We start from the raw sequence: 113,952 nt of genomic DNA, 5'->3' as shown, positions 1-113,952 counted from the left end.
CCTCGGCTCGACCCGCCACGCGATTCGATCGAGCCGTGTCTCCAGATCGTTGGCCACCTGCGACGCAATCGCCGGGCTCTCGCAGTACACGCCGATCTCGGTATTGAGGTTCAGCGAGCGCGGATCGAGATTCATCGACCCGATGAAAATGCTCTTGTGGTCGAACACGTAGGTCTTCGCATGCAGCGACGCGCGCGACGACCCGATGATGACTTGCTTCGAAATGCTCTTGTCGCCCGACGGCCGCCGTTCGTAAAGCCGGACGCCGGCAGCGACGAGATCGCTTCGGTAGTGCCGGTAACCGGCATGTACGGCCGCCACGTCGGTCGACGCGAGCGAGTTCGTCAGCACCGTGACGCGCACACCGCGCGCCGTGAGCGCGCGCAGCCGCTCGACGAACTCCTTGCCCGGCACGAAATACGGCGACACGATCAGCAGGTCATGTTCGGGCTGCAACGCGAGCGCCCGCAACTGCGGCAGCAGGTGCCCGGCGCTGTCCTTCGGCGCATGCGCGATCTTCGACGGATCGTCGTACAGCACCGTCGCACGGCCCCACGAGAGTTCCGTGCCCTGCCCATGCACGATCCGGTCGAGCCGCTGCCGCGCCTCGAGCACGTACGGATTGTCCTCCATCGCCCGCAGGTAGTCGCGCAACCGTTCGCGCTCGCGATCCAGCCCGCCCGGCGTCGCGTCGTGCCCGACCAGCGCGCTGATCGGATACGCGTACGGGGAATTCCAGAACGTGTCGAATTCGGTCGAGATGTCCTTTACGACCGGGCCGTGGACGACGACGTCGAGATCGCCGAACTCCAGCATCGACGATGCGCCGAAATACTCGTCGCCGATATTTCGGCCGCCGACGATCGCGGCCTGGTTGTCCGCGATCATCGCCTTGTTGTGCATGCGCCGGTTGACGCGCGAGAACTCGAACACCGTGCCGATCTTCTTGAATCGGCGCGTGGCGACCGGATTGAACAGCCGGATCTCGATGTTCGGGTGCGAACTGATCTCGAGCAGCTTGCGGTCGTCCGCGTTCGTGCCGAGATCGTCGAGCAGCGCACGCACGCGCACGCCGCGATCGGCCGCGCGAATGATCGCGTCGGCCAGTTCGTGTCCGGTCAGGTCGTCATGCCAGATGTAGTACTGAAGGTCGAGCGACCGGTCCGCGCGATCGGCAAGCAACACGCGCGCATCCAGCGCATCGACCGGATCGGTCAGCAGATGAAACGCGTCCTGCCCCGGATGGGCGGCGGCCTGCTGCCGGAACGCGATGCCGAGCCGCGTGTCGTCCGTATCGGTGTATGCGTGCGTCGGTGTGCGCTCGGCCTGCGGCGGCAGGCTCGCGCATGCAACGAGCGCCAGCAACGAAAGAATCGCACCCCACGTACGCAGCATGATCATGATTGCCGTCCCACTCCCGGCCGATGTCTGTTTGTTCTCGCCGCCGGACGGATCGCGCGGCTGTCTGGCTTGCCTTCGGCCGCAATCGGTATTGCGTGTGAAACGGCCGCGCCACAGCATACTTCGATTGATGGTGGTGCGGCGCCTTCTCGGTACTTTCCTGATCCCGTCACGTGTTACGCGTGCACGCAAAGAAAAACCCGCGACGCATGAAGCCATCGCGGGTTTCGGCATGCCGCGCAAGCGCGCGCATGAAATCTGGTGGGCCCGGCGGGGTTCGAACCCGCGACCAATCGATTATGAGTCGACTGCTCTAACCGCTGAGCTACAAGCCCTGATGAGAAGCGAAGCGTGTTACGCGCCGCCCCGGCGAAGACGCCGGGCCGGCATTGTAACAACAAAGGAGACGAACGCCACCGGCATCACGCGGATGCCGACGGCGTTCGCAGCAGAGACGCTGGAAATCAGTTCCCTTCGAGGAACGACTTCAGCTTGTCGGAACGGCTCGGGTGACGCAGCTTGCGCAGCGCCTTGGCCTCGATCTGACGGATCCGCTCGCGCGTGACGTCGAACTGCTTGCCGACTTCCTCGAGCGTGTGATCGGTGCTCATCTCGATGCCGAAGCGCATCCGCAGCACCTTCGCCTCGCGCGGCGTCAGCGAATCGAGCACGTCCTTCACGACGTCGCGCATGCTCGCATGCAGCGCGGCATCCGCCGGCGCGACCGTGTTGGTGTCCTCGATGAAGTCGCCGAGATGGGAGTCGTCGTCGTCACCGATCGGCGTTTCCATCGAGATCGGCTCCTTCGCGATCTTCATGATCTTGCGGATCTTGTCTTCCGGCATTTCCATCTTTTCGGCGAGCGTTGCCGGATCCGGCTCGAGACCGGTTTCCTGCAGAATCTGCCGCGAGATGCGGTTCATCTTGTTGATCGTCTCGATCATGTGAACCGGAATACGGATCGTGCGCGCCTGGTCCGCGATCGAGCGCGTGATGGCCTGGCGGATCCACCACGTCGCATAGGTCGAGAACTTGTAGCCGCGACGGTATTCGAACTTGTCCACCGCCTTCATCAGACCGATGTTGCCTTCCTGGATCAGGTCGAGGAACTGCAGGCCGCGGTTCGTGTACTTCTTCGCGATCGAGATCACGAGACGCAGGTTCGCCTCGGTCATTTCGCGCTTCGCCTGGCGTGCCTTCAGTTCGCCGGCCGCCATCTGGCGGTTGGTTTCCTTCAGGTCCTTCAGCGGCAGCACGACGCGCGCCTGCAGGTCGAGCAGGCGCTGCTGCTGTTCGCGGATCGCCGGAACGTTACGCGACAGCACCGCGCTGTACGAATGGCCTTCGGCCATGATCTTCTCGGCCCAGTCGAGATCGGTCTCGTTGCCCGGGAAGCGCGCGATGAATTCCGAACGCGGCATCCCGCACTTGTCGACGACGATGTGCAGGATCTGGCGCTCGACCTGACGCACTTCGTCCACCTGCGCACGCAGCGTGTCGCACAGGCGCTCGACGGTACGCGCGGTGAAGCGGATCGTCATCAGTTCGCTCTGGATCGTTTCCTGCGCCTTCAGGTAGGCCTTCGACTTGTAGCCTTCCTTTTCGAACGCGCGGCGCATCTTGTCGAACCACTCGCTGATCTGCGAGAACTTCTCGAGCGACGCGCGCTTGAGGGCTTCGAGCTGGGCGGCGTTGGCCGATGCCTGCGCGGCACCGTCGTCTTCCTCCTCTTCCTCTTCTTCCTCTTCCTCTTCGGCTTCCTCGTCCTCGTTCTCGATGGCTTCCGCTTCCTTCGCGGAGAAGCCGTCGGTATCGGCGGAGTCCGACGCATTCGGATCGAGCAGGCCGTCGACGAGCTCGTCGACGCGGATCTCTTCGTTCGCGACGCGTTCGGCCATCGCGAGGATGTCGGCGATCGTCGTCGGGCACGCGGAGATGGCCATCACCATGTGGCGCAGGCCGTCCTCGATCCGCTTCGCGATCTCGATTTCGCCTTCGCGCGTGAGCAGCTCGACGGTGCCCATTTCACGCATGTACATCCGGACCGGATCGGTCGTACGGCCGAATTCCGAATCGACGGTGGACAGCGCGACTTCCGCTTCCTCTTCGACTTCATCGTCCGACGACGCGGCGGGCGCGTTGTCGTTCAGGAGCAGCGTTTCCGCGTCCGGCGCCTGCTCGTAGACCGCCACGCCCATGTCGTTGAACGTGCCGATGATGCCTTCCAGGGCTTCGGTCTCGGTGAAGTTGTCCGGCAGGTGGTCGTTGATTTCGGCGTACGTCAGGAAGCCGCGCTCCTTGCCGAGCTTGATCAGCGCGCGCAGTTTCACGCGGCGCTCTTCGAGCTCCTCGGCCGTACCCGGCGTGCTCGTCGCGAACGCTTCCTTCAGCAGCGCCTTTTCCTTGGCGCGACGATCGCGCACCTTGGATTTGCCCGGTGCAGCCGCCGCTGCGGGCTGCTCGTCGCTCTGATTTGCGTCGTCTTCGACGGATACTTCGTTCAGCTTTTTGGTCATGGAGTTCGCCGTACCGGCTATATCGACTCGCGGCTGCTGGACGACAGCCGGTTGAACCGTGGGTGCATGAGTAGTACGTACTGCCGTTTCGTCCGCGGCGGCAGTCGTGTCCCTTGCGCTTTTCGCACTTGCCCGCTTCGCCGCCGGCTTGGCCGGCCCGGAGTCGGGTCTGGCGGCAGCCCGTGTTCTGGCTGCCGGTGCCGGCGCAGCCTGAGCAGTGCCGGCCGCGGTTTTCTTTCCTGCCGGGGCTGTCGTGGCTGAAGACGTCGTCCTGGTGGAAGAAGCAGACTTGGCCGCTGTGACCTTCTTGGTCGGCTCCGTCGAGCCCTTGCCTGTTGCTTTCTTTCCGCCTGTCGTCTTTGCCATCGCGATTCTCGCCTCTGCTTGGAAAACAAACCGCTGGAAACCTTATATTATAGCACGCTGGGGAACCCTCTCTAAGCTCCCCGGCCGCCTACAGCCCGAGCCGACGCTTCATGTCGGTTCGCTGCTGGTTCAATTCCGTCAATTCGGCCAATTCCTCGGGTGTGAAGGCGGATTGCCGCGCCAGCCTGTCGAGCCGGTCGCAGCAGGCGTCGTAACGCATCTTGAGCACCGCCGCCTGAAGTTCCTCCCCCGCGATCCGCTCCTGCTCGCGCTGCCGCTCGGGCACCGTCTCGTCTTCCGGATTCTGTAACAGCAAGTCGCGGACGTTTTCATCATAGTCCAGAATTTCGCGGAAGATTTCCTCGTAAGTCGCGCCGTTCGAGGACGTCCGCAGCACATCCGACAGCAGCCGGAATTCCGCGCCGTCGCCCAGCGCGCGCGCATGCTCGACGACTTCCGCGAACAGTTCGCCGATGCGCGGCAACGCGCGCAGGGTCGCAATCTGCTCGTCGTCGAGCTGCGACGCGATGCGCGGATGCATCACCAGCGTGCGCAGCGCGCGCTTTTCGCTGTCCGTCACGCGCCGCCGCTCGCTGCGCGCGGGCGCCTGGCGCGGCGGCGGCGCGATCCGCGTATCGACGTCGGACAGCGCCGCGACCTCTTCGAACGGGATATCGAGGCGGTCGGCGAACATGTGCATGATCTGCGCGCGCAACGCATTCGCGGGCAGCGCCTGCAGCAGCGGCTTCGCATCGAACAGCGCCTTCGCGCGGCCTTCCGGCTGATCGAGCGCCTTGCCGGAAATTGCTTCGTTCAGCAGAAATTGCGACAGCGGCATCGCGCGCTCGATCTGCTCGGAGAACGCCGCCTCGCCGAATTCGCGCACGTAGCTGTCCGGATCGTGCTCGGCCGGCAGAAAAAGGAACCGGATCGTGCGGTTGTCCCCGGCGTGCGGCAGGCAGGCCTCGAGCGCGCGCCGGGCTGCCCGCCGCCCGGCCGAATCGCCGTCGAAACTGAAAATGACCGTATCGGTCTGGCGCAGCAGCTTCTGCACGTGAATCGGCGTGCATGCGGTGCCGAGCGTCGCGACCGCGTTCGGGAACCCGAGCTGCGCGAGCGCGACGACATCCATGTAGCCTTCGACGACCAGCACGTACTTGCGCTCGCGAATCGCAAGCCGCGCCTCGAATAGCCCGTACAGCTCGCTGCCCTTGTTGAACAGCGGGGTTTCGGGCGAATTCAGGTACTTCGGCTCGCCGCTGCCGAGCACGCGTCCGCCGAAACCGATCACCTGCCCCTTCACGTTACGGATCGGGAACATGATCCGCTCGCGGAACCGGTCGTAGCGGCGCGCGACGCCCTGCGCATCGGTCTTCTCGCTGACGATCACGAGCCCCGCCTCGACGAGCGACTCGTCGCGATAGTCGGGAAACGCGGCCTCGAGGTTCTGCCAGCCGTCCGGCGCATAGCCGAGCCCGAAGCGCGCGGCGATTTCGCCGGTCAGGCCCCGGTTCTTCAGGTACTGGATCGCGACGGTCGCGCCGCGCAACTGCTTGCGGTAGTAGTCGCACGCGGCGGTCATCGCGTCGGACAACGCGGTCGCGACCGATTTCGACACCGGCGCCGGATAGTCGCCGCCACCGCCTCCGCCCCCACCGCCGCCGCGCATCGACGGCTCGTGCGGCACGGTCAGCCCGACCGACTGCGCGAGCTCCTGCACCGCTTCCGGGAACGTGAGCCCCGCGTGTTCCATCAGGAAGCCGATCGCCGTGCCGTGCGCGCCGCAACCGAAGCAGTGATAGAACTGCTTGGTCGGGCTGACGGTAAACGACGGGCTCTTCTCGTTATGGAACGGGCACAGCCCCATGAAATTGGCGCCGCCCTTCTTGAGCTGCACGTACCGGCCCACCACGTCGACGATATCGACGCGGTTCAGCAAATCCTGCAGGAACGAATGCGGAATCACCGTGGGATCGAGCGAAAAAAAGACAATACGACACCCCCGGCGCCCGCACGGCGCGCGCCGGAGAAACCGGTGTTACTTCGAAAGCGCGGCCTTGACCAGCGCGGAAATGGCCGTCATGTCGGCACGGCCGGCAAGCTTGCCCTTCAGCACGCCCATCACCTTGCCCATGTCCTGCGGGCCGGCGGCGCCCGTCTGCGCGACCGCGGCCTGGACTTCGGCAGCCACCTCGGCTTCCGACAGCTGCTCGGGCATGTAGCCGCTCAGCACGACCAGTTCGGCCTGCTCCTTCGCGACGAGGTCGTCACGGCCGGCCGCCTGGAACTGGCTGATCGAATCCTTGCGCTGCTTGATCATCTTGTCGATCACGGCCGTGATGCCCGCGTCGTCGAGGGTGACCTGATCGTCGACTTCGCGCTGCTTGATCGCGGCCATCAGCAAGCGAATCGTTGCCAGGCGCTCGCTTTCCTTCGCGCGCATCGCGGCCTTCATGTCTTCGCTGATCTGCTCTTTCAAACTCATCTTTCACCCGGGAAGGAAACGTGAATCCGACGCCCGCCAAAGGGCGTCAACACAAAAACCCGCTTGGGACAATGTCTCAAGCGGGTTGCTCGAATCCGGCATCGGCGGCTCGCCTGATCGGTCGCGCGATCATGCATGATCTTCCGCGACCGCACGGAGTCGCCGGTGCGCCGCTCAGCGAACCGCGCGGCGCCCAATCGTTCAGTACAGTTTCTTCGGCAACGTCTGGCTGCGAATCCGCTTGTAATGACGCTTCACCGCAGCAGCCTTCTTGCGCTTGCGCTCTGCGGTCGGCTTCTCGTAAAACTCGCGCGCGCGAAGCTCGGTCAACAGACCATTCTTCTCGATCGTGCGCTTGAAGCGACGCATTGCAACTTCGAACGGCTCGTTCTCTTTAACGCGAATGATCGTCATGATCCGACACGAATAAAGGTTTGCAGGGAAAGACTACCGAGTATAGCAGAGCGATTGCCTAAAGGCACGGGGCCGGGCCCCGCCAGAACGGCGCCGGCGCGGCGTCTCAGGCGCCGCGCGCGTACTCCGCCGCGGCCTGCCCGGCCGCGGTACCGGACGCCCATGCCCACTGGAAGTTGTAGCCGCCGAGCCAGCCCGTCACGTCCACCGCCTCGCCGACGAAGAAGAGCCCCGGCACGCGCGCGCTCATCATCGTCGACGACGACAGCTCGCGCGTATCGACGCCGCCCTTCGTCACTTCGGCCTTCTTGTAGCCCTCGGTGCCGTTCGGCGTCAGCGTCCAGCCGGACAGCGCGTCGCCGATCTGACGGAGCGTCTTGTCGGGCAGGTCGGCGAGCCGCGCGTCGGCGGCCACGCGGTGCGTGTCGAGCCATGCATGGGCGAGGCGCGACGGCACCCAGTCCGCGAGCAGCGAGCCGATCTGGCGCTTCGACGTGCGCTTCGCATCGAGCAGGTCGGCCACCGTGTCGCGCTGCGGCAGCAGGTCGACGCGGATCGGGTCGCCGGGCTGCCAGTAGCTCGAAATCTGCAGGATGCCGGGCCCGGACAGGCCGCGATGGGTCAGCAGCAGGTCTTCGACGAATTCGCCGCCGCGCTTCCTGTCGCCGGTCGATACGCGCACTTCGAGCGATACGCCGGACAACGCCGCGAACGGCGCCCAGTCCTGCGGCGCGAACGTCAACGGCACGAGCGCGGGCCGCGTATCGACGAGCTTGTGGCCGAACTGCTTCGCGAGCCGGTAGCCGAAGTCGGTCGCGCCGATCTTCGGGATCGACAGACCGCCGGTCGCGATGATCAGCGCGCGCGCACCGATCGTCCCCGCCTGCTGCGTGTCGAGCGTGAAGCCGTTGGCCGGCGCGTGACGCACCGCGTCGACGACGACGGGCCGGCGCCACGCGATGCCGCCCGCGTCGCACTCGTGCTTCAGCATGTCGATGATCGCGTCGCTGCCATGGTCGCAAAAGAGCTGGCCCTTGTGCTTTTCGTGCCAGGTCACGTGATGGCGCTTGAGCAGCCCGAGGAAGTCGCGCGGCGTATAGCGCGCCAGCGCCGAGCGCGCGAAATGCGGATTCGACGACAGGTAGTTGTCGGGGCCCGCGTACAGGTTCGTGAAGTTGCAGCGGCCGCCGCCCGAGATGCGGATCTTCTCGGCGAGCCGCGGCGCGTGATCGATCAGCACGACGCGGCGACCGAGTTGCCCGGCCACCGCGGCGCTCATCATCCCGGCCGCACCCGCGCCGATCACGGCGATGTCATAAGTTTCCATGGCGCGGATTGTACCCGCCCGGCCTCCGGCCCGGGCCGCAGCCAGCGGCGGCAGGCCCCCGCCTGCTATACTTTCCGGTTACGTTGACCTTCCCGCGGCGCGTCCGATACGGCGCGCCCTGCCCGCACCCATGCTCGTTCTCGGCATCGAAAGCTCCTGTGACGAAACCGGCCTCGCGCTCTACGACACGCAGCGCGGCCTGCTCGCGCACGCGCTCCATTCGCAGATCGCGATGCACCGCGAGTACGGCGGCGTCGTGCCCGAACTCGCGTCGCGCGACCATATCCGCCGCGCGCTGCCGCTGCTCGAGGAAGTGATGGCGCAAAGCGGCACGCGCCGCGAAGACATCGACGCGATCGCGTTCACGCAAGGCCCGGGACTCGCCGGCGCGCTGCTGGTCGGCGCGAGCATCGCGAATGCGCTCGCGCTCGCGTGGAACAAGCCGACCGTCGGCATCCATCACCTCGAAGGCCACCTGCTGTCGCCGCTGCTCGTCGAGCAGCCGCCGCCGTTCCCGTTCGTCGCGCTGCTGGTGTCCGGCGGCCATACGCAACTGATGCGCGTGACCGACGTCGGCGTGTACGAGACGCTCGGCGAAACGCTCGACGACGCGGCCGGCGAAGCGTTCGACAAGACGGCCAAGCTGATCGGCCTCGGCTATCCGGGCGGCCCGGAAGTGTCGAAGCTCGCCGAAACCGGTACGCCGGGGGCGGTCGTGCTGCCGCGCCCGATGCTGCATTCGGGCGATCTCGACTTCAGTTTCAGCGGCCTGAAGACGGCCGTGCTCACGCAGATGAAGAAGTTCGAAGCGGCGAAGCTCGACGGCGAAGCGCTCGAACGCGCGAAGGCCGACCTCGCGCGCGGCTTCGTCGACGCGGCGGTCGACGTGCTCGTCGCGAAGTCGCTCGCCGCGCTGAAGAAGACGAAGCTCAAGCGCCTCGTGGTCGCGGGCGGTGTCGGCGCGAACCGACAGTTGCGCGCCGCGCTGTCGGCCGCCGCGGCCAAGCGCGGCTTCGACGTCCACTATCCCGACCTCGCGCTCTGCACCGACAACGGCGCGATGATCGCGCTCGCCGGCGCATTGCGGCTCGGCCGCTGGCCCGAGCAGGCGAATGCCGATTACGCATTCACGGTGAAGCCGCGCTGGGATCTCGCGTCGCTCGCGCGCTGAGCCGCGCGACGCAACGCCACACCGCACCGCACCGCACCGCACCGCACCGCACCGCACCGCACCGCACGCACGCACGACAACAAAAAGGCCGCTCGTTCGAGCGGCCTTTCTCATCGGCGCGACAAAAAGACGCAGCGTTATGCCGCCTGACGCTTGTCGCGCTCGATCAGCGCATACGCGCTGTGGTTGTGGATCGACTCGAAGTTCTCGGCTTCGAGCACGTAGGCCATCACGCGCTCGTCCGCATCGAGACGCTGCGCGACGTCGCGCACGAGATCCTCGACGAACTTCGGGTTCTCGTACGCACGCTCGGTGACGAACTTCTCGTCCGGACGCTTCAGCAGGCCCCACAGCTCGCACGACGCCTCTTCCTCCGCGATGCGGATCAGCGCCTCGACCGGCAGGTCGGCCGCGAGTTCGGCATCGATCGTCACGTGCGAACGCTGGTTGTGCGCGCCGTACTGCGAGATCTTCTTCGAGCACGGGCAGAGGCTCGTCACCGGCACGAGCACCTTCAGGAACAGGCGCGTGTCGCCGTTGCGGCTTTCGCCCGCGAGCGTCACTTCATAGTCGAGCAGGCTCTGCACACCCGACACCGGCGCCGTCTTGTTCACGAAGTACGGGAACGTGACTTCGATGCGGCCGGCCTCGGCTTCCAGCTTCTCCAGCATCGACGCGAGCATCGCGCGGAAACGCTCGACCGTCAGCGGCGCGCGGTTCTCTTCGAGCAGCGCGACGAAGCGCGACATGTGCGTGCCCTTCTGGTCGGCCGGCAGGCGCACGTCGAGGTTCCAGACGCCGACGGTCGGCTGCACGCCGCCGCCTTCGGTACGCACCGTCAACGGATGCCGGACCGCCTTCACGCCCACGCGCTGAATCGGAATCTGGCGGGTATCCACCGTGCTCTGCACGTCGGGCATCACGAAGGCGGGATTCATCTGGTTCATCTTGTTCAATCCTTGTAAGCCGCGCGTTCGACGACGCGCACGCCGCGTCATGCGGCAGCCGGAAAAGCAACATGGGCCCGCAGGCCCATGTTTTCCGCATCAATGAAGACCGGTCGCGCCAGTCGCACCGGCACCGCCGTCGGGCGGCGCCGGCTTATGCGACGCGCTTCGCCTGACCGGCGACATCGGCCGCCGGATTCAGAAAGCGTTCGCGAATCGATTTCGCGATACCCGCGCCGTCGAGGCCGCATTGCGACAGCAGCTTCGCGGGGTCGCCGTGATCGATGAACTGGTCAGGGAGGCCCAATTGTAGTACGGGTCGGATAACCCCACTCTCCATCAGGGCTTCCACGCAGGCCGAGCCCGCGCCGCCCATCACGCACCCTTCCTCGACCGTCACGAGGTAGTCGTGCGTCTCGGCGAGCTCGCGCACGAGCGCTGCATCGATCGGCTTCACGAAGCGCATGTTCGCGACGGTGGCATCGAGCTCTTCGCCGGCGGCCAGCGACGGGGCGACCATCGTGCCGAACGCGAGGATCGCGACGCGCTTGCCTTCCGGCTGCGACGTGCGGCGACGCACTTCGCCCTTGCCGAGCGGGATCTCGGTGAATTCCTTCACCGTCGCCACGCCCGTACCCGCGCCGCGCGGATAGCGCACCGCAGTCGGGTTCGGCTGCTGCAGCGCCGTGTGCAGCATCTGGCGGCATTCGTTTTCGTCGGATGCGGCCATGATCGTCATGTTCGGGATGCAGCGCATGAACGCGAGATCGTATGCACCCGCGTGCGTCGCGCCGTCCGCGCCGACGAGGCCCGCGCGGTCGATCGCGAATACGACCGGCAGGTTCTGCAGCGCGACATCGTGGATCAGCTGATCGTACGCACGCTGCAGGAACGTCGAGTAGATCGCGACGACCGGCTTCAGCCCTTCGGTCGCGAGGCCGCCCGCGAACGTCACCGCGTGCTGCTCGGCGATGCCGACGTCGTAGTAGCGATCCTTGAAGCGCTTCTCGAACTCGACCATGCCCGAGCCTTCGCGCATCGCGGGCGTGATGCCGACGACGCGCGTATCGCGCTCGGCTTCGTCGCACAGCCATTCGCCGAACACCTGCGTGTAGGTCTTTTTCGCGGGCGTGGTCGACGGCTTGATGCCTTCTGCCGGGTTGAACTTGCCGGGGCCGTGGTAGAGCACGGGATCGGCTTCGGCGAGCTTGTAGCCCTGGCCTTTCTTCGTCACCACGTGCAGGAACTGCGGGCCGCGCAGTTCGCGGATGTTCTGCAGCGTCGGGATCAGCGAATCGAGATCGTGACCGTCGATCGGGCCGATGTAGTTGAAGCCGAATTCCTCGAACAGCGTGGCCGGCACGACCATGCCCTTCGCGTGCTCCTCGAGCTTGCGCGCGAGTTCGAGCACCGGCGGCGCAACGCTCAGCACGCGCTCGACGCCCGCGCGCGCAGCCGCATAGAAGCGGCCCGACATCAGGCGGGCGAGATGGCGATTCAGCGCGCCGACCGGCGGCGAGATCGACATGTCGTTGTCGTTCAGGATCACGAGCAGCTTCGCATCTTCCGACACGCCCGCGTTGTTCATCGCCTCGAACGCCATGCCGGCCGTCATCGCGCCGTCGCCGATCACGGCGATCGAGAAGCGGTCGTCGCCGTTCAGCTGGCTGCCGATCGCCATGCCGAGCGCGGCCGAGATCGACGTGCTCGAGTGCGCGGTGCCGAACGTGTCGTATTCGGATTCGCTGCGGCGCGGGAAGCCCGAGATACCGTCGTACTGGCGCAGCGAATGCATCTGGTCGCGGCGGCCCGTCAGGATCTTGTGCGGGTAGGTCTGGTGGCCCACGTCCCAGACGATGCGATCGTTCGGCGTGTTGAACACGTAGTGCAACGCGATCGTCAGCTCGACCGTCCCGAGGTTGGACGACAGATGGCCGCCCGTCTTCGACACGCTGTCGAGCACGAACGAGCGCAGCTCGTCCGCGAGCGGTTGAAGTTGGCGACGATCGAGGCGGCGCAAATCCGCCGGGTCGTCGATGGTTTTCAGCAAGTCGTACATCGTCGTTCCATTGTAGGAAATCAAACGCGCCCGCATTCTATTGCACGCACCGTGGCAGGTGCGCGGCGGCGGGCTTTCGCGTCAGCTGACCCGGTTCACTACCAGGTCGGCAAGTTCGGCGAGACGCTGTGCGCGTGCGCCGAACGGTTTCAGCGCGTCGTGCGCTTCGGCGCGCAATTGCGCTGCGAGCTCGCGCGACGCCTCGAGACCGAGGATCGATACATAGGTCGGCTTGTCGTTCGCCGCGTCCTTGCCGGCCGTCTTGCCGAGCGTCGCCGAATCGGTCGTGACGTCGAGAATGTCGTCGACGACCTGGAAGGCCAGACCCACGGCCCCCGCGTATACGTCGAGCGCCGCCATCGTTTCCGCGGACGGCGTCTCGCCGGCCAGCGCGCCCATCCGCACGGCCGCGCGCAGCAATGCGCCCGTCTTCATCCGGTGCATCGTCTCGAGCTGCTCGCGCGTCAGCTTGAGGCCGACGCTCGCCAGGTCGATCGCCTGCCCGCCGGCCATGCCGATCGAGCCGCTCGCCAGCGCCAGCTCGCGCACGAGCGCGGCCTGCTGCACCGGCGACAGCGCGGCGGCGTCGGTCAGCGCGACGAACGCCTGCGACTGCAGCGCGTCGCCGACGAGCAATGCCGTCGGCTCGTCGTACTGCACGTGCACGGTCGGCTTGCCGCGACGCAGCGCGTCGTCGTCCATGCACGGCATGTCGTCGTGCACGAGCGAGTAGACGTGGATCATCTCCAGTGCCGCCGCCGCCGCATTGCGCGCCGCTTCCGTCGCGCCGGTCAGTTCGCCTGCTGCATGGCACAGCAGCGGGCGAACGCGTTTGCCGCCGCCGAGGACCGCATAGCGCATCGCCTCGTGAAGCGTCGCCGGCACCGCGGTGTCAGCGGGCAAATAGTGGCCGAGAGCGTCCTCGACACGGTCTAGCACGGACCGCATCCATTGTTCGAATGTCATAGATCGTCGTCTTCGCCGTCCGTGGCGGCCGTTCCGGACGAAAGCGGCTTCAGCGTCGCGCCGTCGAGCACGCGAACCTGCTGCTCCACTTTCTCAAGCTGCTGTTGGCAAAACGCAACGAGGGTCGCACCGCGGCGATACGCCGCCAGTGAATCCTCGAGGCTCAACGCGCCGCCTTCCATCCGGGCAACCAGCGTCTCGAGTTCCGCGAGCGCCGTTTCGTAATTGTCCGGCAACGGTTCGGTACCATTGCCGGGCGGCGTGGCGCCTGGGGATGCGGTTTTCGCCATGGACGAGGGTGTCAAATTTCAAAACAAGTCGGACATTCTACGGCAAAAGAGAATTTTCCGACCTGCCGTCGTGGGCACCCGGGTACAGATTCCGGCCCCACGTTCGGCGTACATTGTGCGCCTCCCGATTGTCGCCCGACAAAAAATTGACACAAATCAGGCACTTAATCCTAGCCTTGCGGGGCGAACCGGGTATAATTCTGCGTTTCCCTAAATCGATTTTTCGATGGTTGGGTTGTTCACTGCTTTCACGCTAACACCGGGAGTGGGAATGTCCAATCTGAGCGACGCGCTTCAGTTGAAGTCGGCTCACAGCCAGCTTCCAGTCACTGCATATTTCGATGAGGCGCTACTCGAGCGCGAGATCGAAACCCTCTTCAAGAAAGGACCTCGTTACATCGGGCACGAGTTGATGGTGCCCGAGGCGGGGGATTATTTCGCGCTGCCGTCCGAGAAGGAAGGCCGCGTGCTGGTCCGCAACCAGACGAACCAGATCGAACTGCTGTCGAACGTCTGCCGGCACCGGCAGGCGATCATGCTCAACGGGCGCGGCCATACGCAGAACATCGTGTGCCCGCTGCATCGCTGGACGTACGATCTGGAAGGCCAGTTGCTCGGGGCGCCGCACTTCCCCGACAAGCCGTGCCTGAACCTCGGCAAGAGCCCGCTGCAGAACTGGCAGGGGCTGCTGTTCGAGGCCGAAGGCCGCAATGTCGCGCGCGACCTCGCGAACCTCGGCACGAAACATCATTTCGACTTCTCCGAGTACCTCTTCGATCACGTCGAAGTGCACGAGTGCGATTACAACTGGAAGACGTTCATCGAGGTCTACCTCGAGGATTACCACGTCGTCCCGTTCCATCCGGGCCTCGGCAGCTTCGTGTCGTGCGACGACCTCACGTGGGAGTTCGGCGACTGGTACAGCGTGCAGACGGTCGGCGTGCACAACGCGCTCGCGAAGCCGGGCAGCGCGACCTACCAGAAATGGCACGAGCAGGTGCTGAAGTTCCGCAACGGCGTGCCGCCGGAGTTCGGCGCGATCTGGATGGTCTACTACCCGGGCCTGATGATCGAGTGGTATCCGCACGTGCTCGTCGTGTCGTGGCTGATCCCGCGCGGCCCGCAGAAGACGACCAACATCGTCGAGTTCTATTACCCCGAGGAAATCGCGCTGTTCGAGCGCGAATTCGTCGAAGCCGAACGTGCCGCCTACATGGAAACGGCTGTCGAGGACGACGAAATCGCGATGCGGATGGACGCCGGCCGCCGTGCGCTGATGGCACGCGGCGAGTCGCAGGTCGGCCCGTACCAGAGCCCGATGGAAGACGGCATGCAGCACTTCCACGAGTTCCTGCGCCGCCACCTCGGCGACCTCTGACGGCCGGTGCGGCGCCCTGACGCCGCACGCCATCCGGCAGACGAAAAGACGGGCTTCGGCCCGTCTTTTTTTGTTTAGACTTGGAATGTCAGGCCATTCGCACTCCAGGGAGCCGTCATGCCACACACCCACTACACCACGCTCATCTCCGCCGCCAATCTCGCCGAGCGCCTGGCGGCGGCGCCCGGCAGCGTCGCGCTGTTCGACTGCCGCTTCGATCTCGCCGATCCCGCTGCCGGCGAAGCCGCCTATGCGGCCGGCCATCTCCCCGGCGCCCAGTACCTCCATCTCGACCGCGACCTGTCGGGCCGCAAGACGGGCACCAACGGCCGCCACCCGCTGCCGACGCGCGACGCACTCGCCACACTGCTCGCGAGCCGCGGCCTCAAGCAAGGCCAGCAGGTCGTCGCGTACGACGCGCAAGGCGGCGCCTATGCGGCGCGCCTGTGGTGGCTGCTGCGCTGGCTCGGCCACGATTCGGTCGCCGTGCTCGACGGCGGGCTGCAGGCCTGGGAAGCCGCCGGCCAGCCGCTGACGACCGACGTGCCGCAACCGGCCGCCGGCGATTTCCGCACGGCTGCGCCGCTCGAATCGACGGTCGATGCGGCTGCCGTGCTCGCGAACGTGACGTCGCCCACGCGCGTCGTGATCGATGCGCGCGCACCGGACCGCTATCGCGGCGAAAACGAAACGATCGATCGTGTGGGCGGCCATATCCCCGGTGCGCGCAATCGCTTCTTCAAGGACAACCTGGCCGCCGACGGCCGCTTCAAGAGCGGCCATGAGCTGCGCGAGGCGTTTTCCGCCGTGCTGGCGGGCACCGAGCCAAATCGCGTGATCCTGCAATGCGGCTCGGGCGTCACCGCCTGCCACAACGCGCTTGCGCTCGAGGTTGCGGGCCTGCACGGCGCGTCGCTGTATCCGGGCTCGTGGAGCGAATGGAGCGCCGATCCGTCGCGCCCGATCGCAACCGGCCCGACACCGTAAGCCAAGCACCGGCGCGGCGCAGTCGTGACGAAGCGGCGGCATCTGCCGCCGCTTGCCGTTTACATCACGCCGTACTTGTGAAGCCACGCGATCGCGCGCTTCCAGCTCTCCTCCGCATCGGCCTTCACGTAGCTCGGCCGGTAATCGGCAAAGAACGCGTGACCGGCATCCGGATACACGACGATCTCCGATTCGCGTGCGAGCTTCGAATCGCTCGCCTGGATCGCCTTGCGCATGTCCGCGAGCGACGCCTGCGTGATGTTCGCGTCTTTCTCGCCATAGAGGCCGAGCACGGGCACCTTCAGCAGCGACGCATGATCGACCGGGTTGAACGGCGTCATCTCGTCGGTCTTGCCTTCGACGAACCCGTACCACGCAACGGCCGCCCGCACGTGCGGGTTGTGCTCCGCATACAGCCAGCTCTGGCGGCCGCCCCAGCAGAACCCGACCACGCCGAGACGCGACAGGTCGCCGCCGTTCTTGCCGGCCCACGCGACGGTCGCGTCGAGATCCTCGGTCACCTGGCGGTCGGGCACCTTGCTGACGATGTGCTCGACGAGATCCTTGATCGTCGGATACTTCGCCGCATTGCCCTGCCGCGCGAACAGGTCGGGCGCGATCGCGAGATAACCGAGCTTCGCGAAGCGGCGGCACACATCGGCGATGTGCGCGTGCACGCCGAAGATCTCGTGAATCACGATGACGACCGGCAGGTTCGTCTTGTCTTTCGGCTGCGCGCGATACGCGGGCACGCTCGCATCGCCCGAGCGGATCTCGACGGTGTCGACGTCCAGCCCTTCGCTGTCGGTCGTGACCGTCTGCGCCGACACGGGCAGCACGGCCGCCGCGAAGACCCCGCCCAGCGCGGCCTGCATGAACTTGCGGCGCGAGAACGGAACGTGGGGAACCAGGCTGTCGACTTCGGGTTTCAACATGAATGCACTCCTCGATTGGGCGCCGCCGTCACGGCCACGAAGACGGCATGACGGGGCATCGCGCCGTCGCTCGGCGCGGAGGTCGCGGCGGTTGGCACCCCGCCGCTAACGGAAACCCGGACAAGATGCCCAATATTCCGTTGTCGCGTCAACTGTCGGCGTTGTAAGACTCGATTACGACAGGGTGATTCGGCAGCACGGAAACCCGCGGGCGGCCCGTCGAACGCGCGCTCAGTGCAGCTTGACGCGCGGCAGCGTCGTGCGCCGCAGCCAGTGCGCGACCGTGTCGAGCATCATGCGCGGATAGCCGTGCAGCGCGGCAATGTGCATCCGGTACAGCGACATGTACATGAAGCGCGCGAACAGCCCTTCGATCAGCATGTTGCCGCCGATCAGCCCGCCCATCAGGTTGCCGACCGCGCTGAAATGGCCGAGCGACACGAGCGAGCCCAGGTCGCGATACGTGAATTCGGGCAGCGGGCGCCCGTCGAGCCGGCAGCCGATTGCCTTGAGCAGAAAGCTCGCCTGCTGGTGCGCCGCCTGCGCGCGCGGCGGCACGTTGCGCTCGTTGCCCGGCCATGCGCAGGCCGCGCAATCGCCGAGCGCGAACACGTTGTCGTCGGTGAAGGTCTGCAGCGTGCGGCGCACTTCGAGCTGGCCGAGCCTGTTGACCTGGAGGCCGTCGAGATTGGCGAGCACGGACGGCGCCTTGATGCCGGCCGCCCAGACCGTCAGGTCGGCACGCACCGTCTTGCCGCTCGCCGTATGGACGGCGCCGGGCGCCACTTCGGTCACGCGCTCGGAGAGCATCAGCCGCACGCCGATCTTTTCGAGCAGTTCGGCCGTCGCCGACGACACGCGCTCCGGCAACGCCGGGAGAATCCGCGGCCCCGATTCGATCAGCACGATGCCGACGTCGTGCCGCGGGTCGAGCTTGTGCAGCCCGTAGGCCGACAACACCTGCGCGGTGTTGCGCAGTTCGGCCGACAACTCGACGCCCGTCGCGCCGCCGCCGACGATCGCGACCTGGATGCGCGGCTCGGCCGCCTCGCCCGGTGCGGTCGGCACCGGTGCCTGGTGCTCGGCGCGCATGCACGCGCCGATCAACCGCTTGCGGAAACGCTCGGCCTCGCCGACGGTATCGAGCGCGATCGCGTTTTCCGCCGCGCCCTGCACGCCGAAGAAGTGAGTCGTGCTGCCGATCGCGATCACGAGCGTGTCGTATTCCAGCTCGCGGGCCGGCAGCAGTTCCTCGCCGTCGCTGTCGTTGACCGGCGAGAGCGTGATGCGCTTCGCCGCGCGGTCGAGCCCGGTCAGCCCGCCCTGCTGAAACTCGAAGCCGTGCCAGCGCGCCTGCGCCGCATATTCGAGCTCCTGAGTGAACGGGTCCATGCTGCCGGCCGCCACCTCGTGCAGCAGCGGTTTCCAGATGTGGGTCGGATTGCGGTCGACGAGCGTGACGAGCGCGCGCGCCGAACGATTGCCGCGCGCACCGTAACGGTCGCCGAGCCGCGTCGCCAGTTCCAGGCCGCCCGCGCCTCCGCCTACGATGATGATCCGATGCATCTGTTCCCCCTTTGCGATTCGAAACTGCTGCCGCCGGGCGATGCGAACGCGATGCATTCGCGCCACCCGGTGGATTAACCGGTTCGGACATCATCGATGTGCAGTTCGAAGCACTTCGATGCAACCGATCCCGGAACGCGGGGCGCGCATGCCCCGAGTCAATGACCTGCATTGTCCGGGAGCTTGCGCGTTGACCACAAGCAAACCATCTCGATATTCAGCATCCCTGCAACAATATGCCGCAGGAATCGGGAACCGCGCGACGGTGCGTCAGTGTGCCTCTTCCCAGTTCGCACCGGCGCCCACTTCGGCCACCAGCGGCACCTTCAGCTTCGCCACGCCGCACATCATTTCCGGCAGTTTCTCGCGCACCAGCGACAGTTCGTCGTCCGGCACCTCGAGCACCAGTTCATCGTGCACCTGCATGATCATCCGCGACGCCAGCTTGTCGCGCGTGAGCCAGTCGTCCACCGCGATCATCGACAGCTTGATCAGGTCGGCCGCCGTGCCCTGCATCGGCGCATTGATGGCCGCGCGCTCGGCCGCCTGGCGACGCGGGCCGTTGCCGCCGTTGATCTCGGGCAGCCACAGGCGGCGACCGAACACGGTTTCGACGTAGCCCTTCTCCTTGGCCGCCGCGCGCGTGTCTTCCATGTACTGCGCGACGCCCGGATAGCGCGTGAAATAGCGGTCGATATAGAGCTTCGCGGCATCGCGCGTGATGCCGAGGTTCGATGCAAGCCCGAACGCGCTCATCCCGTAGATGAGCCCGAAGTTGATCACCTTAGCGATCCGGCGCTGGTCGGAATTGACCTCCAGCGGCGTCACGCCGAACACCTCGGCGGCCGTCGCGCGGTGGATGTCCTCGCCCTGCGAGAACGCGCGCAGCAGCGACGCGTCGCCCGAGATGTGCGCCATGATCCGCAGTTCGATCTGCGAATAATCGGCCGACACGATCCGGTGGCCCGGCGACGCGATGAACGCCTCGCGGATGCGCCGGCCCTCGGCCGTGCGCACCGGAATGTTCTGAAGATTCGGATCGTTCGACGCCAGGCGGCCCGTGACCGCGACGGCCTGCGCGTAATTCGTGTGCACGCGGCCCGTCGACGGATTCACCATGCGCGGCAGCTTGTCGGTATAGGTCGACTTCAGCTTCGACAGCCCGCGATGCTCGAGCAGCAGCTTCGGCAGCGGGTAGTCTTCGGCCAGCTTCTGCAGCACTTCCTCGTCGGTCGACGGCGCGCCGCTCGGCGTCTTTTTCACGACCGGCAACTGCAGCTTCTCGAAGAAGATCTGCCCGATCTGTTTCGGCGAGCCGAGATTGAATTCGCCGCCGGCCAGCTCGTACGCCTGCCCTTCGAGCTCGATCAGGCGCGTCGCGATTTCGGTGCTCTGCGCGTGCAGGCGCGCATCGTCGATCAGCACGCCCGTGCGCTCCATCTTGCGCAGCACGAGCGACACCGGCATCTCGATCTCGCGATACACGCGCTCGAGGCCCGCTTCGCGCGCCACCTGCGGATACAGCGCGTGATGCAGCTGCAGCGTCACGTCCGCATCTTCGGCCGCGTATTCGGCGGCCTGCGCGAGCGCCACTTCGTCGAAACCGATCTGCTTCGCGCCCTTGCCGGCCACGTCTTCATACTTGATCGTCTTGACGCCCAGATGACGCAGCGCGAGGCTGTCCATGTCGTGCGTGCGATGCGATTCGAGCACGTACGATTCGAGCAGCGTGTCGTGCTCGATGCCGTTCAGTGCGATGCCGTAGTTCGCGAGCACCTGCGCGTCGTACTTCAGGTGCTGGCCGACTTTCTTGCGATCGGCCGATTCGAGCCACGGCTTCAGCCGCGCGAGCACCTCGTCGAGCGGGAGCTGTTCGGGCATGTCGGGGCCGCGGTGCGCGACCGGCAGGTACGCCGCCTTGCCCGGCTCGACCGAGAACGACAGGCCGACGAGCCGCGCGAGCATCGGGTCGAGCGCGGTGGTTTCCGTGTCGAACGCGGTCAGCGCGGCCGCGTCGATCTTCGAGAACCACGCGTCGAATTGCGCCCAGGTCTGGATCGTGTCGTATTCGCGCACGATGTCGGCCGCCACCACCGGCGCCGGCTCGCCTTCCGGTGCATCCGCGCCGCCGCCTTCCGCCGGCGCGCTGTCGACTTCGCGCAGCCAGGTCTTGAAGCCGTAGCGCGCGAAGATGTCGCGCAGCAGGTCGCGCGCTTCGCCGTCGGTCTTCAACGACGCTTCGATCGATTCGAGATGCGGGGCGAGGTCGCACGCCGTCTCGACGGTCACGAGCTTGCGGCCGAGCGGCAGGAAGTCGAGCGCGCGGCGCAGGTTGTCGCCGACCACGCCCTTGATGTCGCCCGCATGCTCGATCACGCCGTCGAGGCTGTCGTACTGCGCAAGCCATTTCACGGCTGTCTTCGGTCCGCACTTCTCGACGCCCGGCACGTTGTCGACGGTGTCGCCGATCAGGGCGAGGTAGTCGATGATGCGCTCGGGCGGCACGCCGAACTTCGCGATCACGCCGTCGCGATCGAGCGTCTCGTTGGTCATCGTGTTGACGAGCGTGACGCGGTCGGTCACGAGCTGCGCGAGATCCTTGTCGCCGGTCGACACGATCACGTTCATTCCATGCCGCTCCGCTTCGCGCGCGAGCGTGCCGATCACGTCGTCGGCCTCGACGCCTTCGACCATCAGCAGCGGCCAGCCGAGCGCGCGCACCGCGCCGTGGATCGGCTCGACCTGCAGTGCGAGGTCGGGCGGCATCGACGGACGGTTTGCCTTATAGTCGGCATAAAGGTCGTCACGGAACGTCTTGCCCTTTGCATCGAACACGCAAGCGCTATACTCTGCACTGACTTCCTTGCGCATACGGCGCAGCATGTTGATGATTCCGTAGAGCGCTCCGGTCGGCTCCCCGCCAGGGCCACGCAAATCAGGCATCGCATGGTAAGCCCGATACAGATAGCTCGAACCGTCAACCAATAGCAGGGTCTTACCTTCCAGATTTCGTTCTTCAGGCATTATGAACAAGAGAAAAGTGATTCCGAGTCTGCGTTCGCTCGCAGATCAAGAACGCGCGACGGCCAAGAAGGCGCGCGCATCGTGGCAGATGTTCACGATTATGGCAGAGTTTATCGAGGCGACCGAGTACCTGTCGGAGATCCGCCCGGCCGTCAGCATCTACGGTTCTGCCCGCCTCAAACCCGACACGCCGCACTACAAGCTCGCCGTGCAGATCGCGCGCAAGCTGTCCGACGCCGGTTTCGCTGTGATCTCCGGCGGCGGCCCCGGCATCATGGAAGCGGCGAACAAGGGCGCGCACGCCGGCAAGGCGCCGTCGGTCGGCCTGAACATCGAGCTGCCGCACGAGCAGGCCGGCAACCACTACCAGGACATCTCGCTGCGCTTTCGCCACTTCTTCACGCGCAAGGTCACGTTCGTGAAGAACTCGGATGCGGTGATCGTGATGCCGGGCGGCTTCGGCACGCTCGACGAGCTGTCGGAAGTGCTCACGCTGATTCAGACGAAGAAGTCGCGCCTCGTGCCGATCATCCTCGTCGGCAGCGAATTCTGGAAGGGGCTGCTGCAGTGGTTCCGCGACCAGTTGATTCCGATGGGCCTCATCAATCCGGAAGACATGGATCTGATGCAGGTGATCGACGATCCCGACCAGGTGCTCGACGCGGTGCTCGCGTTCTACGAGGACAGCGGTGAAGAGGAAGGCTCGGACGATGACGGTCATCCGCCGCGCCCTGAAGAAGACCGGATGTTCTATCTGTAATCGCTTCGCGACGACAGCCGGCCCGACGGCCGGCGCACCGCGTTTCGCGCGGCAGGCAGGGCGGCCCCGCCCCCCCTGCCGCGCGTCACTTTGTAACGCGCCATTAATCGCGCTTCGCGGCCGTACGCGTTCGAATGTCAAATCCGCGTGGCCGATCGCGGGCAACGCGCGCATTACCTTCCGCACACGCGGGCCGTCATTGTCAAATGACGCGGCCTGATACCTTCGCCGCACGCCTGCGGGCCGCCAATCCGGCGTAACAAACCCGCCTCGCGTTTTCCGTCGTGCGCCAGCACACTGTATGTGTCGGTGCGGCGTTTCCCCCCGGTGGAACGATCCCCCTCGCTTCCATCGCGTCGCGCCGGCCCTTTACAACGACACCACGGAAAAGAACATGCAACGCTCGCTGATCGCCCTCGCCTTCGCCGGCCTCGGACTTTCGCTGTCCGGCCTCGCCCATGCCGTCAACGTCGACGTCAACATCGGCACGCCCGCACCGGTCGTGGTCGCTCCGGCGCCCGCGGTCATCGTCGGCTGGCATGGCGACCGCTACTGGGACGGCCATCGTTACTGGGAACGCCGCGAGTGGGAAGACCACCAGCGTCATCACGGCCATGACGATCGCCGCGGCTACCACTGCCCGCCGGGACACGCAAAGAAAGGCGAGTGCTGACCGACACCGCACGGCCGCTCGATACGCAAGGCCGCCCGCGAACCTGACGTTCGCGGGCGGCCTTCGTCATTGAAAGCGCCGCCGGCGCGGGCAGGCTTGCCGGCTTATTGAAACGCCACTTCCGCAAAGCTGCGCAGCTTGCGGCTATGCAGCTTGTCGAGCCCGTTCGTGCGCAGGATCTCCATCGCCCGCACGCCGATCTGCAGATGCTGGTCGACCTGCCCGCGATAGAACGTGTCGGCCATGCCCGGCAGCTTCAGTTCGCCGTGCAGCGGTTTGTCGGACACGCACAGCAGCGTGCCGTACGGCACGCGGAAGCGGAAGCCGTTCGCGGCGATCGTCGCGCTTTCCATGTCGAGCGCGATCGCGCGGCTCTGCGACAGCCGCTGCACGGGTTCGCGATGATCGCGCAGCTCCCAGTTGCGGTTGTCGACGCTCGCGACCGTGCCCGTGCGCATCACGCGCTTCAGTTCGACGCCGTCGAGCTGCGTGACGTCGGCCACCCCGCGTTCGAGCGCGAGCTGTACTTCGGCGAGCGCCGGAATCGGCACCCACAGCGGCAGGTCGGCATCGAGCACGTGATCTTCGCGCACGTAACCGTGTGCGAGCACGTAATCGCCGAGACGCTGCGTGTTGCGCAGCCCCGCGCAGTGGCCGAGCATCACCCACGCGTGCGGACGCAGCACCGCGATGTGATCGGTGATCGTCTTCGCGTTCGACGGGCCGACGCCGATGTTGACCATCGTGATCCCGCTGCCGTCCGCGCGCTTCAGGTGATACGCGGGCATCTGCGGCAGGCGCGGCGGCGCCGCGCCCTCGACCGGCTCGCTGCCGAGGTTCGCGTTGTACGTGACGACATCGCCCGGCTCGACGAACGAGCTGTACTGGCTGCGGTACGCGCGCACCTCGGGATCGTCGCTCTCCGTCATCACTGTGCGGCCGAGCTTCACGAACTCGTCGATGTAGAACTGATAGTTCGTGTACAGCACGTAGTTCTGGAAATGCGTGGGCGACGTCGCCGTGTAGTGGCGCAGCCGGTGCAGCGAGAAGTCGACGCGCGCGGCCGTGAACAGCGCGAGCGGATGCGGCTCGCCCGGCGCCGGCTCGAACGTGCCGTTGACGATGCGGTCGTCGAGATACGACAGGTCGGGCGTATCGAAGATGTCGCGCATCGCGAGCAGGCGGTCGCGGTCGAGCTCGCCCTCGAGATGGATGCCTTCGGGAAACGCGAAATGGATCGGAATCGGCTGCGACGACACGCCGATCTCGATCTTCACATGGTGGTTCTTCGCCAGCAGGCGCAGTTGCTCGCGGTAGTAGTTCGCGAACAGGTCGGGGCGCGTGACCGTCGTCTCGAACACACCGGGGCCCGCGACGAAACCGTACGAACGGCGCGAATCGACGTGCGTGTTGACGTCGGTGCGGATCCGTACGAACGGGTAGCACGCGCGCACGTGCTCGGTGATCGGTTCGTGGCGGCGATAGCGCGCGAACGCATCGCGCAGGAAGCCCGTGTTCGTGTCGTAAATGGCGGACAGCCGCGCGACGGCGGCGACCGGATCGTCGAATGCCTCGACCGCCGGGCTTTCGGGCGTCAGCAGTCGGTGTCGGCGGCTCAAATCGTTCTTCATTTTCATCACCTCGTCTGATCGGACGACATTACCACGGAACCCGGTCACCCTTATTGAGCCCCCATGCACGCGAGGGCCGGATGGCGCGCAGTATTTGCTAAAATCGGTGGGTTCACTGGAGACTCATCATGAAGCCGCTCATTCTCGTCGCCGCTGCCGCCGCGTTTGCCGCCGCCAGCGTCGCTTACGCCGCCGGCGGCACGCCTGACGCCGACGCGCAGGCTCGGGCCGAGGCCAACGAGGCCGCCGGCCTCCCCGATCTCCGCAAGATCAACCGGCCGGCCGCCGAAGTCACGTCGAAAGTCGACTTCGCCGACATCCGCCGCACCCCGAGCTTCCACGAAAAGAGCAAGAACGGCACCGAAGTGACCGAGTACCGCGATCGCGGCAAACCGGTCGAGATCGACGTGAAGTCGAACTTCGGCACGCGCTACCAGATGAGCTCGACGCCCGACACGTCGCCGAAGCCGCACGACGCGGGCATCCCGATCACGCGCCTGCCGTCGCTGAACCTGCGCTACTGATTCCGCGGCGCGGCGCATCGAACGCCGCGCACCGCCCCCCTTCACCTGCTGTCGCGACGCACGCCACCCGCGTGCCGACACCCTGACCTGACGCATCCCGCATGGCCGTTTTCACTGCTGTTTCCGACTCCGATCTCGCGCAATGGATGCGCCACTACGAACTGGGCGACGTGCTCGCGTTTCGCGGCATTCCGTCCGGTATCGAGAACAGCAATTTCTTCCTGACGACGACGCGCGGCGAATACGTCCTCACGATCTTCGAAAAGCTCACGGCGCAACAGCTGCCGTTCTACCTCGACCTGATGCGCCACCTGGCCAGCCACGGCGTGCCGGTGCCGGACCCGGTCCCGCGTGACGACGGCGCGCTGTTCGGCGAGCTGCACGGCAAGCCGGCCGCGATCGTCACGAAGCTCGACGGCTCCGCCGAACTCGCGCCGGGGGTCGAACACTGCATCGAGGTCGGGCAGATGCTCGCGCGCCTGCACCTCGCCGGCCGCGACTATCCGCGCCACCAGCCGAACCTGCGCAGCCTGCCGTGGTGGCAGGACAACGTGCCGGCGATCGTGCCGTTCGTCACGGACGAGCAGCGCGCGCTGCTGGAAGGCGAACTCGCGCACCAGGCCCGTTTCTTCGCGTCGGACGACTACGCGGCGCTGCCGGCCGGCCCGTGCCATTGCGACCTGTTCCGCGACAACGTGCTGTTCGCGCACGCGGCGCCTAACACCGGCCACGACGTGCGGCTCGGCGGGTTCTTCGACTTCTATTTCGCGGGCTGCGACAAGTGGCTGTTCGACGTCGCGGTCACGGTCAACGACTGGTGCGTCGACCTTGCGACCGGCGTGCTCGACACCGCGCGCGCCGATGCGCTGCTGCGCGCGTACCAGACGGTCCGGCCGTTCACGGCCGAGGAGCGCCGTCACTGGAGCGACATGCTGCGCGCGGGCGCGTACCGCTTCTGGGTGTCGCGCCTGTACGATTTCTACCTGCCGCGCGCGGCCGAGATGCTCAAGCCGCACGACCCCGGTCATTTCGAACGCATCCTGCGCGAGCGTATCGCGCATACGCCCGCGCTTCCCGAGATCCAAACCGCATGCAACTGATCGAAGTGCCCGCGAAAACGGGCTATGTCTGGTTCCGTCAAGGCATCTGGCTGTTCCGCCGGAACCCGCTCGCGTTCATCACGCTGTTCTTCACGTACCTGCTGGCGATCACGCTGATTTCGATGGTGCCCGTGATCGGCTCCGCGCTGCCGCTGGTCTTCATTCCCGGCGTCGCGGTCGGCTTCATGGCCGCGTGCCGCGACACGGTGGCCGGCAAGACCGTGATGCCGACGATCCTCGTCGACGGCTTCCGCTCGTACGGCACCGTCGCGACCCAGCGGCTGCTCGTGCTCGGCGTGATCTACGTCGCGTCGATGATCCTGGTGTTCGCGGCTTCGTCGTTCGTCGACGGCGGCGCGCTGTTCCACGTGATGATGGGCGCGGCCGACGAAGCGAACACGACGCCGGAAACGCTCGCCGCGCAAGGCACGCTCGGCGCGCTGTTCTTCGCGACGCTGCTCTACCTGCCGGTTGCGATGCTGTTCTGGTTCGCGCCGGTGCTGGTCGCGTGGCATGACGTGCCACCTGCCAAGGCGCTGTTCTTCAGCGTCGTCAGTTGCTGGCGCAATCGCGGCGCGTTCGTCGTGTACGGCGCGCTGTGGTTCTGCGTCGCGCTCGGCACGTCGCTCGCGCTGTCGCTGCTGCTGCAGGCGCTCGGCGCCGGCGCCTATGCGCTGACGATCATGATGCCGGTGACGATCATCATCGTCACGATGCTGTACTGCTCGTTCTACGCGACCTATCGCGGCTGCTTCGGCGTGCAGGAACCGACCGCGACGCCCACCCCGTCGGGCCGCTGAAACCCTCCCCGGACGGCGCGCGGCGCCGGCCCGCCGTTCTCCGCGCCGGGCTGGCTTCCGGCGCCCTCCTTCCCCGCCGCGGCGCCCCTGTTCATCCCGATCTTTTGCGCGCAAAATGATTTGCGTACAAATTGTTCGCGCGTTCATCGCGCTTCCCGGATCATGGACCGCCTGCACCCGCTGCCCCAGACGCTCGACGAGCAACTCTGCTTCGCGCTCTACGCGACTTCGCACGCGATGACGAAGGCGTACAAGCCGCTGCTCGACAAGCTGTCGCTGACCTATCCCCAATATCTCGCGATGCTCGTGCTGTGGGAGCGCGACGACATTGCCGTGAAGGACATCGCCGCGCGGCTCGACCTCGACCCGGCCACGGTCACGCCGCTGCTGAAGCGGCTGGAAGCGCTCGGCTACGTCGAACGCGTGCGCAGCGCGGCCGACGAACGCGTGGTGAACGTACGCGTGACGCCGGAGGGCCGGGCGTTGAAGGACCGCGCGCGCTCGGTGCCGGCCGATCTCTTTTGCGCGATGCAGCAATCCCCCGAATTCCTGGTCAGGCTGCGCGTCGATCTCCAGCAGCTGCGCGACGCGCTGTCGGCCGCCAACGAACGCTGACGGGCGAACCTCGGCGACCCGGGCCGGGACTAACGGCTTTTTCTTCGAAAATTAATTTGCACACTAATGATTTGTGTTCTATATTTTCCTCGTGGCCGGCGACACCCCGTTCGACCGGACCGCTTTTCCTCCCTTTCCAGACAGGAGCTGCACGATGAACATTCTGTACAAGACCAGTGCCACGAGCACGGGTGGCCGCGACGGCCGCGCGGTATCCGCCGACAACAAGCTGGAAGTGAAGCTGGCCGCGCCGCGCGAACTCGGCGGCACGGGCGCGGAAGGTACGAATCCGGAGCAGCTGTTTGCCGCAGGTTACTCGGCCTGCTTCCTGAGCGCGATGAAATTCGTCGCTGGCCAGAACAAGCAGACGCTGCCGGCCGACACGCAGGTCACGGCGGAAGTGGGCATCGGCCCGAACGACGCAGGCGGCTTCGGGCTCGACATCGAGCTGCGCGTATCGCTCCCGGGGCTCGACAAGGCCGACGCGAAGGCGCTGGTCGACAAGGCGCACCACGTGTGCCCGTATTCGAATGCGACACGCAACAACGTGCCGGTGCGCCTGACGGTGGTCTGACGCGACGCGAGGCCGTGAATGCAAAAAGGGCGCGTGCGACCAGATGTCGCACGCGCCCTTTTTTGCTGCGTGACTCGCCGGAATGGCGGACCCGAGGGCCCGCGCTGCGCTGCTTAGCGCGCGCCGAGCGAATACGGACGGTTCATCGCCGCTTCGCGATCGATCTTGCGCATGCGGAATTCGAGGTCATAGATGTCGGTCGCTTCGGACAGGTACGCCTCGGCGCGCTCTTTCGCAGCCGTTTCAGCGTTCTTGGTCAACATCAGGAAAAGGTGGCTCAGCAGGTACATGGTCGATCTCGCAATCCAAGGGTTCTTTGACTAGGGTTTTCCCGAATTATAGGGAAAACCCTAGTTCTTGGCCAGCGTCGATCAGACGATGCGTCGTTCGGTCGCCACAGCGCGCCGATGGGTTTCGAAAAAGGCCCAGATCATCGCGCTCGCGTCGGGGCCGACCGCCGCGTGAAACGGTACGGCTTCATCGCCGCCGGCCCACGCGTGATCGAGCCCTTTCACATGACAAAGCCGGACGACCGGCTCGCCGTCGCGGCAGACATCAGTGATCTGCGCGCCGGCCTCGCGGGTCTCGACCCGTTCGCCGCCCCGCAATGCGCCGCGGCTGTCGGCGAGCCCGTTCAGGCGCATGAACTGCACGGTCAGCTGGTCGGCGTTCTTCGGTGCGACCACGTGGTCGCCATCGCCCTGGACGATCAGCGCCGGCATGCCGGGATACGCGGCGACATCGACCAGCGCATCGACGGCCGCGGCCGGATTTTGCCGCACGCCGCGCCGCATCACGTCCATCGCGGTGATGCCGGAATTCGCCTCGCCGAGCGCGGGGCCCGAGTGCAGCGCGACCGCCGCGAAACGGTCGGGATGGTGCAGCGCAAGAAGCGACGCGAGACCCGCGCCAGCCGACAGCCCCGCGACATAGACGCGCGACGCGTCGAAACCGTGTTCGTCGACGAGGGCGTCGACGAGCGACGCCACCGTGTTCGCCTCGCCGCGACCCGCGCGGTCGGTGTCCTCATACCAGTGCCAGCAGCCATGCGCGTGCGCGCGCGTCGACTGCTCCGGATACAGCACCGCGAAGCCGTGCTTGTCGGCCAGCAGGTTCATCCGCGTGCCCTGCACGAATTCGTCGACCGACTGCTGGCAGCCGTGCAGCATCACGACGAGCGGCATCGCGCCGCGCCGGCGGCCGGGCGGCACGTAGAGGCCGTAGGCAAGATTCTGGACGAGGCGCCCGAGCGCGGGCGCCATCGGATGTTCGCCGCGCGTCCACTCGCCGGCCGCCCACGCGGCCGCGCGCGGTCGCACGCGCGATTCGCGCGGCGGGGACAGATCGGATACGGCGGGAGAGGCCGCGGCCTCGAGTGCGTCGCGTGTGATGCGCTGCGCATCGCGCGCCGCACGCTTGGCGGCCGGAGACAGCATGCGTTTCATGCCGCCCAGCCACACCTTGGTCAGACTTTTGGTCATCGATCGGGCTCGCAGTCAGGAAAAATAGGGGCACCACAGCGGATGCAGCGTTCGACTTTGTGCAATGCACCATAACATTGTTTCTGGGATTTTTCCTGCCCGCGGATAGTTCCCTCCCGCGGGAAAAACGGGGCGCGTGCGCACGCGGCGCTATACTGGGGTTTCGCCGCTTGTATCCGTTGTAGTCGTTCTTTCCGGCTCGCGCGTTGATTTAAGCATCGTCCCCGCCCTCGTTCGTCCCCTTCCCGATGTTCGACCTGTCGTCTCACCTGTGGATCACGATCACCGCGTTCGGCGGTGCCGGCCTGACCTTGCCGCTCGCGATCACGATCGCCGTCTGGCTCGCGCTCGGCTATTCGTTGCAACGCGCGGCCGCATGGCTCGGCGTGCTCGCGGCCGCGATCGGCGTGGTCGCGCTCACGAAAATCGCGTTCCTCGGCTGGGGGATCGGCATCCGCAAGTGGGATTTCACGGGATTCAGCGGCCACGCGATGCTGTCGACGTCGGTCTACCCGGTCGCGATTTTCCTCGCGCTGATCCGCACGCGTACGCCGGTGCGGATCGCCGGCATCGCGCTCGGGCTCGCGGCCGGTGTCGCGGTCGGCGTATCGCGCGTCGCGCTCGACGCGCACTCGCCGTCCGAATCGATCACCGGGTGCATCGTCGGCGCGCTCGCCGCGCTCGCATTCATCGCCGGTTCCTGGCGCGCGGTGCCGCACCGCTGGTCGGTGCCGGCGGTCGTCGCGAGCCTCGCGCTCGTGACCGTGGCGCTGCACGGCATCACGGTGCCGTCGCATCGCTGGGTCACCAAGGTGGCGCTGCAACTGTCGGGCCATGAGCGCCCGTTCGTGCGCGCGCGCTGGAAGGCGAACCCGAACTACCGCCCCGCGTCGCAACCGTCCGCGCTGCAGCGCACCCGATCGGCGCCGCTGACGCTCCATACGTGAGCGGCCGCGCGGTCGTCATCGCTGCCCGTTTTCAAGTCTGATCATTCCATGCGCACCGTCGCATGAGCGGTATGTCGAGCGTTATAACCCGCCCTATATTACGATTACGGTTTCCACCCATTCGAACGAACTCACCATGCGCTCAACCGCCCGCCCGCTTCGCCGCACCCTGCTCCGCCTGCTGCCGATCGCCACGCTCGCCGCGGCCGGCATCGCGTTCAGCGCGCCCGCTTCCGCGGCCGACGAACTGGTCGTGTCGGCCGCCGCCAGCCTGACGAACGCGTTCAAGGCCGTCGGCGAAGCATACGAAAAGCAGCACCCGGACACCAAGGTGCTGTTCAACTTCGGCGCGTCGGACGTGCTGATGCAGCAGATCGCCAAGGGCGCGCCGGCCGACGTGTTCGCGTCGGCCGACCAGAAGGCGATGGATCGCGCGGTCGCCGAAAAGGTGATCGTGCCCGGCACGCGTCGCGATTTCGCGGCGAACTCGCTCGTGCTGATCGTGCCGGCCGACAGCCGTGCCGCCGCGCCGACGTCGCTGAACGACCTGACGGCGGCCGGCGTGAAGCGCATCGCGTACGGCGACCCGGCATCGGTGCCGGTCGGCCGCTACACGGAAGGCGCGCTGCGCGCGGCCGGCGTGTGGGACGCGGTCAGCGCGAAAGGCGTGCTGGCCGCGAACGTGCGCCAGAGCCTCGACTATGTCGCGCGCGGCGAAGTCGACGCGGGCTTCGTGTTCGGCACCGACGCCGCGATCATGCCGGGCCGCGTGAAGGTCGCGCTGACCGTGCCGACCCAGACGGCCATCACCTACCCGATCGCCGTGGTCAAGGACAGCCGCCACGCCGCGCAGGCGCAGTCGTTCATCGACTTCGTCGCGTCGCCGCAGGGCCAGGCCGTGCTGTCGACGTTCGGCTTCAAGCCCGCGGGCAAGTGAGCGTAGCGCGATGCAAGACGCCTGGGTACCGCTGCTGCTGTCGCTGAAGGTTGCCGGATGGGCGACCGCGCTCGACATCGTGCTCGGCGTCGCGACCGCGTTCATGCTCGCGCGCTGGCGCTCGCCGCTGCGCGACGTCGTCGATTCCGTGCTGACGCTGCCGCTCGTGCTGCCGCCGACGGTGCTCGGCTATTACCTGCTGGTGCTGCTCGGCCGGCGCGGCGTGTTCGGCGCGTGGCTCGACCGGCTCGGCATCGAGCTCGTCTTCACGTGGCAGGGCGCGGTCATCGCGTCGATGGTCGTCGCGTTTCCGTTGATCCTGAAATCGGCTCGGGCCGCGTTCGAAGGCGTCGACCCGCATCTCGAGCGCGCGGCGCGCACCCTCGGGCTCGGCGAAGTCGCCGTGTTCTTCCGCGTGACGCTGCCGCTTGCCACACGCGGAATTCTCGCGGGCGCGCTGCTCGCGTTCGCGCGTGCGCTCGGCGAATTCGGCGCGACGCTGATGATCGCGGGCAACCTGCCCGGCCGCACGCAGACGCTGTCGGTCGCGATCTACGCGGCCGTGCAGGCCGGCGACGACCATACCGCCAACTTCCTCGTGCTGGTGACGTCGATCACCTGCGTGCTCGTGTTGCTCGCGACCGGCTGGCTCGTGCCGTCGCGCGCGCGGCGGAGCCAGCTGACATGACGCGCTCGCCTCGCCCATCGTGCTGCGTGGCCGGGTGGCTTCGGCGGAGGCCCGCATGAGCCTCGTCGTCGACATCCGCAAGACCTACGCGAACGCCGAGCGCCGCTTCACGCTCGACGTGTCGTTCACCGCGACGACGCAGCGCGTCGTGCTGTTCGGGCCGTCCGGCGCGGGCAAGAGCATGACGCTGCAGGCGATCGCCGGGCTGCTGTCGCCCGACGCCGGCACGATCTCGCTGAACGGCGAACCGCTGTTCGACGCCGCGCGCCGCATCGACGTGCCGACCCGCGAACGTCGCGTCGCGTATCTGTTCCAGGACTACGCGCTGTTTCCGCATCTGAACGTGCGCCAGAACATCGCGTTCGGCCTCACGGCCGGGCTGCGCAATCCGCGCGCGAAGACGGTGCCGCCGGAAGTCGCGTACTGGTTGCAGGCATTCGATCTCGAAGCGCTCGCGGGGCAGTATCCGTCGCAGCTGTCCGGCGGCCAGAAGCAGCGCGTCGCGCTCGCGCGCGCACTGGTCGCGCAGCCGCGGATCCTGCTGCTCGACGAACCGTTCGCGGCGCTCGACGGCGTGATGCGCCAGCGCATGCGCCACGAGCTCGCCGAGTTGCAGGCGCGGCTCGACATCCCGATGGTGCTGATCTCGCACGATCCCGACGACGTCGCCGCGTTCGGCGACCAGGTCGTGCAGTTGAGCGAAGGACGCGTGCAGGCGGCTGCGCCGCACGCCGAGTGGCCGACGCGCATCACGTGAGCGCGCGAGGCCGTGGTCGTGGTGGTGGCAACACGCACGTTGGAGCCTGAGAGAAGCCGCATGAAGCGGCATGTAGCGACATAAAGCGGCACAAGCAGAAAGCGGCAACGAAGCCGGCACCGGCCCGATACGACGGCGATACCGGCTTCGCACCGTCCGTCACGCGACAGCCGACGCGCGCAGGTGGATCGCCTCGCGTGGAGTCAGCCCGTCACCGCAAGAATCACGCTCGACGCCTTGAACAGCGCGATCGCCGCCCGGCCGACGTCGAGCCGCAGCGCATCGACACTGTCGTTGGTCACGACGGCCGTGAGCGTGCCGCCGCCGTCGAGCGCCAGCGTCACCTCGCTGTTCACCGCGCCCGCCGCAACGGTTTGCACGCTGCCGCGCAGCTGATTGCGCGCGGACACCTTCAACTCGTGCCCGCCGTCGTCGACCGCGAGCACGACCCATGACGCCTTCACCAGCGCGCAGGCCTCCGCGCCGGCCTGCAAGCCGAGCGCGTCGGCGCTCTCGTGCGTCAGCACGGCAACGATCGGCTGCCCGCCGGGCAGCATGAGCGTGACCTCGTCGTTGACGGTGCCGCGCACGATCGATGCGACCTTGCCGAACAACTGGTTGCGCGCACTGGTCTTCATCCCGATCCGGCCGATCAGCGCCCAGTCGACGTCGAAGCCGGCCACGGCCGCGCTCGCGGCCTCGATGAACCGGCGATGCTCGCGCTCGATCGTGCGGAACGCGGCGATCAGCGACGTCGCACGCGGCGTCAGCGTCGTACCGCCGCCGCCCTTGCCGCCCGTCGAGCGCGCGACGAGCGGTTCGCCGGCGAGATTGTTCATCGTGTCGACCGCATCCCACGCGGCCTTGTAGCTGAGGCCGACGGCCTTCGCCGCGCGCGTGATCGAACCGGTGTCGCCGATCGCCGCGAGCAGCGCGATGCGAGTCGCGCCGCCGAGCGTCTGCTCGCCCGCGCGCAGCCATAGCTCGCCGCCCAGTTCGAACGGTTCGGCGGACGGGGAAGAATGCGGTGCGTCGGTCATCGGAATACGGGCGGCAATCGGGAAGGAAACGGGAAAGAATCGAGCAGGAAGCGGGCGGCCATTATAGTCGGCGCGTGCCGGTCAGCCGCTCAGCCGGGCTTGCCGTCGAGTTTCGGCGGCCGCAGGCTGGCCAGCAGCGTCTCGGCGTCGCGCGCCGCGCGCTGCGCGAGCGCCGCGCCGTAGCCGCGCACGAAACCGAGCTGGTACGGCGGCGCGCCGAGTTTTTCAAGATGCTGGAGCGCGACCATCGTGTCGTTCGCTTCGCCGAGCACGCTCTGCACGCGCGCGAGCGTCTTGACCGTGTCGGTGCGCGTGCGGCGCGACGCAAGCGACGCGAAGAATTCGAGCGCATAGCGCAGCCGTTTCGCATCGATGCGCACCTGATGGCGCGCGGCCGTGTCGAGCGACGTGAGCGACGGCGATGCGTACAGATGACCGAACAGCCGCCGCACGCGCTTCGTCGCGTGGCGCCGCAGCGACGGTGCATCGCCGTCTTCGGCGGACGGCAGCGCGAGCGAACCCAGCCATTCGAGCCAGCCGAGCGTCAGCCGCGCATAGCGGGCCGAATGCAGCGCCTGCCGCAGCTCGACCCGCGCGGCCGCGCACTGCGCGCGGGCGGCGTCGAGCGTGCCGCTCCACTCGCCGTCGCCGCCGTCGGCCTCGATCAGCGCAGGCAGGCTTTCGGTCGCGAACACGTCCCAGTCGCGCACCGTGCCGAGCAGCGCGGCCAGCCAGCGCAGGTCGGCACCGAGCGTGTCGCGCCACTGGCGGTCGGCAAAGCGCGGGAAGAAGCGCATCAGCGTGCGCAGACGGCGCAGCGCGACCCGCATCTGATGCACGTATTCGGGATCGTCGTGCTCGAGCACGCCGACCTCGTTGCCGAGCCATTGCGCGGTGATGTCGCCGGACAGCGCGAACAGCGCGGCGCGCTGCGTACGCATGCCGGTCAGGTCGACGAGCTGCGCCTTGACGGGCCCGCAGGCAGCCGGCTCGTCCGCGCATGCGCGATCGATCACGCTCGTCAGTTGTACGAACGCAGGCCACGCACCGCTCAATTCGCGCGCCGCGGCGAACAACGCGTGCAGTGCGGCCGTGCGCGCGGGCAGCGTTTCCCAGTCGGGCGCGGCGAGACGCAGCTCGACGTAGCGGCGCGGCGCTTCGCTATCGCGATGCAGCGTGACGTCGTCGAGCGTCATCTCGACCACGACGCCGCTATCGTCGGCCCAGCGCCCGCGCCGCCGCTCGCTGACGAGACGCAGCGCCGACGCTTCCGGCCGGCTGTCGGCCGCCTCCGGGCGCGCGGCCGTGTCGGGTGCGGCGCCGTCGGTTTCGCCTGTCGACGCGCCGGCCGCTTCGGGCAAGGGCAACGGCATCGCGACGACGATGCCCGCATGTTCCGCGTCGAACAGTTCGCGCGCTGTGACACCGGGCGCAAACGCCTGCGTGCGCGATGCGACGACCCGCCTGCCGTGCGCATTCGTCTCGACCCACGTCCACCAGCTCGCGCCGGGGCTCGGCTCGGCCTCCTCGATCCGGCAGGGTTCGATCGTCACGCGCTCGTGGCCGCGGCGCATGCGGACCTGCGGGCAGATTCGCCACGCGCGCACGAGTTCGGCGCCGAAATCGCGCTGCGTGCCGCGGGCACGACTCGCAGCCTTGACCGGCCATCCTTCCAGCGACAGCGACAACACGATTTCCAGCACACGCGACATGGAGGCTCCTGCACATGAAGAATCGCCGGCGCATCGTCCGCGCCGGCGTCGCCCGCGAAGCAGCTTCCATAGTACACGTCGCAAAAACGGGCCGGCGACGATCCGGCCCTGTCGCGCTGTCGCAGATCAAACCGCGTATTGCGCGATGCCGTTGCCGAACGACCAGTCCTCCTTCAGCACCTCGACGAGGCTGATGAAGACGTCCTGCTGCCGCACGCCGGGCTGCGCCGCGAGGTTGTCCGCGATCGCCCGGTACAGCGCCCGCTTCTGCTCGAGCGTGCGCGTGTTGTTCGCGGTGATCTGGATCATCACGAGATCGTCGCTGCGTTCGATGTCGTAGTAGTGGCGGCCGAACACGAAGTTCTCGGCCGCATGCTCGGTGACGACCATGAAGATGTCGTCCTCGGGCACGTTGAACGTGTGCATCAGCGCGCGATGCACGCCATTGACGAGCGCCGCGCGGTACGCGGCCGGCTTGCCTTCGCGGACGGCGATACGGGTGAAGGGCATGGTCCTGCTCCTGTCGGTGAGAGTGACGTGGAAGAACGAAAACACGACGTCAGGTTAGGCTCGCCAAACTATAATGAACAGTCATCAATGAATATTTCATCCATTTTCATCTGAAATGAAAGTCCTCGACCTCGATACCGTGCGCGCGTTCGTGCTGGTGGCCGATCTCGCCAGCTTCACGCGCGCCGCCGACGCGCTCGGCACCACGCAGTCGGCCGTCAGCCTGAAGCTGAAGCGGCTCGAGGCGCACCTCGGCAAGCCGCTGCTCGCGCGCACGCCGCGCGTCGTCAAGCTGGCCGCCGACGGCGAGCATTTCCTGCCGGCCGCCCGCGCGCTGCTCGACGCGCACGACCATGCGCTCGGCGCCATTTCGGCCGGCACGCACCGGCTGGCGCTCGGCGTCAGCGAGCATGTCTCGGTGCCCGACCTGCCCGCCGTGCTCACGAGCCTGCACCGGCAGGACCCGGGGTTGTCGCTGGAAATGCACCTGGGCACGTCGACGAACCTGCTCGCGCAATACGACGAACGCCGGTTCGATGCGGTGATCGTGCGGCACGAGCCGGGCGAAGACCCGCCGCGCGAAGACGGCACGCTGCTGTTTTCCGAACCGCTGGCGTGGCTCGCCGCGCCGGACTGGGCCCCGCGCGCGGGCGAGCCGCTGCCGCTCGCGGTGCTGGCCGGCCCGTGCGGCGTGCGGGCCGCCGCGCTGCGCGCGCTCGACCATGCAGGGCGGCCGTGGCGCGAGCGCTTCACCGGCGGCGGCGTTGCGGCGGTCACGGCCGCCGCCGCCGCGGGGCTCGCCGTCTGCCCGCTCGCGCGACGTGTCGCGCCGCGCACGCTGGTCGACGTCGGCGCGAAATTCGGGCTGCCGCCGCTGCCGCTCTCGCAGGTCGTCCTGTATTCACGCGTACGCGACGCCCGTGCGGCCGCCGCCTTGCGCAGGTTTGCCGACAGCCTTGCAATCTCGGCGTAAACTGGCGGGTTCCGCTGCCCGTAATCTCCAGAAGAATTCCGATGAAGTCCGACGCCCGCAAGCACCTCCGTGCCAACCTGCTGATGCTCGCCGCCGCCGCGATCTGGGGCTCGGCTTTCGTCGCGCAACGCCTGAGCCTCGACGTGATCGGGCCGTTCCTGTTCACGGGGCTGCGCTTCCTGCTCGGCGCGCTGGCGCTGGTGCCGCTGCTGATGCTGAACACGGCGGCGCGCGCGCAGTTCGCGGCGATCCGCCGCGAACCGGTGCTGCTGCTGCCTGGCCTCGCGCTCGGCGGGCTGCTCGCGGTATCGATCTCGCTGCAGCAGGTCGGCCTGCAGTACACGCGCATCGCCAATGCGGGCTTCATCAGCTCGCTGTACGTCGTGATCGTGCCGCTGATGGGCGTGTTCGCCCGTCACCGCACGGGCGCGGGCACATGGTTCGGCGCGCTGCTCGCGGCGATCGGCCTGTATTTCCTCAGCATCGACGAGCACTTCTCGGTGCTGTACGGCGACTGGTTCCAGCTGGCCGGCGCCGTGATCATCGCCGCGCACGTGATGGCCGTCGGCCGTTTCGCGAAGCGGCACGATCCGCTCGTGCTCGCGTTCCTGCAGTTCCTCGTGTGCGGCGCGGCGTGTCTCGTCGTCGGCCTCGCCGTCGAGCCGGTCAGCGCCGCGATGCTGCGCGGCGCGCTGCCGACGCTGCTGTACGGCGGCCTGCTGTCGGTCGGTGTCGGCTATACGCTGCAGGTCGTCGCGCAACGCGATGCGGCGCCCGCGCACGCGGCCGTGATCTTCAGCATGGAAGGCGTGTTCGCGGCGATCGCCGGCTGGGCCGCGCTCGGCGAGACGCTGACGCTGCGCGCGCTCGTCGGCTGCGCGCTGATGCTGGCCGGCCTGCTCGCATGCCAGTTGCTGCCGAACGGCGACGCCCGGAAAAAGGACGAGGACGCGCTGCCGGCGTGACCCGCACCGTCCCTATAATGGCGGTTCGCGTGACTTCCACGCCAACCGCTTCCGACAGGCCAGCTCCGTGACGTCTCCTTCCGTCGATCCCGCCGCCGACCTGCTGCGCGAACGCGCAGCGCACTACGCCGCCCAGGCGGCGCTGTTCCTGCGCGACCAGGCGCTCTCCACCGCGTCGCACGACCTGCGCAGCCCGCTGAACGCGATGCACAGCTGGGCATACGTGCTCGAGCGCCAGCTCGCCCATGCCGATCCGAACCTGCAGCGCGCGCTCGCGGGCATTCGCACCGGAATCGAGCAGCAGGTCGCGCTGATCGACGACGTACTCGATGCGCCGCGCACCGAAACGCGCTTGCTCGCCGTCGCGCCGCAGCCGTTCGCGCTGCGCGCGCTGCTCGACGACACGATCGCGCTCGTGCGTTTCGCGCTCGCCGACGCACGGCAGGTCGCGCTCGACGTGACGCTGCCGGACGGCGAACCGTCGCTCACCGCCGACCGCGAACGCATCGCCCAGGCGCTGTGGACGATGCTGACGGCGGCCGTCGAAACCAGCGCCGTCGGCGGCCGCGTGACGTTCGCGTGCGCACGCGACCGCGCGCAGTTCACCGCGCGCGCCACCTGCGCCGTGAACGCCGCTGCGCTCGCCGATCCCGCGCAGCCGCACGCGTTCGAATCGTTCGCGCGACGCGAGATGCTGCGCGAGCGCGACGCGAAGCGGGTCGCGTGGACGCTCGGGCTCTGCCAGCGCGTCGCGCTCGCGCACGGCGGCACGTTCGCGCACGACCTGTTCGCCGACGGCGCCACGACCACCCTCACGTTCTCGGTCCCCTGCGAGGCGCCGGTGTAAGCAATCGGCCGTCCGACACATTACAGATTCCTTTCCGGCTCTATACTGACGGGCCTGCAATAACCGGAGTGCTTCTTTGTTACAGATCTTCGCGCTCATCGGCGCGTTGTTCCTGGTGGCCCTGAACGGGTTCTTCGTCGCGGCCGAATTCGGCCTCGTCAAACTGCGCGCCACGCGCGTCAAGACACTGGCCCGCAAGCACGGCCTGCGCGGCCGCATCCTCGGCATCGTGCACGGCCGGCTCGACGCGTATCTTTCCGCGTGCCAGCTCGGCATCACGCTCGCGTCGCTCGGCCTCGGCTGGGTCGGCGAACCGGCCTTCGCGCAACTGCTCGGCCCGCTGCTCGACCTGCTCGGCGTGCAGTCCGAACGCGTCGTGCACCTGATCTCGCTCGTGTTCGCGTTCTCGCTGATCTCGTTCCTGCACATCGTCGTCGGCGAGCTGGCGCCGAAATCGATGGCGATCCGCCAGTCGGAGAAGGTCGGCCTGTGGGTCGCGCTGCCGCTCTATGCGTTCTACTGGGCGATGTATCCGGCGATCTGGGTGCTCAACAACAGCGCCAACGCGGTGCTGCGGCTCGCGGGGCTGTCCGCCGACCACGGCAGCGACGCCCACTACTCGACCGACGAGCTGAAGCTGATCCTGCGCAGCCGCCGCAGCACGACCGGCAATCCGGCGCAGCCGGCGCGCGGCACGTACAGCAACGACGAGTGGAACACGCTCGCGCATTCGCTCGACTTTTCGTCGATGACCGTGTCGGACCTGATGCGGCCGGCCCATGAAATGATCGGCCTGCGCCGCGACCTGCCGCTGCCCGACAACATGGAAATCGTCGCGCGGCACCGCTTCAGCCGCTATCCGCTGTTCGACGATGCGTCGCGCGAGCAGGTGAGCGGGCTGATCCACCTGAAGGACCTGCTGCTCGCGCGTCACGCGGGCGCGGCGCTCGACGACCTGTCCGACTACGTGCGCCCGGTGCAGTACGTGAAGCCCGACACGCCTGCGCTCGAGCTGTTCCGCCGCTTCCGCAAGGGCGCGCCGCACTTCGCGCTGGTCGGCGACAAGGGCGCGAAGCCGATCGGCTTCCTGACGCTCGACAACCTGCTCGGCGCGCTGGTCGGCCAGATCCACGACGAGTTCCGCCAGGGCGACGCCGACTGGAGCCGCCTCGACGACGGCACGCTGATGGGCAAGGGCAGCCTGCCCGTCGTGTCGCTCGAACAGGCGCTCGGCATCGACATCGACGAAGGCCGCGCGGAATCGGTCGGCGGCCTCGTGATCCAGGCGCTCGGCGATCTGCCGACCGAAGGGCAGCGCGTGTCGTTCGACCGCTTCGACGTCGTCGTGAAGAAGATGAACGGGCCGCGCATCGTGCTCGTACGCGTGTACCCGAAGATCGCGAAAGAGGCCGACGAATGACGGCCGCGCTTCGCCGTACGCGATGAACGCCGCGCTGCCGCGCTGCTGCGTGATCACGCCGGAACCGGCGTCCGCGTCGGCGGCCGATTGCGCGGCGTTCCTCGACCGGCTGTCGGCGGTACTCGCACGCGGCGAGACGCTCGTGCAACTGCGCGTGAAGTCGCTCGACGCGAGCGCGTTCGCCCGGCTCGCCGCCGACGCGCTCGCGCGCTGCGGCGCGGCCGGCGCGCACCTGATGCTGAACGGGCCGATCGATGCGGCCGGCGTGATGCGGCTCGACGGCGCCGGCTGGCATCTCGACGGCTCCGCGTTGCGGGCCGCCACGCAGCGGCCGTTGCCCGCCGGAAGATGGGTGTCCGCCGCCTGTCATACCCACGATGATCTGCTGCTGGCCGCGCGCGCCGGCGCGGATTTCGTCACGCTGTCGCCGGTGCTGCCGACGCTCAGCCATCCCGGTGCGCCGGCGCTCGGCTGGCAGCGGTTCGAAACACTGGCCGCCGAAGCCGCGATGCCCGTCCTGGCCCTCGGCGGCATGACGCGCGCCCATCTCGACGACGCGCGCCGCCACGGCGCTTACGGCATCGCCGGCATTCGCGGGTTCTGGTAACGCGGGCCTTGCCTGCGGCACGGCCGGGCCCACCTGCGCCCGGCCGTGCGGTTGCTTGCCCGCTCACATCGTCATGCGTTCAGGTTCGGACGCAATCCGCGCCACGCGCCGTCGTCGAGGCGACGCGCATCGTGCGTGAGCGCATACCGGTTCACGTCCCCCGTCAGCCATGCGACGAGCGAATACGGCGGCAACGCCCCGTCGTCGACGCGGTCGCGCGCACGCGCCGGCGTCTCGAACACGACCCGCCCGCGCGGCGCGTCGAACGGCACCGCGTCGGGCGACAGGTTCAACGCGATCGTCAGCGTCTCGTCGTCGGCGAGCTGCCATGACGCGAGCAGCGCGTCGGCATCGCCGTCGCCGTCCGACTTCAGCGCACGCGCCTCGCGCGGCCGGCAATCGGACAGCCGCGGCGAGATCAGCTTCGCGCGCACCGCCAGCGCCGACTGCACGAAATGCGCGCGATCGGCATCGCACGCGGTTTCGTCGAAGATCAACGGAATCTGCGGCGTGAGCAGCGACAGCGCGAGCGCGGCCAGCCCGGCCGCCTGCCCGGGATCGCCGTGGCCGCAGTCGCGCCACGCGCCGTCGGACAGCACCAGCGACGTCAGCGACAGCCCGGTGTCGGCGCCCGTGCCCTCCGTCGACCCGGCCGGCTGGAAGGCCGCGCCGGCCGCGGTCAGCGCGCGGGCGAGCGTGTGGATCGACTGGTGCGTGGAAATGCCTTCATGGGCCGATACGTCGCGCCCGGTCAGCCGGTGCAGCGCGCGCTCGCCGCAGCCGTTCCACTGCGCATCGAAATGGGTATCGGCAAGATGCGCCGGATGCCGTTCGCTGCCGAGGACGAGATGGATCAGCCGGTCGGCCGGCACGGCCGCGCGCACGCGGTCCGCGATCTCGCGCAGCCACGACGCGCCGATCCGGTCGGCTTCGCGCAGGCGCAGCCCGTCGCAGCGGTATTCGTCGATCCAGTACAGCGCGTTGTCGCAGAAGAAATCGCAGACTTCCGGATGATCGAGCGCGAGCGGGGGCGCCTGCAACGGATCGTCGCGCGTGTGGAAGAACGGCGCCGCATAGTGGCGCAGCGCCTCGGTGCCGCTGCCGAAGCGCGCGTAATCGAGCTCCAGCAGCACCGCGAGACCGTAGCCGTGCGCATCGTCGATCAGCGCCTTCAGCGCGTCGGGGCCGCCTTCGGCCGCGAGCGGCGCGAACGGCAGGCTGTCGTGCGACGCGAGCAGCTCCAGCGCGGTCACGCCGAGCCGCGCGAGCTGCGGCAGGCGCCGGCGCACGCCGTCGAAGCCGCCCACCCCGTGCGGGCGAACCGCATAGAGCGCGATGTCTTCCCATGCGCGCCCGTGCCAGAACGTGTTGCGCCACGTGAACGCGCGCGGATCGACGACCTGGCTCGGGCCGTTGAGCCCTTCGGGTTGCGAGCGCGACGCGGGATCGGGAATCGATACCGCATCGTCGAGCCGATAGCGGTAAAGCGAACCCGCGCCGCAATCGGCAAAAACTTCGAACCAGTTCGCGCCGGCTGCCGTCATCGGGACGCGCAACGGGCCGAAGCCGGTATCGAGTTCGAGCTGGACCTGCGTGCTGCCCGGCGCCCACACGCGAAAATGCGTGCGCGGCGCCGCGCGGAGCGCGCCACAGGGCTGCGCGCCGAACGGCAGGCAATGAATATGGTGCTGCGCATACGGATCGTGCGGACAATCGGACATCATGCGCTCCTCATGCATACCGAGCGGCATGGCCGCGCCAGCGGCGCGGCGCATCGGGGCCCGGCATGCGACGGCCAGGCGAAGGGGAGAGAAACGAGTATGCGCCGGATTTTCCATGGCGATGCAGCGTTCCCGGACATTTTTAAATGCGAATCGACCCCTGGGAAACCGGCGGTCCGGCCGGCGCGACGCGAGTCGGGTAGCCGGCATACCGGAATGACTGCTCGCCTTGTTGCGCCGGCCGCGCACGCTTACGCTCTGCGGCATGCTCGCGGGCACGTCGCCCGCTTCCGACCGGAGAAACCCGTCATGTCGCTTCCCTCCAGCGCCGCCAAATTCGATCCGGCGCGCGCCCACGAATACGCCGAGCAATCGCGCATCGCGCTCGCCGGCTACGATGCCTGTCACGAACTCACTGCATGCATGCTCGCATCGGCGATCGATGCGCCTGATGCGCGGCTTCTCGTCGCGGGCGCGGGCGGCACCGGGCAGGAAATCTGCGTGGCGGCCGCGCTCGAGCCGGGCTGGCGGTTCACGGCCGTCGATCCGTCCGCGCCGATGCTCGCGCTCGCGCGCTCGAACGTCGAGGCCGCGGGCTTCGGCGCGCGCACGGCGTTCGTCGAGGACGGTGTCGATGCGTTGCCCGATGCGCCCGCGTTCGACGGCGCGACGCTGATCGGCGTGCTGCATCACGTGCCGGGCGACGCGGCGAAGGCGGCGCTGCTGCAGGCGATCGCGCGGCGCCTGAAACCCGGCGCGCCGCTCGTGCTCGCCGGCAATCATCGTCGCTACGCGGACCACCCTCGCCTGCTCGATGCATGGCAGCAGCGCTGGCGGATGAAAGGCGCGACGCCCGACGCGGTGCGCGCGCAACTCGCGAAGATCCTGCAGGGCGCCGATCCGCCGGCGTCCGAGGACGCGGTGTTCGGCCTGCTGCACGACTCGGGCTTCGATGCGCCGCTGCGCTTTTTCGCGAGCCTGTTCTGGGGCGCGTGGATCGCGGTACGGCGCGCATGATGGATCGGTGAGGCCGGCCAGGTGCGATCGGCCAGGTGCGGCCGGCCGGACGTGGCGCGTCACCGCGCGACGCATTTCCCGTACGCGCCATCCGCGCTGGGTATGATGTCGTTCCCGCCCCCACTTCCCGGCGTCGACATGCTCACCGTCCACCACCTGAACAACTCGCGCTCGCAGCGCGTGCTCTGGCTGCTCGAAGAACTGGATGTGCCGTACGAGATCGTGCGCTACGAACGCGATCCGAAGACGATGCTCGCGCCGCCCGCATTGCGCGCGATCCATCCGCTCGGCAAGTCGCCGGTCGTCACCGACGAAGGCCGCACGTACGCCGAATCGGGCGCGATCATCGAGTACCTGGTCGAACGCTACGGCAACGGGCGCCTGGCGCCGCCGCCCGGCACGCCCGAGCGGCACGACTACACGTACTGGCTGCACTACGCGGAGGGGTCGGCGATGCCGCCGCTGCTGCTCAAGCTCGTCGCGCTGCGGATCGCGCATGCGCCGATGCCGTTCTTCGCACGACCGGTCGCGCGCAAGATCGCCGCGACGCTGCAATCGAGCTTCGTCGACCCGCAGATCGCGCTGCATCTCGGCCATATCGACGACACGCTGAGCCGCACCGGCTGGTTCGTCGGCGACGGTTTCAGCGCGGCCGACATCCAGATGAGCTTTCCGCTCGAAGCCGCGACCGCGCGCGGCGGCGACGGCCGGCATCCGGCGATCGCGCGCTTTCTCGACGCGATCCACGCGCGGCCGGCCTACCAACGGGCGCTGGAGCGTGGCGGCCCGTACGAACTGCTCAAGTAACGCCGCCGCCGACGTCGGCCTGCGTCAACTCAGCAGGCCCGCCGCGACGTTGATCGACAGCCCGAGCACGGCCATGTTGAAGTAGAACGACAGGATCGACTGCGCGAGCACCGAACGCCGCGCGGAGCGGTTCGTCATCGACACGTCGGCCGTCTGCGACGCGACCGCGATCGTAAACGCGAAATACAGGAAATCCCAGTAATCGGGTTCGAGGTTCTGGTCCGGGAAGCGCAGCGCGCGATCCTTGGCCGGCGAACCGTAATAGAGCCGCGCATAGTGCAGCGTGAAGATCGTCGGGATCAGGAACCACGCGCCGAACAGCGTCGCGCCCGTGATCGCGTAGTGGCTGAGCCCCGCGCTGAAGCCGACGCTCTTGGCGGTCGCGAGTTCGATCGCGATCGCCGCCACGCTCGCGACGGTCGCAAGACATACGACAGTCAGCACGGTCGTCGCGTTTTCATCCTCGCGAATCGCGACTTCGCGCACCATGTGATGATGCGCGGTGACCATGCGCACCCACATCAGCACGAGATACAGCCACACCGCGCAATCCCAGCCGATCAGCGCCCGCGCGGTCGCGCGCAGCGGAAACGGCAACAGCACCGCGCACAGCACGCCGCCGACGAATGCCGCGACCATGCGCGGCCGGTTGCGTAATACCTGCGGATAAAACGTCATCGTGTGATTCCGAAAGCGGATGGAAAGGGTTCGGCGGGCGCACGGGACGGCCCGCTGCGCCGCGCCGACGCGTCACGCGCCCCGATTATCGCCATTCCGTCGTGACGTGGCGATGGGCGCGAGCGCCTAAGCTATTCAGATGACTGCCACCGCTCCCCTCTGCCACCATCCGGCGAACGCGGCCGGGCGCGACTTCGTCGTCGGCGACCTGCACGGCTGCGTGGATGTGCTGCGCGCGCTGCTGCACGACGTCCGCTTCGATCCGGCTCACGACCGGCTGTTCTCGGTCGGCGACCTCGTCGATCGCGGTCCCGCGTCCGAAACCGCGCTCGAACTGCTCGACCGCCCGTGGTGCCACGTCGTGCGCGGCAATCACGAGGAGGTGCTGAGCCTCGTCGCGCGCGGCAAGCTGCCACCCGACGCGTGGCGCGGGATCGGCGGCGACTGGGGCGCCGACCTGCCGCCGGAACGGCTGCACGCGCATGCGGCGCGCGTCGACGCGCTGCCGCTCGTGCGTGTGGTCGGCGACGGTCCCGGGCGCTTCAACGTGCTGCATGCTGAGTTCTTCGGCTCGGACGCCGATCTCGACTCCGGCAGCTACTCGCACGACGTGCGCGAGCGGCTGATCTGGGGCCGCGATCTCGTCCAGGGGCTCGCCGATCCCGCGCGGCAGGCCGGGCTGTCGCTGACCTGCACCGGGCATACGCCGGTGCGCGCCCCGCAGCGGATCGGCGCGCAATGGTTCATCGACACGGGCGCGTTCGCACCGGCCGGCCGGCTCACGCTCGCCGAGCCGCGCACCGGGCGCACCTGGTCGATGACGCAGGCCGAAGCACGCGAACGCCGCGCGGGCGACTGGCCGCTGCCGTGATGCGCAGGTGTGCTGATTGCCGCTGATGCCGCTGATGCCCGCGACTACCGTACCCTAGCCGACCTGGTTCAGTTCGAACACCGCATCGACGGCCGAGCCGTTCCAGTTGTATTCGAGGTACGCCGCGTGATGGCAGTCGCGCAGCAGCGCGGTGCGGAACGCCGCCAGGCATTCGCCGCGCGGATCGCGCACCGACGGATAGACGATCCCCGCGCCGCCGACATTGCGCACTGCGCGACCGAGCGCTTGCCCGGCGCTGTAGTCGAGCGGATGCAGCAGCGCCGGATCGCGCTTCGGCCACGCACGCACGTCGACCACGTCGCCTTGCGCGATCACCGTGTAGAGCCGCATCTGCTGACGCATCGGCATCTCCTTCGTGGCAGCCAGGAACAGCGCGCTGTGGTAACGCGTTTCGGCGATCGCGGTATCGCGCGAACGGGCGCAGTAGAACACGCCGTAGCTGCCGTCGGAAAAGCGGCTGCCCTGCGGATTCAGGTGCGTGAACGCGGCCATGATCGGCCCCCAGCCCTGCCCGTAGCGGCGCTCGGCAGGCGGCACGAGGTCGAGCGTGCCGACTTCGTTGCGGATGCGGTCGTTGGTCAACGATTCGAGCGCGTAAAGCGCGTCGAAATCGTCCGCCGACGCCACGCGGTCGAACAGGTTGATCGCCGGAAAACGGGTGGGAATCACGCGATAGGCAGGCGCCCAGTCGACCGCGGACGTGGGCCAGGGTTGTGCTTGGTTCGGCAGCGTCACGCCCATCCACCTCGCATCGCGTCGAGATATTGCCGCACGGCGACCAGATCGCCGACGTTGCCGGCCAGCATCCGGTCGAGTGCGCGCTTGCCGCCGAACGGCGCCGCGTCGTTGGGCCGCTTGACCCACGCATCGGCCGCGGCCGGCTGCGGCAGCAGGATCTGCAGCGCCTTGTAGATGCCGAGCAGCAGCGATAGCCGCTCGAGCGTATCGCGCGGCAGCCGCGCCGCTTCCGGCGCGGCCTTCCACTTGAAGAACGTCGACCGGCCGGGCGACCCGAGCAGCACGATCTGCTCGTCGATCGTCAGTTCCCAGTCGCGCGCGATGTTGAAAAACGCACGCAGGCCGGCCGCCGACATCTGCGCGACCGATGCCTGCGGCGGGGGGGAATAGGACTCATACGCGGGCTGTGACATGATCGTTAGTCTCTAAATGAATCTACTAACAAGACTAGTCCATTTTCGTATTTTTGCAAGGGTCGAGACCCGTCGATCGATCGGCGTCGTCGCGTGCCACCCGGAAAACGATATTTTTTGTCCATTCTGGACTCTTATTTTATTTTCTGCGTTAATGCCCGTGCGGACACCGCGCGCAGCTGCGGCGGGTCCGTGAAACCGTGTCGCCCGGAACCCGGAAGCACCCGCCAAGGAACGCACCATGAAGAGAATGATTGCCGCTGTTTCGATCGCCCTGCTCGCGATTTCCGCCGGCCCCGCCGTCGCGAAGGACTGGACCACGATCCGCTTCGGCACCGACGCCAGCTACGCGCCGTTCGAGTCGAAGGCGCCCGACGGCAAGCTCGTCGGCTTCGACATCGACCTCGGCAACGAGATCTGCGCGCGGCTGAAGGCAAAGTGCGTGTGGCTCGAGAACGATTTCGACGGGATGATTCCGGCGCTGAAGGCGAAGAAGTTCGACGCAGTGCTGTCGTCGATGTCGATCACGCCGCAGCGTGCGCAGCAGATCGGCTTCACGACGAAGATCTACAACCAGCCTACGCGGCTCGTCGTGAAGAAGGGCTCGCCGCTGCTGCCGACGGCCGAATCGCTGAAGGGCAAATCGATCGGCGTCGAACAGGGCACGACGCAGGAGACGTACGCAAAGACGTACTGGGGCAAGCAAGGCGCGAACGTCGTGTCGTACCAGAACCAGGACGGCGTGTACGCGGATCTCACGTCGGGCCGCCTCGACGCGGCGCTGCAGGATGAAGTGCAGGCGGCGATCGGTTTCCTGAAATCGCCGCGCGGCGCGACCTACACGTTCGTCGGCCCCGAACTCGTCGACGAGAAAGTGCTCGGCATCGGCGCCGGCATCGGGCTGCGCAAGGAGGACACCGACCTGAAAGCGAAGATCGACGGCGCGATCCTCGACATGGTCAAGGACGGCACCTACAAGCGGCTCGCGTCGAAATACTTCGACTTCGACATCTACGGCGGCTGAAACGGCGTCGCGCGCGTACGGGCGCCACACCCGTCGCGCGCGTCCGACCGCCCCTCCCCTCACCACCGGACGGCACCGGCATGAGGCCGGTTGCCGTCGCGTCGCATCGCATGCGTCATCCGCCGCACGGGCGGCACGACGCTGCGCATTTCATCCGGACTGCAGATCGATCTGTTCGCCGCGGCGAGGCCGGCGCGAAGGAAAATCGTGCCGTTTCAATCGTACGGTCAGTACGCGAAGAGCGGGCGTCGAGGAACCGGCGCCCGTGCGCACATGCCCTTGCGAACCGTGTTCGCATGCAGGAAAGTACCGACCCGGCGCGGATGACCGGCAATCAGCCGGATCCGCCTCGCACCGGGCGCGGAGAGATGGCCTGTCGACGCATGCCGGCCGGCGGCGAGAACGACGCTCGAGCGGCGACGCGTCGACTCACTGCGATCGCGGCCTGCCGGCCGCGGCGTGTGGCGATCGATCATTTTTCTACCCCGTTTCAGTCTCGTTGCTTGTTCCGGCAACCGGACCACACCGGTGCCCCGACGATCAGGCGACGACGTTCCGTACTCGCCGGAATGCGGCTGCTGTGCCGCGCTCCGACGCCGCATCCCCGCGGACCGGGCCCTGGCCGCGACCGACAGCGTTCGCTGTCGAACCGGACGGACCTTGCATCGTCGACTTTCGCACGCCTACTTCCGCAAGGACCGGGCCAGCTTCGCGCGAGCCCGTCCGGACAAGGGATCGGCCTCGCAGCACGGCAGTCGGAACGAGTGCGGAAGGCGGGAAGTTACGAAACTGAAACATGGGGCGCGCGGCATGCGCCGGGCCACGTGACGGCCGTGCCTTGCGGGATAAGGCTGAACAATGAAGCGCGACATTATTACCGACGGGCGGCAGGCCGTTCGCCCGACGTTCACCCCGATTTGCGGCGCAATTTCGCCGGGCGGCCGCGGCGAAATGTTTCATGCGCTTTACATGCGGTCGGCGGCACACGTGCCGCAGGTTGGCCGTGCTGTGCGCCGACCGAAGTCGGCCGCCCGCTACGTTCGCGCCGCACCGGCACCGGACCTGTCGCCGACCCGGTGCGTGCACCGCTCAGCCGACCCGCTGATGCCCCGCGTCGCCGGACGGCGTGCCGTCGTGACCGCCGTTGTCGCCGTTGTGGTCGTGATCGTTCAGCCCGTGCTCGATCATCATCCGGTAGAGCGTCACGCGTGAAATGCCGAGTTCGGCGGCAGCCTTGTTGATGCGGTGATCGTTGCGCAGCAGCGCATTCTCGATCGCGGTGCGCTCCGCGAATGCGCGTGCCTGTTCGAGCGTCACGGGCTCGGTTTCGCCGGGCGTGTCGAGCCCGAGATCGTGCGGCGTCAGCAACCGGCTCTCCGCCATCACGATCGCGCGCCGCACGCGGTTGATCAGTTCGCGCACGTTGCCGGGCCATTCGTAGCGCCGCATCGCGTCGAGCGCGGCAGACGTGAAGCCGCTGATCTTGCGGCCGCTGTCGGACTTGTATTTCTGCAGCACGTAGTGCGCGAGGATGTCGATGTCCTTGCCGCGCGCGCGCAGCGGCGGTTCGTGGATGCGCAGCACGCACAGGCGGTGATACAGGTCCGCGCGAAAGCGCGCGGCCTCGACCGCGCCGTCGAGATCCACGTGGGTGGCCGAGATGATCCGCACGTCGACCCGAATCGATTCCTGCCCGCCGAGCCGCTCGATCTTGCCTTCCTGCAGGAAGCGCAGCAGGCTCGCCTGGCTTTCGACCGGCATGTCGCCGATTTCGTCGAGAAACAGCGTGCCGCCGTTCGCCGATTCGATCCGGCCCGCCCGCCGCTGGTTCGCGCCGGTGAACGCACCGCGCTCGTAGCCGAACAGTTCCGACTGCAGCAGGTGGTGCGGAATCGCGCCGCAATTGATCGCGACGAACGGCCCCTTGCCGCGGCCGGAGCGCTCGTGAATCGCGAGCGCCGTCAGCTCCTTGCCGGTGCCCGACTCGCCGGAGATGAACACGCTCGCGTCGGTCTTCGCGACCTTGCGGATCGTGCTGAACAGCTGCTGCATCGCCTCGCAGTTGCCGATCATCCCGTGTTCGCCGATCGACGCCGCATAGGCCGCGCCGTCGACGCGATCGAGCGCGGCCATCCCGCGCGCATGGCCGAGCACGTGCGAAATCCATTCATAGGGCAACGGCAGCGTCACGTAATCGAAGCAGTAGCTGCGGATCAGTTCGCGCACGGCGGGGCTGATCGTGATGCCGGCCTGCGCGATGGAAATCCAGCCGATCGACGGCTGGCTCAGACACGCCTTCAGCGCGGGATAGTCGCGCGACGTGAATCCGGTGAAATCGACCAGCCCGGCCGCGACGCTCACGCCGGACGTCATGTTCTGCGCGGCGCCGGCCGTCTTCGCGACCGCGATTTCCCAGCCCAGCCCGCGCAGTTGCGCCAGCAACGGCTCGTCGGGGGAACGCATGATCACGAACAGCTTGCGTCCGTCCTCGGGCGCGGTGACGGACACATGCGTCGTCTCGGGCGCCGCGTGCCCGTTTGCGTCAGGTGACCTAGCAACCATCGTTGTTCCCCGCTTGGCGTTGGTATCGCGCGCCGGCTCGCCGTCGCGCACGACGGACCTCGATCGAACCGACATATTGGCCGCATTTCCGTCCGAATAAAATCCCCCCGTGAAGGAATCGCACGTGAGGTGGACATTGTCATGAACGGTATATCGATGCGGCCCGCGCGCGGCTAGATGGGTGTTATCCCGGTGGCGGATGCGGCGCGCGCGGTGAACCGGCGGCTGCGCGGCGCGCAAAGCCGCGCCGGTGCTGGCGCGCGGCGTGCTCGGACGATGCCGCGCGCGCGAAATCGGCTCGCCCGCGCATGCGTGCGCGGACGCTCGACCGGCCGACGGGACGCCCGCGAACCCGGTTCGAATTGATTTCGGTCAATCGTCAGAGGAAGCCGGCCGATGCGGGAACGCAACAGGCGCGGCACGGCGCCGCGCGCGCCGGCATGGGGGCATATCAGCGGCCCGACGCGAGCGGCGCCGGTGCGCTCGTGCGGCCGCGGCCGGCCGGCGCGCCGCGGTGTTCGCCGTAGGTGGCGGCCAGCGCATCGACCCGCGCGAGATGGTGATGATTGTCGTGATCCCACGGATGGAAGCCCGGCCGGAAGAAGCGCAGCCATTCGCCGGCGATGCGCGGGAACAGCCCGCGGCGCGGCCCGTACAGGAACGCGACCATCCGCAGCATGCCGCGCACGTGATGGCCGGCGCCGCGATCGCGCCACAACAGCGTCGCGTGCATCAGGAACACGGTCGGCCAGAACGTCAGCGTCGTCAGCAGATACACGCCGATGCGGATCAGGTAACGGCGCAACCCCGGTCTCATTGCCGCATTCCAGACGTCGAACGACACGGCCTTGTGCTCGGTTTCCTCGAGCGCGTGCCAGATCCACATCTGGCGGTAGCCCTCGACCGAACCGTCGAGGCGCGTCGGATCGCGCAGCAGCCAGTCGGCGAGCATCGCCGTGTAGTGTTCCGCCGCGACGGTATGCGCGAGCTGTACCGAATGCGGCAGCTTGCGCTTCATGTAGCCGAGCACCGCCCACACGCGCTTGTCGAGCTTGCGCGCGGGCAGACGGTTCGCCTGCATCAGCTCGTTGTATTCGATGTGCTCGCGCGTATGCATCGCCTCCTGGCCGATGAAGCCGAGCACCTGCTGCTTCAGCACGGGATCGTCGATCCGGTCGCGATAGTTGCGCACCGAATCCATGAAAAAGCGTTCGCCGGCCGGAAACAGCAGCGACAGCGCGTTGAAGAAATGGGTCACGTGCGACCCGAGGCCATGCCAGTCCTTCGCGCGTTCGACCGGCAGGTCGAAACGCAGGTCGCGGCGCACCGGCATGATCCCGGCTGCGGTGGCGGCAGCGGCTGACTTCATGTTCATCGTTCTCCTGGTTCCGGGGCGGCCCGGCGCATCGTTCGACGCGGCCGGCGCGGGCCCGGGCGGTGCGTCGCGCACCGCCAAAATCTTGACATCGACAGCTGTAAAGATAGGCCGCCCGCAGCCGCGCGCGCAAGCCGCGCGGTAGATGCGCGCTTCCAAACAGTGCACGGTCGATGAGGTGGAAAAAACGGCGCTCGAACAGCGTCGGGACGGCGGGGGATTCGAACGCGCGAGACCGTGCGCGCGTAATGTTCTGGGAGTGAAGCCGCATCGCACCGATGGTCCGAAATCCCCGTGCGGCGGGCGTTGCGCGGAAGCCGGCGCCCGCGCGCGGCATTCGGCCGGGCATCCCGGTAGCACCGATTCATACGCGCGTCGCACGCGCGCGGTGCAACCGCTGTCGCAAGGTCCGCGAAAAATTCAAACGCGCGTTCCATTTGCGTGCCGGGCGATCGCGGCCGAGATGGGCCGCCCCGGTCCGCAGCACGCGCGGGACCGGCCGGAAACCGCACGGGGCGGCCCGCTGCGCGCTCGCCTACAATAGCGGTTTTACCCATCCTTTTTCAGGAGAAGTCATGTCTGTCATCACGACCGAATCGGGCCTCAAATACGAAGACCTGACCGAAGGCACCGGCGCGGAAGCGCAAGCCGGCAAGACCGTCAGCGTCCACTACACGGGCTGGCTGACCGACGGTCAGAAATTCGATTCGAGCAAGGATCGCAACGACCCGTTCGCGTTCGTGCTCGGCGGCGGCATGGTCATCAAGGGCTGGGACGAAGGCGTGCAGGGCATGAAGGTCGGCGGCGTGCGTCGCCTGACGATTCCGCCGCAACTCGGCTACGGCGTGCGCGGCGCCGGCGGCGTGATTCCGCCGAACGCCACGCTCGTGTTCGAAGTCGAACTGCTCGACGTCTGATACGGCTCGCGCCGCCGGCTGACGCCCCGCCTCATGGCACACCTTCCGTCTCCCACCGTCGCACTGCAACGCTACGACATGCGCGAAGCGTCGGACGTGCACGACTTTCACCAGATCGTGCTCGGCATCGACGGCGCGATGGTGATGGCGGTGGACGGCGTCAGCCAGCGTCTGGACCGCCACGCCGCATGGCTGGTTCCGGCCGGCGCGCGCCACGATTACGCGGGCCTCGGCGAGAACCGCCAGCTCGTGCTCAATCTTCCGCTCGCATCGCTCGCGGTACCGCAGCGGCTGTTCGACAGCGCGCGCGCGATGGCGATCGATCCGGCGCTCACCGCGCTGGTCGCGCAGATCGCGGCGGCCGCCGCGCAACTCGATGCTCACGCCGGCGACGCACAGCGCGCCGCTGCGCACCGTTTCCAGTGGCAGGCTGCCGCACGGCTGTGCGGCGCGCTGCTCGACGAACGCGGTATCGCGGCGCCCGCATCGGGCCTCGATTTCGCGCGCATCGACCGCTGGCTGCGCGCACGGCTCGCGGAGCCGCTGCGCATCGCCGACCTCGCCGCGCACTGCGGCTACGGGATGCGCCGGTTTCATCAACTGTTCGTCGATGCGTTCGGCGAAACGCCGCATCGCTACCTGCAACGGCTCAGGCTCGACGCGGCCGTGATCCTGCTCGCGGACGGCCGTGATCCGCTCGTCGATATCGCCGGGAGGGTCGGCTTCGCCGATCAAAGCACGTTCACGCACGCGTTCACGAAGCGCTTCGGCGTCGCGCCGGGACGCTGGCGCGGCGAACGGCATTGAACGCAGCCGCGGGCCTGTGTTGAGCACGCAGCGACGCGTGTAGCGGCAAGGTTCGAGAAAGCGCGGTCGGCGCCGGCCTGTGCGCCGTCTTCGTTGGTTCTCGCTTCGCTCTCCGCCTCATTCCCGCTTTGCCCCCTTTGTTCCGGCTTCGCTTCCCCTTCGTTCCCGCTGCGTCGCACTCCGCATTCTGCGTTTCGCGTTTCGCGTTTCGGCGTTCCATCGTTTCGCGTTTCGACACTTCAGCGTTTCGACGCTTCACGTCCCACTGAAACATCCGCTACCGGCCGCGTCCTACGCTTGACGCATGGATACGACCGCCCCCGCCTCCCCCTTTCCGCCCGCGCTCGCGCGCATCGTCGCGACCGTCAGCACCGGTTTCGTCGTCACGCAGCTCGACGTGACGATCGTCAACATCGCGCTCGCGCATCTCGCCGCCGACCTGCGCTTGCCGGTGGCCGGCCTGCAGTGGGTCGTCGATGCGTACACGCTCGCGTTCGCGGTGCTGATGCTGTCGGGCGGCGCGCTCGGCGACCGCTTCGGCGCACGTCGCCTGTACGTCGCCGGCCTCGCGCTGTTCGCGCTCGCGTCGCTTGCGTGCGGCGCCGCGAGCACGCCCGCGATGCTGATCGCGGCGCGCGCGCTGCAAGGCGTCGGCGCCGCCGCGATGCTGCCCAATTCGCTCGCGCTGCTCAACGACGCGTGCCGGCACGACCCGCACCTGCGCGCACGGGCCGTCGGCGGATGGACGGCGGCCGGTTCTGTGTCGATCGCGGCCGGCCCTGTGGTCGGCGGCCTGCTGATCGCGGCGTGGGGCTGGCGCGGCATCTTCCTCGTGAACCTGCCGCTGTGCGCGGCCGGGCTGGCGGCCGCCTATGCGTGGGTGCCCGCACGTCGCGCGGCGGCCACGGCGTCCGCGCCATCCACTTCCATTCGCACGCTCGACCTGCGCGGCCAGTTCATCGCGATCGTCATGCTGACCGCGCTGACCGGCGCCGTGATCGAATGGCGGCCGCTCGGCTTCACGCATCCGGTCGTCGCCGGCGGCTTCGCGCTGGCCGCCCTTGCCGCGCTCGCGTTCGTCGCGGCGGAAGCGCGCACGGCCACGCCGATGCTGCCGCTGTCGCTGTTCCGCCATCGCACGTTCAGCGCGGCCGTGCTGTTCGGGATCTGCGTGAACCTCACGTACTACGGCACCGTGTTCGTGCTCGCGCTGTATCTGCAGCGCGCACGCGGCGAATCGGCGTTGCAGGCCGGTCTCGCGTTCCTGCCGCTGACGGGCGGCTTCCTGCTGTCGAACCTCGCGAGCGGCCGCGTCGTCGCGCATCACGGCCCGCGTGCGCCGATGCTGGCGGGCGCGCTCGTCGCCGCGCTCGGTTACGGGTCGCTGCATTTCGTCGACGCATCGACGCCGCTGGCCGCCCTGCTCGTGCCGTTCCTGCTGATTCCGTCGGGCATGGGTTTCGCGGTGCCGGCGATGACGACCGCCGTGCTCGCGTCGGTCGCGCCCGAGCACGCGGGCATCGCGTCGGCCGTGCTGAATACCGCGCGGCAGGCCGGCGGCGCGATGGGGGTGGCCGCGTTCGGCGCGCTCGCCGGCGGAGGCGGCGCGGCGCAGGTCGTAGCCGGCCTGCGGATCGACACGGCCGTGTCGGTCGCGCTGCTCGCCGTCGCCGCGCTGCTCGCGACATGGGTGCGGCCCGACGCGCATCGCGGCGCACCGCCCGCGCGTCAGGCGACGGCGGCCGATTGAACGGCGGCGGTCATGCGTCGCCGGGATCGCGCTGAATCAGGTGACGCCACGGAAACACGTTGCCCTCGAAGTGACGCACGTAGCCGCCGCTGCCGGCCTGGATCACCATGAACGACAGCCGCGGATGCAGCGCCTGCAGCGCTTCGAGCGCGTCCCGGTCGAGACAGGTATTTCTCAGCGTCAGCGCGTGGAGGCGCTGGCCGGCCGGGCTCTTCAGCAAGCGCTCGTATGCGTCGAACGACGTCACGCTGCCGGCGACGCGCGCGTGCTTCCACGTCGAATGCAACGCGGTCGACTCGGAGAAATCGAGCGAGCCGAGCGACGCCATGTTGTCGCTGCCCGCAAGACGTTCGATGAACTGCTGCGTGTCGTCCGCGCCGCCGATGCGCAGCCGCGCGAGATACGGCAACGGCACGTCGAAGAACCGCGCATCGGGTGCGTTCGGCACCGTCAGTTCGGTGAGAAACGGCGCCTTCGCGGCAAAGCGCGCAATCTCGCCGCCCTCCTGCATGATCAGGTCGCGGCGCACGATCATCGACTGGTTGTGATCGGCCGGCTCGGTCGGCCGCACATACAGCGAACGCAGCATCGGAAAGCGCGCATCCGAATCGAGCAGCGGACCGAAATCCCATTCGCGCGTGCCGTTCGCACCTTCGTCGGGCCCGCTGAATGCCAGATCGGTCACGACGCTCGCGACGTCCCGTTGCGCCAGGCACGCCAGCGTCCAGTCGAACGGTTCGCCCCACGTTTCGCCGAAGTACCTGACATGCAGCCCGGCCCGCATCGGCGCGACGTCGACATGATTGAAATCGGTCAGCCACAGCGGCTCCGCCGGATCGCGATGGTCGCGCCCGTCCTCGGCCGCTTCGCGCTCGCCGTGGTCGTGAATCCGGCGCTGCAGGTCGAGCAGGCGCCGGTAACCGGCGGAATCCAGCGGATGGGTCATGGCGAGGCGGCTCCGGTCGATGACGATCGCGACAGTCTATCCGACGGTGTCGCCCGTTCGCACGACGCTCAGGGGCGCGTCTTGGCGGCCTCGTCGCCGAGCTTCCTCACGACCGTCTCGGCCGCCTTCAACGGCCGGCCGTCGTCGTGCCGCAGCGCGAGCTTGCGGATCGCGCGCCCGGTGCCGCGATCGACCAGCACCGAATGCGGCTCGCCGCGCGCGAACAGGTTCGCCTCGCCCCACTGCCGCAGCATCACGATCACCGGGAAGAGCCCCTCGCCCTTTCTGGTCAGCGCGTACTCCTGATATGCGCTGCCGTCCGACGCCGGCACGACGTCGAACACGCCGGCGTCCACCAGCATCCGGAGCCGGTCGGACAGGATGTTGCTCGCGACGCCGAGGCTCGCGCGGAAATCGCCGAAGCGACGCACGCCGTCGAACGCGTCGCGCACGATCAGCAACGCCCAGCGATCGCCGACGATATCGGTCGCCCGCGCCACCGGGCACGGCGAATCCGCAAGACTTTTCTGCCTGGCCATGTTCCTCTCCGCATTCGTGCCGGCCGCCGTCGCGGCAGCGCCGGCCACCCGTGCGCGAGCTGCCGCCCGCCGCACAACAGGTTGCATTTTAAAACTACTTTCCCTACACTCCAAACCAGTTTTAATTTGCAACTACTTTGCACGAGGGAACCCGTGGCGTCTTCCTGTCATACCGGCACCGCTGCATCGAACGCCGCTGCGCATGCGGCGCCCCCGGCCGACGGCGGCCGCCTGTCCGCGGCACGTGTCGCGCTGCTGGCCGTCTGCTGCGCGGCGAGTGTCGCGAACGTCTACTACGCGCAACCGCTGCTCGACTCGATCGCGCGGGATTTCGGTGTGTCGCAGGCGGCCGTCGGCGGCGTCATCACCGCGACGCAGCTCGGCTGTGCGCTCGCGCTGCTGTTCGTCGTGCCGCTCGGCGACCGGCTGAACCGCAAGCGCCTGATCGCCGTGCAGCTTCTGCTGCTGACGGCGGCCTGCCTCGGCGTGGCCGCGTCGTCGACGCGCGTCGCGCTGCTGGCGGGCATGGTCGCCGTCGGGCTGCTCGGCACCGCGATGACGCAAGGGCTGATCGCCTGCTCGGCCGCCCTCGCGGGCGCGGGCGAACGCGGGTGCGTGGTGGGCGCCGCGCAGGGCGGCGTGGTGGTCGGGTTGCTGGCCGCGCGCTCGCTGGCCGGTGTCGTCACCGATCTCGCAGGCTGGCGGGCCGTCTATCTCGTGTCGGGCGCGCTCGCGATCGCGATGCTCGTCGTGCTGTCGCGGCTGCTGCCGGACGAGCGCGCACCGCGCGAGCGCATCGGCTACGCGGCGCTGCTGCGATCGATGGTGTCGCTGCTGCGCGACGAACGCGTGCTGCGCGTGCGCGGCGCGATCGCGCTGCTGATGTTCGCGGCATTCAGCATCTTCTGGAGCGCGCTCGTGCTGCCGTTGAGCGCGCCGCCGCATGCGATGTCGCATACGCAAATCGGCGCGTTCGGCCTCGTCGGCGCACTGGGCGCGGCGGCGGCGGCCCGTGCGGGCCGGCTCGCCGATCGCGGGCGCGGCGAAGCGACGACCGGCGCCGCGCTCGCGCTGCTCGCGTGTTCGTGGCTGCCGCTCGCGTTCGGCGATACGTCGATTGCACTGCTGATCGTCGGCATCGTGCTGCTCGACGTCGGCGGGCAGGCCGTCCACGTCGTGAACCAGAGCCTGATTCTCGGCGCACGACCCGATGCGCATGCGCGCCTCGTCGGCTGCTACATGCTCTTCTATTCAGCCGGCAGCGGGCTCGGCGCGATTGCGTCGACGATGATGTATGCGCGCGCGGGATGGACGGGCGTCTGCGTGCTCGGCGCGGTCGTGAGCGTGGCGGCGCTCGGCGTCTGGGCCGCGACGCTCAGGCGCGCGTGACGCGCGCCGGCGCCGTGTGTTGCATGAAGAACGCCGGCCCGCCGTGAGCGGCCCGCATGCGAACCGGCGCGCACGCCTCGCGCCGGATGGGCGCGCTCAGCCGGCCGCCTGGATCGCCTCTTCGTACACGCCGGCCACGCGCCGCGCGATCACCGCGTTGTCGAAATGATCGCGCGCATAGCGCTTGCACGCGGCGGCGTCGGGCAGCGTGATCGCACCCGACAGCGCGGCGCCGAGCCCTTCCGCGATCGCGCCCGCGCCCGTGGACGGCAGCACGAGATCGTCGGACAGCCCCGCCACCGCCTCCGGCAGCCCGCCGACCGGCGTGACCAGCACCGGCGTGCCGGACGCGAGCGATTCGACGGTGATCAGCCCGAAGCCTTCGAGCGCGACCGTCGGCACGACGCTGACCGTCGCCGCACGGTACAGCGCCGCGAGATGGTGATCGGGCACGAAGCCGAGCAGCTTCACGTTGTCCTGCAGCCCGGCCGCATCGATGCGCTGCTGCAGTTCCTCGCCGATCTTGCCCTTGCCCGCGATCAGCAGCAGCACGTCCGGGTGGCGGTGCCGGAGCAGGCCGATCGCGTCGATCAGATCCTCGAGCCCCATGCGCCGCACCAGCCGGCGCACGGCCAGCACGATCGGCCGGTCCTGCGGCAGTTGCAGCTTGTGGCGCGCCTCGCCGGGCGTGAGCGGCGTGTCGAACTGCGCGGTATCGACGCAGCCGGGAATCACGCGCACGCGCGACGGATCGATCCCGTAGCGGTTCGTCAGGATCTGGCCGAACGCCTGCGACAGCACGATCAGCCGCGACGAACGCGTATAGACGGCCTGTTCGAGATAGCGCTTCGCGCGCTGGCCGAGCGACGCGGCGCCTTCGACCTGGCTTTCGTCCGCCCACGGCCCCTGGAAGTGCGACACCTGCGGAATCCCGCGCGTGACGTCGAGGCCCGGGAACGTGTACAGCGCGAAGTGCGACGAGATCACGTCGGGCCGCTCGCTGCGGATCTGCTCGCGCAGCGCGCGCCGCGCGGCGAGCATCCGGCGCGCGAGCGACTCCGACGCGGGGCCGAAGCCCTGGATCGCACCGGCCGTGTCGTCGGCGACCTTCGGCGAGCCGGCGACGAGCCCGCGCACCTCGACGCCCGCGCCCGGCAACGCGCCGACGAGCGAGTAGTACATCCGGTCGAGGCCGCCGGCGCGCTCGGGAAACCAGTGCATGCCGATTTGCAACGATTTGATCGGCCGGGAAGAGTGGGACATCAAGAGTGCTCCTGCGTGAGCGCAGGCTCGACCCGCTCGAAAGCGGTCGGCTGCGAGGGTTGGCCGATGCGCCGGTAAAGCGCGACATACTGGGCGCCCATGTGCGCCCAGCCGAAGCCGGTCATCAGTTCACGGGCCGCGTCGCCCATCGCGCGACAGGTGTCGCGCGACGCCGCGAGCGAGCCGATCGCCTGTGCGAGCGCCGCCGGATCGTCCGGGTCCTCCAGCACGATCCCGCATTCGCGCGTGATGATTTCCGCGCCGCCCGCGGTGCGCGCGGTGACGACCGGCAGCCCGGCCGCCATCGCCTCGAGCAGCGACAGGCTCATCGCTTCGTAGCGCGACGGGAACACGTAGGCGTCGACCGAGCGCATCAGCGTCGGCATGTTTTTCACGAGACCGAGGAAATGCACGCGCGACGCGATGCCGAGCGCGCGCGCCTCGTCCGGATACGGGCTGCCGGGCAGATAGCCGGCCACCGCCAGATGCACGTTCTCCGGCAGCTTCGTCAGCGCCTTCAGCACGGTGCCGAGGTTCTTGCGCGGCGTGCGCAAATCGCCGACGAACAGCAGCAGGAACGCGTCGTCCGGCAGCTTGAACGCCGCGCGGTCGGCCTGTGCGCCCGCGAACGCACTGCCGTCGACGCCGTTGTAGATCACGCTGATCTTGCGGCTGTCGATACCGAGCCCGGCGATCTCGTCGGCCACCTTCTGCGACACGGCCGTGATCGCACGCGAGCGCCGGTATGCCCAGCGCTCGAGCGTGGTGTTCACGCGCGTGTAGACGTACTGGTAAGCCGACCACAGCCCCTTGGTCGGGCCGAACGGATAGTACGGACTCTTGAACCAGCCGCCGTGCACGAAGTGCGCGGTATTCACGTCGGCCTTGATCCACGAGATGAAGCCGTTCACGTGCAGCACGTCGTACGCGTCGCGATGCGCGCGCAGCCACGCCGCGCTCTTCAGCGCGAACACCTGCTGCTTGACGAGATTCGACGGCCAGAAGCCGCCGACCTTCACCGGCACCCAGCGCACGCGCGGGTCGGCCAGCAGTTCGGGCGCGACGTACGACGCGACCAGCGTGACCTCGTAGTTTTCGGCCAGCGCCGCGCGCGCGATTTCGTAATTGACGCGGCCCTGCCCGTCGTTATGTCGCACGACGTGCGTGACGATTGCGATTCTCAATGGTCGCCTCCCCGTAAACGCGCGGCGGCCAGCTGGCGTTGCGTCTTTTGCCAGTGCGCCGCGGAAAGAATCGAAAAAATGGCTGTGAACATCAGCAGGCCGCCCGTGCCGATCAGCGAGTTCGTGAACACGAGCATCGCGAGGGTCGACAGGCACAGGCTCAGGCACGCGGCGACGAACTTGTCCTTGCGCAGCCTGAACGCCGCGCGCAGCGTGCGGCCGAACAGCATCGCGACGCCGGCGAGATACAGCAGCGTGCCGGGCCAGCCGAGCACGAAAGGCACGTTCATCACGCCGCTGTCGAAGCTGCCGTACTTGCCGAGCTCGCCGCTGTCGCTCGACAGCTTCGTGGATGCCCCCGTCGCGCCCATCCCTTCGCCGGCGACGTCGGTGAACGCCGTCTGCGCGAAGGTCGCGTAGAACTTGTTGCGGTCGTCGTAGCTGCGGTCGTCCTTCAGGTTCGTGATCGACTGCAGACGCTGGCCGAGACGATCGGCCACCGGCCCGACGGTCAGCAACGGCACGCACAGCCCGACCAGCACGACGCCGCTGATCAGGATGCGCATCCGCACGCGGTTGTTCGACTGCGCGAGCTGGATCGCGAGCGCGATCACCCAGCCGCCCCAGGTCGAGCGCACGAGACACAGCGCGAACGACACGAAACCGGCCACGCCGGCGAACCAGCGGATCTTCTGCGGCGCCGCGAACACGAACACCAGCGCGCCCATGATCGCGAACGCGAACGGCCCCGACGAGTTCATCGTGCTGAACACGCGCACGCCGTACGGCACCGGCTCGCCCTGCGAACCCATGTCGGAACCGATCATCCACAGGACGTCCCACTGCGGCATCACGAAATACTGGACGATGCCGTACAGGCCCATCACGAGCGCGCCCCACATGAACGTGGACAGCAGCACGTCGCGGTACTCCGGGTAGTCGCGCGCGTTGACCATGATGTGAAAGCCGATCAGCACCGGGTACACCCAGTTCGCGAGGTCGTAGGTCGCGGCCATCACGCCGCTCGACACGATCCCGACGAGGTACGCGTACGCGAGCCCGAACAGCATCAGCAGGATCGGAATCCCGCGCCGCTGCGCGAGCACGCGGTAATGCCGGATCAGACCGAGGCCGGCGATCATCGTCACCGCGAGCGGCGCGACCTGGATCAGGCTCGTCGGCGTGAACGCGCCCTTCGACCAGTCGGCGAGACGCCGCACTTCCGGGCTCAGGAACCACACCCACCACATGAAGCCGACGTAGCGCGCCGGGCTCTTGAAATACAGCCACAGGCCGACCGCGATGGCCAGCACCGGAAACGCGAGCGTCAGCACCTTGCCCTGGTGAATGGCGATCAGCGCGGCGGTGAACGTCCACAGCCCCGCCTGCCCGACCCAGTGCTTCGGTTCGGGCAGGCGGCGGCGGTTGCGCGACGGGGCGCGTTCGGCGGCGATCGTACTCATCGATCCGCGCTCACCGCGACGACGGGTGCGAATCCGCGAGCGGCATCGCCACGCCCGCGGCCGCCGGCGTGCGGCGCCGGCGCAGCATGTCGCGCGTGATCCGCACATGCTGCTCGGCGAACGCCTGCGTGGTCAGGTCGCGTTCGCGCAGGCACGCGGCGGCGGCCCGCGCGCAATCGAGCGCCGCGGCCGGATCGGCGACGAAGCGATCGGCGGCCTGGCGCATCGCCTGCGCGTCGAACGCCGGCACGTAGGCAGCCGTATCGTGCGGGAAGTAGTCGCTGAGCCCGCCCACGTCGGATACGATCATCGGCTTGCCGACGGCTGCCGCCTCGAGCATCACGGTGATGCCCGACGCGTGGAAGTTCGGCCGCAGCGGCACGACGATCACGTCGGCCCACGCATACAGCTCGTGCTGCTTCGCGAGCCCCGACGCCGAGCCGATCTGCACGTTCGGCGCGTGCCACTCGCGCGGCACGCGGCGGCGCGTCGCGAGCCGCACGTCGTAGCGCGCGTCGCCGCCGAACGCGGCGAGGAACGTGCGCCAGTCGCGGTCGCGGTCGTTGCCGATCGCCGCGATCCGCAGCGGCCGGTTCGGGTGCCATTGCCGCGGCTCGGTGAGCGGGAAGTCCTGCGTATTCAGCCCGTAGTACACGAACTCGGCGTCGCGGCCGAGATAGCGGCGGCACAGCTCGGCGTTGTCGCGGGCGAGCGTGGTCAGCGCATCGGCGCGCGCGATCAGCTTGCGATACAGCCAGCGGCGCGGACCGCCGAAGCTGCCCCACTTGTCGAACAGCCACACGCTCTGCGCGAGCAGCAGCGGGCGCTTGCCCCGCTCGCCGGCGAGCTTCAGGATCAGCGACGCGGCGAGATGCTCCTGTTCCGTGTGCGTCCAGATCACGTCAGTGTTCAGCAGCGCGGCGCGGTTGCGCCACGCGTGCACGAGGTCGAAGCCGAGCGCCGCCTTCAGCGCGCGGCGCGCGAGGCCGACGACACGGTTCTCGCCGCCGTCCTGCGAATAGGTCAGCCGGAATTCGGCGGACTCGGCGTGGTGATAGCCGTACAGGCAGCCGATGTTCTCGCCTTTCCGGTAGGTACGCGGATCGGCGCCGTGAAACAGATGGACGTGGACGTTCGTTGCAGTCATGCGAGCCCTCCGTGGGTGGCCGCGCGCGAGGCGCGCAGGCCGTTCAAGACGTCACCGGCGGCATCGCCGCACGATGGGGGGCAAGGTTCGCGCGGCGGGCGTCGCGCGCGCCGCGGCGCACCGCGCGCCAGTGCTCGCGCATCCGCTCGCGCTTCGTCGTATGCAGCGACAGCAGCACGTGTGCGAGGCCCGGGTAGACGCGCGTCCCGACGAGCGTCCACCACCACCACGCGATCTCGCGCTTCAGCGGCGGCAAGTGCTCGCGCAGGATCAGGTGCAGGTTGTACGCGCCGTTGCTGATCGCATTCAGCGACGCGGCATCGCGCCGATCGTCGTCGAAGCGTTCGGCCGGAAAATGATCGACCGCGATCGCCGGGTCGTAGACGAGCTTCCAGCCGTCGCGCCGCACGCGCATGCTGAAACCCATGTCGTTGTGCACCTGCGCGCCGGCGCCGCGCAGCCGCGTGTCGAAGCGCAGCCGCTCGATCGCGGCGCGGCGGTAGCTCATGTTCGCGCCTTTGAGCATGTCGACTTCGCGCGGGCCGCCGACGCCGAGATGATGATTGCCGACGATCTTGCCGGACAGCGTGAGCTGCCCCACGCGTTCGCGCGATTCGTCGAGCACGCGGCCCTTCTCGTGGACCCAGTCGCGCCCGCCGACCGCGCCCACGCGCGGATCGGCGGCGAACACCGACTCGACGCGGGCGAGCCAGTCGGGATGCGGTGCCGCGTCGTCGTCGGTGATCGCGACGATGTCGCCGTTCGCCGAGTCGAGCCCCTTGTTCAGCGCGGCGACCTGGCCCGGCACGTCGACCGGCACGATGCGCAGCGGCAGCGCGCCGCCGACCGCCGGATCGGCGAGCCGTTCGTGCGTGGCATCGTCCTCCGGGCGCGCGACGACGATCACCTCGTCGGGCAGCCGATGCTGCCGCTGCAGCGCCAGCAGGCAGCGCGCGAGGTCGGCGGGACGCCGATAGGTCGGAACGAGCACGGAAATTTTCATCGTTGGTTCTCCTGTCGGCCGGGCGCGCGGCGTGCGCCGCCCGCCCGGTTACGTGCGATGCGGGTCAGGCGCTCAGGTATTCGTGCACGGCCGCATAGCCGCGGCCGTAGCCGCGCGCCTTCGGCGGCACGCCGTTGAAGATCCCGCCTTCCAGGTCGACGCCCGCGGTGCGCAGGCGCTTGATCGCGTCGGCGATCTCGCCTTCGGTATGCATGCCCGAGCGCAGCACGAGGAAGGTCGAGCCGGCCATCCGGCCGATGATCGTCGCGTCGGTCACCGCCAGCACCGGCGGCGAATCGATCAGCACGACGTCGTAGCGCTTGCCGAGCCCTTCGAGGTATTGCGGCAGGCGCGTCGACATCAGCAGCTCCGACGGGTTTGGCGGGCGCGTGCCGGCCGAGATGAACGACAGGCCCTGCACCGGTGTCTCGCGCACGGCCTCCTCGAGCGCCGACTGGTCGCTCAGCAGCTCGGACAGCCCCGGCTGCGACGTGAGGCCGAAGTAGCGGTCGAGCACGCCGCGGCGCATGTCGGCGTCGATCAGCAGCACGCGCTTGCCCGAATGGGCGAGCAGCACCGCGAGGTTGACCGTCAGGAAGCTCTTACCGATGCCCGGCGTCGGGCCCGTCAGCACGATCACGCGGTTCTTCGCGTCCATCATCGCGAACTGCATCGCGGTGCGCAGGCTGCGCAGGCTCTCGACGCTCAGATCCTTCGGACGCAGGCTCGCGAGGATCGGACGCGTGCGGCTGCCGCCCTTCTCGGCCTGCGCGTCGAGCTTCACCTGCTCGGCGCTTTGGGGCACCAGCCCGTACAGCGGCAGGTTGAACGCGCGCTCGATGCGGTCCGGATCCTCGATGCCCTGGAACAGGTTGCGGCGCAGGAACACGACGCCCGTGCCGAGGATCAGCCCCAGGAAAACCGCCGCCGACAGGATCAGCACCTTCTTCGGCTTGACCGGGTCGCCCGGACGCAGCGCCGAATCGATGAGATGGATGTTGCCGCCCGTGCCGGCCTTCTGCACCGACAGTTCCTGCACGCGGTTCAGCAGCAGCACGTAGATGTCCTCGGCGACCTTCGCGTCGCGCTGCAGCTGAACGGCCTTCACCTCGGTAGCCGGCAGGCTGCGGAAGCGGTTGCTGAACTTGTCCTTCTCGGCCTGCAGCTCCGCGAGCTGCTGCTTCGCGGCGATCACCATCGGATGCGAATCGGTGAAGCGCTGCGCGAGCGACGCGAGCTGCAGGCGCTGGGCGGCGATCTGCTGCTCGTACTGCACGCTGCCCTCGAGGTAGACCTTCGCCTCGTCGCTCGCGTTGATCGAGCCCGACGTGCGCTGGTACTGCGTGAGGGCGGCCTCCGCGCGTTCGAGATCGGTCTTCAGGCGCGGCTCCTCGCTCTTCAGGAAGTCGAGCATCTTGGTCGCCTCGGCCTGCTTCGCGATCACGTGCTGATTCAGGTACGACTGGGCGAGCGCGTTCGCGATCGCGGCGGTCTGGTCCGGGTCCTTGCCTTCGAGCGAAATCTGCACGACGCCCGTCTGCTTGCCCTGCTCGGTCACCTGGATGCCGGCCTGGAAACCGCTGATCGCGTCGAGGTCGTTGTAGCGCACCACCGTGAACTGCGTGCCGGGGCGCGCGACGAGCTTCGACACGAGCAGCGTCACGCCGCCGCCCTGCGACGATTCGCCGACATGGCCCGACAGTAGCCGCATGCCGCTCGGATCGACGACCGAATAGGTGCCGTTCGGGCCGGCCGTCAGCGTCAGCTTCTTGCCTTCGAGCGCGGGCACGACGCTGATCGAATCGACGTCGGCGACTTCGCCGCCCCACGCATACGACTTCAGGCCGAGCCACGGCCGCGCCGGCTGGCCCGGCGTCGCGACGCGCGCGGCGAGGCTGCCGATCACCGGCAGCGTCTTCGGCACGACCGAGAAGTTCAGCTTGAACTGCTCGACCACCGGCGCGACCACGCCGCGGCTCTTGATGATCTCGATTTCCGCATCGGTCGGCGCCTGCTGCGGACCGCTGTTGATCATCGCGCCCGTCTGCGTCTGCGTGAGCGCCTGCGTCGTGCTGTCGTTGCCTTCGACCCGCACGTGCACGTCGGCCTGGTAGACCGGCTTCGCGATGTAGCAGTAGAGGCCGGCGAGCGCGACAACCGTCACCGCGATGCCGAGCAGCAGCCAGATGTCGTCCATGATCACCTGGAGCAACTGGCCGAGGACGACGTCCTCTTCCTCGGTTTTCGCGCTCAGGTCTGCGTAGGAGTGTTTCGCTTGCGTGTTCACCATTCGTTCCCGCTTGAGTGGTGCCGGGGAGGCGGGCGCCGCCCCGGCGGGCTATCAGCGCGTGATTTGCCGCATGTAGAAGATCGTCTGGATCGTCGGCAGCACCTGCTGCAGTACGCGGTTGAACTGCACCGAGCTGGCCGTGCTGACGTACACGACGTCGAGCGGTTGAAGCGGGAAGCGGCTCGACAGCATCAACGCATCGGGCTGCGTCATGTCGAGGCGGAACACTTCGGGCTTGGTCGGGTTGTCGCGCATGCCGCGCATCACGTAGATCTTGCGCGGGTTCGCGTCGGTGTCGAGGATGCCGCCGCCCGCGGTCAGCGCATCGGCGATCGTCAGCCGGCCCTTGAGCATCGGCACCGTGACCGGCGTCTTGACCTCGCCCATGATGAACACGCGGCTGTCGCTGCGGTCCGGCACGTTGACGATGTCGCCCGGCTGCAGCATCACGTTCTGCTTCACCTCGCCGCGATCGAGCACGCCGTTCGCGTCGAGCGTGTAGAGCTTGCCGTCGCGCGTGAGGCGCACGCGCTGCAGGTCGGCTTCGTTGGTCGAGCCGCCCGAGCGCGAGATCGCGTCGACGAGCGTCAGCGGCACGTCGCTCACCGCGAGCGGGCCCGGCTGCTTCACCTCGCCCGTCACCTGCACCTTCTGGCTGCGGAACGACAGCACGCGCACGTCGAGCTGCGGATTCTTCACGTAGCGCGCGAGCGTCGCGGCCATCTGCTCGCGGATCTGCGCGACCGTCTTGCCGGCCACGTGGATGCGGCCGACGAACGGGAAGAAGATCGTGCCGTCGGCGGCCACCGTCTGGCCGTACGGATCGGCCTGGCCCGGCAGCGCGGTCGTATACGGCTGCTGCAGCGCACCCGCGACCGATTGCGTCGTGTTGCCGCCGCTCGAGAACGACTGGCCCTGCGGCGTCGTCAGCTCGGGGTGGTCCCAGACGGTCACGCCGAGGATGTCCTGCGGGCCGACGCGATACACGTATTGCGACGGATCGGTGTAGCGTCCGGGCGGCAGCGGATGGTCGACCTGCGCTTTCTGCAGCTGGTCCATCACCACCTTCGCGTCGATGTAATGAACCGGATAGGTCTCGGCCGCTTGCTGCCGGCCTTCGTCCTTCAGGTTCGACGAGTCGAGATAGTTGCCGGGCGCGGTTGCACAGGCCGACAGGAAAGTCGTCAGCGCGACGGCAAGCGCCACCGGGCGCATCGGGCGTTTCAGCATAGTTTCTGTAGCCATCCTTGAACCAGACGTTCGATCAGTGAGTAGCTCTCGCGGTAATCGGCCTCGGGGCCGCCGTGCGGGTCGGCAATCTCGGCCCCTTCCCACTTGCCGAGCAGGTGGACCTTGCCGCGCGCGAACGGGTCGACCGATTCGACGGCCGCGATCTGTCCGCGCTCGCTGACGAGAATCAGGTCGGCGTCGCGCACGAGCCGGCGCGACAGCCGCCGCGAGCGGTGCGGCGTCGCATCGACGCCCCGCTCGGCGAGCAACTGCCGCATCACCGGATCGATGCCGTCGCCGTCGTTCGCATGCACGCCGGCCGAGTGGAACGTCGGACGCGGGCCGCCGCGCGACGCGGCGTGCGACTTGAACAGCATTTCCGCTGCCGGACTGCGGCAGACGTTCGCGTGGCAGACGATCAGGATGTTCCGGAACATGGCGCCTCGTGACGAGTGACGGGGAAACGGGTTACGCGCTCGCGGGCGCGGTGCCCGGCACGCGGGCGGCGATGGCCTGGCGCGAGCCCGGCCGGCCGATCGGGTGGTATTCGATGCCCTGCTCGCTCATCGCCTCCGGCTCGTACAGGTTGCGGCCGTCGAAGATCACCGGCGTTTTCCACAGGCGGCCGAGCGCGACGAAATCCGGGCTCTTGAACGCCTTCCATTCGGTGACGATCACGAGCGCGTCGGCATCGCGCGCGGCCTGCGCCTCGTCGTCGACGAAGCTCAGGCGCGCGAGCCAGTCCGGGTGATCGGCGAGATCGAGCGCGATCACGCGGCGTGCCTCCTTCTGCGCGACCGGGTCGTACGCGGCGACGCGCGCGCCGCGCGACAGCAGCTCGGCGATCAGCTCGCGGCTCGGCGCTTCGCGCATGTCGTCGGTGTTCGGCTTGAACGCGAGGCCCCAGATCGCGAACGTGCGGCCGGTCAGGTCCTCGCCGAAGCGCGCGACGATCTTCTCGGCGAGCACGCGCTTTTGCGTGGCGTTGACCGACGACACGGCCTTCAGGATCTGCAGCGCCTGCCCGTGCTCGTCGGCCGTGCGGATCAGCGCCTCGACGTCCTTCGGGAAGCACGAGCCGCCGTAGCCGCAGCCCGCGTACAGGAAGTGATAGCCGATGCGCGGGTCGGAGCCGATCCCGCGGCGCACGGCCTCGATGTCCGCGCCGAAGCGGTCGGCGAGGTTCGCGAGTTCGTTCATGAACGAGATGCGGGTCGCGAGCATCGCGTTCGCCGCATACTTGGTGAACTCGGCCGAGCGCACGTCCATGTACAGCGTGCGTTCGTGGTTGCGGTTGAACGGCGCGTACAGCTTCTTCATCAGCTCGCGCGCGCGCTCGCCCGGCACGTCGTCGTCGCAGCCGATCACGATGCGGTCCGGCCGCGTGAAATCGTCGACCGCCGCGCCTTCCTTCAGGAATTCCGGATTCGACACGACCGAGAACATCTGGTCGCCGCCGCGCTTCGCGAGTTCCTCGGCCACCGCCGCGCGCACGCGCTCGGCCGTGCCGACCGGCACCGTCGACTTGTCGACGATCACCTTGAAGCCCGTCATGTAGCGGCCGATGTTGCGCGCCGCCGCGAGCACGTACTGCAGGTCGGCCGAGCCGTCCTCGTCGGGCGGCGTGCCGACCGCGATGAACTGCACGTCGCCGTGCGCCACTGCTGCTTCGATGTCGGTCGAAAAGCGCAGGCGGCCCGCGGAGCGGTTGCGCGCGATGACTTCCTTCAGGCCCGGCTCGTGGATCGGCACGCCGCCGTTGTTCAGGATGTCGATCTTTGCCTGGTCGACGTCGAGACAGAACACGTCGTGCCCGATGTCGGCCAGACACGCGCCGGTGACGAGTCCTACGTAGCCGCTGCCGATGATAGTCAGATTCATGATGTGTCGGACCTCTTGACCAATGATTCGAAATTCGTAAAACCGGAATGCCGGAGCGGCACTGCGTCAGTAAGCGTTGCTGCCGGTGAAGCCTTTCCAGAGCGTCAGCACGACGATCTTGATGTCGAGCCAGAACGACCAGTTCTGCATGTAGTACAGATCGAGCTTCACGCGTCCCATCATCTTCTCGATCTGGTCGGTCTCGCCGCGAAAGCCGTTGATCTGCGCCCACCCGGTGATGCCCGGCTTGATCCGGTAGCGGAACATGTAGCCCTTGACCAGATCCTTGTAGATGTCGTCGTGCGCGAGCGCATGCGGGCGCGGGCCGACCACCGACATCTCGCCCTTCAGCACGTTGATGAACTGCGGCAGCTCGTCGAGGCTCGTGCGGCGCAGGAACCGGCCGACCGGCGTCACGCGCGAGTCGTTCTTCGTGGCCTGCGTCACCTGCCCGGCCGCTTCCTCGTGCACCTTCATCGAGCGAAACTTGTAGATCTCGAACTCGTGCCCGTCGATGCCCTTGCGCTTCTGGCGGAAGAACACCGGCCCGCGCGAGGTCAGCTTGATCAGCCCGGCGATCAGCACCATCACCGGCGCGAGCGCGGTGAGCGCGGCCAGCGCGAACAGCCGGTCGAACACGAACTTCGGCAGGATCCGCACGTCGGTGATCGGCGACGCCGCGAGGTTGATCGCCGGCACGCCGAGCACCTCGACCACTTCCTGGTTGAAGAACGACAGCGTGCGCACGTCCGGGATGAAGCGGATATTCACGAAGTCGTGGCGGAACACCGTGACGATCTGGTGAATCCGGCGCTCCTGCGTGATCGGCAGCGTGAGCCACAGCTCGCTGATCGCGCGGCTGCGCACCAGCCACACCAGCGATTCGAACTGCCGCTCGATGCGCACGTCGTCGAGCGCGACTTCGCCCGGCGCTTCGCTTTCGTCGTACACGCACACCGGATTGAAGCCGGCTTCCGGCCGTGCCCGCATCTGCGCGATCAGCCGCCGCGCCGCCGGCGTCCCGCCGACGATCGCGACCGCCTTCAGGTTGTAGCCGCCGCGGCGCAGCTGCCGCAGCACGACGTGCACGCACGCCTTCGAGCCGGCGAGCAGCCCCATCGTCGCGAGCGCCCAGTAACCGAGCCACAGCCGCGACAGGTCGCCCGACTGATGAAAGCTGAAGCTCAGCAGGATGCCCGCGAGCTCGACCACGAGCCACGCGAACGCGACCCGCCCCACCAGCCCGACGAGACGCTTGCCGCGCCACGACTGGTAAATGCCGAAGGCGGGAAAGCACACGACGACGAGCAGGCAATCGAACAGCATCATCGTGCGCTGCAGGTCGTTGAGCCAGATGCTGCCGCCGTGCAGCGCGGCGGCGATCAGCGCCCCCGTCACGACCATCGCGATATCGATGACTCTCGCCAGCACGCTCAACATGTCCGCTTCCTCTTTGAACAGGCGTTTGCCGAACAGCTCCTTGTGCGACCCGTGCCGCGCATTCGATTCAAACGTTGCATGACGCTATTGAAGCGACAAGAAAATTCCTCCTCAAGCGCACAAGTATTTCGAAAAATAATCGGAAATTCTTGCCGCGAAGTTTTTGAATTAAATCGGCAGGTTTTCCCGAAACGGGTTGAAACCGGCAATTTTTCGGCAGCTTTACGCTTTCCGTGCGCCCTTTGCCGGCGGTCAAGACCAGCCGATTCACCGATTTATTTTTTATTTTTTTATTTGCATCGGATGACGACGCGGAAAATTCTTCCCGATGAATGCCCGGCGAATATTCGGCAATCGGCCCGGTTTTATTGTCGATTTACTTCATGCTACAAACACAGGCACCGACTTCAACCGTGGAGAGTGTCATCATGAATGCTCCGGCCGTGGCTGCCGAAACGCGCCATTCTTCTTCCGCCGCCCCCGTCGCCGGCACGCGCGTCGCCGTGCAACCGGTGATTCTTGCCGGCGGTTCCGGCACGCGCCTGTGGCCGATGTCGCGCGAACGCTTTCCGAAGCAACTGATCGGCCTGCTCGGCGACCATTCGTTGCTGCAGTCGACCGCGCTGCGCCTCGACGGCCTGACGGCCGACCATCCGCTGAACGACGACGTGCTGATCGTATGCGGCGAGGATCACCGCTTCACGACCGCCGAACAGCTGCGCCTCACCGGCAAGTCCGCCTCGATCATGCTCGAGCCGACCGGCCGCGACACCGCGCCCGCGCTGACGCTCGCCGCGCTGCGGCTCGTCGCCGACGGCAACGATGCGGTGATGACCGTGATGCCGGCCGACCACGCAGTCGCCGACCTGCCGCGCTTTCACGCAGCCGTCGCGGCCGGCGTGCACTGCGCGATGCAAGGCAAGATCGCGACGATGGGCATCGTGCCCACGCGCGCGGAAACCGGCTACGGCTACATCCGCGTCGGCGCGCCGCTCGGCGACGCCGCGACCGGCAGCCTCGACGTGCGCCGCCTCGACCGTTTCGTCGAGAAGCCGCACCTCGAACTCGCCCGGCAGTACGTCGCATCGGGCGAATACTGGTGGAACAGCGGCATCTTCATCGTGCGCGCGTCGGTGTGGCTGAACGCGATCCGCCAGCTCGAACCCGCGATCCTCGCGGCCTGCGAACAGGCGGTCGCCCAGGGCAAGGCCGACGGCGATTTCTTCCGCGTCGATCGCGACGCCTTCTCCGCGTCGCCGTCGAACTCGATCGACTACGCGGTGATGGAGCCGCTCGCGAGCCAGCCGCAACTGTGCGAGAGCGTCGTCGTGCCGCTCGACGCGGGCTGGTCGGACGTCGGCTCGTGGGACGCGATCTGGCAGATCTCGCCGAAGGACGAAGCCGGGAACGTCGGCCGCGGCCACGTGCTGCTCGAAGGCGCGGAATCGACGTTCGCCCATTCGGAAAGCCGGCTCGTCGCGTGCGTCGGCACGCAGAACCTCGTCGTCGTCGAAACCCCGGACGCCGTGCTCGTCGCGGACAAGTCGCGCGTGCAGGACGTGAAGAAGATCGTCGGGCGCATCAAGGCGCAACGCGGCGCGGAAGCCGCCGATCACCGCAAGGTGCATCGCCCGTGGGGCCACTACGATTCGGTCGACATGGGCGAACGCTTCCAGGTGAAACGCATCGTCGTGAAACCGGGCGCGCGGCTGTCGCTGCAGATGCACCACCACCGCGCCGAACACTGGATCGTCGTGCGCGGCACCGCGCGCATCACACGCGGCGACGAAACGTTCCTGCTGTCCGAAAACGAATCGACGTACATCCCGCTCGGCGTGTCGCATCGGCTGGAGAACCCGGGCAAGATGCCGCTCGAACTGATCGAGGTGCAGTCGGGCGCGTATCTCGGCGAAGACGACATCGTCCGCTTCGACGATACCTACGGTCGCCAGTGACGACGCGTACGCCCGGGGCGCCGCTGCAATCTTGGCGCCCCGGGCGATGCGGGCATGGGGAGACGGAAGGTACGGCGGAGTTTCGGCGCGGGTGTCGTGGCACACAACGGCCCGCGCGGGCCGGCGGTACGACGATCAGCCCACGCGGTACGCGTATTCGCGCCGCTCCGGCTGCACCGGATCGTTGCGGCTTTCGGACAGCGTGCTCGCGTGACGTTCGGCGATGAAGCGCTTGATGTCCGACTCCGCACGCGCGAGCGCAGACAGGCCGGCCAGCGCCTCGCCTTGCGGCGCGCGCACCGGTTCGTCGCTCGCGCCATGGCGATCGATCCACTGGCGCGCCCAGTCGAGCGCGAACTGCTCGGCTTCCTCGGCATCGGTGAAACGCGGGCCGATGAGGCCCGAGCGCTCGACGCGCCGGTCGTCCTGCGAAATCTCGGCCCACGCGCGATACATCAGGTTCTGCACGGGCTGCGCGATCCCGCAGATCGTATAGCCGCGATACTCGTCGACCTGCGGCTCGGCCGCGGCGAAGCTCGCCGACGACCCATGCGCATGACGCAACCCCATCGAGCGCGCACCGGGCACGACGAACGACGCATCGGCGTCGCTCGCGCGCGCGTCGTCCGGCATGACCGTCTGCGATGCGCCCTCGCCACCCCAAACGTTTGCGTGCGCGACCGGCAATTGCCACGACTCGGGGTTCTGCCAGAACACGCCGCGCAGGCGGTCGTTGTCGGGCTCCGGCTCGGCGCGACGGGCGGGCACGGCCGGCACCGGCGGCGGCGGGATATACGCGAACGTGCGCCCGCTGAACTGGGTCAGCACGTCGATCATCTGAAGCAGCGTGCCGGACGCGAGCCACTCCTCGTAGCGGCGACGGCACGTCGGCCCGGACGGATAGCGCCCGGGCAGCTTCGACCAGGCTTCACCGGTCGTCAGGATCCAGAGCACCGCATTGGCGACGACGCGCGGTTCGGCTCGTGGCCGCCCGCGACGGTTCAGCCGGATGGGTTCATCGGCGATCAGCGGTGAAAGACGAAACCACTCTTCATCGTTAAGCTCATCGAAGAACATAGTAGATCTCTCCACGCAGCCAGGCCGGGGCTGCGATTGGCGGCGCCGTCGCGACGCTTCGCGTCGCCGGGCGGCCAGGTTGCACATTATGGTTATCCGGTGTTGTGCATGCCGGCGCGACACCGCACTTTCACGGTGCCGCCATTCCCGGCAATGGCGCACAAATCACGGTCTCACTCCAATGTGGGAATTTTTGTGCACGAAGCATACCATCCCTAGGGTTTATCTCAATATGACAATGACTTAATGTTACGCACTGAAACAACCTGCCATGGGCGGGTAATGTATTTACGCTTGAATTTTTTTGCGCGATCTTTATGCCCACCGCTGCAAAGGCCCGTCCGGCGGGGCTTTGAGGCGGGTTCAGAAGACCCGCCCATGGGCATTTCCGGGCTGCTCCGACCCTCGTCGGCAACAATCCCGCGGATTGCTTCCCGACATCGGTAAATCAGGGAAAAAACGGTAACAAGATATTCACGAATCGGTAAATCATTCGAATCTCGCCGATTTTAATTATCTCCGTGCACAATCTTTTTATTGTTTCTCTGCGAGTGATGAAAGCTCGATGACGCCCGATGCACATTTGTCGTCACGCGCAAACTCGTGACGTCTGTTACATCTTCGCGGCCGGCGGGCGAGCGCCCGCGCCGCATCGCGGGGGGCGGCGGGGGGCGATATCCCGTTTCCGGTCGGAACGAAAAAAATGGAGGACGGCGCGCGGCGGCGTGCGCGATGCGCGGCGGACGGGTCAGCGCAGATCGCCGGCCAGCGACGCGGTTACGTCCGCGTCCACGCGCTGCGCGGGCATCGTATAGGCCGGGTGATCGCAGCCGATCGACAGCGCCGCGCCGCCCTTGAGCGCCGCGCGCATCGGCGCGGCGAGTTCGAAGCGCACGAAGTGCACGGCCGACGTCTTGTCGGCGTTGTCGCGTTCGAGATCCTCGTCGGCGATCGCATAGACGTTCGCGTGCCCGTCGACCTGCAGGTACACGCGATCCTCGATACCGATCAGCCGCGCGAGCGCCGCGCGCCGTTCGATCTCGTGCTCGTACTCGATCTGCATCGTCGCCTTCAGGTTCGTGCCGTCGGGCACGAGCGGCAGATACGCTTCCAGCTCCCCTTCGATGCCCGCCTCGTCGAAGATCTTCTCGATGTGCAGCATCTCCTGGATCTGATAGCGGATCGTCGTCTCGTCCTCGAACAGGAAGCGCAGGTGGTTGCCGAGCGCCACCGCGCGCCGGCGCTTGTACGCGACGAGCCGCGCGTGTTCGGCCTTGCGGATCTTCGCGTACGCTTCGAGCGTCAGCAGGGAGTCGCGGGTCAGCGCCATGGGAGATCCTCGTGGGTCGGCCGGCGGCGGCTCAGATGCCGTACGCGCGACGCAGCAGCGTGAGCGGATGGGCGAGCGGCGCGGACGGCAGCCCGTTGTCGTCGATGCCCTGCACGATGTGATGGCCGGCCAGCGCGCAATCCGACGACACGAAATCCGGCTGCGGCTCGGCCATCGCCTTGAACACGGGCCCGCCGATCCGCATCGCGTCCGCATGAAATTCCTTCTTCACGCCGAACGTGCCCGCATGCCCCGAGCAGCGCTCGACGACGTTCACGCGCGTATCGGGCACGAGCGACAGCGCGTCGGCCGTCTTGCGGCCGATGTTCTGCACGCGCGCGTGGCACGGCACGTGATACGACACGGTGCCGAGGCCCGTCTTGAAATCGGTCTTCAGCAGTCCGTCGCGATGCCGCGCGATCACGTATTCGAACGGGTCCCAGAATGCGTCGGCCACCGCGCGCACCGCGTCGTCGCCGGGAAACATCAGCGGCAGCTCGCTCTTGTACATCAGCACGCAGCTCGGGATCGCGCCGATCAGCGCATAGCCTTCGCGCGCATAGCGTTCGAGCACCGGCAGGTTCACGTCCTTCTTCGCGGCCACGCCGGCGAGATTGCCCTGTTCGAGCAGCGGCATCCCGCAGCACGCTTCGCGCGCGACGAGCTCGTACGGGATGTCGTTGTGCGCGAGGATCGCGAGCAGGTCGTGGCCGATACCCGGCTCGTTGAAATTCACGTAGCACGTCGCGTAGATCGCGACCTTGCCGGGCGTGCGTTCGCCGTCGCGCACGGGCGGGCCGTCCGAGGGCTTCGCCGCGCGGCGGAACTTGCGCGGCGCGAATTCCGGCAGCCACGCGTGGCGATCGACGCCGAGCGTCGCTTCGAGCGCATGTCGCGCGGGCGGCGTACGGTTCACCGCGTTCACCGCCTGCGTGACGACCGGGATGCCGGCGAAGTGGCCGAGCGCGTCGGTGTTCGACAGCACCTTGTCGCGCAGCGTCGCTTCGCCGCGCCGGTAGCGCGCGGCCTTGCCGCGCAGCATCAGGTGGGGGAAGTCGACGTTCCATGCGTGCGGCGGCACGTATGGGCATTTCGTCATGTAGCAGAGGTCGCACAGGTAGCACTGGTCGACGACCTTGCCGAACGCTGCCTTCGGCACTTCCTCGATATCGCCCATCGGCGTGTCGTCGACCAGATCGAACAGCGTCGGAAACGCGCCGCACAGCGACACGCAGCGCCGGCATCCGGCGCAGATGTCGAACACGCGCGTCATTTCCGCATCGATCGCGGCCTGGTCGTAGAACGCATCGGACTGCCAGTCGAGCGGATGCCGGGTCGGGGCTTCGAGACTGCCTTCCTTGTGGGGCATGGCGCGCTCCAGCGTGGCGCATGCGCGCCGGCGCCGCCCGCACGACGCGGGCAGCGATGAACGAACGGCCGGCCGCTTGCCGGTCGCACGGCCTGCCGTGCGGCCCGCTGCGGCCCGTCAGTCGACGAGACTGTCCAGCGCTTTCGTATAGCGGTTCGCGTGGCTGCGTTCGGCCTTCGCGAGCGTCTCGAACCAGTTCGCGATTTCGTCGAAACCCTCGTCGCGCGCCGTCTTCGCCATGCCCGGATACATGTCGGTGTATTCGTGCGTTTCGCCGGCGATCGCTGCTTCGAGATTCAGCCGCGACGAACCGAACGGCAAGCCCGTCGCCGGATCGCCGACGGTTTCCAGGTATTCGAGATGGCCGTGCGCATGGCCGGTTTCGCCTTCGGCGGTGGAGCGGAACAGCGCGGCGACGTCGTTCTGGCCTTCGACGTCGGCCTTCGAAGCGAAATACAGATAACGCCGGTTCGCCTGCGATTCACCCGCGAATGCGGCCTTCAGGTTCTCTTCGGTTTTGCTGCCCTTGAGTTGAGCCATTTGCGCCTCCGTTCGAGTCGGCGCGGCCGCGTGCGAAGCCGGGGCCGATTCAGAGATGTGGGGAACGATGCGTGTGTCGGGGCGCGCGCATCGTGCTCTTCAATCTAGGCGCTGGCGTTCGCATCCCCCAATAGGCTTTTTCAATCCGGGCGATAGTGCGGGGGGCTTCGGCTGCTGGGTGCCGGTAGCGGCTGCCGACTGCCGCTACGGTTGCCCGCTACGCGCGGAACGCGTCACGCATCCGTCGCCCTCCTGAGCAACAGTTCGCGTTCGCGCTCGTTGCGCGTGAGCTCCGCCGCACGGCGGAATTCGGCCTTGGCCTCGTCGGCGCGGCCCAGCTTCGCCAGCAGGTCGCCGCGCACGCTCGGCAGCCAGTGATAGCGCGCCAGCGCGGGATCGTCGCGCAGCACGTCGACGAGTTCGAGCGCCGCGGCCGGCCCGAACGCCATTCCGACGGCCACCGCGCGATTCAGCTCGACGACGGGCGACGGCGCGACCTCGGCGAGCGCGTCATACAACGCGACGATCTGCGCCCAGTCGGTATCCGACGCACGCCGTGCCCGCGCGTGACAGGCAGCCAGCGCGGCCTGCAGCGCATACGGCCCGCGTACGCCGCCGAGCTTCGTCGCGCGTTCGAGCGCCGCGAGGCCGCGCCGGATCAGCAGCGGATCCCAGCGGCTGCGGTCCTGATCGAGCAGCAGCACGGGCCGGCCCTGCGCGTCGGTACGCGCATGCATGCGCGACGCCTGCAGTTCCATCAGCGCGACGAGCCCGAGCACCTCGCTCTCGTCCGGCGCGAGGCTGGCCAGCACACGGCCGAGCCGCAGCGCCTCGTCGCACAGCGCCGGGCGCGTCCAGTCGTCGCCGGAGGTCGCCGCATAGCCTTCGTTGAACACCAGATAGATCACTTCGAGCACCGACGCGAGCCGCGCGGGCCGCGCATCGGCAGCCGGCACCTCGAACGGCACGTGCGCCGCCGCGAGCGTGCGCTTGGCGCGCACGATCCGCTGCGCGATCGTCGGCTCGGGTGTCAGGAACGCGCGCGCGATCTCGCCCGTCGTCAGCCCGCCGAGCAGCCGCAGCGTCAGCGCGACGCGCGCATCGGTCGACAGCACCGGGTGGCACGACGTAAAGATCAGCCGCAGCAGATCGTCGCCGATGTCGTCGTTCGCATCGGCGATCGCGTCCGCGATGTCGGGGACGACATGCGCTTCGAGCGCGTCCATCTCGTGGCCGAGCTGGTCGCGCTTCGCTGCGTGAAGCGATTCCTGCCGGACCCGGTCGAGTGCGCGGCGCTTCACGGCCGTCATCAGCCACGCGGCCGGGTTGTCGGGCACGCCGTCGACCGGCCAATGCTCGAGCGCCGCGACGAGCGTGTCCTGCGCCAGTTCCTCGGCCACGCCGACGTCGCGCACCACGCGCGCGGCGCGCGCGATGATCTTGGGCGCCTCGATCCGCCAGACCGCTTCGATCGCACGGTGAGTGGCCTCACGCGTCACGGCGCGTGCCCCTCGGCGGCCGCATCCAGCGGCATGGCCATCAGCTCCCATGCATGGCCGTCCGGATCGTCGAACCCGTGGCCGTACATGTTCGGGTATTCGCGCGGCGGCTGCGGCGCCGACCCGCCGGCCGCCAGCGCCTTCGCGACGATCGCGTCGACCTCGGCGCGGCTTTCGCACGACAGGCACGACAGCGCCTGCACCTGCGTCGCCGGATCGACGATGGTCTTGCCGGTGAAGGTCTGGAAAAACGGCCGCACAAGCAACATCGCGAAAATCGTGTCGCCGATCTTGATGCAGGCGGCCTGGTCGTTGGTGTAGGCCGGCACGACTTCGAAGCCGAGCGCCTGGTAGAACGCCTTCGAGCGCGGCAGGTCGGCCACGGGCAGGTTGATGAAGACCATCTTGTGCATGACGGGTGCTCCCTGTGAAACCGGATTCGGGTGGGGATTCAGGCGCCGGTACGGCCGACGTGAAGCTCGCGGAACCGCTCGACTGCATCGCTCGGCGTGAGGTCGTCGAGCTCGAACAGCGGCCGCACCTCGATCTCGCAATCCATCTCGGCGCCGAACGGCGCGGGGAACCGGCGCGTCCATTCGAGCGCTTCGTCGCGCGAACGCACCTGGATCAGCGTATAGCCGGCGATCAGTTCCTTCGTTTCGGCGAACGGGCCGTCGATCACCGTGCCCTTGCCGCCCGTGTAACGCACGCGCCAGCCGCGCGCGCTCGGCCGCAGCCCGTTCGCGTCGAGCAGCACGCCGGCTTTGGCCAGTTCCTCGTGATAGACGGTCATGGCCTCGACCAGCCGGTTGTCCGGCAACGCATCGGACTCGCTGACGGCGTTCGCCCGGATCATGATCATGAATCGCATCGTTTGCTCCTTGTCGTCGATGGAAGGCGGCGCCCGTTCATCGGCGCCCTATCCGGACGACGGCCGGAAGATGGCCCAATCGACACATTCAGCGACAAATCAGGGTAAATACCGAGTCGCGGCATTCACAGGAAGCACGGGCCGACCGCGCGGACCTCGACCGTGCACCACTGCGCGGCCGGGCACTGGCGCGCGATCTCGATCGCCTCCTCGCGCGTGTCGACGTCGACGAGAAAGAAACCGCCGACCATCTCCTTCGCTTCCGCGAACGGGCCGTCGAGCAGGCGCGTCTCGCCGTCGCGCACCTGCACGCGCGTGCCGCGCTCCGAGCGCTCCAGCGACTCGACGCCGCGCAGCACGCCGCGCGCCTTCAGCGACTCGGCGAAATCGACCATCCGCGCATACAGCGCCTGACCTTCGTCGAGCGTGCGCCCGGCGCGCTGGTCGGTCGGCTCGACAATCAACAGCATGTAAGACATGGAGTTCTCCTGTGAGATCGGGGCGCGGCAGTTCTCGCCGCGCGATCGGGGTGCGTCGACCGATGCCGAAGCGTAGCAGCCGCCGCATGGCCTGCATCGTCGGCCGATCGGCACTGGCCGGATGGCCATTTCGGCCGCTTCCCGGCATTTTGCCGTCAAGATGCGCTCCCGAACCGTCGGATTGTCTTCCACTGGACCGCCCCATGTCACGCCTGCTTCTGCCGCTCGCCGCACCGTTCATTGCCCTCTCCGTCCTCGCCGCCCTCGTCGCCCGGCCGGCCGCGGCCATGCCGCCGCTCAGCGCCGGCTGCGGCGGCGCAACCACGCCGATTGCCGACCTGCGCAGCGCCGCCGGCCCGTCGCCGCTGGCCGGGCAAACGACGTCGATCGAAGCGGTGGTCACCGCCGCGTTCGACGGTGCCGACGGCCTCGGCGGCTTCTTCGTCCAGCAGGCCGACGCGCAGCGACGGCATCGGCCGGGCGTTCCGGAAGGCGTGTTCGTGTACGCGCCGAACGCGCGCGCAAAGGCCGGCGATCTCGTGCATCTGACGGGCCGCATCGACGAGCGATACGGCCGGACGCAATTCACGCTGTCGGGCGGTGTGACCGTCTGCGCACGCGGGAAGACGGTCACGCCGGCAACGCTCACGCTGCCGGTCGCCGCGCACGCCGTGCTGGCCGCCCACGAGGCGATGCGCGTGCGCCTGCCGCAAACGCTGACGGTCAGCGATACCCACGACCTCGGCCGCTACGGCAGCGTCGTCCTGAGCAACGGCCGGCTGCGCATCCCGACCCAGGTCGCAGCGCCGGCCGAGGCCGCCGCGCTCGCGGCAGCCAACGTACGCAACCGCATCGTGCTCGACGACGGCTCGAACCGCCGCGATCCCGCGACCGTGCGCTATCCGCCGCCCGCGCTGAGCGCCGCCAACACGCTGCGCGCGGGCTATACGGTGCGCGGCGTCGAAGGCGTGCTCGAACTGCGCTACGGCGCGTGGCGGCTGCAACCGGTTGCCGGCGCGGCGCCGGTGTTCGATGCCGCCGCGAACCCGCGTACCGGTGCGCCGGCCCGGCATCCCGACGCCGACCTCCGTGTCGCGTCGTTCAACGTATTCAACTATTTCAACGGCGACGGGCATGGCGGCGGATTCGACGCCCCGGCCAACCGCGGCGCGAAAACGCCCGCCGTGTTCGCCCGGCAGGAGGCGAAGATCGTCGCGGCGTTGCGCGCGCTGCGTGCCGACGTGATCGGGCTGATGGAAATCGCGAACAACGGCCACGGCGAGACCAGCGCCGTGCGGCGTCTCGCCGCGCAGCTCGGCGACGGCTGGCGCGCGGTCGATCCCGGCACCGCGCGGCTCGGCCGCGATGCGATCGCGGTCGCGCTGCTTTACGACAGCCGCACGGTCGAGCCGGCCGGGCGCGCGGCGAGCCTCGCGCTCGGCGGCCGGCACCGCCCGCCGCTCGCGCAGACATTCCGGCGCATCGGCGGCACGCGCACCTTTACGGTCGCGGTCAATCACCTGAAATCGAAGAACTGCCCGAACGCGACCGGCGCCGATCGCGACCAGTCGGACGGCCAGGGTTGCTGGAACGCGGCGCGCACACGCGCCGCCACGCGGGTGGCCGACTGGCTCGCCACGTCGCCGACAGGCGTCGCCGCCGATGGCGTGCTGCTGATCGGCGACCTGAACAGCTACGCGAAGGAAGATCCGGTCCGCGCGCTCGAATCGCGCGGCTACACGAACCTGGTGCCCCGCTTCGTCGGCGATGCTGCGTACAGCTACGTATATCGCGGCGAAGCGGGCAGCCTCGACCACGCACTCGCCACGCCGGCGCTCGCCGCGCGCGTGAAGGCCGCCCACGTCTGGCACATCAATGCCGACGAGCCGGTCGCGCTGCAACCGGTGCCCGATTACAAAACGGCCGCGCAACGGGCGTCTTATTACGCACCCGACGCGTACCGCTCGTCGGATCACGATCCCGTCGTGATCGACGTCGCGCTTGGCGATGCCGGCACGTTGGCCGTTCCGGGCACGAACCCTGCTCCTCGAACAGGGGTGGACTAGTGCAATTGCATCAGCACACGACCTGCAACGGCACTATTTACCTGGCGACCCCGGCGCCCCATATTTACCGTGCCTTCACCGCGTAGCACTGCCCGATACGCCGCTTCGCCGCGAATGCGAATTTTTTTCAACCGCCGCGCCGCCCCGTGTGGCGGGGCTTTGCGGCAATCCTGCCGACGAATTGAAAATTTGTCTCGAAACTCAATCGGGCCAAATGAATCACACTGGTTGCTGGGATTCGTCTTATCTTCAAATTAGCCTTGAATCGAAGGAGGATAAACACCATGGCGCTCACCGACTCGATCGAACACAAGCTGGACCGCGGCCTGTCCGACATTCGTCGCACGGGCCGGCGCGTGGGACGCACGACGCGCTCGGCGGCCCGCGACCTGCATGCGGACGTCAGCGACGATCTGCGCGGGCTGGTCGACGAACTCGAAGATCTTCTGAAAAACGACGGCGACGGCGATATTGCCGCGCTGCGCAAGCGCGTGCAGTCGAGGCTCGACGAAGCGCGCAGTGCGCTCGACCATGCGTCGGGCAGCGCGGCCGCCCGGCTGCGCGAATCGGCCGAACGCGTGTCGCAGGTGGTGCAGGACAACCCGTGGCAAACCGCCGGCGTCGTGGCCGGCCTCGCGTTCGTTGCGGGCCTGCTCCTTGCCCGCCGTTGAACGGAGCCGGCTCCCCGCCGCCCGCCCCGTTCGTCTTCAGTCCGCCCTCAATCAGACAACGAAGGAGAAACGCCATGCAGAAGACCTTTGCCATGAAAGCCGCCGCCGCGGTCCTGCTCGGCAGCCTCGCGCTCGCAGGCTGCACGACCACGCCGGATAAACCGGACAACGCGGCAGCCAGCGCGTCGAAACGCGAATCGATCGACGCCAGCGTCAACGCGACGCTGTCGCGCCTCTATTCGACGGTGCCGGGTTCGCGTGAGCTCGTCGCGAAATCGCGCGGCGTGCTCGTGTTCCCGAACGTGCTGCAGGCCGGCTTCATCGTCGGCGGCCAGTCCGGCAACGGCGCGCTGCGCGTCGGCGGCAGCACGGTCGGCTACTACAACACGTCGTCGCTGTCGGTCGGCCTGCAGGCCGGCGCCCAGTCGAAGGCGATCGTGTTCCTGTTCATGACGCAGGATGCGCTCGACTCGTTCCGCAGGTCCGAAGGCTGGTCCGCGGGCGCCGACGCATCGGTCGCGGTCGTGAAGGTCGGCGCGAACGGCGCGGTCGATACGACCACGGCCACCGCACCGGTCGAGGTGCTGGTCCTGACCAACGCGGGCCTGATGGGCGACCTGTCGGTGAACGGCACCAAGGTCACGAAGCTCCATATCTGACGATGCGGCACGCGGCGTTGTGCCGCGTTTGCTTCCCGGCAGCGCCGCGGCCCCGGCCGCGGCGTTTTCGTATGCGCCGCGCGCCGCCGCTATGATGGCGGCGCCTTTGCGGGCATACTCCGGTTCGAGCCGCCCCGCGGCGCATTGCGCCGCGAACCCGTGACGATCGCAAACCAATCGCGCACGAGGCCACGAGATTCAATCAAACCACGCATCAATCTGCCCGAATGTCATCCATGGATAGCGGACACGACCACCAAAAATTCTTCTACTTCCTGCTGGCCGCGGTCACCGTCGGACTCTGCTGGATCCTCGCGCCGTTTTCCGGCGCCGTGTTCTGGGGGACCATTCTCGCGATCCTGTTCCAGCCGGTGCAGCGCTGGCTCGCCGCGCGCTTCGGCAAGCGGCGCAACCTGGCCGCGCTCGTGACGCTGTCGCTAATCGTGCTGATCGTGATCCTGCCGCTCGTGTTCGTCGCCGGGACGCTCGTCCAGGAAATCGCGTACGTGTACCAGGAAATCAAGACCGCGCAGCCGAACTATTCGCAGTACTTCCAGGACGTCATCCACGCGCTGCCGTCGTCGATCCAGCACCTGCTGCAGAAATACGGGCTGAGCAACCTCCCCGGCATCCAGAAGAAGCTGACCGACGGCGCCGCGCAGATCAGCCAGCTCGCGGCCACGCAGGCGCTCAGCATCGGCCAGAACACGTTCCAGTTCGTCGTGAGCTTCGGCGTGATGCTGTATCTGGTGTTCTTCCTGCTGCGCGACGGCGGCGAGATCGGCCGCCGCGTGCGTCGCGCGCTGCCGCTCGACGACGAGCACAAGCACCTGCTGCTCGCAAAGTTCACGACGGTCGTGCGCGCGACGGTGAAGGGCAACATCGCGGTCGCGCTCGTGCAGGGCGCGCTCGGCGGCCTGATCTTCTGGATCCTCGGCATCGAGGGCGTCGTGCTGTGGGGCGCGCTGATGGCGTTCCTGTCGCTGCTGCCCGCGATCGGCGCGAGCCTCGTGTGGGTGCCGGCCGCGCTCTACTTCCTGATGATCGGCGCGGTGTGGAAATGCGTGATCCTCGTCGCGTTCTGCGTCGGCGTGATCGGCCTCGTCGACAACCTGCTGCGCCCGATCCTCGTCGGCAAGGACACGAAGATGCCCGACTGGGTCGTGCTGATCTCGACGCTCGGCGGGATGGCGCTGTTCGGCATCACCGGCTTCGTGATCGGGCCGCTCGTCGCCGCGCTGTTCATGGCGAGCTGGGACATCTACGCACGCGCCGAACAGGGCGAATGACATGCCGCACGGCGCGTGCCGCGCACCGGCGGCACCCGCCGTCACGGATGACGAATGCGGATCAGCACGGGCGCCACGGCGCCCGTTTCTTCGTCCGCCGCCAGCGTCATCACGCCGCCGTACGGGCCCACGCGCCACGCGCGGCCCGATACCAGCGGCACGCCTCGATCGGCAAGTGCATCGCGCCACGTTGCGCGCATGCCCGATCCGGCATCGGCTGCGAACCGCGCACCGTCAGGCGTGACCAGCGTCACGTCGGCGCCCGGCAAGCGCCGGCCGTGCGCATCGAATCGCAGCGTTGCCACCGCGCCGGTGCCTGCCGCCGCGCCGTCTTCGACCACCCCACCCGGTCCCGCATCGAGCGTCACATCGTAGAGATCGACGAGCGCGCCGGTGAATCGCACGATCCCGCCCGGCGCCGCGTGCCCGGCCGCCGCCACCGCATGCGACATCGACAACGCCACGCCGAGCCCGATCGCCATCCTCCGCACGATACCGGCGCGCCGCACCGTTCGATTGCGCATCGCCACCGATGCCGCCCGCTTCACGCCGTTTCGCATGTTTCTTCTCCCTCGCCACATGACCAGAAAAAAAGCGGCGTGACGCATCGGTCACGCCGCCTGTCTGCTGGCCATCACTTTAGGGAGAGACGTCCGGACAATATATGGGACAAGTCCTAAACTAGCGCCCGATTGACCGAACGCAGCGCATTCGACACGCTCTCGCGGCAGCGCACGAACGGCATCGCACGCTGCGCCGCGAACCGGTCACGCGTCCGGATCGACGCGCAGCACGAGCTTGCCGCGATGGTCGCCGTCGAACAGGCGATTCAGCACGTCGGGCGCATTCTCGAGGCCGTCGGCCACCGTCTCCTCGGCCTTGAGCCGTCCGTCGCGCAGCCAGCCGGACAGCACCTGCACGGCTTCGCGGCTCTTGCGGTAATCGAGGATCAGGAAGCCGCGCATCGTCAGCCGCTTCGAGATCAGCACGCCGACGTCGTCCGCCGCGCGCCCGCTGTTGTAGTTCGAGATCACGCCGCACAGCGCGACACGCCCGCCGATCACCATCCGCGACAGCACCGCGCGCATCACTTCGCCGCCGACGTTCTCGAAGTTCACGTGCACGCCGTCCGGCGTCGCCGCCTTCAGTTGCTGACGGAAATCGTCCGTCTTGTAGTCGACGGCCGCGTCGAAGCCGAGCGTTTCGGTCAGGTAGCGGCACTTGTCCGCGCCGCCCGCGATGCCGACCACGCGCGCGCCGTGGATCTTGCCGATCTGTCCGGCGATCGAGCCGACCGAGCCGGCCGCCGCCGATACCACGAGCGTCTCGCCCGGCTGCACCGGCGCGATGTCGGTCAGCCCGTAGTACGCGGTCAGCCCGCTCATCCCGCACGCACCGAGCAGCGTCGGCAGCGGCAGGCCCGACTGCGCGGGCAGCTTCACGAGCTGCGCGGCCTGGTCGGCCGGCACGACCGCGTAATCCTGCCAGCCGACGAGCCCCTGCACGAGATCGCCGTCGGCGAAGCCCGCATGACGCGACGCCACCACGCGCCCGATGCCGAGCGCGCGCATCACCTCGCCGATCGCGACGGGCGGCAGGTACTGCGGCACGTCGCTCATCCACACGCGGTTGGTCGGGTCCATCGACAGATACAGCACGCGCACGAGCACCTCGCCGTCCGCGAGCGCCGGCACCGGCGTCTCGACGAGCGAAAAGTGTTCGCGGCCGACCCGCCCTTCCGGGCGCGTCTTCAGCAGCAGTTGGCGGTTCACGGGTGTGGACACGAGGGTCTCCTCCGGTCGTTGTGGTTCGGGATGCGCGTCACACCGCGCACATGCCGCCGTCGATCACGAGTTCGGCGGCGGTCACGAAGCGGCTCTCGTCGGACGCGAGATACACGGCTGCATGCGCGACGTCGTCCGGCTCGCCGAGCCGGCGCAGCGGAATGCCGCGCGCGAGCTTGCGCGTCGCGTCGCGTTCGCCGAGCGACTGGAACAGCGGCTCGACGATCCCGGTGCGGATGAACGCCGGGTGAATCGAGTTGCAGCGCACGTCGATCTCGCGACGCGCGCAATCGATCGCGACCGACTTCGTCAGCGACGCGACCGCCGCCTTCGACGCGTTGTACGCGGTGAAATCCGGCTCAACCTTGAACGCGGCCACCGACGAGATGTTGATGATCGATGCGGGATGGCTTTCGGCCAGATACGACAGCGCATGCTTGCAGCCGAGCACGATGCTCTCGACGTTGATCGCCATCACGCGCCGCCATTCGTTCAGCTCGATCTGCGCGGGCGAGCCGATCGAGCCCACGCCCGCATTGTTGACGAGCACCGACAGCCCGCCCATCGCATCGACGGCCTGCGCGAGCAGCGCCTGCCAGCGCGCCTCGTCGCGCACGTCCTGCGTCGCGGCGAACGCGACCGGCGTCGCGTGGCCCGCGTTGAGCTCCTGCGCGAACGCGTCGAGCACCGCCGCGTCGGCGATGTCGGTCACGAACACGCGCGCGCCCTGCTCGACCATCCGGCGCGCGATCGCGCGGCCGAGGCCGCCCGCGGCGCCCGTGATGTATGCGCACTTGCCGGCAAGGCGCGGAGAAACGACTGTCATGTGGCCTGCTCCTGTCATGAATCGTCGTCGCGAAACGCTACCGCGACGGGTTTGCCGTGCCGGTTCCGGCCGACGCGGGCCGCTCGACTGCGCGTCGGCATCACGACGCGCCGCACGGTTTCCGCGAGTATATCGACCTGAACGCGACGCGCACCAGCCGGCGCCGGGCTGCCCGCGCCCGTTGAACGACAGCCAGCGTACGCGAATGCCGCCGATCGATGAAATGAATAATCGTTATGCCCAGTCATAGACAGGGATCATGACCTGCGCGCACCGGCACGCGGCCCTGAACGGGGCCGTTCGTCGCTGCGGCGAGGGCCGGTGGGCTGCGTTGCGCGCAGGCGGCAACGCGATCATGAATCGGGAATCGGGGGGCTGAACGGCGGGGAATCGAGCCACCGCCGGACGAATGCCGGCGGCAGGAAAGCGGCGCCGGGGCGCGTCAGAACCCGGCGCCCGACGGCGCGCGCACGAACGCGCAGAGCTGAGGCGAATGGGTATCGATCATCTGCTGGAACGGTGCACGATGCCCGTACGCGATGCCCGACACGAGCAACAGGCAGACGGCCCCGACGCGCGGCGAGAATGCCCGCTGGCGCGTGCCGTCGTAGCCGCGCAGGAACAGCAGCGCGACGAGCGCGCCGAGCATCCAGCCGGCGATCACTTCCGGCACGCTGTGCGAATGGTCGAACACGCGCGCGACGGCCGTGACCGCGCCGACGGCCAGCCCGGCCGCGATGCCGGGCGCCTTGCCGGCCCGGAACGCCTGCCACAGCATCGACAGCGCGACGGTCCACACGGACGTCGACAGCATCGTATGGCCGCTGATCATGCGGAAATCGAATTGCGGCAACTCGATGCCGCAGCCGGCATAGAGGATCTTGGTGGCGCCGACGACGCCCATCCCCGCGGCGAGCAGCACGCCCCAGCGGACGGCCAGGCGCCAGTCGGTCAGCGCGAGCCATACCGCGCACGTCAGCGCGATCGGCAAGGTCAGCGCGGCATCGCCGATGTTGCTGATTTCACTCCACATAACGGACTTCGGACGACGATCGAAAGACCGCAGTTTACCGCATGCGCGCCGCCCGACTGTGTCAGCCTGTGACAGGCTGTATCAGCCCGCGACACCGGTAATCAGCAGCAGGTTCGTGCCGGTGATGACGGCGAACAGCGCCCAAGCGGCAACCTGCATCCCGCGCCCGATCGTGTGCTCGCCCATCGTGTTGCGATCGCTGACCGAACGGATCAGCGGCCACATCGCGAACGGCAGCTGCAGGCTCAGCAGCACCTGGCTCCACACGAGCAGTTGCCCGACCGAGCCGTCGCCGAGCCACAGCACGCCGATCAGTGCCGGCACGAGCGCGAGCCCGCGCGTGATCAGCCGGCGCTGGTAGCACGGGATCTTCGCATGCAGGAAGCCGTCCATGATCACCTGGCCGGCGATCGTGCCGGTGAGCGTCGAGCTCTGCCCCGACGCGAGCAGCGCGATGCCGAACAGCAGCGCGGCCGCGCCGCCCGCGATCGGCGTGATCAGCCGGTAGGCCTGCTCGATGTCGGTCACGTTGTGCTGACCGGTCGCATGGAACGCCGCCCCCGCGACGACCAGGATCGCCGCGTTGACGAGCATCGCGACGAACAGCGACACGCAGGTGTCGATGCGCACCAGCGCAAGCGTGTCGCGGATCATGCCGCGCGCACCGCCGACCACCCGCCGCGTCTGCACGACCGACGAATGCAGATACAGGTTGTGCGGCATGATCGTCGCGCCGACGATGCCGAGCGCGAGCACGATCGCGTCCTTGCGGTCGTGGCCCGGATCGCCGGGCACGAGCCCGCCGACCACCGCGTGCCAGTCGGGCGGCGTGATCGCCACCTGCGCGACGAAGCAGAATGCCATCGTCGCGATCAGCCCGAGCACGATCGCCTCGATCTGCCGGAACCCCTTGCCCTGCAGGCCGAGCACGATCACCGTGTCGAGCGCGGTGAGCACGACACCCCATGCGAGCGGCACGCCGAGCAGCAGCTTGAATGCGAGCGCGCAGCCGAGCACTTCCGCGATGTCGCACGCGACGATCGACACCTCGGCGGTCACCCACTGCACGATGCGGCCGAACCGGCCGTAGCGGTCGTAGCTGGCCTGCGCGAGATCCTTGCCCGCGACGAGCCCGAGCCGTGCCGCGAGCATCTGCAGGAAGATCGCCGCCAGGCTCGAGAACGCGACGACCCACAGCAGCGAATAACCGAACTGCGAGCCGGCCTGGATGTCGGTCGCCCAGTTGCCGGGGTCCATGTAGCCGATCGCGACCAGCAGGCCGGGGCCGAAGAAGCGCTTGAGCTTCTGCCAGCGCGGCGCGCCCGCATCGATCGTGATGCTGCCCTTTACTTCCGACGGGCAGAAAGGGGCGGTGGCGGTAGTGGGGAGGAAGGGCATGGAAACCGGGAATCGAAATCGCGACAGGTCGATTCTACGGGTATCCGTGCGGTTTGCTCCGGCGCGGCGGCGGCGAGCGCGGCGCGATGCGCGCCGGCATCGGCGCGAACGCCGCCGTTCGCATCGGGCGGCGTGGCGCCGTGAGCGAGGATCCGTTCGCGCTCGGTGACGCGAAATTCGGTCGGCGACATCAGCATGCGCTGGCGAAACAGCTTCGCGAGCCGCTCGCCGCTGCCGAACCCGGTGCGGCGCGCGACCTTGTCGGCCGGCAGCGTCGTGTGGACCAGCATGTGACAGGCGCGCTCGATCCGCACGTGCTGGACGAACTCGGTCGGCGTCACGCCGATCTCCTTCTTGAAGCGCCGCAGGAAATTGCGCTCGCTCATCGCGGCGGCCTGTGCGGCGCTCGCGATCGAGATGCGGTTCACGCTCTGCGCGCGCAGCCGCTGCGCCGACATCCGGATCGACGGGCTCGCGCTCAGCTCGCGAAAGGCCCACATCGACTGCGTATAGCGGTGCTCGACCGGCCGCATCATGTTGCTGGCGATCTCCTGCGCGGCGCTGTCGCCGAGATCGGCGCGGAACATGTCGAACACGGCGGCGAACACGTCGGTTTCACCGGCCTGCCGTTCGACCGTCGTGGCGGCCCGGCGGCCGGATCGCCCGTCGCTCGCCGCCGACGGACGCTGCATCGCGGCAAGCGCGGGCAGATCCATTCCGTCGACGATCCAGCGCGCATGACGACGAACGTCGATGAGACGCCGCCGCAATGCGTCATCCAAATTGACGGCCGCGCGATCGCCGTGAAGATGGAAGAACGCAAGCGCGCGGCGGCCGTGCTCGTCGCCGAGCGGATCGGCCGCGATGCTCACGCCGGACGACGACTGCACCAGTCCCCCGCTTTCGGAAACGTACTTCAGCTGATAATCCGCACCGTATGCGTGCAGGCGATTCGCCAGATTGAAAGCCTCGCCGAGACGCGCGGCCTGTGCCAACGAAAACCCCGTACTCAAATAGATGACGACCCACCTTTGATCTGCTGCATTCACTGGCCAAGCCCCCGACTTGTTCGACTTCTCTATTACCGTCGAACTGTCAGGCTTATATTTGGTTTGAATACGTGCGACAGGACGGCTATCCCGAAATATGAAGCGACGGCATCTTAGCCGAACGGGTCGCGCCTTTGGCGCGAAATGGCCGACGTGGACAGCATGATGGCGGATTACTACAGGCTGTTAACGGTTACCGGCGGATCTGTACGGAATCGTACAGACAGATATCGCCAATTATTACGATTTCCTGCACCGCAATCCGCGCAATTCATTACCGCATATCGCGTCGGATATTCGGATAATGCGTAACCGCATATCGGCGCAAACGATATTCGCGCCGATTCGATGCCGACGATCCACACGCACGAAAGCGCGCGCGGCCGTTGCCCTCGCATCCTTTAGAATCGATCCACCGTTCACCACGCCGCTCCGCGCCCCGTGCCTGCCGATCACCGTCTCGACCTGAACCTGTTTCGCGTGCTCGACGCCGTCTACGTGCACGGCGGCATCGGCGCGGCCGCCCGCGCGCTGCATCTCACGCAGCCGGCCGTCACGCATGCGCTCAACCGGCTGCGCGCACACTTCGACGATCCGCTGTTCGTGCGCCAGGGCAACCGCGTCGTGGCAACCGAACGCACGCGTTCGATCATCGCGGACGTGCAGTTGCACCTGAAGGGCCTGCAAGGCACCGCGCGCGCCCCGTCCGCATTCGATCCCGCGACGCTCGACCTGAGCATCACGGTCGGCATTCGCGACGTGCTCGAATCGATCGCGCTGCCGCGAATCGTCGCCGCGTTCGCCGACGAAGCGCCGGGCCTGCGGCTCGTGAGCCGCCGCATCGCGGTGGCCGACATCGAGCGCGAACTCGCATCGGGCAATCTCGATCTCGCCGTCGATCGCCGCGTGCCGACGGGCCCGCGCATCGCCACCGAGCACCTGCTCGACGATTCGCTCGTCGTCGCGCTGCGCGGCGATCATCCGCTCGCGCGCGAGCCGCTGCGGCGCGGCGACTATTTCGCGGCGCAGCACGTCACGGTGTCGTCGTTCGGCGAGCCGCAATCGCTCGACGTGCTGCTCGGCAACGACGGACGCCTCCGCGATATCCGGCTCACGTGCCAGCACTATTTCGCCGCGTGCCAGATCGCCGCGGCCGGCAACCTGCTGGTCACGCTGCCGCATACCTATGCGGTGCGGATGGCCGCGATGCTGCCGATCGTCGTGCGGCCGCTGCCGCTGCAACTCAAGCCGTTCCCGCTCCTCGCGTACTGGCACGAATCGCGCGACGCCGATCGCGCGCACCAGTGGGTGCGCGAGCGCATCGCCGCGCTCGTGCGCAGCAGCGCCGGCGTCGCTCACTCATAGCCGCCCGGCGCACGCGCTCGCGCCCGGGGCGATATGCTGACGGCTGCGCGCCGCCATCCGGCGCCCGCTTCCTTCTTCCTTCTTCCCGGAGACCAGCCATGCCGCTCATCCACGCCGCCGCCGTCCTCGACGCCGATGCGCCCGACTACGTCGTTCAGCTGCAGGCCGGCACGCATGCGCTGACCGGCGACGAAGCGCCGCGCGAAGGCGGCCAGGATCGCGGGCCCGCGCCGTACGCGTTCGTACTGGCCGGCCTCGCGCAATGCACGGCCGCGACGCTGCGCATGTACATGCAGCGCAAGGCGTGGCCCGCCGCGCGCATCGACGTGCGCACCGAGCTGCATGCCGATCGCGACGGCACGCAATACGTGCGCCGCGTCGTGACGCTCGACGGCCCGCTCGACGATGCGCAACGCCAGCGCCTCGCCGAGATCTGCGAGAAGACGCCGGTCACGCAGTTCATCAAGCGCGGCACGCGAATCGACACGACGTTGAGCTGATACGGCGCAATACGTAACGCGCACCGCACACGGTCGGCGCGCAAAAAAACGGGGGCCGCGCACGCTGCGCGGCCCCCGTTTCGTCGATCTCATCCGGCGCTTACAGGCCGAGCGCGGACAGGTCGAGCTTGCCGTCCTTCATCGGCGGGCACCAGAAATACGCGCCGGTCAGCGGCCGCGTGAAGCGGAACAGCCCGTCGACGATGCCGTCTTCCACGCCGCTCATCCGGCGCATCTGCACGTCGAACGCGCGGAACGAGCAGCCGAACGCAACGAAGTAGAGGCCCGCGCGGCGCGCGTCCGACCACGGCGACGAACGGCGCAGCATGAACGCCTCCGGCTCGAAGCTCTCCTGCGCGGTACGCTTCACGTGCGCGAATTCGGGCGCGTCGTCGAGTTCTTCGTTGTCCGAGCGGCGGCGCCCGATGATGTCGTCCATGTCGCCCGACGGAATGCGCTCCATCTGGTCGAAGTCGTGCAGCCATTGCTGGACCGCGACGAAGCTCGCGCCGTCGAGCCCCACGCCCTGCCCCGTGACGATCGCCGCGGCCACCGCGTCGTCGCCTTCCGGGTTCTCGGTGCCGTCCTCGTAGCCTGACAGGTCGCGATCGTTCGAATAGCGGAAACCGTCGACCGCGTCCTGCAGCACGAATGCCGGCGCCAGCGCGCGTTCGATCGCCCGCGTGCGCAGCACGACCTCGCCGCGGTCGTCCGCGCGCAGCCAGACCCATACGTCGGCCGGCGTGACCGGCAGCGTGCGGTCGTTCACCGAGAACGTCGGGTATTCGGTCAGGCCCGGAACCGGATGCCCGAGATACGCGGCGAGCGCGTGCCCGAAACCGACGACCGTGTCGCGTCCGTCGACGATCTCGCGCAGCGCGGCCAGCGCCGCCGCGACGTTGCCGTCGTTCGAAATCGTGAAAGTGAGGTATCGGGCCACCGTATCGATCGGGGTCAGGATGCCTTGCTGAACGTCGCTCATCGTTTCCTCAGAATGTATCGTGGTGAATCCGCGGGGCCGTGAAGCCGCGCGCCGCGGACGCCGAAGTGTAATCGACGGGCGTGCCGGCCTTGCGCCGCCGCACCGCGAAAAGGCCGCAAAAGAAGGGCCGAAACCCCGAATACTAACCGTATCGACGCTGCAACGCCGCATTCGTCGGACATTGCGGCGCGCCCGGCAGTCCTGATAGAATCTTTTCACGTCTTTTCGGCGTCCTTTCAACCGTTCACTTCAGGGAGGTGCAGATGTTCCGAATGCCAGCCACCTTCCCGAACGTGGTCCCACGGCGTAGCTGATCCAGCCCGCCGTTCGCGCCGGCTCCCGAGTGTTCCGCTAACCCGTCAGCCGCGCCGTTTCCCGACAGCCCGTTTCGTTCCGCCGCCCGGTTTCCGCGCGGCCCGGCTGTTGCGTTTTCGATGTTCTCCGAACCGGAAAGTCCCGTCGCGCGATGCGCCGGGCAACGATCAATGACCAGAAAAACCACCCATCGTGGCGGCCAGGCGTTCCAGGCCGTCTTCGGCTTCACCTTCCGTTACTGGCGCAAGCAGCCGGCACGCACCGCCACGGTCGCGGGCCTCGCACTGCTCGCCGCGCTCGCCGACGTGCTCACGCCGCTGTTCGCCGGCCGCCTCGTCGACGCGCTGTCGACCGGACTGACCGACCGCGCCGCCGCGTGGCATGCGGCCCTCGTCGCGTTCGGCACGCTCGCCGCGCTCGGGCTCGGCGCGACGCTGCTGCGCCAGGGCGTCTACCTGAACATCATCACGCTCACGCTGAAGATGATGAGCGAGATCGCGGCCGCGTCGTTTCATCGCGTGCAGCGCTTCTCGACCGACTGGCACGCGAACAGTTTCGCCGGCTCGACGGTGCGCAAGATCACGCGCGGGATCTGGGCGCTCGACCTGCTGAACGACACCGTGCTGATCGCGCTGCTGCCGTCGGTCATGATGCTCGTCGGCGCCACCGTGCTGCTCGGCACGCACTGGCCCGTGATGGGGCTCGTCGTCGGCGCCGGGTCGCTGCTGTACATCGCGGTGACGGTCGCGGTGTCGCTCGGCATCGTCGCGCCGGCCGCGCGGCTCGGCAACCTGTGGGATACGCGCATGGGCGGCGCGCTCGCCGACGCGGTGAGCTGCAACGCGGTCGTCAAGGCGTTCGGCGCGGAAACGCGCGAGGAGGCGCGGCTCGCGCGCGTGATCGGCAAGTGGCGGCAACGCACGCGCCGCACGTGGGTGCGCGGCACGCTCAACGGCGGGTTGCAGGGCGCGATGCTCGTCGCGATGCAGGCCGCGATGATCGGCGTCGCGCTGCGGCTGTGGATGAACGACGAGGCGAGCGTCGGCGACATCGCGTTCGCGCTGACGATGTTCTTCATGCTGCAAGGCTACCTGCGCGACGTCGGCATGCACATCCGCAACCTGCAGCGCTCGGTGAACGACATGGAAGAACTCGTCGCGCTCGAGCGCCAGCCGCTCGGCATCGACGATCGTCCCGGCGCGCCGGCGATCCGGATCGGGCAAGGCGAGATCCGCTTCGAGCACGTGACGTTCCGCTACGGCAACCATCCGGTGCCGCTGTACGACGATTTCTCGATGCGCATCGCGCCCGGCGAGCGCGTGGGCCTCGTCGGCCATTCCGGGTCGGGCAAGACGACGTTCATCAAGCTGATCCAGCGCCTGTACGACGTGTCGGGCGGGCGCATCACGATCGACGGCCAGGACATCGCGCAGGTGCGGCAGGATTCGCTGCGCAGCCAGATCGCGATCGTCCAGCAGGAACCGGTGCTGTTTCACCGCACGCTCGCGGAGAACATCGCGTATGCGCGCCCCGAAGCAAGTCGGGCCGACATCGAGCGCGCCGCGCGGCTCGCCAGCGCGCACGACTTCATCGCCGCGCTGCCGGACGGCTATGACACGCTCGTCGGCGAACGCGGAATCAAGCTGTCGGGCGGCGAACGCCAGCGGGTCGCGATCGCACGCGCATTCCTCGCCGATGCGCCGATCCTGATCCTCGACGAAGCCACGTCGAGCCTCGACAGCGAAAGCGAGCTGCTGATCCAGCAGGCGATGGAGCGGCTGATGGTCGGCCGCACGACGCTCGTGGTCGCGCACCGGCTGTCGACCGTGCGTGCGCTCGACCGGCTGCTGGTGCTCGATCGCGGCAAGGTGATCGAGGAAGGCAACCACGACGCGCTGATCCGGATCGACGGCGGCATCTATCGCCGGCTGTTCGAACGGCAGGCGCTGGAGCTCGCGAAGGGGCTCGCCGATTCGCCGCGGCGCATCGCGGACGATGCCGCCGGGCCGCTCGGCGAGCCTGCCGCGGTGTGACGCGAGCGTGTCGCAACGTGCGCCGGCGGTGCGGTCATCACCGCCGGCGCGCGTCGATAAACGGATCCGGATCGAGGCCGTGCCACGTGCACGGCCTTTTTTCGCCCGCGAACCCCGCCGGCCACCCCGACGCCAAGCGGCGCCAGGCCGCCGCTTCCGGGATCACTTATCATGTCGACCAGGAAATTTGCGACTAGGGATCGACCATGTTTACAGGAATTGTCCAGGGCGTTGCCACCATCAAGGCCATCGCCGATCACGGGGAACTGAGAACCTTCAGCATCGAATTCCCGGAGCGGTTCACCGACGACATCGAGATCGGCGCCAGCGTGTCGGTCGACGGCGTCTGCCTGACGGTGACGACCATCCATTCGCCGGAGCTGATCGACTTCGACGTGATGCTGCCGAGCCTGCGGATCACCACGCTGGCCGATCTCGCGACGGGCGGCCGCGTCAACGTGGAGCGGGCCGCGAAGGACGGCGCGGAGATCGGCGGGCATCCGCTGTCCGGCCACGTCGACTTCACCGGGACGATCCGGCACATCGCGGTGTCCGAACACAACCGGATGGTGCGCATCGGCGTGCCGGACGCGTTCAAGCGCTACGTGTTCGCGAAGGGCTATATCGCGATCAACGGCTGCAGCCTGACGGTGTCCGACGTCAATCGCGACGAAGGCTGGTTCGACGTCTGGCTGATTCCCGAAACGCGACGCGCGACGACTTTCGATGCGAAGGGCGTCAACGACACGGTCAACATCGAGATCGAGCGCAGCACGCAGGTGGTCGTCGACACGATCCGGGAATCGGTCAAGGAAACGCTCGGCGAACTGAACGGCGTCGTCACCGCATTGCTCGCGGAAAAAGGCATCGATATCGAGGAACTGCTGGCGCGCCACGTCGCCCGCCTGCCGAAGCAGTAACGGCTGCCGGCCACGCGCTAGGTGATCCGCTGGATCACCGCGTACCGGCTGCCGTCGAAAAACACCTCGACCCACGGCTCCGCTTCCTCGAACGTCCAGACAACGAGATCGAGGTCGAGGTCGAGCCATTCATCCCCGTCGTCGGGCCACCGCATGTTCCAGCCGCCCGCGACGGCGACCACCCCGCCCGTGTACAGCGGACATTGCGCCATCCACTCGCGCGCGTAGTCGTGCGCCGCGATGCCCTTGAAGTTGTCGTTGAATCCCCAGCCGCGTTGCCAGCCGTGCGCGTTCAGATACGTGTCGATCGCGGCGGAGCCGAAGCGGAACACCGCGTCGATCGGTGGCAGCGACGTTGCGTCGGAACGGTACAGCGGGCGTTCGGACCGGACCGGTTGCACGGTGGTTTCCACGCGGCCCGATGTGCCGTCCTCGTCGAGATACACGTTCAGCCAGGCGCCGTCGCGCTCGGCGGAAACGCATAACGCGCCGGCTTCGACCCCATGCCAGTAGCCGGTGACGAGTTCGCCGTGTTCCGCGAAGCGGTATTGCCGGCATGGCCTGGCAAGGCGCCGCGCTTCGGTCAGAAAGTCTTCCAGTGTCATTGGATGTCGCGCGCTCCGTTTTCGTCACCTTGGGTGCCGCATGGGTGCGTGGGGCAACTGCTCACGCCAGGATACGGACTGCGTTTGCTCGAATCCGCCCCGCCTCATTCCACCTCCGCCTGCGCGCCCTTCCCCACCGCCACGCGCTGCGCGCGATAAATCCCCGCGTGCCCGGAGAACAGATACGCGACGACACACGCGACGATCGCATACACGCCGATATCCGCGCCGAACAGTTCGATCGCCATGATCGTCGACGCGATCGGCGTATTGGCCGCGCCGGCGAACACCGCGACGAAGCCGAGCCCCGCGAGCACGGGCACCGGCAACGCCAGCACCTGGCCGAGCGCGTTGCCGAGCGTCGCGCCGATGTAGAACAGCGGCGTCACCTCGCCGCCCTTGAACCCCGACGCGAGCGTGACGACGGTGAACGCGAACTTGCCCGCGAAATCGTAGAGCGGCAGCGGGCCGTGGAACGCGGCCTCGATCGTCGGAATCCCAAGGCCGAGATATTGCGGCACGTTCAGCGCGGTAGCGGCCGCGGCGACCAGCAGGCCGCCGAGCACCGGCTGCAGCGGCGCATAGCGGACGGCGCGCCGGAACCATGCGGTCAGCGCATGCGTCGCGAACGCGAACAGCCGCCCGACCACGCCGAACGCGATGCCCGCGACGACCGTCGCGGCCAGCCCCGTCGCCGACACGGTCGGCACGAACGGAATCGCATAGGCCGTGTGATGCACGCCCCACGCGCGGCATACGACGTCCGCGACGATTGCGCAGGCCACGCAGGTCAGCAGCGCGTCGTACCGCACGCGCCCGATCGCGAGCACTTCGAGCCCGAACACGGCGCCCGCGAGCGGCGTGCCGAACACCGACGCGAACCCGGCCGCGATGCCGCCCATCAGCAGCACGCGGCGATGTTCGCGATCGAGTCGGCACACGTGCGTGACGCGATCCGCGAGCGCGCCGCCCATCTGCACGGCCGTGCCCTCGCGGCCGGCCGAGCCGCCGAACAGGTGCGTGACGACGGTCGCGACGAGCACGAGCGGCGCCATCCGCTTCGGCACGAGCGCCTTCGGGTCGTGAATCTCGTCGATCAGCAGGTTGTTGCCGCGCGCGACCGACTGGCCGAAGCGATGATAGATCCAGCCGGTCGCGAAACCGGCGGCCGGCAGCCCCCATAGCAGCCACGGGTGTGCCACGCGCGTGCCGGTCGCCCAGTCGAGCGCGATCAGGAACCACGCGGAAGCCGTGCCGGCCAGCGTGCCGAGCAGGGCCGAGAGCGCGAGCCAGCGGCACACGTAGCGCACGGTCGCGAGAAGATCGGCAGAAGTCGTGAAAAACATGATTTCCAGATTCGACGGAACATCAAAACCTGGGCGGCAGAATACCGCGTGGACGGCCTGCGACCTCCTGACGACCCAGGAACACGCAGGCATCATCAGCCGGGCTGACCGGCGGTTGAGGGCCGCACCGTGCAACGCGCCGGATACGACCGCAGGGAGGCATGCCATCTCCGCTGGCCGCCATTGTACGCGACGCCCGACGACGCCCGCAACGCGGTCGCACGGGACGGCGTCGCGCGGCGCCTGAATGCCGTCAGCCGCGCAGCGGCCGCGCGATGCGCGAGATCAGCTGCGGCGCGATCTGTTCGAGCGGCAGGATCGCCGACGCCGCGCCGATCGCCGCGGCCGCTTTCGGCATCCCGTAGACGGCGCTGGTCGCCTCGTCCTGCGCGATCGTGTAGCAGCCCTTCGCGCGCATCGCCTGCAGGCCGAGCGCGCCGTCGCGCCCCATGCCGGTCAGCAGCACGCCGAACGCTTCGCCCTGCCAGCCGTCGGCGATGCTGTTGAAGAACACGTCGACCGACGGCCGGTACGGCGTCTCGACCGGATGCCGCGTGTAGCCGAGCACGCCGCGCGGCGCCAGGTACAGGTGATCGTTGGTCGCCGCGAGCAGCACCTCGCCGGCCTGCGGCACGCTGCCCTGCCGCGCGACGCGCACCGGCAGCCGCGTATAGCCGTCGAGCCACTCGGCCATCCCGAGCGCGAACGCCTGGTCGACATGCTGGACGATCACGATCGCCGCCGGAAAATCGGCCGGCAGCGCCCGCAACAGCGCGGTGAGCGCGGTCGGGCCGCCCGCCGACGCGCCGATCGCGACGAGCGTCGGCTGGCCGCGCACGGGCGCCGGCCCGGGAGGCACGAGCGTCGCGGTGCGGCTTTCGAGCAGCCGGCCGATCTGGTCGATCTTCGCGAGCAGCGCCTGCGGCGACGCGTCGGTCGACAGCCCGAGCGCGAGCGTCGGCGTGTCGACCGCATCGAGCGCGCCGGCGCCCATCGCTTCGTAGACCGACGACGTGTTCGCGCTGACGCTCGCCGTCACGATCAGGATCGCGCACGGCGCGCGCGCCATGATCCGGCGCGTCGCGGCGACGCCGTCGACCTTCGGCATCACGAGATCCATCAGCACGAGATCGGGCGGATGCGCGACGCAGAAATCCACCGCCTCGTCGCCGTCGGTCGCGACCCACAGCACGCGGTGATCCGTGCGCAGCGCGAGCACGCGGCGCAGCGCCTCCACGGCGAGCGGCAGGTCGTTGACGATGCCGATGTTCATCCTCGCGCATCTCCGATCAGGTCGTGCACCGCGTCGAGCAGCGCCTCGTCGTGGAAGCTGCTCTTCGCGAGGTAGTAGTCGGCGCCCGCATCGAGCCCGCGGCGGCGATCCTCGTCGCGATCCTTGTACGACACGATCATCACCGGTACGCGCTTGAGCATCGGGTCGTTCTTGATCAGCGTGACGAGCTCGATGCCGTCCATGCGCGGCATGTCGACGTCGGTGACGACGAGATCGAACGCATCGCTGCGCACCGCGTTCCAGCCTTCCATTCCGTCGACCGCGACCGTCACGTCGTAGCCGCGCTTTTCCAGCAGCTTGCGTTCGAGCTCGCGCACCGTCAGCGAATCGTCGACGACGAGCACGCGACGGCGGCGGTCGGCCAGCGCGAGCTGCGGGTCACGCGTGAGCCGCGCGAGCTGCCCGCCGCGCACGAGCTTGTCGACCGAGCGGATCAGGTCCTCGACATCGACGATCAGCACCGGATCGCCGTTCTCGAGCAGCGCGCCGGCTGCGATGTTCTGGATCTTCTGCAGGCGGCTGTCGAGCGGCTGCACGACGAGCATCCGCTCGCCGAGGAAACGGTCCACCGCGACGCCGTACAGCTCGGGTTCGCCGCCGACGACCACGACCGCCGTGCTCGCGCGTGCGACGTCGGGCTCACCCGCGTCGAGCAGCTGGTGCGCGGCGACGAGGCCCGCGCGCCGGCCGTCGAACGGGAAATGCGGCTGCCCTTCGAGCACGTCGATGTCGTCGTGCGCGAGTTCGAGCGTGCGGCGCACGTGTGCGAGCGGGAACGCATACGGTTCGCCGCCGACCTCGACCAGCAGGCTGCGGATCACCGACAGCGTGAGCGGCAGTTGCAGCACGAAGCGCATGCCCGCGCCCGGCTCGTTGAAGATCCGCACCGCGCCGCGCACGCCGCGCACCATCTCCTGCACCGCGTCGAGGCCGACGCCGCGGCCCGACACGTCGGTGACCGCATCGCGCATCGAGAAGCCCGGCAGCAGCAGGAATTCGAGCAACTCGGGGTCGGATAGCCGCGCGGCCGTCTCGTCGTCGGTCAGGCGCTGGCGCACGACGGCCGCGCGCAGCGCGTCCATGTCGACGCCGGGCCCGTCGTCGATCACGCTGACCAGCAGCGAGCCGGCGCTGTGGCGCGCCTCCAGCGTCACGCTCGCCTCGGCCGGCTTGCCGCGCGCACGCCGTGCGTCCGGCGAATCGACGCCGTGGTCGATCGCGTTGCGCAACAGGTGGCCGAGCGGCGCGTCGAGCAGGTCGAGGATGTCGCGGTCGACCTGCGTGCCCTCGCCGACGATCGAGAAACGCACCTGCTTGCCGAGCGAGCGCGCGAGATCGCGGACGATGCGCGGATACGCGCGGGTCGCGTCGCCGAACGGCCGCATCCGGCACTGCAGCGCCTCGTCGTAAAGCTGTTCGGCGATATGCGTGCTGCGCCGCTCGAAGCGGTCGAACTCGTCCATGCGCTCGGCGAGCGAACGCTGCAGGTCGTTGAGCATGTGCCGCACTTCGTTCATCGACGCGAGCATGCCCGCGTCGAGATCGTCGGCGAATTGTTCGTACATCAGATCGAGCGAGCGGGCCGCGTCGCGCTGCGCGCGCTTCACGCGCAGCATCGATTCGGCGAACGGCTTGAGCCAGCGCGATTCGACCAGCGACTCGCCGGACAGGCTCAGCAGCCGGTTCAGCGTTTCCGCGCGCACGCGGCGCATCGCGCCGGCGCCGGCCACGCGGCCGGCCTGGACCGGATCGGGCACCGTGCCCGACACGGCGAGCGGCGGCACCGCGGCGCTGGCCCGGACGGGCTCGTTCGCGGCGCCGTCGTGCTCGCGATACGGCACGACCGACGGCGACGCCGGCGGCGGCGGCGCGGCAGGCGGCGCCTGCATCGTCTGCGCGCCGTCGGCGCCCGTCAGCGCCGCCGCGAACACGTCGATCTCCGTCTGCGTCACGGGTTGCCCCTGCGGATCGCCGACGCGCACCAGCAAATCGACGCCCGCCAGCAGCACGTCGACGTGCGTGGCCGTCAACGCGATCGTGCCGGCCTGCGCGGCGACGAAGCACTCTTCCATCCGCCCCGCGATGTCGACGCCGAGCGGCACGCCGACGATGCGCGCGGCGCCCTTCAGCGAATGCGCGGCGCGCATGCACGCCTCGAGCGCGACGGAATCGGGCTCGCCCGATTCGAGCGCGAGCAGCCGCTCGGACAGCGCCTGCGTCTGCGTGCGCGTTTCCTCTCGATACAGCTCGAGCAGCGACAGGTGGCTCAGGTCGTCATCGCCGCTCATCGCATGCTCCGTGTGACTGCGTCGAACAGGCGGTCGTCGTCGAGCAGGCCCACCGACTTGCCGCGCCACGACAGCACGCCGCGCGACAGGCCGGCGCTCGCGCGCCCGACCGTCGCCGGCACGGGCACCCAGTCGGAGGCGCCGAAGCGCAGCACGCCCTCGACTTCGTCGACCGGAAACACGACCGGCTCGCCCTGGTGCGCGGCCACCAGGAGCCGCGTGAAGCGGCCGTCGTCGGCGCCGCCGGCGCCCTTGCCGGCATCGAGGCCGAGCAGCGCGCCGATCGAGATCGCGATGCGCAGCGTGCCGCGAATGTTGACCACGCCGCGCACGGCCGAATGGCGGCGATGCGGCAGCGAATGGATCGGGCGCGTGCCGGCGATCTCGCGCAGCACGCCGATCGGCAGCGCGAGCCATTCGTCGGCCACCCGGAAGGCCAGCGCCGCGTGGCGCGTATCGGCATCGGCGTCGTGCACGTGCGGCGCGCCGGGCGCGCTCATCCGGCGCGTGGCGTCGGCCATCTCGGCCCCGTCGAGCGGGCGCTCGAGCAGCTTCGCCGCGTGACGGGCGTACACCGGACAGTTCAGGCAGCGCAGGCAGTCGTTCAGCCGCTCGCACGTGCGGTCGCCGCGCGTGCCGATCCGGTTCCAGCAATCGTCGACGTCGATCGTCGTCTCGTCAATGGCAGCGGCGGCGCGGTTCATGAGTTCCTCTGGTCATCGCGGTGTCGGTCCCCAACCCGTAATCTCGTCAGCCGGCCGAGCGCCGTGCGCGCTCGAGCAGCCATTGCGCGCCCGCGCGATCGCCGCCGACGTCGAGCAGCGTCGCAAGATGGGTCAGCGCTTCGTGGTGCGTGGGTCGCAGGTACAGCGCCTTCCGGTAGAAGTCGCCCGCTTCCGCCGCGCGGCCGCGCGCATCCGCGATCAGCCCGTTCAGGTAGAACGCATCGGCATGCGGCCCGACACGCGCCGAAAACTGCGCGAGCACGCGCTCGGCCTCGTCGAACGCGCCGGCATTCGCGAGCGCCTGCGCCTCTTCCAGCGTCGGCGGGGCGCTTTCGGCGACCGGTGCGGCCGGCGCGGCCGATGCGGACGCACCGGTCGCCACCGGCAGGTCGGCCCCTGCGTCGAATGCGGCCGCGCGCATCGCGGGCGGCGACACCGCGAGCGGCTGCCGCGCGTCGCCGCGCCACCCCGGCGGCGTGACCGCCAGCACCGAACGCGACGCCGCGAGCGGCGCGACCGTGAAGCGCTCCGCGCGCCGGTACGGCGCCGCCGCCGACAGCGGTGCCGCCGGCCGGGCCGCGTAGGCGTCCAGCGCCGCGCCGGCCGGCTCGCGATGAAACGCGAACGCGAGCGGCACGCGCGCCGAGCGCATCCCGTGCCGCATCGCGACGCCCGTTTCGGCCGGCCCGACGAACAGCATGCCGTCGTCGGCGAGACGCGCGTCGAGCGAGCGGATCACGCGATCCTGCGCGTCCCGGTCGAAGTAGATCAGCACGTTGCGGCAGAACACGAAATCGTAGCGAATGCCCGTATCCGCGGCCGGTTCGACGAGGTTTTCCTGACTGAACTGCACGCACGCGCGCACGCGCTCGTCGAGCAGCCAGCCGTCGCGGGTCGGCGTGAAATACCGCGCGCGAAACTCCGTCGCGGTGCCGCGAAATGCGTTGCGCCCGTAGCAGCCGAGCCGCGCCTGCTCGATCGCGCGCGCGCTGAGGTCGATCGCATCGATCGTGAAGCTGGCCGGCTCGACCCCGGCGTCGAGCAGCGCCATCGCCGCCGAATACGGCTCCTCGCCCGTCGAGCACGGCGCGCTCAGTACGCGGATCACGCGGCCGGGCAGCGCGGCGAGCCGTTCGGCCGCGAGCCGCGCGAGCGTCGCGAACGCCTCGCGGTCGCGGAAGAACCAGGTCTCGGGCACGACGAACAGCTCGATCAGCGCGCGCCGCTCGTCGGCCGACGCGTTGAGCTGCTGCCAGTATGCGTCCAGCGCGTCCTGCGTCGGAGGCAGCCGCGTCGCGGACGGCAGGCGCTCGCCGTCCGCCTGCAGCGCATGCACGCGCTCCGTCAGCGCGCGGGTCAGGAAATCGTTGCCGAGCGAATCGGGGTCGATGCCGGTTTCGCGCAGCAGCCAGCCGCGAAATCGCGATTCGGACTCTTTCATGCGGACTCTCCCCCGTGGCCCGGCAGGCCATCGAACAGATATAGGCGCGCCACGTCGTCGACCAGGTCGGATACCGACACCTGCTGCACGACGCCTTCGGGCGTGTTGGCGACGAGGCCGAGCCAGCGCGTGCGCGCGGTCGAGATGCCGCTCGAGCGGAACGCCGCGCGATCGATCCGCATCGTCTGCGTCGCGCGCTCGACGATCAGCCCGAGCGTGCGCTCGGCGCCGGCTTCGTCCACCCGGTAGCGGACCATCACGAGCCGCGTCGAGCGCAGCGCATGCGCGCGGCGCCCGAGCGCCAGCATCGGCACGTCGAGCACCGGCACCGGCTGGCCGCCGCGCATCAGCAGCCCGGCGATCCAGTCGGGTGCGCCGGGCACGGCCTTCGTGACCGCGAGCGGCAGCACCTCGTCGATGTTGGCCGCGTCGAGCGCGTAGCGCTCGCCGTCGAGCTCGAACATCAGGAACAGCGCGTGCGCGCCGTTCTGCGTGTCGGCGCGCGTCACGCGTCGACCTTGAAGCGCGACACGCTGGTGCGCAACTGGTTCGCGACGAGCGTCAGGTCGTCGATCGCCTGCGACGACTGGCGCAGCGATTCGGCCGTCTGCTGCGCGGCCTCCGACAGCTGCGACAGCGCCTGCGTGATCTGCTCGGCGCCGTTCGCCTGCGTCTGCATCCCTTCGTTGACCATCTGGAAGCGCGGCGCGAGCGTCTGCACCTCGGCGATGATCTGCGACAGCTGCCCGCCGACCTGCTGCACGTCGAGCATCCCGCGGCGCACTTCCTCGGAGAACTTGTCCATCCCCATCACGCCCGCCGACACGGCCGACTGGATTTCCTTCACCGTCTGCTCGATGTCGTAGGTCGCCACCGCCGTCTGGTCGGCCAGGCGGCGGATCTCGGTCGCGACGACCGCGAAGCCGCGGCCGTATTCGCCGGCCTTCTCGGCCTCGATCGCCGCGTTCAGCGACAGCAGGTTGGTCTGGTCGGCCACCTTGGTGATCGTCGCGACCACCTGGTTGATGTTCAGCGCCTTCTCGTTGAGGATCGCGAGCTTCGCGTTCACCGAACCGGCCGCGTCCATCACGCTGCGCATCGTCTCGCCCATCCGCGTGAGCCCGCTCTGGCTCACGCCCGCGAGCGTCGCCGACTGATCGGCCACGCCGGCCACTTCGTTCATCGTGCGCAGCAGGTCGCGCGACGTCGCGAAGATCTCGCGCGAGGTCGCGCCGATCTCGGTCGTCGTCGCCGCGGTTTCGTTCGCGGTCGCCTGCTGCTCGCGCGACGTCGCCGCAATCTCGGCCACCGACGTCGTCACCTGCAGCGACGATTGCTGCGCGCGCGCGACGAGCTCGGTCAGCTCGTCGGCCATCCGGTTGAAGCCCGTCTCGAGCGTGCCGAATTCGTCGCGGCGGCGCAGGTCGAGGCGCCGCGTCAGGTTGCCGGTGCGCATGACGTCGTGCACCTCGATGAGCCGCGCCATCGGCACCATCACCGAACGGTACAGCACGTAGCCGAGCCCGAGCGCGGACAGCAGCACGAACGCCACCGCGACCGCGAGCACGACTTCGGTGTCCTGCACGGATTCGCGGATCAGCTTCGCGGATTGCTCGGCGAACTTGCGGTTTTCCTGCACGAGCACGTTTGCGTTGCGCACGACCTCGGTCCATGCGGGCAGCGTTTTCGCGTACGCGGCGACGGCCTCCTCGTGCGACACGCGGCTCTTCTGCACGGCTTCGTTCAGCAGCGGCGCGTAGCGGTCGTACGCGCCGCGGAACGTCGCGAAGCGCTGCCGGTCGTCGTCGCGGAACGTCGTGGCCTGATAGTCGGTCGACAGCGATTCGACATCCTTCAGCGCATCGGAGATCTTCGCGAGATCGCGCTGCACGATTTCGGGGTCGGTGTCGACGAAGGTCGCTTGCTGCAGCAGCGTGAACGATTCGTTGACCGCACCGCGCAGCGACGACGCGAGGTAGACGCCGGGCAGCGAGTCGCGCTCGATGCTGACGGCTTCGCTGTTGATCGCGCGCAGTCGCTCGTAGGACACGCCGGCTGTCACCAGCATCAGCACGAACAGCACGCCGAAGCTGAGCAGGATGCGATTGCCGAGCGTCAGCCGGGCAGCGCCGATCGTCGGATGCAGGCTTTCATTGGTCGCGCGGGGCGTCACGGTGGCCATGTTCGTTATGGGCTTTCTAAAATCAGCGTTGAAAAAATCCGCACCCGCCTGCGCGCCGGACGGCGCGCCACGGGCGCATCGGGGTCTGCGGGCAGCGCGGCGCCGGCAGGCCGCGCCGCAAAATCACCGCTCCGCCTGCGCCGGCAGCCGAAGCGCGACCATGAAGCCGCGCGCCGTATTGCGCATCAGGATCTGGCCGCGATGCCGCGCCGCCGTCGCCCGGACGAACGCGAGCCCGAGGCCGAAGCCGCTGCGCGCCGCGCCATGCGCGGATTCGAGCTGCACGAACGACTCGGTCGCGGCCGTGCGCTGCTCCGGCGCGATTCCGGCGCCGGTATCCTCGACGCCGATCAGCCACGCGCCGTCGTCGCCGCTCAGCGTGCAATGCACGTCCGTGCCGGCCGGGCCGTACTTCAGCCCGTTGTCGATCAGGTTCGCGACCGCGCGCGTCAGCATCATGCGGTCGCCCATCGTCACGCATTCGGTGTCGGGCACGTTCGCCGCGACCCGGCTGCCGAGCCCGGCCGCCTTCTCCCACAGCTGGTCGGCGGCGTCGAGCACGATCTCGTTGAGACTCACGACCTCGTGCGCGCGCCGCTCGGACTGCGCGCGGGTCAGGTGGATGAAGCCGTCGGCCAGCGCGAGCGCGCGCCGCGCATGGCCGGCGATGCGCTCCATGATCGCCGGCATCTCGCCGTGCTCGGCCCGGTACACGTCGAGCAGCGCGAGGATCGAGGTCTGCGGCGAACGCATGTCGTGCGACAGGAAATCGAGCGCTTCGTCGCGCTGCCGCGACATCAGGTACGAATTCGAGTGATAGCGGATACGGGCGGCCAGCTCCATCGCGTCGGGCAGCTTCACCAGATAGTCGTTCGCGCCGGCGATGAACGCCTCGCGCTTGACGATCGGCTCCTCCTTCGCGGACAACACGATGATCGGCACGCGCGCGGTGCCGGCGTCCGCGCGCCACGCACGGACGAGATCGAGGCCGTCGATCTCCGGCATCACGAGATCCTGCAGGATGACGGTCGGCTTCACGTCGCGCGCGACCGCCATCGCCCGGTGCGCATCGGTGCACACGTGCAGGTCGATGTCGTGTTCGCTGCGCAGCGCGCGACGGATCACCTCGCCGACGAACGGTTGATCGTCGACGAGAAGGACCGACAACCCCGATTCAAGACAATCCGAGGCATTATCACCGCTCGATTCGTTCATAAATACAGTTTCAAACGCCGATTCTCCAGTCGATTCTTTCATGGGAGTTGTTTATCCGGCTTAGACACTATCTTATTTTGACGGTTGAAAACCCCGTCCGATTCCGCCAATCTGGCCTGTCACCACGGCCCTGCGGAGCTTCGACCGCCGATTTTCCCCGTAGACGGTCGCATTACCTCCGCATCCTTTCTCTCAATAAAAATAACCGGCTGATTCTAAATGAAATTAGAACACAGCATGTATCTCCTTCCGGTTTAGTTTTGCCAAATATGTAGAAACAGACGGAAACAGTTAAATCAGATCATTTCCGGATTCGAACGACGATAACGTTTGCGAGAGCGGCGCCATAAGGTTTGCATGCGCTGCAAGGCTCGTTGGCCGCCGAATTGAGGGATGGATGGCGATGCGCCGAATCGGCTGGCGGAGGACGAAAAAAAAGCGCCCGGGGCGACGATCGCCCCGCGCGCTTCGGGGCCGGCCGAAGCCGGCCGCCCGATGGCGGTATGACGGCGGTGTGACCGCTGGGTGCGGCCTTACCCGCGCGCGTGCTGCGCGGACACTTCCTGCAGGTCGAGGTCACGTTCGAGCGCGTGCAGCATCTCGTCGTGGATGCGGCCCGAACGATGCAGCCGCAGCAGTTCCGTGCGCCCGGCCTTGATCGCGGCCAGCACGACGTCGTAGTGCGCGGCACGCACTTCCGCCGGATACGCGACCTCGTTCTTGTTCCGCTCGGTCAGCTCCGCGCGATACGTGTACTGCTCGAGCAGGCGCGGGTGGATCACGACCCCGTTCTCGTCGCGCACGAGCGGCTGGATCGCCGCGAGCTGCGCGGCCTCGATGTAGGCCCACGTCTGCGGCTCGGTCAGGTGATGCGCCGCGCGCTCGTCGCGCTGCGGCAGGCGCAGCAGCCGGATCAGCGGCCCGATCGTGGTGCCCTGCAGCAGCACGGTGACAAGGATCACCGCGAACGACGCGACCAGGATCACGTCGCGACCGGGCATCGCCTCCGGCAGCGACAACGCGATCGCCAGCGTGACGACGCCGCGCATCCCGGCCCAGCTCATGATCGTCGCGGCCTTCCAGTCCGGCGCTTCGCCGCGCCGCGCGATCCCGCGCACCGGCCACTTCAGCGCCTCGACCGCGTAGATCCACACGAAGCGCGACACGATCACCGCCGCCAGCACCGCGACCGTGGGCGGCACCATCGTGGCAAGCACCTGCTCGAAGCCGCCGAGCCGGTGAATCGCGCCGCGCAGCGACAGCCCGATCAGCACGAACACCATCGCTTCGAGCAGGAACACGATCACCTGCCAGAACGCGGTGCCGCGCGTGCGCACGGCCGCGGAGAACACCTCGTGCTGATGCCAGCCGACGATCATGCCGGCCGTGACGGTGGCGATCACGCCGGACACCTCGACCATTTCGCCGGCGATATAGGCGATCCAGCCGGCGATCACCGCGACGGTGATCACGAGATAGTCGTCGTCGAGCTGCTTCAGGAACCACACGACGAGCTTGCCGACCACGAAGCCGATCACCACGCCGCCGAGCCCGAGCTCCGCGAAGCGCACCACCGCGTGTTCGAGGCTGAACGCACCGGTAAGCGCGGCCGCGACCGCGAAGCGGAACAGCACGAGGCCCGCCGCATCGTTCAGCAGGCTCTCGCCTTCGAGCAACACCATCAGCCGGCGCGGCAGCGCGACGCGTTCGAGCACCGCCTTCGCCGCGACGGCGTCGGGCGGCGACACGATCGCGCCGAGCGCGAAGCAGGCGGCCCACGGCAGCGACGGCGCCACCCAATGCACGGCGAAGCCGACCGCGAACGTCGTGAACACGACCGCGCCGATCGCGAGTAGCAGGATGCCGCCGACGTTGCGCTTGAACTCCTCCCACACCGAGAAATACGCGCCATCCATCAGCAGCGGCGGCAGGAACACCAGCAGCACCAGTTCGGGATCGAGATTGATCGGCGGCAGGCCGGGAATGAACGCGATGCCGATGCCGCCGATCAGCAGCGCGGCCGCGGGCGGCAGCCGCAGCCGCTTGGCGATGCATTCGAGCGCGACGATCGCAAGGAATGACAGCAAAACCAGCTTGAATGCCGAGACGGGAGACATGAATCGACCTCGTGAAGAATGAATTCGCGCGTTCCGGTGTCGTACCCCGGTCGGCAGTTTCGCGCGATTACATCACGAGGCGAGGCCCGCAGTCGAGCGCGATCGGGCAACCGTGCGCGGCGCGCCGCGATGCCACGGCGGCGCCGGCCCGTTGCGCGCGCCGCCATGAAAAACGGCACGCGGGCCGGCCCGATCGCCCGCCCGCGTGCCGCGTCGGCGCCGCGCTGCCCGGCTTGCGCGTTACCGGCGCCGCACGACCATCAGCCGCGGCTCGGTCATGTCCTCGATCGCGTAGCGGATGCCTTCGCGGCCGAGGCCCGAATCCTTCACGCCGCCGTACGGCATGTTGTCGACGCGAAACGACGGTACGTCGTTGATCACGACGCCGCCGACTTCCAGTTCGTCCCATGCACGCTGCGCATGCGTGAGCGAATCGGTGAACACGCCGGCCTGCAGCCCGAAGTCGCTGTCGTTCACGCGCGCGAGCGCATCGTCGAAGCGGTCGAACTTCTCGAGGATCGCGACCGGGCCGAACGCCTCCTTCCGGTACAGGTCCTGCTCGCGGCCGACGTTTTCCAGCAGCGTCGCCTCGAACATCGCACCGTCGACCTTGCCGCCCGCGACGATCTTCGCGCCCGCCGCGACGGCCGCGTCCATCCAGCCCGACAGCCGGCGCGATTCGGATTCGGAGATCATCGGGCCGACGAACGTCGACGGGTCCTTCGGATCGCCCATCTTCAGGGAACGCGTCTTCGCGATCAGCTTCTCGCGCAGCGCGTCGTACAGATCGGCATGCACGAGAATCCGCTGCACGCCGATGCAGCTCTGGCCCGACTGGTAGTACGCGCCGAACGCGAGACGCTCGACCACGTAATCGAGCTGCGCGCGCTGGTCGGCGTCGACGATCGCCGCCGCGTTGCCGCCGAGCTCCAGCACGACTTTCTTCTTGCCGGCCTTCTCCTTCAACGCCCAGCCGACGGCCGGCGAGCCCGTGAACGACAGCAGCTTGAAACGCTCGTCGGTCGTGAACAGGTCCGCGCCGTCGCGATGCGCTGGCAGCACCGAGAACGCGCCCTTCGGCAGGTCGGTTTCCGCGAGCACCTCGCCGATGATCAGCGCGCCGATCGGCGTGCGGCTCGCGGGTTTCAGCACGAACGGACAGCCGGCGGCCAGCGCGGGCGCGACCTTGTGCGCGGCGAGATTCAGCGGGAAGTTGAACGGCGAGATGAACGAGCACGGGCCGATCGGCACGCGCTTCGTGTAGCCCGAATAGCCCTGCGCCCGCGCGGAGATCTCGAGGTTGACGATCTCGCCGTCGATGCGCACCGATTCCTCGGCCGCCACGCGGAACGTGTCGATCAGCCGCGTGACTTCGCCCTTCGAATCGTTGATCGGCTTGCCGGCCTCGATGCACAGCGCCTCGGCCAGCTCGTCGAAGCGCTCGCGAAAACGCGCGACGCAATGATCGAGCACGGCCTGCCGCTTGTAGGCCGGCAGCTCGCGCATCGGCTTCGCGGCGTCGACCGCCGCGCCGATCGCTGCGTCGATCGCCTTCGCGTCGGCCAGCGCGACGCGGGTGGCGACCTTGCCGCTGAACTTGTCCGTCACTTCCAGATCGGTGTTCGCGTAGACGGCTTCGTTGGCGAGGTAGTACGGATAGCTTTCCTTCAACATGGAACGGCTCCTTCCTGTGAACGGGATTCAGAGTTGCGCCGACAGGCGCTTGATCTCGCGGTTCAGCACACGCTCGTTGTCCGAGTAGTCGATCGGCACGTCGATCACGTGCACGCCCGGCGTCGTGAAGCACTCGCGCAGCAGCGGTTCGAGATCGTCCGCCGATTCGACCCGATGCCCGTGCGCGCCGTAGCTTTGCGCGTACGACACGAAATCGGGGTTCTGCAGCGTCATCGCGTAATCGGGGAAGTTCATGTTCTCCTGCTTCCAGCGGATCATCCCGAACGCGTCGTCGCGCAGGATCATCACGACGAGGTCGAGCTTCAGCCGCACGGCCGTTTCGAGCTCCTGCGAATTCATCATGAAACCGCCGTCGCCGCACACGGCGATCACCTTGCGCTGCGGATGCACGATCTTCGTCGCGATCGCCGACGGCAGGCCCGCGCCCATCGACGCGAGCGCGTTGTCGAGCAGCAGCGAATTCGGCTCGTGCGCGCGCCAGTAGCGCGCGAACCAGATCTTGTACATCCCGTTGTCGAGGCAGACGATGCCGTCGACCGGCAGTGCGTTGTACAGATCGTTGACGATCCGCACCGGGTACATCGGGAAGCGCGGATCGTGCTGGCCCTTCTCCAGATGGGCGTCGAAATGCTCCTTGATCATCGTGAAGCGCGCGAAATCCCAGTGCGGCTGCGGCGCGAGCGCCTCCTTCATCTGCCACACCGCATTCGCGATGTCGCCGACCACCTCGATCTGCGGGAAGTAGACGGGGTCGACCTGCGCGCCGAGGAAGTTCACGTGGATCACCGTCTTGTCGTCGGTGCGCATGAAGAACGGCGGCTTCTCGATCACGTCGTGGCCGACGTTGATGATGCAGTCCGCATGCTCGATCGCGCGGTGCACGAAATCGCCGTCGGACAGCGTCGCGTTGCCGAGCCATAGCGGGTGCGTCTCGTCGATCACGCCCTTGCCCATCTGCGTCGTGAAGAACGGGATGCCGGTTTTGTCGACGAATTCGAGCAGCATCTTGCAGGTGGTCTTGCGGTTGCCGCCCGCGCCGATCATCAGCAGCGGATGGCGCGCGGCCTGGATCGCGGCGACCGCGTGCGCGACCGCCTTTTCCTCGGCCACCGGCCGCCGGCTGTAGCTGCGCGGGATCGGCTTGCCGTCGCCCTCCTCGTGCGCG

100 protein-coding genes, 1 tRNA gene and 1 riboswitch (2 of these 102 running past the window's edge) are annotated in these 113,952 nt (G+C 68.1%); of the genes, 36 read left to right on the top strand and 65 right to left on the bottom strand.

Annotated features, from left to right (window positions below; all coding sequences use genetic code 11):
• From WJ16_RS23590 to WJ16_RS23560, 7 genes are all read right to left on the bottom strand, one after another.
• Nucleotides 1-1,401: the 5' portion of a phospholipase D family protein gene (locus WJ16_RS23590; protein WP_069259479.1), read on the bottom strand. 150 nt of this gene lie to the left of the window's left edge; only the first 1,401 of its 1,551 coding nucleotides appear in the window; it begins with the start codon at nt 1,399-1,401; its stop codon lies beyond the left edge, outside the window.
• 259 nt (nt 1,402-1,660) lie between these two features.
• Nucleotides 1,661-1,736 (bottom strand) — tRNA-Ile (locus WJ16_RS23585).
• A gap of 129 nt (nt 1,737-1,865) precedes the next feature.
• The gene (rpoD, locus tag WJ16_RS23580; RefSeq protein ID WP_076606000.1) at nt 1,866-4,283 is read right to left on the bottom strand and encodes an RNA polymerase sigma factor RpoD; all 2,418 of its coding nucleotides are present in this window, start codon (nt 4,281-4,283) and stop codon (nt 1,866-1,868) included.
• A gap of 88 nt (nt 4,284-4,371) precedes the next feature.
• On the bottom strand, nt 4,372-6,249 hold the full coding sequence (dnaG, locus tag WJ16_RS23575) for a DNA primase (RefSeq protein WP_069259477.1): 1,878 nt from the start codon (nt 6,247-6,249) through the stop codon (nt 4,372-4,374).
• A gap of 72 nt (nt 6,250-6,321) precedes the next feature.
• Nucleotides 6,322-6,768, bottom strand: coding sequence for a GatB/YqeY domain-containing protein (locus WJ16_RS23570; protein WP_069259476.1), 447 nt, complete (start codon nt 6,766-6,768; stop codon nt 6,322-6,324).
• Between the two features lie 201 nt (nt 6,769-6,969).
• Nucleotides 6,970-7,182 (bottom strand): 30S ribosomal protein S21, encoded by a 213-nt coding sequence (rpsU, locus tag WJ16_RS23565; RefSeq protein WP_006479415.1) that lies wholly within the window; start codon nt 7,180-7,182, stop codon nt 6,970-6,972.
• A 106-nt stretch (nt 7,183-7,288) separates the two neighbouring features.
• Nucleotides 7,289-8,509 carry a BaiN/RdsA family NAD(P)/FAD-dependent oxidoreductase gene (locus tag WJ16_RS23560; protein ID WP_069259475.1) on the bottom strand — a complete coding sequence of 407 codons (1,221 nt, stop codon included), beginning with the start codon at nt 8,507-8,509 and terminating at the stop codon, nt 7,289-7,291.
• A 130-nt stretch (nt 8,510-8,639) separates the two neighbouring features.
• Between WJ16_RS23560 and tsaD the strand changes: the two genes are divergently transcribed.
• Entirely contained in the window at nt 8,640-9,680 is a 1,041-nt protein-coding gene (gene tsaD / locus WJ16_RS23555; RefSeq protein WP_069259474.1) for a tRNA (adenosine(37)-N6)-threonylcarbamoyltransferase complex transferase subunit TsaD, read from the top strand.
• Between the two features lie 137 nt (nt 9,681-9,817).
• Here tsaD and folE2 read toward each other — a convergent pair whose 3' ends face one another.
• From folE2 to WJ16_RS23535, 4 genes are all read right to left on the bottom strand, one after another.
• Nucleotides 9,818-10,627: a GTP cyclohydrolase FolE2 gene (folE2, locus tag WJ16_RS23550; RefSeq protein WP_069261105.1), complete on the bottom strand. Its 810-nt coding sequence runs from the start codon at nt 10,625-10,627 to the stop codon at nt 9,818-9,820.
• Nucleotides 10,628-10,781: 154 nt separating this feature from the next.
• On the bottom strand, nt 10,782-12,686 hold the full coding sequence (gene dxs / locus WJ16_RS23545) for a 1-deoxy-D-xylulose-5-phosphate synthase (RefSeq protein WP_069259473.1): 1,905 nt from the start codon (nt 12,684-12,686) through the stop codon (nt 10,782-10,784).
• Between the two features lie 81 nt (nt 12,687-12,767).
• On the bottom strand, nt 12,768-13,652 hold the full coding sequence (locus WJ16_RS23540) for a polyprenyl synthetase family protein (RefSeq protein ID WP_069259472.1): 885 nt from the start codon (nt 13,650-13,652) through the stop codon (nt 12,768-12,770).
• Nucleotides 13,649-13,942, bottom strand: coding sequence for an exodeoxyribonuclease VII small subunit (locus WJ16_RS23535; protein WP_040139363.1), 294 nt, complete (start codon nt 13,940-13,942; stop codon nt 13,649-13,651). Before WJ16_RS23535 ends, WJ16_RS23540 begins: the two co-directional genes overlap by 4 nt.
• A 271-nt stretch (nt 13,943-14,213) precedes the next feature.
• Here WJ16_RS23535 and WJ16_RS23530 point away from each other — a divergent pair, with 271 nt between their 5' ends.
• Both WJ16_RS23530 and WJ16_RS23525 read left to right on the top strand, forming a co-directional pair.
• Nucleotides 14,214-15,320 (top strand): aromatic ring-hydroxylating oxygenase subunit alpha, encoded by a 1,107-nt coding sequence (locus WJ16_RS23530; RefSeq protein ID WP_069259471.1) that lies wholly within the window; start codon nt 14,214-14,216, stop codon nt 15,318-15,320.
• 117 nt (nt 15,321-15,437) lie between these two features.
• Nucleotides 15,438-16,307, top strand: a complete 870-nt coding sequence (locus WJ16_RS23525) for a sulfurtransferase (RefSeq protein ID WP_069259470.1) — start codon at nt 15,438-15,440, stop codon at nt 16,305-16,307.
• Nucleotides 16,308-16,366: 59 nt separating this feature from the next.
• On the opposite strand, the gene WJ16_RS23520 is transcribed toward WJ16_RS23525, so the two are convergent.
• From WJ16_RS23520 to polA, 3 genes are all read right to left on the bottom strand, one after another.
• Complete coding sequence (locus WJ16_RS23520; protein ID WP_069259469.1) at nt 16,367-17,242, bottom strand: dienelactone hydrolase family protein; 876 nt, start codon at nt 17,240-17,242, stop codon at nt 16,367-16,369.
• 231 nt (nt 17,243-17,473) lie between these two features.
• Entirely contained in the window at nt 17,474-18,808 is a 1,335-nt protein-coding gene (locus WJ16_RS23515) for an NAD(P)/FAD-dependent oxidoreductase (RefSeq protein WP_069259468.1), read from the bottom strand.
• Between the two features lie 270 nt (nt 18,809-19,078).
• Complete coding sequence (polA, locus tag WJ16_RS23510; RefSeq protein ID WP_069259467.1) at nt 19,079-21,832, bottom strand: DNA polymerase I; 2,754 nt, start codon at nt 21,830-21,832, stop codon at nt 19,079-19,081.
• Between the two features lies 1 nt (nt 21,833).
• Between polA and WJ16_RS23505 the strand changes: the two genes are divergently transcribed.
• Nucleotides 21,834-22,592 (top strand): LOG family protein, encoded by a 759-nt coding sequence (locus tag WJ16_RS23505; RefSeq protein WP_069259466.1) that lies wholly within the window; start codon nt 21,834-21,836, stop codon nt 22,590-22,592.
• A 394-nt stretch (nt 22,593-22,986) separates the two neighbouring features.
• Nucleotides 22,987-23,265, top strand: coding sequence for a hypothetical protein (locus WJ16_RS23500; RefSeq protein WP_069259465.1), 279 nt, complete (start codon nt 22,987-22,989; stop codon nt 23,263-23,265).
• 104 nt (nt 23,266-23,369) lie between these two features.
• Here the strand turns inward: WJ16_RS23500 and WJ16_RS23495 are convergent, their stop codons facing one another.
• On the bottom strand, nt 23,370-24,896 hold the full coding sequence (locus WJ16_RS23495) for an AMP nucleosidase (protein WP_069261104.1): 1,527 nt from the start codon (nt 24,894-24,896) through the stop codon (nt 23,370-23,372).
• Nucleotides 24,897-25,024: 128 nt separating this feature from the next.
• Here WJ16_RS23495 and WJ16_RS23490 point away from each other — a divergent pair, with 128 nt between their 5' ends.
• The 5 genes from WJ16_RS23490 to WJ16_RS23470 all read left to right on the top strand — a co-directional run bounded on the left by WJ16_RS23490 (nt 25,025) and on the right by WJ16_RS23470 (nt 28,509).
• Complete coding sequence (locus WJ16_RS23490; protein WP_069259464.1) at nt 25,025-25,420, top strand: hypothetical protein; 396 nt, start codon at nt 25,025-25,027, stop codon at nt 25,418-25,420.
• Between the two features lie 101 nt (nt 25,421-25,521).
• Nucleotides 25,522-26,520: a homoserine kinase gene (locus WJ16_RS23485; RefSeq protein ID WP_069259463.1), complete on the top strand. Its 999-nt coding sequence runs from the start codon at nt 25,522-25,524 to the stop codon at nt 26,518-26,520.
• Entirely contained in the window at nt 26,511-27,320 is an 810-nt protein-coding gene (locus tag WJ16_RS23480; RefSeq protein ID WP_069259462.1) for a BPSS1780 family membrane protein, read from the top strand. Before WJ16_RS23485 ends, WJ16_RS23480 begins: the two co-directional genes overlap by 10 nt.
• 162 nt (nt 27,321-27,482) lie before the next feature.
• Nucleotides 27,483-27,935 carry a MarR family winged helix-turn-helix transcriptional regulator gene (locus tag WJ16_RS23475; protein ID WP_069259461.1) on the top strand — a complete coding sequence of 151 codons (453 nt, stop codon included), beginning with the start codon at nt 27,483-27,485 and terminating at the stop codon, nt 27,933-27,935.
• Between the two features lie 154 nt (nt 27,936-28,089).
• Nucleotides 28,090-28,509, top strand: coding sequence for an organic hydroperoxide resistance protein (locus WJ16_RS23470; protein ID WP_069259460.1), 420 nt, complete (start codon nt 28,090-28,092; stop codon nt 28,507-28,509).
• 113 nt (nt 28,510-28,622) lie between these two features.
• Here the strand turns inward: WJ16_RS23470 and WJ16_RS23465 are convergent, their stop codons facing one another.
• Both WJ16_RS23465 and WJ16_RS23460 read right to left on the bottom strand, forming a co-directional pair.
• On the bottom strand, nt 28,623-28,799 hold the full coding sequence (locus WJ16_RS23465) for a DUF3563 family protein (RefSeq protein ID WP_069259459.1): 177 nt from the start codon (nt 28,797-28,799) through the stop codon (nt 28,623-28,625).
• 81 nt (nt 28,800-28,880) lie between these two features.
• Entirely contained in the window at nt 28,881-29,990 is a 1,110-nt protein-coding gene (locus WJ16_RS23460; RefSeq protein WP_069259458.1) for an extracellular catalytic domain type 1 short-chain-length polyhydroxyalkanoate depolymerase, read from the bottom strand.
• Nucleotides 29,991-30,238: 248 nt separating this feature from the next.
• On the opposite strand from WJ16_RS23460, the gene WJ16_RS23455 reads away from it, so the two are divergent.
• The 4 genes from WJ16_RS23455 to WJ16_RS23440 all read left to right on the top strand — a co-directional run bounded on the left by WJ16_RS23455 (nt 30,239) and on the right by WJ16_RS23440 (nt 33,319).
• The gene (locus WJ16_RS23455) at nt 30,239-30,937 is read left to right on the top strand and encodes a phosphatase PAP2 family protein (protein ID WP_069259457.1); all 699 of its coding nucleotides are present in this window, start codon (nt 30,239-30,241) and stop codon (nt 30,935-30,937) included.
• 136 nt (nt 30,938-31,073) lie between these two features.
• Nucleotides 31,074-31,874 (top strand): molybdate ABC transporter substrate-binding protein, encoded by an 801-nt coding sequence (gene modA / locus WJ16_RS23450; RefSeq protein ID WP_069259456.1) that lies wholly within the window; start codon nt 31,074-31,076, stop codon nt 31,872-31,874.
• Between the two features lie 10 nt (nt 31,875-31,884).
• A complete protein-coding gene (gene modB / locus WJ16_RS23445) occupies nt 31,885-32,562 on the top strand; it encodes a molybdate ABC transporter permease subunit (RefSeq protein ID WP_069259455.1) in 678 nt (225 codons plus the stop codon).
• 55 nt (nt 32,563-32,617) lie between these two features.
• Nucleotides 32,618-33,319 (top strand): sulfate/molybdate ABC transporter ATP-binding protein, encoded by a 702-nt coding sequence (locus tag WJ16_RS23440; RefSeq protein ID WP_069259454.1) that lies wholly within the window; start codon nt 32,618-32,620, stop codon nt 33,317-33,319.
• A gap of 203 nt (nt 33,320-33,522) precedes the next feature.
• Here the strand turns inward: WJ16_RS23440 and WJ16_RS23435 are convergent, their stop codons facing one another.
• The 3 genes from WJ16_RS23435 to WJ16_RS23425 form a co-directional block, all read right to left on the bottom strand.
• Nucleotides 33,523-34,359, bottom strand: a complete 837-nt coding sequence (locus WJ16_RS23435; protein WP_069259453.1) for a TOBE domain-containing protein — start codon at nt 34,357-34,359, stop codon at nt 33,523-33,525.
• A gap of 89 nt (nt 34,360-34,448) precedes the next feature.
• Nucleotides 34,449-36,071, bottom strand: coding sequence for a CHAD domain-containing protein (locus WJ16_RS23430; protein WP_069259452.1), 1,623 nt, complete (start codon nt 36,069-36,071; stop codon nt 34,449-34,451).
• Nucleotides 36,072-36,197: 126 nt separating this feature from the next.
• Complete coding sequence (locus tag WJ16_RS23425) at nt 36,198-36,581, bottom strand: tautomerase family protein (RefSeq protein WP_069259451.1); 384 nt, start codon at nt 36,579-36,581, stop codon at nt 36,198-36,200.
• Between the two features lie 115 nt (nt 36,582-36,696).
• On the opposite strand from WJ16_RS23425, the gene WJ16_RS23420 reads away from it, so the two are divergent.
• The 5 genes from WJ16_RS23420 (at nt 36,697) to WJ16_RS23400 (ending at nt 41,393) form a co-directional block, all read left to right on the top strand.
• Nucleotides 36,697-37,554: a LysR family transcriptional regulator gene (locus WJ16_RS23420; RefSeq protein ID WP_069259450.1), complete on the top strand. Its 858-nt coding sequence runs from the start codon at nt 36,697-36,699 to the stop codon at nt 37,552-37,554.
• 41 nt (nt 37,555-37,595) lie between these two features.
• Entirely contained in the window at nt 37,596-38,519 is a 924-nt protein-coding gene (locus WJ16_RS23415) for a DMT family transporter (RefSeq protein WP_069259449.1), read from the top strand.
• A gap of 67 nt (nt 38,520-38,586) precedes the next feature.
• Nucleotides 38,587-39,366, top strand: coding sequence for a sensor histidine kinase (locus WJ16_RS23410; protein WP_069259448.1), 780 nt, complete (start codon nt 38,587-38,589; stop codon nt 39,364-39,366).
• A gap of 76 nt (nt 39,367-39,442) precedes the next feature.
• A complete protein-coding gene (locus tag WJ16_RS23405) occupies nt 39,443-40,786 on the top strand; it encodes a hemolysin family protein (protein ID WP_069259447.1) in 1,344 nt (447 codons plus the stop codon).
• A gap of 22 nt (nt 40,787-40,808) precedes the next feature.
• The gene (locus tag WJ16_RS23400; protein WP_069259446.1) at nt 40,809-41,393 is read left to right on the top strand and encodes a thiamine phosphate synthase; all 585 of its coding nucleotides are present in this window, start codon (nt 40,809-40,811) and stop codon (nt 41,391-41,393) included.
• A 71-nt stretch (nt 41,394-41,464) separates the two neighbouring features.
• Here the strand turns inward: WJ16_RS23400 and WJ16_RS23395 are convergent, their stop codons facing one another.
• Nucleotides 41,465-43,114, bottom strand: a complete 1,650-nt coding sequence (locus tag WJ16_RS23395) for a DUF3459 domain-containing protein (protein WP_069261103.1) — start codon at nt 43,112-43,114, stop codon at nt 41,465-41,467.
• Nucleotides 43,115-43,423: 309 nt separating this feature from the next.
• On the opposite strand from WJ16_RS23395, the gene WJ16_RS23390 reads away from it, so the two are divergent.
• Both WJ16_RS23390 and WJ16_RS23385 read left to right on the top strand, forming a co-directional pair.
• A complete protein-coding gene (locus WJ16_RS23390; RefSeq protein WP_069259445.1) occupies nt 43,424-44,131 on the top strand; it encodes a class I SAM-dependent methyltransferase in 708 nt (235 codons plus the stop codon).
• Between the two features lie 138 nt (nt 44,132-44,269).
• Nucleotides 44,270-44,938 (top strand): glutathione S-transferase, encoded by a 669-nt coding sequence (locus WJ16_RS23385; RefSeq protein WP_069261102.1) that lies wholly within the window; start codon nt 44,270-44,272, stop codon nt 44,936-44,938.
• Nucleotides 44,939-44,962: 24 nt separating this feature from the next.
• On the opposite strand, the gene WJ16_RS23380 is transcribed toward WJ16_RS23385, so the two are convergent.
• On the bottom strand, nt 44,963-45,616 hold the full coding sequence (locus WJ16_RS23380; protein ID WP_069259444.1) for a DUF1345 domain-containing protein: 654 nt from the start codon (nt 45,614-45,616) through the stop codon (nt 44,963-44,965).
• A gap of 139 nt (nt 45,617-45,755) precedes the next feature.
• On the opposite strand from WJ16_RS23380, the gene WJ16_RS23375 reads away from it, so the two are divergent.
• On the top strand, nt 45,756-46,487 hold the full coding sequence (locus WJ16_RS23375; RefSeq protein WP_069259443.1) for a metallophosphoesterase: 732 nt from the start codon (nt 45,756-45,758) through the stop codon (nt 46,485-46,487).
• 54 nt (nt 46,488-46,541) lie between these two features.
• Here WJ16_RS23375 and WJ16_RS23370 read toward each other — a convergent pair whose 3' ends face one another.
• Entirely contained in the window at nt 46,542-47,249 is a 708-nt protein-coding gene (locus tag WJ16_RS23370) for an RES family NAD+ phosphorylase (protein WP_069259442.1), read from the bottom strand.
• Complete coding sequence (locus WJ16_RS23365; protein WP_069259441.1) at nt 47,240-47,659, bottom strand: MbcA/ParS/Xre antitoxin family protein; 420 nt, start codon at nt 47,657-47,659, stop codon at nt 47,240-47,242. The genes WJ16_RS23370 and WJ16_RS23365 overlap by 10 nt, the downstream gene beginning before the upstream one ends.
• 241 nt (nt 47,660-47,900) lie before the next feature.
• Here WJ16_RS23365 and WJ16_RS23360 point away from each other — a divergent pair, with 241 nt between their 5' ends.
• Nucleotides 47,901-48,683: an ABC transporter substrate-binding protein gene (locus WJ16_RS23360; RefSeq protein WP_069259440.1), complete on the top strand. Its 783-nt coding sequence runs from the start codon at nt 47,901-47,903 to the stop codon at nt 48,681-48,683.
• A 1,089-nt stretch (nt 48,684-49,772) separates the two neighbouring features.
• Here the strand turns inward: WJ16_RS23360 and WJ16_RS23355 are convergent.
• Both WJ16_RS23355 and WJ16_RS23345 read right to left on the bottom strand, forming a co-directional pair.
• Nucleotides 49,773-51,245 carry a sigma-54 dependent transcriptional regulator gene (locus tag WJ16_RS23355; protein WP_069261101.1) on the bottom strand — a complete coding sequence of 491 codons (1,473 nt, stop codon included), beginning with the start codon at nt 51,243-51,245 and terminating at the stop codon, nt 49,773-49,775.
• 451 nt (nt 51,246-51,696) lie between these two features.
• Nucleotides 51,697-52,614 (bottom strand): metal-dependent hydrolase, encoded by a 918-nt coding sequence (locus WJ16_RS23345; protein WP_069261100.1) that lies wholly within the window; start codon nt 52,612-52,614, stop codon nt 51,697-51,699.
• Between the two features lie 581 nt (nt 52,615-53,195).
• Between WJ16_RS23345 and WJ16_RS23340 the strand changes: the two genes are divergently transcribed.
• From WJ16_RS23340 to WJ16_RS23330, 3 genes are all read left to right on the top strand, one after another.
• The gene (locus WJ16_RS23340; RefSeq protein ID WP_069259438.1) at nt 53,196-53,537 is read left to right on the top strand and encodes an FKBP-type peptidyl-prolyl cis-trans isomerase; all 342 of its coding nucleotides are present in this window, start codon (nt 53,196-53,198) and stop codon (nt 53,535-53,537) included.
• Nucleotides 53,538-53,570: 33 nt separating this feature from the next.
• The gene (locus WJ16_RS23335) at nt 53,571-54,344 is read left to right on the top strand and encodes an AraC family transcriptional regulator (protein ID WP_069259437.1); all 774 of its coding nucleotides are present in this window, start codon (nt 53,571-53,573) and stop codon (nt 54,342-54,344) included.
• A gap of 304 nt (nt 54,345-54,648) precedes the next feature.
• On the top strand, nt 54,649-56,094 hold the full coding sequence (locus WJ16_RS23330) for an MFS transporter (protein ID WP_069259436.1): 1,446 nt from the start codon (nt 54,649-54,651) through the stop codon (nt 56,092-56,094).
• Nucleotides 56,095-56,104: 10 nt separating this feature from the next.
• Here WJ16_RS23330 and WJ16_RS23325 read toward each other — a convergent pair whose 3' ends face one another.
• Both WJ16_RS23325 and WJ16_RS23320 read right to left on the bottom strand, forming a co-directional pair.
• Nucleotides 56,105-57,040, bottom strand: coding sequence for a hypothetical protein (locus tag WJ16_RS23325; RefSeq protein WP_069259435.1), 936 nt, complete (start codon nt 57,038-57,040; stop codon nt 56,105-56,107).
• Nucleotides 57,041-57,108: 68 nt separating this feature from the next.
• On the bottom strand, nt 57,109-57,579 hold the full coding sequence (locus WJ16_RS23320; protein WP_069261099.1) for a winged helix-turn-helix transcriptional regulator: 471 nt from the start codon (nt 57,577-57,579) through the stop codon (nt 57,109-57,111).
• Nucleotides 57,580-57,732: 153 nt separating this feature from the next.
• On the opposite strand from WJ16_RS23320, the gene WJ16_RS23315 reads away from it, so the two are divergent.
• On the top strand, nt 57,733-58,968 hold the full coding sequence (locus WJ16_RS23315; protein WP_069259434.1) for an MFS transporter: 1,236 nt from the start codon (nt 57,733-57,735) through the stop codon (nt 58,966-58,968).
• A gap of 96 nt (nt 58,969-59,064) precedes the next feature.
• Here the strand turns inward: WJ16_RS23315 and WJ16_RS23310 are convergent, their stop codons facing one another.
• The 10 genes from WJ16_RS23310 to WJ16_RS23265 form a co-directional block, all read right to left on the bottom strand.
• Nucleotides 59,065-60,231 carry a glycosyltransferase family 4 protein gene (locus WJ16_RS23310; RefSeq protein WP_069259433.1) on the bottom strand — a complete coding sequence of 389 codons (1,167 nt, stop codon included), beginning with the start codon at nt 60,229-60,231 and terminating at the stop codon, nt 59,065-59,067.
• Entirely contained in the window at nt 60,231-61,415 is a 1,185-nt protein-coding gene (locus WJ16_RS23305; RefSeq protein ID WP_069259432.1) for a glycosyltransferase family 4 protein, read from the bottom strand. The genes WJ16_RS23310 and WJ16_RS23305 overlap by 1 nt, the downstream gene beginning before the upstream one ends.
• Nucleotides 61,412-62,878 carry an O-antigen ligase family protein gene (locus WJ16_RS23300; protein ID WP_069259431.1) on the bottom strand — a complete coding sequence of 489 codons (1,467 nt, stop codon included), beginning with the start codon at nt 62,876-62,878 and terminating at the stop codon, nt 61,412-61,414. The genes WJ16_RS23305 and WJ16_RS23300 overlap by 4 nt, the downstream gene beginning before the upstream one ends.
• A gap of 10 nt (nt 62,879-62,888) precedes the next feature.
• Nucleotides 62,889-64,025 (bottom strand): glycosyltransferase family 4 protein, encoded by a 1,137-nt coding sequence (locus WJ16_RS23295; RefSeq protein ID WP_069259430.1) that lies wholly within the window; start codon nt 64,023-64,025, stop codon nt 62,889-62,891.
• Nucleotides 64,026-64,068: 43 nt separating this feature from the next.
• Nucleotides 64,069-65,028: a glycosyltransferase family 2 protein gene (locus tag WJ16_RS23290; protein WP_069259429.1), complete on the bottom strand. Its 960-nt coding sequence runs from the start codon at nt 65,026-65,028 to the stop codon at nt 64,069-64,071.
• 64 nt (nt 65,029-65,092) lie between these two features.
• Nucleotides 65,093-67,318 carry a polysaccharide biosynthesis tyrosine autokinase gene (locus WJ16_RS23285; RefSeq protein ID WP_069259428.1) on the bottom strand — a complete coding sequence of 742 codons (2,226 nt, stop codon included), beginning with the start codon at nt 67,316-67,318 and terminating at the stop codon, nt 65,093-65,095.
• A 51-nt stretch (nt 67,319-67,369) separates the two neighbouring features.
• Nucleotides 67,370-68,548 (bottom strand): polysaccharide biosynthesis/export family protein, encoded by a 1,179-nt coding sequence (locus tag WJ16_RS23280; protein ID WP_069259427.1) that lies wholly within the window; start codon nt 68,546-68,548, stop codon nt 67,370-67,372.
• Nucleotides 68,542-68,985: a low molecular weight protein-tyrosine-phosphatase gene (locus WJ16_RS23275; protein ID WP_069259426.1), complete on the bottom strand. Its 444-nt coding sequence runs from the start codon at nt 68,983-68,985 to the stop codon at nt 68,542-68,544. Before WJ16_RS23275 ends, WJ16_RS23280 begins: the two co-directional genes overlap by 7 nt.
• Before the next feature lie 31 nt (nt 68,986-69,016).
• Nucleotides 69,017-70,429, bottom strand: coding sequence for a UDP-glucose dehydrogenase family protein (locus tag WJ16_RS23270; protein ID WP_069259425.1), 1,413 nt, complete (start codon nt 70,427-70,429; stop codon nt 69,017-69,019).
• Nucleotides 70,430-70,495: 66 nt separating this feature from the next.
• Nucleotides 70,496-71,869, bottom strand: a complete 1,374-nt coding sequence (locus WJ16_RS23265) for an undecaprenyl-phosphate glucose phosphotransferase (protein ID WP_069259424.1) — start codon at nt 71,867-71,869, stop codon at nt 70,496-70,498.
• Between the two features lie 428 nt (nt 71,870-72,297).
• Between WJ16_RS23265 and WJ16_RS23260 the strand changes: the two genes are divergently transcribed.
• Entirely contained in the window at nt 72,298-73,824 is a 1,527-nt protein-coding gene (locus WJ16_RS23260; protein WP_069259423.1) for a mannose-1-phosphate guanylyltransferase/mannose-6-phosphate isomerase, read from the top strand.
• A 135-nt stretch (nt 73,825-73,959) separates the two neighbouring features.
• On the opposite strand, the gene WJ16_RS23255 is transcribed toward WJ16_RS23260, so the two are convergent.
• The 8 genes from WJ16_RS23255 to WJ16_RS23220 all read right to left on the bottom strand — a co-directional run bounded on the left by WJ16_RS23255 (nt 73,960) and on the right by WJ16_RS23220 (nt 80,989).
• Nucleotides 73,960-74,901 carry a transposase gene (locus tag WJ16_RS23255; RefSeq protein ID WP_069259422.1) on the bottom strand — a complete coding sequence of 314 codons (942 nt, stop codon included), beginning with the start codon at nt 74,899-74,901 and terminating at the stop codon, nt 73,960-73,962.
• A gap of 748 nt (nt 74,902-75,649) precedes the next feature.
• Nucleotides 75,650-76,231 carry a DUF3501 family protein gene (locus tag WJ16_RS23250; RefSeq protein ID WP_069259421.1) on the bottom strand — a complete coding sequence of 194 codons (582 nt, stop codon included), beginning with the start codon at nt 76,229-76,231 and terminating at the stop codon, nt 75,650-75,652.
• Between the two features lie 31 nt (nt 76,232-76,262).
• Nucleotides 76,263-77,600, bottom strand: a complete 1,338-nt coding sequence (locus WJ16_RS23245) for a heterodisulfide reductase-related iron-sulfur binding cluster (RefSeq protein ID WP_069259420.1) — start codon at nt 77,598-77,600, stop codon at nt 76,263-76,265.
• 117 nt (nt 77,601-77,717) lie between these two features.
• The gene (locus WJ16_RS23240; RefSeq protein WP_069259419.1) at nt 77,718-78,140 is read right to left on the bottom strand and encodes a rubrerythrin family protein; all 423 of its coding nucleotides are present in this window, start codon (nt 78,138-78,140) and stop codon (nt 77,718-77,720) included.
• A gap of 233 nt (nt 78,141-78,373) precedes the next feature.
• Nucleotides 78,374-79,639: an RNA polymerase sigma factor gene (locus WJ16_RS23235; RefSeq protein WP_069259418.1), complete on the bottom strand. Its 1,266-nt coding sequence runs from the start codon at nt 79,637-79,639 to the stop codon at nt 78,374-78,376.
• Entirely contained in the window at nt 79,636-80,052 is a 417-nt protein-coding gene (locus WJ16_RS23230) for a VOC family protein (protein ID WP_069259417.1), read from the bottom strand. The genes WJ16_RS23235 and WJ16_RS23230 overlap by 4 nt, the downstream gene beginning before the upstream one ends.
• Before the next feature lie 38 nt (nt 80,053-80,090).
• Complete coding sequence (locus tag WJ16_RS23225) at nt 80,091-80,510, bottom strand: YciI family protein (RefSeq protein WP_069259416.1); 420 nt, start codon at nt 80,508-80,510, stop codon at nt 80,091-80,093.
• Nucleotides 80,511-80,635: 125 nt separating this feature from the next.
• Entirely contained in the window at nt 80,636-80,989 is a 354-nt protein-coding gene (locus WJ16_RS23220; RefSeq protein ID WP_069259415.1) for a YciI family protein, read from the bottom strand.
• Nucleotides 80,990-81,192: 203 nt separating this feature from the next.
• Between WJ16_RS23220 and WJ16_RS23215 the strand changes: the two genes are divergently transcribed.
• The 4 genes from WJ16_RS23215 to WJ16_RS23200 all read left to right on the top strand — a co-directional run bounded on the left by WJ16_RS23215 (nt 81,193) and on the right by WJ16_RS23200 (nt 85,674).
• Nucleotides 81,193-83,055, top strand: coding sequence for an ExeM/NucH family extracellular endonuclease (locus WJ16_RS23215; protein WP_069259414.1), 1,863 nt, complete (start codon nt 81,193-81,195; stop codon nt 83,053-83,055).
• Nucleotides 83,056-83,339: 284 nt separating this feature from the next.
• Nucleotides 83,340-83,726 (top strand): ElaB/YgaM/YqjD family protein, encoded by a 387-nt coding sequence (locus WJ16_RS23210; RefSeq protein ID WP_069259413.1) that lies wholly within the window; start codon nt 83,340-83,342, stop codon nt 83,724-83,726.
• Between the two features lie 74 nt (nt 83,727-83,800).
• The gene (locus WJ16_RS23205; RefSeq protein ID WP_069259412.1) at nt 83,801-84,385 is read left to right on the top strand and encodes a BPSL1445 family SYLF domain-containing lipoprotein; all 585 of its coding nucleotides are present in this window, start codon (nt 83,801-83,803) and stop codon (nt 84,383-84,385) included.
• A gap of 236 nt (nt 84,386-84,621) precedes the next feature.
• Nucleotides 84,622-85,674, top strand: coding sequence for an AI-2E family transporter (locus WJ16_RS23200; RefSeq protein WP_069259411.1), 1,053 nt, complete (start codon nt 84,622-84,624; stop codon nt 85,672-85,674).
• Between the two features lie 41 nt (nt 85,675-85,715).
• On the opposite strand, the gene WJ16_RS23195 is transcribed toward WJ16_RS23200, so the two are convergent.
• The 6 genes from WJ16_RS23195 to WJ16_RS23170 all read right to left on the bottom strand — a co-directional run bounded on the left by WJ16_RS23195 (nt 85,716) and on the right by WJ16_RS23170 (nt 91,710).
• Nucleotides 85,716-86,234: a thioesterase gene (locus tag WJ16_RS23195; protein WP_069259410.1), complete on the bottom strand. Its 519-nt coding sequence runs from the start codon at nt 86,232-86,234 to the stop codon at nt 85,716-85,718.
• A 207-nt stretch (nt 86,235-86,441) separates the two neighbouring features.
• Nucleotides 86,442-87,458 (bottom strand): NADP-dependent oxidoreductase, encoded by a 1,017-nt coding sequence (locus WJ16_RS23190; protein WP_069259409.1) that lies wholly within the window; start codon nt 87,456-87,458, stop codon nt 86,442-86,444.
• A gap of 37 nt (nt 87,459-87,495) precedes the next feature.
• On the bottom strand, nt 87,496-88,284 hold the full coding sequence (locus WJ16_RS23185) for an SDR family oxidoreductase (protein WP_069259408.1): 789 nt from the start codon (nt 88,282-88,284) through the stop codon (nt 87,496-87,498).
• A 442-nt stretch (nt 88,285-88,726) separates the two neighbouring features.
• On the bottom strand, nt 88,727-89,317 hold the full coding sequence (locus tag WJ16_RS23180; protein WP_069259407.1) for a phosphatase PAP2 family protein: 591 nt from the start codon (nt 89,315-89,317) through the stop codon (nt 88,727-88,729).
• A gap of 81 nt (nt 89,318-89,398) precedes the next feature.
• Nucleotides 89,399-90,715 (bottom strand): Nramp family divalent metal transporter, encoded by a 1,317-nt coding sequence (locus WJ16_RS23175; RefSeq protein ID WP_069259406.1) that lies wholly within the window; start codon nt 90,713-90,715, stop codon nt 89,399-89,401.
• Nucleotides 90,664-91,710, bottom strand: coding sequence for a helix-turn-helix domain-containing protein (locus WJ16_RS23170; RefSeq protein WP_069259405.1), 1,047 nt, complete (start codon nt 91,708-91,710; stop codon nt 90,664-90,666). The genes WJ16_RS23175 and WJ16_RS23170 overlap by 52 nt, the downstream gene beginning before the upstream one ends.
• Nucleotides 91,711-92,205: 495 nt before the next feature.
• On the opposite strand from WJ16_RS23170, the gene WJ16_RS23165 reads away from it, so the two are divergent.
• Nucleotides 92,206-93,129: a LysR family transcriptional regulator gene (locus WJ16_RS23165; RefSeq protein WP_069259404.1), complete on the top strand. Its 924-nt coding sequence runs from the start codon at nt 92,206-92,208 to the stop codon at nt 93,127-93,129.
• A gap of 98 nt (nt 93,130-93,227) precedes the next feature.
• Complete coding sequence (locus WJ16_RS23160; protein ID WP_069259403.1) at nt 93,228-93,629, top strand: OsmC family protein; 402 nt, start codon at nt 93,228-93,230, stop codon at nt 93,627-93,629.
• 100 nt (nt 93,630-93,729) lie between these two features.
• Here the strand turns inward: WJ16_RS23160 and WJ16_RS23155 are convergent, their stop codons facing one another.
• Nucleotides 93,730-94,611, bottom strand: a complete 882-nt coding sequence (locus WJ16_RS23155; RefSeq protein ID WP_069259402.1) for a Dyp-type peroxidase — start codon at nt 94,609-94,611, stop codon at nt 93,730-93,732.
• 485 nt (nt 94,612-95,096) lie between these two features.
• Between WJ16_RS23155 and WJ16_RS23150 the strand changes: the two genes are divergently transcribed.
• Together WJ16_RS23150 and WJ16_RS23145 are read left to right on the top strand one after the other, a co-directional pair.
• On the top strand, nt 95,097-96,959 hold the full coding sequence (locus WJ16_RS23150) for an ABC transporter ATP-binding protein (RefSeq protein ID WP_069259401.1): 1,863 nt from the start codon (nt 95,097-95,099) through the stop codon (nt 96,957-96,959).
• A gap of 206 nt (nt 96,960-97,165) precedes the next feature.
• Entirely contained in the window at nt 97,166-97,879 is a 714-nt protein-coding gene (locus WJ16_RS23145) for a riboflavin synthase (RefSeq protein WP_069259400.1), read from the top strand.
• A gap of 17 nt (nt 97,880-97,896) precedes the next feature.
• Here the strand turns inward: WJ16_RS23145 and WJ16_RS23140 are convergent, their stop codons facing one another.
• From WJ16_RS23140 to WJ16_RS23085, 12 genes are all read right to left on the bottom strand, one after another.
• Nucleotides 97,897-98,484 carry a hypothetical protein gene (locus WJ16_RS23140; protein WP_069259399.1) on the bottom strand — a complete coding sequence of 196 codons (588 nt, stop codon included), beginning with the start codon at nt 98,482-98,484 and terminating at the stop codon, nt 97,897-97,899.
• A 104-nt stretch (nt 98,485-98,588) separates the two neighbouring features.
• Nucleotides 98,589-99,830, bottom strand: coding sequence for a voltage-gated chloride channel family protein (locus WJ16_RS23135; protein WP_069259398.1), 1,242 nt, complete (start codon nt 99,828-99,830; stop codon nt 98,589-98,591).
• A gap of 79 nt (nt 99,831-99,909) precedes the next feature.
• Nucleotides 99,910-100,011, bottom strand: a riboswitch (Fluoride riboswitch).
• Between the two features lie 72 nt (nt 100,012-100,083).
• Entirely contained in the window at nt 100,084-101,103 is a 1,020-nt protein-coding gene (cheB, locus tag WJ16_RS23130) for a chemotaxis response regulator protein-glutamate methylesterase (protein ID WP_069259397.1), read from the bottom strand.
• The gene (locus WJ16_RS23125; RefSeq protein ID WP_069259396.1) at nt 101,100-103,412 is read right to left on the bottom strand and encodes a hybrid sensor histidine kinase/response regulator; all 2,313 of its coding nucleotides are present in this window, start codon (nt 103,410-103,412) and stop codon (nt 101,100-101,102) included. Before WJ16_RS23125 ends, cheB begins: the two co-directional genes overlap by 4 nt.
• A complete protein-coding gene (locus WJ16_RS23120) occupies nt 103,409-104,116 on the bottom strand; it encodes a chemotaxis protein CheW (RefSeq protein ID WP_069259395.1) in 708 nt (235 codons plus the stop codon). The genes WJ16_RS23125 and WJ16_RS23120 overlap by 4 nt, the downstream gene beginning before the upstream one ends.
• Nucleotides 104,117-104,162: 46 nt before the next feature.
• A complete protein-coding gene (locus tag WJ16_RS23115) occupies nt 104,163-105,578 on the bottom strand; it encodes a CheR family methyltransferase (RefSeq protein ID WP_069259394.1) in 1,416 nt (471 codons plus the stop codon).
• Nucleotides 105,575-106,087, bottom strand: a complete 513-nt coding sequence (locus WJ16_RS23110; RefSeq protein WP_069259393.1) for a chemotaxis protein CheW — start codon at nt 106,085-106,087, stop codon at nt 105,575-105,577. The genes WJ16_RS23115 and WJ16_RS23110 overlap by 4 nt, the downstream gene beginning before the upstream one ends.
• On the bottom strand, nt 106,084-107,760 hold the full coding sequence (locus tag WJ16_RS23105) for a methyl-accepting chemotaxis protein (RefSeq protein ID WP_069259392.1): 1,677 nt from the start codon (nt 107,758-107,760) through the stop codon (nt 106,084-106,086). The genes WJ16_RS23110 and WJ16_RS23105 overlap by 4 nt, the downstream gene beginning before the upstream one ends.
• A 123-nt stretch (nt 107,761-107,883) precedes the next feature.
• Nucleotides 107,884-109,017, bottom strand: a complete 1,134-nt coding sequence (locus WJ16_RS23100) for a hybrid sensor histidine kinase/response regulator (RefSeq protein ID WP_069259391.1) — start codon at nt 109,015-109,017, stop codon at nt 107,884-107,886.
• A 491-nt stretch (nt 109,018-109,508) separates the two neighbouring features.
• Nucleotides 109,509-111,092, bottom strand: a complete 1,584-nt coding sequence (locus tag WJ16_RS23095; RefSeq protein WP_069259390.1) for a Na+/H+ antiporter — start codon at nt 111,090-111,092, stop codon at nt 109,509-109,511.
• A 240-nt stretch (nt 111,093-111,332) separates the two neighbouring features.
• Entirely contained in the window at nt 111,333-112,766 is a 1,434-nt protein-coding gene (locus WJ16_RS23090) for an aldehyde dehydrogenase family protein (RefSeq protein ID WP_069259389.1), read from the bottom strand.
• Nucleotides 112,767-112,793: 27 nt separating this feature from the next.
• Nucleotides 112,794-113,952: the 3' portion of an acetolactate synthase large subunit gene (locus WJ16_RS23085; protein WP_069259388.1), read on the bottom strand. The gene runs 482 nt beyond the window's last position; the window shows 1,159 of its 1,641 coding nt (coding positions 483-1,641); its start codon lies beyond the right edge, outside the window; its stop codon occupies nt 112,794-112,796.

The organism is Burkholderia metallica (assembly GCF_001718555.1).
In the GTDB taxonomy this organism is placed as follows: Bacteria; Pseudomonadota; Gammaproteobacteria; order Burkholderiales; family Burkholderiaceae; genus Burkholderia; species Burkholderia metallica.
The sequence above is the reverse complement of the archived record's forward strand: the minus strand, read 5'-3'. Positions and strand labels throughout refer to the sequence as shown.

Excerpts from the sequence above, each read along its gene's own strand:
- WJ16_RS23520 (WP_069259469.1), bottom strand. The coding sequence starts at position 17,242 with ATGTTGAAACCCGAAGTCGACAGCCTGGTTCCCCACGTTCCGTTCTCG.
- WJ16_RS23340 (WP_069259438.1), top strand. The coding sequence starts at position 53,196 with ATGTCTGTCATCACGACCGAATCGGGCCTCAAATACGAAGACCTGACC.
- WJ16_RS23430 (WP_069259452.1), bottom strand. The coding sequence starts at position 36,071 with ATGTCGCGTGTGCTGGAAATCGTGTTGTCGCTGTCGCTGGAAGGATGG.
- WJ16_RS23090 (WP_069259389.1), bottom strand. The coding sequence starts at position 112,766 with ATGTTGAAGGAAAGCTATCCGTACTACCTCGCCAACGAAGCCGTCTAC.
- WJ16_RS23500 (WP_069259465.1), top strand. The coding sequence starts at position 22,987 with ATGCAACGCTCGCTGATCGCCCTCGCCTTCGCCGGCCTCGGACTTTCG.
- WJ16_RS23150 (WP_069259401.1), top strand. The coding sequence starts at position 95,097 with ATGACCAGAAAAACCACCCATCGTGGCGGCCAGGCGTTCCAGGCCGTC.
- WJ16_RS23135 (WP_069259398.1), bottom strand. The coding sequence starts at position 99,830 with ATGTTTTTCACGACTTCTGCCGATCTTCTCGCGACCGTGCGCTACGTG.
- WJ16_RS23225 (WP_069259416.1), bottom strand. The coding sequence starts at position 80,510 with ATGCGATTCATGATCATGATCCGGGCGAACGCCGTCAGCGAGTCCGAT.
- modB (WP_069259455.1), top strand. The coding sequence starts at position 31,885 with ATGCAAGACGCCTGGGTACCGCTGCTGCTGTCGCTGAAGGTTGCCGGA.
- WJ16_RS23535 (WP_040139363.1), bottom strand. The coding sequence starts at position 13,942 with ATGGCGAAAACCGCATCCCCAGGCGCCACGCCGCCCGGCAATGGTACC.
- WJ16_RS23300 (WP_069259431.1), bottom strand. The coding sequence starts at position 62,878 with ATGAGTACGATCGCCGCCGAACGCGCCCCGTCGCGCAACCGCCGCCGC.
- WJ16_RS23560 (WP_069259475.1), bottom strand. The coding sequence starts at position 8,509 with ATGGAAACTTATGACATCGCCGTGATCGGCGCGGGTGCGGCCGGGATG.
- WJ16_RS23360 (WP_069259440.1), top strand. The coding sequence starts at position 47,901 with ATGAAGAGAATGATTGCCGCTGTTTCGATCGCCCTGCTCGCGATTTCC.
- WJ16_RS23475 (WP_069259461.1), top strand. The coding sequence starts at position 27,483 with ATGGACCGCCTGCACCCGCTGCCCCAGACGCTCGACGAGCAACTCTGC.
- folE2 (WP_069261105.1), bottom strand. The coding sequence starts at position 10,627 with ATGAACCAGATGAATCCCGCCTTCGTGATGCCCGACGTGCAGAGCACG.
- WJ16_RS23330 (WP_069259436.1), top strand. The coding sequence starts at position 54,649 with ATGGATACGACCGCCCCCGCCTCCCCCTTTCCGCCCGCGCTCGCGCGC.
- WJ16_RS23320 (WP_069261099.1), bottom strand. The coding sequence starts at position 57,579 with ATGGCCAGGCAGAAAAGTCTTGCGGATTCGCCGTGCCCGGTGGCGCGG.
- WJ16_RS23415 (WP_069259449.1), top strand. The coding sequence starts at position 37,596 with ATGAAGTCCGACGCCCGCAAGCACCTCCGTGCCAACCTGCTGATGCTC.
- WJ16_RS23530 (WP_069259471.1), top strand. The coding sequence starts at position 14,214 with ATGTCCAATCTGAGCGACGCGCTTCAGTTGAAGTCGGCTCACAGCCAG.
- WJ16_RS23105 (WP_069259392.1), bottom strand. The coding sequence starts at position 107,760 with ATGGCCACCGTGACGCCCCGCGCGACCAATGAAAGCCTGCATCCGACG.
- WJ16_RS23505 (WP_069259466.1), top strand. The coding sequence starts at position 21,834 with ATGAACAAGAGAAAAGTGATTCCGAGTCTGCGTTCGCTCGCAGATCAA.
- WJ16_RS23480 (WP_069259462.1), top strand. The coding sequence starts at position 26,511 with ATGCAACTGATCGAAGTGCCCGCGAAAACGGGCTATGTCTGGTTCCGT.
- WJ16_RS23325 (WP_069259435.1), bottom strand. The coding sequence starts at position 57,040 with ATGACCCATCCGCTGGATTCCGCCGGTTACCGGCGCCTGCTCGACCTG.
- WJ16_RS23185 (WP_069259408.1), bottom strand. The coding sequence starts at position 88,284 with ATGACAGTCGTTTCTCCGCGCCTTGCCGGCAAGTGCGCATACATCACG.
- WJ16_RS23370 (WP_069259442.1), bottom strand. The coding sequence starts at position 47,249 with ATGGGCGTGACGCTGCCGAACCAAGCACAACCCTGGCCCACGTCCGCG.
- WJ16_RS23290 (WP_069259429.1), bottom strand. The coding sequence starts at position 65,028 with ATGAAAATTTCCGTGCTCGTTCCGACCTATCGGCGTCCCGCCGACCTC.
- WJ16_RS23455 (WP_069259457.1), top strand. The coding sequence starts at position 30,239 with ATGTTCGACCTGTCGTCTCACCTGTGGATCACGATCACCGCGTTCGGC.
- WJ16_RS23335 (WP_069259437.1), top strand. The coding sequence starts at position 53,571 with ATGGCACACCTTCCGTCTCCCACCGTCGCACTGCAACGCTACGACATG.
- dxs (WP_069259473.1), bottom strand. The coding sequence starts at position 12,686 with ATGTACGACTTGCTGAAAACCATCGACGACCCGGCGGATTTGCGCCGC.
- tsaD (WP_069259474.1), top strand. The coding sequence starts at position 8,640 with ATGCTCGTTCTCGGCATCGAAAGCTCCTGTGACGAAACCGGCCTCGCG.
- WJ16_RS23425 (WP_069259451.1), bottom strand. The coding sequence starts at position 36,581 with ATGCCCTTCACCCGTATCGCCGTCCGCGAAGGCAAGCCGGCCGCGTAC.
- WJ16_RS23385 (WP_069261102.1), top strand. The coding sequence starts at position 44,270 with ATGCTCACCGTCCACCACCTGAACAACTCGCGCTCGCAGCGCGTGCTC.
- WJ16_RS23435 (WP_069259453.1), bottom strand. The coding sequence starts at position 34,359 with ATGACCGACGCACCGCATTCTTCCCCGTCCGCCGAACCGTTCGAACTG.
- WJ16_RS23160 (WP_069259403.1), top strand. The coding sequence starts at position 93,228 with ATGCCGCTCATCCACGCCGCCGCCGTCCTCGACGCCGATGCGCCCGAC.
- WJ16_RS23310 (WP_069259433.1), bottom strand. The coding sequence starts at position 60,231 with ATGTCCCACTCTTCCCGGCCGATCAAATCGTTGCAAATCGGCATGCAC.
- WJ16_RS23270 (WP_069259425.1), bottom strand. The coding sequence starts at position 70,429 with ATGAATCTGACTATCATCGGCAGCGGCTACGTAGGACTCGTCACCGGC.
- WJ16_RS23140 (WP_069259399.1), bottom strand. The coding sequence starts at position 98,484 with ATGACACTGGAAGACTTTCTGACCGAAGCGCGGCGCCTTGCCAGGCCA.
- WJ16_RS23250 (WP_069259421.1), bottom strand. The coding sequence starts at position 76,231 with ATGGCGCTGACCCGCGACTCCCTGCTGACGCTCGAAGCGTACGCGAAG.
- WJ16_RS23195 (WP_069259410.1), bottom strand. The coding sequence starts at position 86,234 with ATGCGAAACGGCGTGAAGCGGGCGGCATCGGTGGCGATGCGCAATCGA.
- WJ16_RS23380 (WP_069259444.1), bottom strand. The coding sequence starts at position 45,616 with ATGACGTTTTATCCGCAGGTATTACGCAACCGGCCGCGCATGGTCGCG.
- WJ16_RS23100 (WP_069259391.1), bottom strand. The coding sequence starts at position 109,017 with ATGAAAGAATCGACTGGAGAATCGGCGTTTGAAACTGTATTTATGAAC.
- WJ16_RS23295 (WP_069259430.1), bottom strand. The coding sequence starts at position 64,025 with ATGACTGCAACGAACGTCCACGTCCATCTGTTTCACGGCGCCGATCCG.
- WJ16_RS23200 (WP_069259411.1), top strand. The coding sequence starts at position 84,622 with ATGGATAGCGGACACGACCACCAAAAATTCTTCTACTTCCTGCTGGCC.
- WJ16_RS23245 (WP_069259420.1), bottom strand. The coding sequence starts at position 77,600 with ATGCCCCACAAGGAAGGCAGTCTCGAAGCCCCGACCCGGCATCCGCTC.
- WJ16_RS23125 (WP_069259396.1), bottom strand. The coding sequence starts at position 103,412 with ATGAGCGGCGATGACGACCTGAGCCACCTGTCGCTGCTCGAGCTGTAT.
- WJ16_RS23395 (WP_069261103.1), bottom strand. The coding sequence starts at position 43,114 with ATGTCCGATTGTCCGCACGATCCGTATGCGCAGCACCATATTCATTGC.
- WJ16_RS23210 (WP_069259413.1), top strand. The coding sequence starts at position 83,340 with ATGGCGCTCACCGACTCGATCGAACACAAGCTGGACCGCGGCCTGTCC.
- WJ16_RS23440 (WP_069259454.1), top strand. The coding sequence starts at position 32,618 with ATGAGCCTCGTCGTCGACATCCGCAAGACCTACGCGAACGCCGAGCGC.
- WJ16_RS23265 (WP_069259424.1), bottom strand. The coding sequence starts at position 71,869 with ATGTTGAGCGTGCTGGCGAGAGTCATCGATATCGCGATGGTCGTGACG.
- WJ16_RS23255 (WP_069259422.1), bottom strand. The coding sequence starts at position 74,901 with ATGTTCTTCGATGAGCTTAACGATGAAGAGTGGTTTCGTCTTTCACCG.
- WJ16_RS23175 (WP_069259406.1), bottom strand. The coding sequence starts at position 90,715 with ATGCCCTTCCTCCCCACTACCGCCACCGCCCCTTTCTGCCCGTCGGAA.
- WJ16_RS23285 (WP_069259428.1), bottom strand. The coding sequence starts at position 67,318 with ATGGTGAACACGCAAGCGAAACACTCCTACGCAGACCTGAGCGCGAAA.
- WJ16_RS23465 (WP_069259459.1), bottom strand. The coding sequence starts at position 28,799 with ATGTACCTGCTGAGCCACCTTTTCCTGATGTTGACCAAGAACGCTGAA.
- WJ16_RS23095 (WP_069259390.1), bottom strand. The coding sequence starts at position 111,092 with ATGTCTCCCGTCTCGGCATTCAAGCTGGTTTTGCTGTCATTCCTTGCG.
- WJ16_RS23460 (WP_069259458.1), bottom strand. The coding sequence starts at position 29,990 with ATGACCAAAAGTCTGACCAAGGTGTGGCTGGGCGGCATGAAACGCATG.
- WJ16_RS23115 (WP_069259394.1), bottom strand. The coding sequence starts at position 105,578 with ATGAAAGAGTCCGAATCGCGATTTCGCGGCTGGCTGCTGCGCGAAACC.
- WJ16_RS23240 (WP_069259419.1), bottom strand. The coding sequence starts at position 78,140 with ATGGCTCAACTCAAGGGCAGCAAAACCGAAGAGAACCTGAAGGCCGCA.
- WJ16_RS23570 (WP_069259476.1), bottom strand. The coding sequence starts at position 6,768 with ATGAGTTTGAAAGAGCAGATCAGCGAAGACATGAAGGCCGCGATGCGC.
- WJ16_RS23470 (WP_069259460.1), top strand. The coding sequence starts at position 28,090 with ATGAACATTCTGTACAAGACCAGTGCCACGAGCACGGGTGGCCGCGAC.
- WJ16_RS23155 (WP_069259402.1), bottom strand. The coding sequence starts at position 94,611 with ATGAGCGACGTTCAGCAAGGCATCCTGACCCCGATCGATACGGTGGCC.
- WJ16_RS23275 (WP_069259426.1), bottom strand. The coding sequence starts at position 68,985 with ATGTTCCGGAACATCCTGATCGTCTGCCACGCGAACGTCTGCCGCAGT.
- WJ16_RS23495 (WP_069261104.1), bottom strand. The coding sequence starts at position 24,896 with ATGAAGAACGATTTGAGCCGCCGACACCGACTGCTGACGCCCGAAAGC.
- polA (WP_069259467.1), bottom strand. The coding sequence starts at position 21,832 with ATGCCTGAAGAACGAAATCTGGAAGGTAAGACCCTGCTATTGGTTGAC.
- rpoD (WP_076606000.1), bottom strand. The coding sequence starts at position 4,283 with ATGGCAAAGACGACAGGCGGAAAGAAAGCAACAGGCAAGGGCTCGACG.
- WJ16_RS23490 (WP_069259464.1), top strand. The coding sequence starts at position 25,025 with ATGAAGCCGCTCATTCTCGTCGCCGCTGCCGCCGCGTTTGCCGCCGCC.
- WJ16_RS23420 (WP_069259450.1), top strand. The coding sequence starts at position 36,697 with ATGAAAGTCCTCGACCTCGATACCGTGCGCGCGTTCGTGCTGGTGGCC.
- cheB (WP_069259397.1), bottom strand. The coding sequence starts at position 101,103 with ATGAACATCGGCATCGTCAACGACCTGCCGCTCGCCGTGGAGGCGCTG.
- WJ16_RS23400 (WP_069259446.1), top strand. The coding sequence starts at position 40,809 with ATGAACGCCGCGCTGCCGCGCTGCTGCGTGATCACGCCGGAACCGGCG.
- WJ16_RS23145 (WP_069259400.1), top strand. The coding sequence starts at position 97,166 with ATGTTTACAGGAATTGTCCAGGGCGTTGCCACCATCAAGGCCATCGCC.
- WJ16_RS23220 (WP_069259415.1), bottom strand. The coding sequence starts at position 80,989 with ATGTCTTACATGCTGTTGATTGTCGAGCCGACCGACCAGCGCGCCGGG.
- WJ16_RS23355 (WP_069261101.1), bottom strand. The coding sequence starts at position 51,245 with ATGGTTGCTAGGTCACCTGACGCAAACGGGCACGCGGCGCCCGAGACG.
- WJ16_RS23375 (WP_069259443.1), top strand. The coding sequence starts at position 45,756 with ATGACTGCCACCGCTCCCCTCTGCCACCATCCGGCGAACGCGGCCGGG.
- WJ16_RS23345 (WP_069261100.1), bottom strand. The coding sequence starts at position 52,614 with ATGAAGTCAGCCGCTGCCGCCACCGCAGCCGGGATCATGCCGGTGCGC.
- WJ16_RS23485 (WP_069259463.1), top strand. The coding sequence starts at position 25,522 with ATGGCCGTTTTCACTGCTGTTTCCGACTCCGATCTCGCGCAATGGATG.
- WJ16_RS23230 (WP_069259417.1), bottom strand. The coding sequence starts at position 80,052 with ATGCACAAGATGGTCTTCATCAACCTGCCCGTGGCCGACCTGCCGCGC.
- WJ16_RS23120 (WP_069259395.1), bottom strand. The coding sequence starts at position 104,116 with ATGAACCGCGCCGCCGCTGCCATTGACGAGACGACGATCGACGTCGAC.
- modA (WP_069259456.1), top strand. The coding sequence starts at position 31,074 with ATGCGCTCAACCGCCCGCCCGCTTCGCCGCACCCTGCTCCGCCTGCTG.
- WJ16_RS23365 (WP_069259441.1), bottom strand. The coding sequence starts at position 47,659 with ATGTCACAGCCCGCGTATGAGTCCTATTCCCCCCCGCCGCAGGCATCG.
- rpsU (WP_006479415.1), bottom strand. The coding sequence starts at position 7,182 with ATGACGATCATTCGCGTTAAAGAGAACGAGCCGTTCGAAGTTGCAATG.
- WJ16_RS23540 (WP_069259472.1), bottom strand. The coding sequence starts at position 13,652 with ATGACATTCGAACAATGGATGCGGTCCGTGCTAGACCGTGTCGAGGAC.
- WJ16_RS23525 (WP_069259470.1), top strand. The coding sequence starts at position 15,438 with ATGCCACACACCCACTACACCACGCTCATCTCCGCCGCCAATCTCGCC.
- WJ16_RS23390 (WP_069259445.1), top strand. The coding sequence starts at position 43,424 with ATGTCGCTTCCCTCCAGCGCCGCCAAATTCGATCCGGCGCGCGCCCAC.
- WJ16_RS23280 (WP_069259427.1), bottom strand. The coding sequence starts at position 68,548 with ATGCTGAAACGCCCGATGCGCCCGGTGGCGCTTGCCGTCGCGCTGACG.
- WJ16_RS23180 (WP_069259407.1), bottom strand. The coding sequence starts at position 89,317 with ATGTGGAGTGAAATCAGCAACATCGGCGATGCCGCGCTGACCTTGCCG.
- WJ16_RS23205 (WP_069259412.1), top strand. The coding sequence starts at position 83,801 with ATGCAGAAGACCTTTGCCATGAAAGCCGCCGCCGCGGTCCTGCTCGGC.
- WJ16_RS23515 (WP_069259468.1), bottom strand. The coding sequence starts at position 18,808 with ATGCATCGGATCATCATCGTAGGCGGAGGCGCGGGCGGCCTGGAACTG.
- WJ16_RS23260 (WP_069259423.1), top strand. The coding sequence starts at position 72,298 with ATGAATGCTCCGGCCGTGGCTGCCGAAACGCGCCATTCTTCTTCCGCC.
- WJ16_RS23215 (WP_069259414.1), top strand. The coding sequence starts at position 81,193 with ATGTCACGCCTGCTTCTGCCGCTCGCCGCACCGTTCATTGCCCTCTCC.